This window comes from Thalassospiraceae bacterium LMO-JJ14, from assembly GCA_021555105.2.
Taxonomy (GTDB): Bacteria; Pseudomonadota; Alphaproteobacteria; order Rhodospirillales; family Casp-alpha2; genus UBA4479.
The window spans coordinates 2,697,932-2,813,274 of the sequence record CP134604.1; the positions used below are offsets into that span (position 1 = coordinate 2,697,932).

At 58.2% G+C, this 115,343-nt stretch carries 90 protein-coding genes and 2 tRNA genes (2 of these 92 running past the window's edge); 39 read left to right on the forward strand and 53 right to left on the reverse strand.

Annotated features, from left to right (window positions below; genetic code table 11):
* Nucleotides 1-105, reverse strand: the start of a protein-coding gene (locus L2D14_12795) for a helix-turn-helix domain-containing protein (GenBank protein ID WNJ98744.1). It extends 273 nt beyond the left edge of the window; only the first 105 of its 378 coding nucleotides appear in the window; it begins with the start codon at nucleotides 103-105; its stop codon lies beyond the left edge, outside the window.
* Between the two features lie 79 nt (nucleotides 106-184).
* Here L2D14_12795 and L2D14_12800 point away from each other — a divergent pair, with 79 nt between their 5' ends.
* Complete coding sequence (locus L2D14_12800; protein ID WNJ98745.1) at nucleotides 185-571, forward strand: MAPEG family protein; 387 nt, start codon at nucleotides 185-187, stop codon at nucleotides 569-571.
* A gap of 67 nt (nucleotides 572-638) precedes the next feature.
* A complete protein-coding gene (locus L2D14_12805) occupies nucleotides 639-1,889 on the forward strand; it encodes an aminotransferase class V-fold PLP-dependent enzyme (protein ID WNJ98746.1) in 1,251 nt (416 codons plus the stop codon).
* On the opposite strand, the gene L2D14_12810 is transcribed toward L2D14_12805, so the two are convergent.
* From L2D14_12810 to L2D14_12835, 6 genes are all read right to left on the reverse strand, one after another.
* Nucleotides 1,886-2,410, reverse strand: coding sequence for a hypothetical protein (locus tag L2D14_12810; GenBank protein WNJ98747.1), 525 nt, complete (start codon nucleotides 2,408-2,410; stop codon nucleotides 1,886-1,888). The genes L2D14_12805 and L2D14_12810 overlap by 4 nt on opposite strands.
* 133 nt (nucleotides 2,411-2,543) lie before the next feature.
* Nucleotides 2,544-3,374, reverse strand: a complete 831-nt coding sequence (locus L2D14_12815; GenBank protein ID WNJ98748.1) for a mechanosensitive ion channel — start codon at nucleotides 3,372-3,374, stop codon at nucleotides 2,544-2,546.
* A gap of 46 nt (nucleotides 3,375-3,420) precedes the next feature.
* A complete protein-coding gene (locus tag L2D14_12820; protein WNJ98749.1) occupies nucleotides 3,421-6,078 on the reverse strand; it encodes a valine--tRNA ligase in 2,658 nt (885 codons plus the stop codon).
* 95 nt (nucleotides 6,079-6,173) lie between these two features.
* A complete protein-coding gene (locus tag L2D14_12825; protein ID WNJ98750.1) occupies nucleotides 6,174-6,803 on the reverse strand; it encodes a DUF2497 domain-containing protein in 630 nt (209 codons plus the stop codon).
* A 114-nt stretch (nucleotides 6,804-6,917) separates the two neighbouring features.
* The gene (locus L2D14_12830; GenBank protein WNJ98751.1) at nucleotides 6,918-8,300 is read right to left on the reverse strand and encodes a TolC family outer membrane protein; all 1,383 of its coding nucleotides are present in this window, start codon (nucleotides 8,298-8,300) and stop codon (nucleotides 6,918-6,920) included.
* 255 nt (nucleotides 8,301-8,555) lie between these two features.
* Nucleotides 8,556-9,221, reverse strand: a complete 666-nt coding sequence (locus tag L2D14_12835) for a protein-L-isoaspartate O-methyltransferase (protein ID WNJ98752.1) — start codon at nucleotides 9,219-9,221, stop codon at nucleotides 8,556-8,558.
* 259 nt (nucleotides 9,222-9,480) lie between these two features.
* Between L2D14_12835 and L2D14_12840 the strand changes: the two genes are divergently transcribed.
* From L2D14_12840 to L2D14_12860, 5 genes are all read left to right on the forward strand, one after another.
* Nucleotides 9,481-9,554 (forward strand) — tRNA-Cys (locus L2D14_12840).
* An 8-nt stretch (nucleotides 9,555-9,562) separates the two neighbouring features.
* A tRNA-Asn gene (locus L2D14_12845) sits at nucleotides 9,563-9,638 on the forward strand.
* A gap of 104 nt (nucleotides 9,639-9,742) precedes the next feature.
* Nucleotides 9,743-10,231, forward strand: coding sequence for a PAS domain-containing protein (locus L2D14_12850; GenBank protein ID WNJ98753.1), 489 nt, complete (start codon nucleotides 9,743-9,745; stop codon nucleotides 10,229-10,231).
* Between the two features lie 209 nt (nucleotides 10,232-10,440).
* A complete protein-coding gene (locus tag L2D14_12855) occupies nucleotides 10,441-10,980 on the forward strand; it encodes a hypothetical protein (protein WNJ98754.1) in 540 nt (179 codons plus the stop codon).
* A gap of 117 nt (nucleotides 10,981-11,097) precedes the next feature.
* Nucleotides 11,098-13,788: a bifunctional acetate--CoA ligase family protein/GNAT family N-acetyltransferase gene (locus tag L2D14_12860; GenBank protein WNJ98755.1), complete on the forward strand. Its 2,691-nt coding sequence runs from the start codon at nucleotides 11,098-11,100 to the stop codon at nucleotides 13,786-13,788.
* A 36-nt stretch (nucleotides 13,789-13,824) separates the two neighbouring features.
* On the opposite strand, the gene L2D14_12865 is transcribed toward L2D14_12860, so the two are convergent.
* Entirely contained in the window at nucleotides 13,825-16,101 is a 2,277-nt protein-coding gene (locus tag L2D14_12865) for an adenylate/guanylate cyclase domain-containing protein (protein WNJ98756.1), read from the reverse strand.
* A gap of 155 nt (nucleotides 16,102-16,256) precedes the next feature.
* Here L2D14_12865 and L2D14_12870 point away from each other — a divergent pair, with 155 nt between their 5' ends.
* From L2D14_12870 to L2D14_12885, 4 genes are all read left to right on the forward strand, one after another.
* Complete coding sequence (locus L2D14_12870) at nucleotides 16,257-18,485, forward strand: ATP-binding cassette domain-containing protein (protein WNJ98757.1); 2,229 nt, start codon at nucleotides 16,257-16,259, stop codon at nucleotides 18,483-18,485.
* Between the two features lie 10 nt (nucleotides 18,486-18,495).
* Nucleotides 18,496-19,869, forward strand: coding sequence for an HlyD family type I secretion periplasmic adaptor subunit (locus tag L2D14_12875; GenBank protein ID WNJ98758.1), 1,374 nt, complete (start codon nucleotides 18,496-18,498; stop codon nucleotides 19,867-19,869).
* 132 nt (nucleotides 19,870-20,001) lie between these two features.
* Nucleotides 20,002-20,796 (forward strand): MotA/TolQ/ExbB proton channel family protein, encoded by a 795-nt coding sequence (locus L2D14_12880; GenBank protein WNJ98759.1) that lies wholly within the window; start codon nucleotides 20,002-20,004, stop codon nucleotides 20,794-20,796.
* 30 nt (nucleotides 20,797-20,826) lie between these two features.
* The gene (locus tag L2D14_12885) at nucleotides 20,827-21,855 is read left to right on the forward strand and encodes an OmpA family protein (GenBank protein ID WNJ98760.1); all 1,029 of its coding nucleotides are present in this window, start codon (nucleotides 20,827-20,829) and stop codon (nucleotides 21,853-21,855) included.
* 30 nt (nucleotides 21,856-21,885) lie between these two features.
* On the opposite strand, the gene L2D14_12890 is transcribed toward L2D14_12885, so the two are convergent.
* The 4 genes from L2D14_12890 to groES all read right to left on the reverse strand — a co-directional run bounded on the left by L2D14_12890 (nucleotide 21,886) and on the right by groES (nucleotide 25,677).
* Nucleotides 21,886-22,710, reverse strand: a complete 825-nt coding sequence (locus L2D14_12890; GenBank protein WNJ98761.1) for an MBL fold metallo-hydrolase — start codon at nucleotides 22,708-22,710, stop codon at nucleotides 21,886-21,888.
* A 118-nt stretch (nucleotides 22,711-22,828) separates the two neighbouring features.
* Nucleotides 22,829-23,584, reverse strand: a complete 756-nt coding sequence (locus L2D14_12895; GenBank protein WNJ98762.1) for an SAM-dependent chlorinase/fluorinase — start codon at nucleotides 23,582-23,584, stop codon at nucleotides 22,829-22,831.
* Nucleotides 23,585-23,688: 104 nt separating this feature from the next.
* A complete protein-coding gene (groL, locus tag L2D14_12900; protein ID WNJ98763.1) occupies nucleotides 23,689-25,347 on the reverse strand; it encodes a chaperonin GroEL in 1,659 nt (552 codons plus the stop codon).
* Nucleotides 25,348-25,362: 15 nt separating this feature from the next.
* Nucleotides 25,363-25,677, reverse strand: a complete 315-nt coding sequence (gene groES / locus L2D14_12905; protein ID WNJ98764.1) for a co-chaperone GroES — start codon at nucleotides 25,675-25,677, stop codon at nucleotides 25,363-25,365.
* 259 nt (nucleotides 25,678-25,936) lie between these two features.
* Here groES and L2D14_12910 point away from each other — a divergent pair, with 259 nt between their 5' ends.
* Nucleotides 25,937-26,257: an usg protein gene (locus tag L2D14_12910; GenBank protein ID WNJ98765.1), complete on the forward strand. Its 321-nt coding sequence runs from the start codon at nucleotides 25,937-25,939 to the stop codon at nucleotides 26,255-26,257.
* Between the two features lie 19 nt (nucleotides 26,258-26,276).
* Here L2D14_12910 and rpoH read toward each other — a convergent pair whose 3' ends face one another.
* Nucleotides 26,277-27,161 carry an RNA polymerase sigma factor RpoH gene (gene rpoH / locus L2D14_12915; GenBank protein ID WNJ98766.1) on the reverse strand — a complete coding sequence of 295 codons (885 nt, stop codon included), beginning with the start codon at nucleotides 27,159-27,161 and terminating at the stop codon, nucleotides 26,277-26,279.
* 457 nt (nucleotides 27,162-27,618) lie between these two features.
* Complete coding sequence (locus tag L2D14_12920) at nucleotides 27,619-28,536, reverse strand: VacJ family lipoprotein (GenBank protein WNJ98767.1); 918 nt, start codon at nucleotides 28,534-28,536, stop codon at nucleotides 27,619-27,621.
* A 228-nt stretch (nucleotides 28,537-28,764) separates the two neighbouring features.
* On the opposite strand from L2D14_12920, the gene L2D14_12925 reads away from it, so the two are divergent.
* Nucleotides 28,765-29,373 carry an ABC transporter substrate-binding protein gene (locus tag L2D14_12925; protein WNJ98768.1) on the forward strand — a complete coding sequence of 203 codons (609 nt, stop codon included), beginning with the start codon at nucleotides 28,765-28,767 and terminating at the stop codon, nucleotides 29,371-29,373.
* Between the two features lie 100 nt (nucleotides 29,374-29,473).
* Nucleotides 29,474-30,025 (forward strand): ABC transporter substrate-binding protein, encoded by a 552-nt coding sequence (locus tag L2D14_12930; protein WNK01685.1) that lies wholly within the window; start codon nucleotides 29,474-29,476, stop codon nucleotides 30,023-30,025.
* A gap of 19 nt (nucleotides 30,026-30,044) precedes the next feature.
* Here the strand turns inward: L2D14_12930 and L2D14_12935 are convergent, their stop codons facing one another.
* Both L2D14_12935 and L2D14_12940 read right to left on the reverse strand, forming a co-directional pair.
* Nucleotides 30,045-31,031, reverse strand: coding sequence for a lysylphosphatidylglycerol synthase transmembrane domain-containing protein (locus L2D14_12935; GenBank protein ID WNJ98769.1), 987 nt, complete (start codon nucleotides 31,029-31,031; stop codon nucleotides 30,045-30,047).
* Complete coding sequence (locus tag L2D14_12940) at nucleotides 31,024-33,690, reverse strand: MMPL family transporter (protein WNJ98770.1); 2,667 nt, start codon at nucleotides 33,688-33,690, stop codon at nucleotides 31,024-31,026. The genes L2D14_12935 and L2D14_12940 overlap by 8 nt, the downstream gene beginning before the upstream one ends.
* A 143-nt stretch (nucleotides 33,691-33,833) precedes the next feature.
* Here L2D14_12940 and L2D14_12945 point away from each other — a divergent pair, with 143 nt between their 5' ends.
* Entirely contained in the window at nucleotides 33,834-34,445 is a 612-nt protein-coding gene (locus L2D14_12945; protein ID WNJ98771.1) for a CDP-alcohol phosphatidyltransferase family protein, read from the forward strand.
* On the opposite strand, the gene L2D14_12950 is transcribed toward L2D14_12945, so the two are convergent.
* Genes L2D14_12950 through aepX form a run of 3 tightly spaced genes read right to left on the reverse strand, consistent with a single transcriptional unit; the run spans nucleotide 34,423 to nucleotide 37,840 of the window.
* A complete protein-coding gene (locus L2D14_12950; GenBank protein ID WNJ98772.1) occupies nucleotides 34,423-35,034 on the reverse strand; it encodes a CDP-alcohol phosphatidyltransferase family protein in 612 nt (203 codons plus the stop codon). The two genes, L2D14_12945 and L2D14_12950, sit on opposite strands and share 23 nt — an antisense overlap.
* An 8-nt stretch (nucleotides 35,035-35,042) precedes the next feature.
* Nucleotides 35,043-36,185: a phosphonopyruvate decarboxylase gene (gene aepY, locus L2D14_12955; GenBank protein WNJ98773.1), complete on the reverse strand. Its 1,143-nt coding sequence runs from the start codon at nucleotides 36,183-36,185 to the stop codon at nucleotides 35,043-35,045.
* Nucleotides 36,182-37,840 (reverse strand): phosphoenolpyruvate mutase, encoded by a 1,659-nt coding sequence (gene aepX, locus L2D14_12960; GenBank protein ID WNJ98774.1) that lies wholly within the window; start codon nucleotides 37,838-37,840, stop codon nucleotides 36,182-36,184. The genes aepY and aepX overlap by 4 nt, the downstream gene beginning before the upstream one ends.
* A 153-nt stretch (nucleotides 37,841-37,993) precedes the next feature.
* Between aepX and L2D14_12965 the strand changes: the two genes are divergently transcribed.
* Nucleotides 37,994-38,749, forward strand: coding sequence for a phytanoyl-CoA dioxygenase family protein (locus L2D14_12965; GenBank protein ID WNJ98775.1), 756 nt, complete (start codon nucleotides 37,994-37,996; stop codon nucleotides 38,747-38,749).
* Nucleotides 38,750-38,772: 23 nt separating this feature from the next.
* Here L2D14_12965 and L2D14_12970 read toward each other — a convergent pair whose 3' ends face one another.
* From L2D14_12970 to L2D14_12980, 3 genes are read right to left on the reverse strand one after another with little or no spacing between them, the layout of a single operon-like run.
* The gene (locus tag L2D14_12970) at nucleotides 38,773-39,423 is read right to left on the reverse strand and encodes a glutathione S-transferase family protein (GenBank protein ID WNJ98776.1); all 651 of its coding nucleotides are present in this window, start codon (nucleotides 39,421-39,423) and stop codon (nucleotides 38,773-38,775) included.
* A 32-nt stretch (nucleotides 39,424-39,455) separates the two neighbouring features.
* Nucleotides 39,456-40,199: a phosphocholine cytidylyltransferase family protein gene (locus L2D14_12975; protein ID WNJ98777.1), complete on the reverse strand. Its 744-nt coding sequence runs from the start codon at nucleotides 40,197-40,199 to the stop codon at nucleotides 39,456-39,458.
* Nucleotides 40,200-40,250: 51 nt separating this feature from the next.
* The gene (locus L2D14_12980) at nucleotides 40,251-41,276 is read right to left on the reverse strand and encodes an NAD-dependent epimerase/dehydratase family protein (protein ID WNJ98778.1); all 1,026 of its coding nucleotides are present in this window, start codon (nucleotides 41,274-41,276) and stop codon (nucleotides 40,251-40,253) included.
* A gap of 167 nt (nucleotides 41,277-41,443) precedes the next feature.
* Here L2D14_12980 and ispH point away from each other — a divergent pair, with 167 nt between their 5' ends.
* Both ispH and hpnH read left to right on the forward strand, forming a co-directional pair.
* A complete protein-coding gene (ispH, locus tag L2D14_12985) occupies nucleotides 41,444-42,406 on the forward strand; it encodes a 4-hydroxy-3-methylbut-2-enyl diphosphate reductase (protein ID WNJ98779.1) in 963 nt (320 codons plus the stop codon).
* 2 nt (nucleotides 42,407-42,408) lie between these two features.
* Nucleotides 42,409-43,563 carry an adenosyl-hopene transferase HpnH gene (gene hpnH / locus L2D14_12990; GenBank protein WNJ98780.1) on the forward strand — a complete coding sequence of 385 codons (1,155 nt, stop codon included), beginning with the start codon at nucleotides 42,409-42,411 and terminating at the stop codon, nucleotides 43,561-43,563.
* Here hpnH and L2D14_12995 read toward each other — a convergent pair.
* The 7 genes from L2D14_12995 to L2D14_13025 form a co-directional block, all read right to left on the reverse strand.
* Nucleotides 43,510-44,187 carry a hypothetical protein gene (locus L2D14_12995; protein ID WNJ98781.1) on the reverse strand — a complete coding sequence of 226 codons (678 nt, stop codon included), beginning with the start codon at nucleotides 44,185-44,187 and terminating at the stop codon, nucleotides 43,510-43,512. The two genes, hpnH and L2D14_12995, sit on opposite strands and share 54 nt — an antisense overlap.
* Before the next feature lie 5 nt (nucleotides 44,188-44,192).
* A complete protein-coding gene (shc, locus tag L2D14_13000; GenBank protein ID WNJ98782.1) occupies nucleotides 44,193-46,145 on the reverse strand; it encodes a squalene--hopene cyclase in 1,953 nt (650 codons plus the stop codon).
* Nucleotides 46,146-46,241: 96 nt separating this feature from the next.
* On the reverse strand, nucleotides 46,242-47,486 hold the full coding sequence (hpnE, locus tag L2D14_13005; GenBank protein WNJ98783.1) for a hydroxysqualene dehydroxylase HpnE: 1,245 nt from the start codon (nucleotides 47,484-47,486) through the stop codon (nucleotides 46,242-46,244).
* A complete protein-coding gene (gene hpnD / locus L2D14_13010; GenBank protein ID WNJ98784.1) occupies nucleotides 47,483-48,364 on the reverse strand; it encodes a presqualene diphosphate synthase HpnD in 882 nt (293 codons plus the stop codon). Before hpnD ends, hpnE begins: the two co-directional genes overlap by 4 nt.
* A 72-nt stretch (nucleotides 48,365-48,436) precedes the next feature.
* Nucleotides 48,437-49,573, reverse strand: a complete 1,137-nt coding sequence (locus tag L2D14_13015; protein WNJ98785.1) for a glycosyltransferase — start codon at nucleotides 49,571-49,573, stop codon at nucleotides 48,437-48,439.
* 7 nt (nucleotides 49,574-49,580) lie between these two features.
* Nucleotides 49,581-50,444: a squalene synthase HpnC gene (hpnC, locus tag L2D14_13020; protein ID WNJ98786.1), complete on the reverse strand. Its 864-nt coding sequence runs from the start codon at nucleotides 50,442-50,444 to the stop codon at nucleotides 49,581-49,583.
* A complete protein-coding gene (locus L2D14_13025; GenBank protein ID WNJ98787.1) occupies nucleotides 50,441-51,109 on the reverse strand; it encodes an ABC transporter substrate-binding protein in 669 nt (222 codons plus the stop codon). The genes hpnC and L2D14_13025 overlap by 4 nt, the downstream gene beginning before the upstream one ends.
* A gap of 251 nt (nucleotides 51,110-51,360) precedes the next feature.
* On the opposite strand from L2D14_13025, the gene L2D14_13030 reads away from it, so the two are divergent.
* Nucleotides 51,361-52,593, forward strand: a complete 1,233-nt coding sequence (locus tag L2D14_13030) for a hydroxyacid-oxoacid transhydrogenase (protein WNJ98788.1) — start codon at nucleotides 51,361-51,363, stop codon at nucleotides 52,591-52,593.
* Here L2D14_13030 and L2D14_13035 read toward each other — a convergent pair.
* From L2D14_13035 to L2D14_13050, 4 genes are all read right to left on the reverse strand, one after another.
* A complete protein-coding gene (locus L2D14_13035; GenBank protein WNJ98789.1) occupies nucleotides 52,584-53,591 on the reverse strand; it encodes an Ldh family oxidoreductase in 1,008 nt (335 codons plus the stop codon). The genes L2D14_13030 and L2D14_13035 overlap by 10 nt on opposite strands.
* A gap of 7 nt (nucleotides 53,592-53,598) precedes the next feature.
* Nucleotides 53,599-54,528, reverse strand: coding sequence for a hydroxyacid dehydrogenase (locus L2D14_13040; protein ID WNJ98790.1), 930 nt, complete (start codon nucleotides 54,526-54,528; stop codon nucleotides 53,599-53,601).
* A 67-nt stretch (nucleotides 54,529-54,595) separates the two neighbouring features.
* Nucleotides 54,596-55,882 carry a UxaA family hydrolase gene (locus L2D14_13045; GenBank protein ID WNJ98791.1) on the reverse strand — a complete coding sequence of 429 codons (1,287 nt, stop codon included), beginning with the start codon at nucleotides 55,880-55,882 and terminating at the stop codon, nucleotides 54,596-54,598.
* 2 nt (nucleotides 55,883-55,884) lie between these two features.
* Nucleotides 55,885-56,175: a UxaA family hydrolase gene (locus L2D14_13050; GenBank protein ID WNJ98792.1), complete on the reverse strand. Its 291-nt coding sequence runs from the start codon at nucleotides 56,173-56,175 to the stop codon at nucleotides 55,885-55,887.
* Nucleotides 56,176-56,278: 103 nt separating this feature from the next.
* On the opposite strand from L2D14_13050, the gene L2D14_13055 reads away from it, so the two are divergent.
* Nucleotides 56,279-57,016, forward strand: a complete 738-nt coding sequence (locus L2D14_13055) for a GntR family transcriptional regulator (GenBank protein WNJ98793.1) — start codon at nucleotides 56,279-56,281, stop codon at nucleotides 57,014-57,016.
* Between the two features lie 9 nt (nucleotides 57,017-57,025).
* Here L2D14_13055 and L2D14_13060 read toward each other — a convergent pair whose 3' ends face one another.
* The 6 genes from L2D14_13060 to L2D14_13085 form a co-directional block, all read right to left on the reverse strand.
* Nucleotides 57,026-57,529 (reverse strand): DUF934 domain-containing protein, encoded by a 504-nt coding sequence (locus tag L2D14_13060; protein ID WNJ98794.1) that lies wholly within the window; start codon nucleotides 57,527-57,529, stop codon nucleotides 57,026-57,028.
* Nucleotides 57,516-59,186: a nitrite/sulfite reductase gene (locus L2D14_13065; protein ID WNJ98795.1), complete on the reverse strand. Its 1,671-nt coding sequence runs from the start codon at nucleotides 59,184-59,186 to the stop codon at nucleotides 57,516-57,518. Before L2D14_13065 ends, L2D14_13060 begins: the two co-directional genes overlap by 14 nt.
* 3 nt (nucleotides 59,187-59,189) lie before the next feature.
* On the reverse strand, nucleotides 59,190-59,543 hold the full coding sequence (locus tag L2D14_13070) for a DUF2849 domain-containing protein (protein ID WNJ98796.1): 354 nt from the start codon (nucleotides 59,541-59,543) through the stop codon (nucleotides 59,190-59,192).
* A 128-nt stretch (nucleotides 59,544-59,671) separates the two neighbouring features.
* Nucleotides 59,672-60,589, reverse strand: coding sequence for a serine/threonine-protein kinase (locus tag L2D14_13075; protein WNJ98797.1), 918 nt, complete (start codon nucleotides 60,587-60,589; stop codon nucleotides 59,672-59,674).
* A 90-nt stretch (nucleotides 60,590-60,679) separates the two neighbouring features.
* Entirely contained in the window at nucleotides 60,680-82,459 is a 21,780-nt protein-coding gene (locus tag L2D14_13080) for a cadherin-like domain-containing protein (protein WNJ98798.1), read from the reverse strand.
* A 161-nt stretch (nucleotides 82,460-82,620) separates the two neighbouring features.
* Nucleotides 82,621-84,018: a tetratricopeptide repeat protein gene (locus L2D14_13085; protein ID WNJ98799.1), complete on the reverse strand. Its 1,398-nt coding sequence runs from the start codon at nucleotides 84,016-84,018 to the stop codon at nucleotides 82,621-82,623.
* 162 nt (nucleotides 84,019-84,180) lie between these two features.
* On the opposite strand from L2D14_13085, the gene L2D14_13090 reads away from it, so the two are divergent.
* The 5 genes from L2D14_13090 to L2D14_13110 all read left to right on the forward strand — a co-directional run bounded on the left by L2D14_13090 (nucleotide 84,181) and on the right by L2D14_13110 (nucleotide 88,164).
* Nucleotides 84,181-84,801 carry a glutathione S-transferase family protein gene (locus L2D14_13090; GenBank protein WNJ98800.1) on the forward strand — a complete coding sequence of 207 codons (621 nt, stop codon included), beginning with the start codon at nucleotides 84,181-84,183 and terminating at the stop codon, nucleotides 84,799-84,801.
* Between the two features lie 67 nt (nucleotides 84,802-84,868).
* Complete coding sequence (locus L2D14_13095) at nucleotides 84,869-85,735, forward strand: alpha/beta hydrolase (protein WNJ98801.1); 867 nt, start codon at nucleotides 84,869-84,871, stop codon at nucleotides 85,733-85,735.
* Nucleotides 85,735-86,409: a DsbA family protein gene (locus L2D14_13100; protein ID WNJ98802.1), complete on the forward strand. Its 675-nt coding sequence runs from the start codon at nucleotides 85,735-85,737 to the stop codon at nucleotides 86,407-86,409. The genes L2D14_13095 and L2D14_13100 overlap by 1 nt, the downstream gene beginning before the upstream one ends.
* Nucleotides 86,410-86,918: 509 nt before the next feature.
* The gene (locus L2D14_13105; GenBank protein WNJ98803.1) at nucleotides 86,919-87,833 is read left to right on the forward strand and encodes a DnaJ C-terminal domain-containing protein; all 915 of its coding nucleotides are present in this window, start codon (nucleotides 86,919-86,921) and stop codon (nucleotides 87,831-87,833) included.
* A 4-nt stretch (nucleotides 87,834-87,837) separates the two neighbouring features.
* A complete protein-coding gene (locus L2D14_13110) occupies nucleotides 87,838-88,164 on the forward strand; it encodes a chaperone modulator CbpM (protein WNJ98804.1) in 327 nt (108 codons plus the stop codon).
* Between the two features lie 146 nt (nucleotides 88,165-88,310).
* Here L2D14_13110 and L2D14_13115 read toward each other — a convergent pair whose 3' ends face one another.
* A complete protein-coding gene (locus L2D14_13115; protein WNJ98805.1) occupies nucleotides 88,311-89,531 on the reverse strand; it encodes an MFS transporter in 1,221 nt (406 codons plus the stop codon).
* Between the two features lie 331 nt (nucleotides 89,532-89,862).
* Here L2D14_13115 and L2D14_13120 point away from each other — a divergent pair, with 331 nt between their 5' ends.
* From L2D14_13120 to L2D14_13130, 3 genes are read left to right on the forward strand one after another with little or no spacing between them, the layout of a single operon-like run.
* Nucleotides 89,863-90,672, forward strand: coding sequence for an enoyl-CoA hydratase (locus tag L2D14_13120; GenBank protein WNJ98806.1), 810 nt, complete (start codon nucleotides 89,863-89,865; stop codon nucleotides 90,670-90,672).
* 27 nt (nucleotides 90,673-90,699) lie between these two features.
* A complete protein-coding gene (locus tag L2D14_13125; GenBank protein ID WNJ98807.1) occupies nucleotides 90,700-92,067 on the forward strand; it encodes an MmgE/PrpD family protein in 1,368 nt (455 codons plus the stop codon).
* Nucleotides 92,064-92,912, forward strand: coding sequence for a DUF1932 domain-containing protein (locus L2D14_13130; GenBank protein ID WNJ98808.1), 849 nt, complete (start codon nucleotides 92,064-92,066; stop codon nucleotides 92,910-92,912). The genes L2D14_13125 and L2D14_13130 overlap by 4 nt, the downstream gene beginning before the upstream one ends.
* A gap of 78 nt (nucleotides 92,913-92,990) precedes the next feature.
* Here L2D14_13130 and L2D14_13135 read toward each other — a convergent pair whose 3' ends face one another.
* Both L2D14_13135 and L2D14_13140 read right to left on the reverse strand, forming a co-directional pair.
* On the reverse strand, nucleotides 92,991-94,052 hold the full coding sequence (locus L2D14_13135; protein WNJ98809.1) for an isocitrate/isopropylmalate dehydrogenase family protein: 1,062 nt from the start codon (nucleotides 94,050-94,052) through the stop codon (nucleotides 92,991-92,993).
* A 123-nt stretch (nucleotides 94,053-94,175) separates the two neighbouring features.
* Entirely contained in the window at nucleotides 94,176-95,777 is a 1,602-nt protein-coding gene (locus L2D14_13140) for a rhodanese-like domain-containing protein (protein WNJ98810.1), read from the reverse strand.
* Nucleotides 95,778-95,926: 149 nt separating this feature from the next.
* Between L2D14_13140 and L2D14_13145 the strand changes: the two genes are divergently transcribed.
* The 7 genes from L2D14_13145 to L2D14_13175 all read left to right on the forward strand — a co-directional run bounded on the left by L2D14_13145 (nucleotide 95,927) and on the right by L2D14_13175 (nucleotide 101,903).
* On the forward strand, nucleotides 95,927-96,730 hold the full coding sequence (locus L2D14_13145; protein WNJ98811.1) for a hypothetical protein: 804 nt from the start codon (nucleotides 95,927-95,929) through the stop codon (nucleotides 96,728-96,730).
* A 57-nt stretch (nucleotides 96,731-96,787) separates the two neighbouring features.
* Nucleotides 96,788-97,588 carry a hypothetical protein gene (locus tag L2D14_13150; protein ID WNJ98812.1) on the forward strand — a complete coding sequence of 267 codons (801 nt, stop codon included), beginning with the start codon at nucleotides 96,788-96,790 and terminating at the stop codon, nucleotides 97,586-97,588.
* Between the two features lie 203 nt (nucleotides 97,589-97,791).
* Nucleotides 97,792-98,610 (forward strand): enoyl-CoA hydratase, encoded by an 819-nt coding sequence (locus L2D14_13155; GenBank protein ID WNJ98813.1) that lies wholly within the window; start codon nucleotides 97,792-97,794, stop codon nucleotides 98,608-98,610.
* A gap of 12 nt (nucleotides 98,611-98,622) precedes the next feature.
* Nucleotides 98,623-99,627: an amidohydrolase family protein gene (locus tag L2D14_13160; GenBank protein WNJ98814.1), complete on the forward strand. Its 1,005-nt coding sequence runs from the start codon at nucleotides 98,623-98,625 to the stop codon at nucleotides 99,625-99,627.
* A 25-nt stretch (nucleotides 99,628-99,652) separates the two neighbouring features.
* A complete protein-coding gene (locus L2D14_13165) occupies nucleotides 99,653-100,330 on the forward strand; it encodes an RraA family protein (protein ID WNJ98815.1) in 678 nt (225 codons plus the stop codon).
* A 62-nt stretch (nucleotides 100,331-100,392) separates the two neighbouring features.
* The gene (locus L2D14_13170; GenBank protein WNJ98816.1) at nucleotides 100,393-101,148 is read left to right on the forward strand and encodes an SDR family oxidoreductase; all 756 of its coding nucleotides are present in this window, start codon (nucleotides 100,393-100,395) and stop codon (nucleotides 101,146-101,148) included.
* Nucleotides 101,148-101,903, forward strand: coding sequence for an SDR family oxidoreductase (locus tag L2D14_13175; GenBank protein WNJ98817.1), 756 nt, complete (start codon nucleotides 101,148-101,150; stop codon nucleotides 101,901-101,903). The genes L2D14_13170 and L2D14_13175 overlap by 1 nt, the downstream gene beginning before the upstream one ends.
* 48 nt (nucleotides 101,904-101,951) lie before the next feature.
* On the opposite strand, the gene L2D14_13180 is transcribed toward L2D14_13175, so the two are convergent.
* The 7 genes from L2D14_13180 to L2D14_13210 all read right to left on the reverse strand — a co-directional run bounded on the left by L2D14_13180 (nucleotide 101,952) and on the right by L2D14_13210 (nucleotide 109,475).
* Complete coding sequence (locus L2D14_13180; protein WNJ98818.1) at nucleotides 101,952-102,185, reverse strand: hypothetical protein; 234 nt, start codon at nucleotides 102,183-102,185, stop codon at nucleotides 101,952-101,954.
* Entirely contained in the window at nucleotides 102,164-103,687 is a 1,524-nt protein-coding gene (locus L2D14_13185) for a M81 family metallopeptidase (GenBank protein ID WNJ98819.1), read from the reverse strand. The genes L2D14_13180 and L2D14_13185 overlap by 22 nt, the downstream gene beginning before the upstream one ends.
* Nucleotides 103,688-103,766: 79 nt before the next feature.
* On the reverse strand, nucleotides 103,767-104,669 hold the full coding sequence (locus L2D14_13190; GenBank protein WNJ98820.1) for an ABC transporter permease: 903 nt from the start codon (nucleotides 104,667-104,669) through the stop codon (nucleotides 103,767-103,769).
* Between the two features lie 12 nt (nucleotides 104,670-104,681).
* On the reverse strand, nucleotides 104,682-105,653 hold the full coding sequence (locus L2D14_13195; protein ID WNJ98821.1) for an ABC transporter permease: 972 nt from the start codon (nucleotides 105,651-105,653) through the stop codon (nucleotides 104,682-104,684).
* A gap of 108 nt (nucleotides 105,654-105,761) precedes the next feature.
* The gene (locus L2D14_13200) at nucleotides 105,762-107,372 is read right to left on the reverse strand and encodes an ABC transporter substrate-binding protein (GenBank protein WNJ98822.1); all 1,611 of its coding nucleotides are present in this window, start codon (nucleotides 107,370-107,372) and stop codon (nucleotides 105,762-105,764) included.
* Nucleotides 107,373-107,448: 76 nt separating this feature from the next.
* Nucleotides 107,449-108,480 (reverse strand): ATP-binding cassette domain-containing protein, encoded by a 1,032-nt coding sequence (locus tag L2D14_13205; GenBank protein ID WNJ98823.1) that lies wholly within the window; start codon nucleotides 108,478-108,480, stop codon nucleotides 107,449-107,451.
* Nucleotides 108,477-109,475, reverse strand: coding sequence for an ABC transporter ATP-binding protein (locus tag L2D14_13210; protein ID WNJ98824.1), 999 nt, complete (start codon nucleotides 109,473-109,475; stop codon nucleotides 108,477-108,479). Before L2D14_13210 ends, L2D14_13205 begins: the two co-directional genes overlap by 4 nt.
* Nucleotides 109,476-109,790: 315 nt before the next feature.
* On the opposite strand from L2D14_13210, the gene L2D14_13215 reads away from it, so the two are divergent.
* Both L2D14_13215 and L2D14_13220 read left to right on the forward strand, forming a co-directional pair.
* On the forward strand, nucleotides 109,791-110,195 hold the full coding sequence (locus tag L2D14_13215) for a carboxymuconolactone decarboxylase family protein (protein WNJ98825.1): 405 nt from the start codon (nucleotides 109,791-109,793) through the stop codon (nucleotides 110,193-110,195).
* A gap of 2 nt (nucleotides 110,196-110,197) precedes the next feature.
* Nucleotides 110,198-111,070, forward strand: a complete 873-nt coding sequence (locus tag L2D14_13220) for an NAD(P)-dependent oxidoreductase (GenBank protein ID WNJ98826.1) — start codon at nucleotides 110,198-110,200, stop codon at nucleotides 111,068-111,070.
* A 134-nt stretch (nucleotides 111,071-111,204) separates the two neighbouring features.
* Here L2D14_13220 and L2D14_13225 read toward each other — a convergent pair whose 3' ends face one another.
* Together L2D14_13225 and rraA are read right to left on the reverse strand one after the other, a co-directional pair.
* Entirely contained in the window at nucleotides 111,205-112,314 is a 1,110-nt protein-coding gene (locus tag L2D14_13225) for an alpha-hydroxy acid oxidase (GenBank protein WNJ98827.1), read from the reverse strand.
* Between the two features lie 26 nt (nucleotides 112,315-112,340).
* Entirely contained in the window at nucleotides 112,341-112,829 is a 489-nt protein-coding gene (rraA, locus tag L2D14_13230; protein ID WNJ98828.1) for a ribonuclease E activity regulator RraA, read from the reverse strand.
* A gap of 134 nt (nucleotides 112,830-112,963) precedes the next feature.
* Between rraA and L2D14_13235 the strand changes: the two genes are divergently transcribed.
* Complete coding sequence (locus L2D14_13235) at nucleotides 112,964-113,257, forward strand: putative quinol monooxygenase (protein ID WNJ98829.1); 294 nt, start codon at nucleotides 112,964-112,966, stop codon at nucleotides 113,255-113,257.
* A 198-nt stretch (nucleotides 113,258-113,455) separates the two neighbouring features.
* A complete protein-coding gene (locus tag L2D14_13240) occupies nucleotides 113,456-114,292 on the forward strand; it encodes an alpha/beta hydrolase (protein WNJ98830.1) in 837 nt (278 codons plus the stop codon).
* Between the two features lie 65 nt (nucleotides 114,293-114,357).
* Here L2D14_13240 and L2D14_13245 read toward each other — a convergent pair whose 3' ends face one another.
* Complete coding sequence (locus tag L2D14_13245) at nucleotides 114,358-115,182, reverse strand: dienelactone hydrolase family protein (protein WNJ98831.1); 825 nt, start codon at nucleotides 115,180-115,182, stop codon at nucleotides 114,358-114,360.
* A 142-nt stretch (nucleotides 115,183-115,324) separates the two neighbouring features.
* Nucleotides 115,325-115,343, reverse strand: the end of a protein-coding gene (locus tag L2D14_13250) for an MFS transporter (protein ID WNJ98832.1). 1,271 nt of this gene lie beyond the right edge of the window; the window shows 19 of its 1,290 coding nt (coding positions 1,272-1,290); the start codon falls outside the window, past its right edge; it ends in the stop codon at nucleotides 115,325-115,327.

Genomic DNA, 115,343 nt, shown 5'->3' on the forward strand with positions numbered 1-115,343 from the left:
TGGCCCCTGCATGAACAGATCGCGCAGGATCAGGATCGTCCAACGTTCCCCAATGATATCGAGAGTGCGTGCAACCGGGCACTTCGGATCGAGTGTCTTGCTCATTTGAGGAATATAACACTTGCCCCTCATAATTAATAGTAACTATTATTTCTATAGTTACTAATTGTCAAGGATGTCCGCCATGCTTTCAGTCACGCCGATCTACCTTGCCTGCGCCGTCGCCCTGTATTCGTTCATGGCATTTACCATCATCGGTCATCGTCGCCGACGCCGGATTTCCATTGGTGATGGCGGCAAACAGGACTTTGCGCGCATTATCCGCGGACACGCCAATTTTGCCGAATATGCACCGCTGGCACTTCTGTCCATCGGCGTTGCCGAGCTGAGCGGCGTCATGCCCGCTGTCCTGCATACCTGCGGCATCATGTTGCTGCTCGGCCGCGTCCTACATGCCTGCTGTTTCCTGTTCACACCGATCGGCATGAGACTGCGCGTTGCCGGCATGGTGCTGACCTTTTTCGCACTCTGGACAGCCGCCGCCTCGGCATTAATCATGGTTCTCGCCTGAGCAGCATTGCCAGACCGGCTTGGAGGTTGATAATCGCCCGTGGATAAATGACCTACGGGAGAGCACCTTGTTCGGACGCAGCAAAGAAGAAACCAAACTCAACGTCGACTTCTGCCGGGCGCAGTTTCCATCTCAGTGCTGGGAATGGGCCTTTTTCGAGAATGCCGGCGGCAGCTTTGTGCCGAACAGCGTCATTCAGCGCCTGACGGCTTACATGACCGAATGCCAGGTGCAACCGGGCGGCCCCTTTCCTGCCGGCGCGCTGGCGCAGGAACGCATGGATACGGGGCACCGTAGCATGGCCGACATGATCGGTGCCGATGTGGACGAAGTCGTGATCGGTCCGTCGACCTCAGCCAATATCGATGTCCTTTCGCGTTCGCTACGTCCACTATGGCAAGAAGGCGATGAGGTGATCGTCACCAACCTCAATCACGAAGCCAATTCCGGTCCCTGGCGCAGACTTGCCGAGACCGGCATCCGCATTGTCGAATGGCCGGTCAATCCGGATACGGCGCAGCTTGATATCGATCTCCTCGACCGTTTGCTGAGCGAGAAAACACGTCTCGTCGCCCTCCCCCATGTTTCGAACATCACCGGCGATATCTGTGACGTAAAGTCGATCACGAAACGCGTGCACGAAGCCGGTGCGCTGGTTTGCGCCGACGGGGTCGCCTATGCGCCACACCGCTTTGTCGATGTTAAAGACTGGGATGTCGATTTCTACGCTTTCAGTCTCTACAAGACCTATGGGCCGCACATCGGCCTGCTGTATGGGAAGAAAGACCTGCTGCTCGAAGCGAAAAGCCGACACCACTACTTCATTCCGGAAACAGCAACATCGTACAAGATGAATCCGGCCGGGCCGCAGCATGAAATTATCGCCTCGCTGAGCGGCATTTCAGATTACATCAATGCCGTCGCCGCCGAACACCTGGATGATCTACCCAATGATCTGTTTTCCAGAACACGTGCTGTGTATGAGTTGTTTACCCGCCACGAAGGCGATCTGGCTAAGATTTTCATCGATTGGGCGGCCTCAAAGGGCAATGTCCGGCTGATCGGCCGCGAGAGCGCGGACACCGGCGCGCGTGCGCCGACATTTTCTTTTGTCGCAGAGGGCAAAAGCTCGGAATCTATCGCGCTGGGTGTATCGGCAGATAAAATCGGCATACGGCACGGCGATTTTTATGCCCGGCGCCTCGTAGAGGCCGTCGGCATCGATGCAGATGACGGTGTCGTCCGCTGTTCCATGGCGCACTACAACACGCTCGAGGATGCTGAGCAGCTGGTGGCCGCTCTGGACAAGGTCGTTTAAGCCCCTTCGCCGAAACTAAGTGCACCCCTGCTTTTACGGGCTTTCTTGAGCAGGTCCTCGTATTCATCGGCCTCGGCGTTGAGTTCTTTTTCCAGGCGTTTGATACGACGGTTGAGGCTTTCGATCCGGCCCAGGATTTCCCGGCGTTTTTTGGCTTCGCGGCGTTCCGACCAGTTGCGAATCCGCCAGTCGCCGACGGCAAGGATAAGCAGAATACCGGCCAATCCGCAGATCACGGCACCGACCAGATATTCGATCTTGTCCATGCTCGCGACCGTGCCCCAAAACCCGATGGTAATCATCGATGACGCGGCAACGAACAGCACCCGCTTGGAATGCAGTTCGTCGTGCTGTTGTGACATTTCCGCCTCGGCAACGGCGATGGCGATTTCCGAGCGCGCCATCTGCTTCCACTTGTCGAAAGACATGCCCTGTTCATCCTTGCGGCCCTCGCGAATGAATTGCTCAAGGCGCGCAACGATGTAATCGGCGCGGTCTTCTGCGGTTGAATTCGCCGACAAGGTTGGTGCGGGTGCAGACTTCTCCATCGTGTAAGTATAACAGAATCTGCTTACCAAGTGGTTATCAGGGGCTGGAACGAAAACGGCCCGGCGAATCTGCCGGGCCGTCGTATTCAGCAATAACCGGAGTGGATCAACCGATCCCCTCGTTGAACAGGTGCACGTCGCGCTGCGGGAACGGGATTGAGCAACCGGCATCTTCAACGGCGGCCTTCGCCCCCTTGTTCAGCGACCAGAGCGCATTCCAGTAATCGGCCGTGTTCACCCAGCAGCGGATGTTGATATTGACCGAGCTGTCGGCCAACGCCATGACCATGGTCATGGGCGCCGGCTCTGCCAGCACCAGATCATTATCTTCCATCAGCTTCTGCAGGGCGTTCTGTGCATCGTCGATGTTGTCGTCATAGGCAATCCCGACAACGATATCGATACGCCGCGTCGGATTGCGGCCATAGTTGGTAATCACCTGATTCCAGATTTGCGAGTTCGGCGCCATGATGTAGATGCCGTCCGCTGTCTTCAGCTCACTGGTAAACAGACCTATTTCGACGACAGTGCCGGAAAGCGAACCGGCAGCAACGAAGTCACCGACCTTGAACGGGCGCAAGATCAACAGCATCACACCGGACGCAACATTCGCCAGTGTTCCCTGCAGGGCCAGACCAATAGCCAGACCTGCGGCACCCAAGACGGCGATGATGCTGGTTGTCTCGACGCCGAACTGGCCCAACACGGCAACAATAACGAAAGCCAGAATGGTCCAGCGTACGATATTCGACAGGAACGGCCGCAGGGTCGAATCCATGTTCGGGACTTTCCCTAGACCGCGGTCGACAACACTCCGGACCCATCCGGCCGCCATCCAGCCGATGATCAGGATCGCCAGGGCGCCGAATACATCAATCCCGTAGACCGTAACAATTTCAATCACCTGATCGGCGATTGCCTGCATGTCTTTATCCATATCCATAACCCCTTGTTGAGCCCTAAATATTCAGAGGACAAAAGCGTCAGCCAACGGCGGAAAGTCGGTTGTGTGCTTCTTCAAGCTTTTCACGGACCTGTTTGGCCTCAGCCAAGCGCTCACGTTCTGTTTCGATAACATCTTCAGGCGCGTTGGCAATAAATTTCTCATTGCCGAGCTTGCCCTCGAAACGCTGGATTTCCTTATCCTGTTTGGCAATCTCGCGTTCAAGGCGTGCCCGTTCCGCATCAAGGTCGATCACCTCGGCTATTGGCAGGATAATCGTCGCCTCATCGAGAACATCCTGAACGGCGCCTTTCGGCACTTCGCCCGTCAAAACATCCGCATTTTCCAGGCGCGCCAAACGCAAAATCAGATCACGGTGCGTCTGCAGGAACGCCTCTGCCTGCTTGCCGGGGTCTTTCAGGAACATCGGCACTTTTGCCGACGGCGGAACGTTCATTTCCGAACGCACCTGGCGGATTTGCGTAATCAGGCGCACGACCCAGTCGATTTCGGCATCCACCGCCTCGTCAATAAGGGCATCGTCGTATTCAGGCCATGCGGTTTCGATCAACCGCTGCGTCCTGTCTGACGTAATCGACTGCCATAAATCCTCGGTAATGAACGGTATGACCGGATGCGCCAGCACCAGCACCTGATCCAGCGCCCATGCCGCGGTGGCCCGCGTCTCCGCCTTCGCCGCCTCATCATCGCCCTGCAACACGGGCTTGATGAGTTCCAGATACCAGTCGCAGTATGTCCCCCAGGTAAACTGGTATAGCGCGCTGGCGATATCGTTGAAACGATACCCTTCGACGGCTTCGCGGGTCTTGTGTTCGCATTCAACGACCTTGCCGACGATCCATTTGTTCAAGGGTTCCGTCACGGCCGCCGGATCGAACGTATCGACCGGCTTGCACTCGTTCATCTCGCAGAAACGGGCTGCGTTCCAGATCTTGGTGCAAAAATTCCGATACCCTTCGACGCGGCTTTCCGACAACTTCACATCCCGGCCCTGGGCGGCGAACGCCGTCAGGGTGAAACGCAGAGCATCGGCACCGTATTTCTCGATCAGTTCCAGCGGGTCGATGACGTTGCCCTTCGATTTCGACATCTTCTGACCGTGCTCGTCACGCACAAGGGCATGGATATAAACCGTATGGAACGGGACTTCGTCCATGAAATGCAGGCCCATCATCATCATCCGCGCGACCCAGAAGAAGATGATGTCAAAACCCGTGATCAGCACATCGGTCGGATAATAGCGATCCAGTTCCGGTGTCTGTTCCGGCCAGCCCAGCGTGGAAAACGGCCACAACGCCGATGAAAACCACGTATCCAGCACGTCAGGATCGCGTGTCAGCTCGATATCCTGACCAGCCGCATCGCGGGCAGCGGCTTTAGCGGCTTCCTCGCTTTCCTCGACGAAGACCTCGCCATCAGGGCCGAACCAAGCCGGAATCTGATGGCCCCACCAGATTTGACGCGAAATACACCATGGCTGAATATTGCGCATCCATTCGAAATAGGTGTTTTCCCAGTTCTGCGGCACGAACTTGGTCTTGCCTTGCTCGACCGCCGTAATTGCCGGTCCGGCAAGAGTCTTGGCGTCGACGAACCACTGGTCCATCAGCCACGGTTCGATGGCGACACCTGAGCGGTCGCCATACGGAATCGTCATCGGATTGTCTTCGATTTTTTCCAGAAGACCCAACTGCTCCATTTCTGCAACGACCTTGTCGCGCGCCACGAAACGGTCGAGCCCCTGATAAGCTTCCGGCACGTTTTCATTCAGGTGCGCATTGGCATCCATGACGTTGACCATCTTCAGATGGTGACGTTTGCCGACTTCGAAGTCGTTGAAGTCGTGCGCCGGCGTCATTTTGACAGCACCAGTACCTTTTTCCGGATCGGCATAATCATCTGCAACGATCGGCAACTTGCGCCCGACGATCGGCAGGATGCAGTTCTGTCCGACAAGGTCCTTGTAGCGCTCATCTTCCGGATGCACGGCGACACCGGTGTCGCCCAGCATGGTTTCGGGGCGTGTCGTACCGACAGTCACGTATTCGCCTTCACGTCCCTCGATAGGGTATTTGAAATACCACATCTTACCGACGGTTTCGCGCTGTTCGACCTCAAGATCTGAAATTGCCGTATGCAATTTCGGATCCCAGTTAACCAGGCGCTTGTCGCGGTAAATGAGACCTTCCTTGTACAGCTGAACGAAGACCTTGGTTACCGCTGCTGAAAGGCCATCATCCATGGTAAAGCGTTCACGTGACCAGTCGCACGACGCGCCCAGACGGCGCAGTTGCGATGTAATTGTCCCGCCGGATTCCGCTTTCCACTTCCAGACACGATCAATGAACTTCTCACGGCCGAGATCGTGACGGTTCATGCCTTCCTCGGCCATTTGCCGCTCAACAACCATTTGCGTGGCAATCCCGGCATGGTCGGTCCCTGGCTGCCACAACGCATCGCGGCCCTGCATCCTGCGATAGCGGATCAGGATATCCTGCAGCGTATTATTGAGGGCATGGCCCATATGCAGGCTGCCAGTGACGTTCGGCGGTGGAATGACAATCGTGAATGGCTCGGCATTGGCACGCGAACCGCCAATAGCGAAATCACCGTCACTTTCCCATTCTTCGTATCGTTTCCGCTCGATCTCGTCTGATCGATAGGTTTTTTCCAGCATAGCCGGAGGCCTCCAGTCGTCGCCGTTGCATGAAGCGCATGGTTTTAGCGCCGCCAACCGGTCGGATCAACGTTTACAGTTAAATTTGGAAAGCTTTAGCTGTCGAGCCGTTCCGCACGGTTGATCATTTTGTCGATTTCTTTCTTGACCAACCGTTCGATCAGGTACGGTAAGTTCCGGTCCAACCACTCGCGCAGGATCGGCTTGAGCATTTCCCTGACCATGGTTTCAAGCGTTATGTCGTGGCTTCCGCCCACAGACAGGTCACGCTGATCAAGGATTGCCTTTGCCAATTCGGAGAGCATATCCGCACCCGACTGGAATGTCGGTGTCGACACCAATTCCGGCATCGCCACCATATCCGGTGTGAGTTGCAGTATTTCCTCCATTTCCGAAGGCATCGGGGGTGGAGGAGGCGGTGGTGGCGGTGGTGGTGGCGGCGGTGGCGCCATTACAGGTTCTGGTTCTGGCTCAGGTTCCGGCATCGGCTCGGGTTCCGGTTCAGGAGCAGGCTCGGGTTCCGGCATCGGCTCGGGCTCGGGTTCAGGGGCAGGCTCTGGCTCAGGGGCAGGCTCTGGCTCAGGGGCAGGCTCTGGCGCAGCAGATGCTTCTTCGCCACCTTCTTCATCCTCTTCCTCGGCAAGAATGCGTCGGATCGAGGCGAGGATATCCTCCATCGAAGGTTCGGCGCCGTCTTCTCCGGCTGCGTTAGCTTCTTCGCTCATGCGCGGGTCTAGCCCCTTGTTTAAGTTAACAATCCCTAGAAGATGGCCTAAAGACGGTTAACAAACCGTAATCATAACGAAAACTTCGGGACTGTCGCCCCCGAGCTTCATTAGTTATTTAACGCCACCCGAGCTGGTTCCCCCGAACCACTTGTCCCGGACTTCATTATAATGTTCACGCGGATCGTATAGATCGACCGAAAGCCCTAAATCCTTTGCTGTCAGCCGGCCCAACGCCGACATAAGTTCATAGGCAGCAACAAGCTCGTCACGCTCTGAGCGGACATGAGAAACCCGCGAATCCAACAGTTCCTGCTCGGCATCAAGAATATCGAGAACCGTACGGGAACCAACCGCTGCTTCACGCTGCACACCTTCAAGGGCAACAATACTTGCTTCTATCTGAGTCTGGAAGGCATCTACTTGCGCACGTGCCGTGACCAAGCTTTCATAGGCCTGTGTCCCTGCTTCTGCAGCATCCCGCCTTTCCGTATCGATCACCAACGTACTTTCAGCCGCATCCTGACGGGCCTGACGCAGGCGTGAATAAACGCCCCCCTGCTGATAGATCGGGATCGTCAAATTAAGCGTAACCGCATGGGTGGTCCGGGCGCTGGTCTCTGTCGAGGTTTGCAATTCACGTGTGCTGCTGGCGGTCAATTCAAGTTCCGGCAGCAATTCCCCCCAAACCTCGTCGACATTGTCCATGGAAGAACGGCGGTCAAACTCCGCAGCAATCACGCCCGGGTTATTGACGACCGCAATGCGCACCGCTTCTTCAGCACTCACCGGAAGATCGCTGACACGTTCCGGCAGCCTGAGCGTCGCCGGTGCCGGTTCTCCCACTATATTCAGGTAATTGGCCCGTGACGTTTCAAGATCACCGGCTGACTGGATTCGATCGGCTTTCGATCTGGCAAGACGTGCCTCGGCTTGGTGGACGTCGGTGCGTGTAATTTCCCCAACTTCAAAACGATCACGCGTTGCTTCTAGCTGTCGCTGCAGAACCTCTTCGTTGTTCTGGTTCAGTCGAAGCACCGCCTGATCACGGTATACGTTCAAATAAGCCGTGGCAGCCTGAAGCAAAATATTCTGCTCAGTATCCAGCAACCTTGCGCGTGCCGCGCGTATATCGTTCTCAGCACCGCTTGTCGCCGCCAAGGTCCGACCGCCGCGAAACAACGGTTGCGTCACCGAAACCCCAAGGTCCTTCGGGCGGCGGCTTTGGTTGCGATCTGTACCTGTTGAGGTGTTGCTAGCTACAGCTTCAGCTCCAAGGGAGGAAGTGACCTCAACACTTGGGCGCCAATCAGCCAGTGCCTGCGGCACGCTTTCATCGGTACTCCGCAATCCGGCACGCGTTGAAAGCAACGTCGGATTATTCAGATAAGCCTTGGCCAGCGCATCTTCGATTGTTTGCGCCATCACGGGCTGGGCACACAGTCCGACAAACGCAGCAAAGGTCAGTGAAGATGCGATGATCGCGGTTTTATTCATAGTGCATCAACCTATACAGCCCAGATTAGGTAACACGACGTTGGCCTTAATTCCCAGAAAACAACACGGGTAAATACCACCCGCGATTAAGGCTTTATGAACCATAAGGGAGTCAGAAGCCCGCACTCAGGTCAAGTTTCTCATTTAGTACAACAATAATAAAGGCTTACCCGCACCATTCAAAAGCGCAGCAACAAAATAAGTGCGAATCGCTATCGATAAATTTTTGCCGTGAAACCATGGGCTTGGCTAATCTTAGAAGGAAAATACGGCCTCTTTTTCAAATCCCGGAAGTACCGGTTCCACAGCGTCGAATATTTCACGTTTTGAAACTACATCGCCAAAACGGGTCACCAGGACACCGCGGCCAACCGGCTTACCGGGCTGCATCTCGACACAAACCAGCCGTCCGCCATCTCCCAACTGTTTGGCAATTCCTTCCGGAACCTCAGGAACGGCACCATCGATATAGATCAGATTATACGGCGCATCTTTCGGATGCCCCTCGGCCAAAGTACCATCGACAATGGCGACGTTATCAATTCCAAGTTCCCCCAAGTTGCGCTCGGCTTTGGAGCGCATGGAGTTGTCGCTTTCTATGGCAATCACCGTGTCGACCAGCTTTGCAAGGACGGCGACCCCATATCCGGTCCCACATCCGACCGCCAAGGCAACATCGCTCTTTTTAACTTCTGCAACGTCCAGCAGACGGCCCAGCACCATCGCTTGCATCAGATAGCGGCCGTCTTCGATTAAAACCGTTTCATCGGAATATGCGAGCATTTGCCGGGCAGCCGGCAAGAACATTTCACGAGGCAGCGATCCCATAGCCGCAATCACGTTTTCATCGGTCACGCGGTTAGGCAGAATCTGGCTGTCGACCATATTCCGGCGAGCTTTTGCATATTGCGCATCATTCATGCGGACAACCCTTCAACAAAAGATGGGAGCACGGATTTCAACACATCCCGCGAAATCATGCCGTCCAACGATTTATAGGTCTACACGACCCGGAAAACAACTCAGTGCGGCATTTCCAGGCCGTGAAAAAAAATTGCCTGAAATCAGCACATGGATTGCTTGACCCCCGGCAATGTTACGTCTAATTTCCCGCGTCGTCGCCAAGCGGGTTATCCTGAATGACGGATTGTCGTCAGGCGGCGGGAGGTCAACGCGGAACGGCGCGGTGGCGGAGTGGCTACGCAGCGGCCTGCAAAGCCGTGTACACCGGTTCGATTCCGGTCCGCGCCTCCAAGCCCTGATCCGGCTTAGCTCAGTTGGTAGAGCACCTGACTGTTAATCAGGTTGTCGCAGGTTCGAGCCCTGCAGCCGGAGCCAATTTCAAAGGAGATAGCCCAGAGCGGGTTATCTCCTTTGTTATTTCTCCATCATGCCCCAATATAATGCTGTTACCTTTGCATTGCCTGATTGTGAGTATCTGCTTGATTGAAATCAGCGTCGACGACCAGCTCTACGAACGGCGAGAAATCGGGCCTAACACTCCGCCAGAGCATCCGAATGCACGCCGTTTATATAATTATTGGCTTGAAAAGCGCGGTCAGCGGGCTTTTCCGTCATGGCGGGATATTGATCTTCTTGATCTGTGGCAAATCGCATCGTGTTTAATCGTCAAAGACGTTATCGATTACGGTGCGGACTTCCGTAACCGGTATTGGGGGACACAGGTTACACAGCGGGCCGGCTTCGACGCCACAGGGCGAACACACTCTGAGATTTACAAGAATCAACCGTTAGGGCCGCAGATGGATACTTATCAGGCGGTTATCAATACGCGGCGTCCTTACATGGTTCACCGCACCAGCACTTTTATCGAAGGCCGTGAATTCGTTGTTTTCAATGCTCTCAATCTGCCATTGGGCACCAGCGACGAAAAGGTCGATCACATCATGATAGCCATCGACTACGAGTAAAGGCCTGCATTTAACCCCCTCGCCCCCTGAATGAATTCAGCTATAATTACCGCATGATTGGCCGAACCGGACATTCAGGTTTTTTTTGTTGCTTGGCATTGGCCTGCATAATCTTGTCAATGGTTACACCTGCTTGGGGGGCATCCTGCAGTTTCCCGCAGCCACGCGATGTGCAGGTTTCTGTTACCCGACTTGATGGCGTGATTAGCATGAATAATGAACGTACACGCGACAGCCTCCGGCGGATGCAGCGTCAAAGCGGGCGCGCCAAGGCATTCGGTCCGGCATGGACTCCGGTTGGGCTGACGCTTACCGAGCTTCAATACCAGTTACGCCTGAAGATCGAAGCTTACCCCATCTCGGGTAACGTCCACTGCGCACGGCTGACAGATGTCGATGCGGAACTCGGTTACAACAAGTTCAAAGTTTATATCGCCCGCAAATTCCGCCCTGGAACATGTGCGCATCGGTCGATCCGCGCACATGAAATGACCCACGTCGCGGTGTTTCGCCAGGCCCTTGACCAGTTTTACCCTCGCCTGCAACGCAGACTGCAGCGTGCCGTACATGAAATTGATACCATCAGAACGTCCAGCCCGGACAATGCAGCGACATATCTGAGAAAGCGCCTAAGTGCGACAATCCAGCCATTGTTTCTGGAGATGAACAGGGAACTGGATCGAAACAATGCGCGTCTGGATACGCCTGAACGATACCGTCACGAGCAGGCTCTTTGCCCGGAATGGTAAGCTCAATGTAAAGATTTTATTGCAATGCAGCATTTGTTTTTGCAATGCAACATACTATATTGACAATCTTGGACACGATTCGCGGCCACCCAAGGCCAGCGCTGTTTGGATTGAAAAATGACAACCCGCAATTTGGAAAACCTATTCCGCCCAAAGTCGATCGCCGTTATCGGTGCGACTAACCGTCCCGGCTCGGTCGGTTCCGTCATCATGCACAATTTGCTCGAGGGAGGATTTGAAGGCCCCATACTGCCGGTAAACCCTAAGCATAGCGCCGTTGCCGGTGTTCTTGCCTATCCCGATGTCGAGAGCCTTCCCATGCCGCCGGATCTGGCCGTGATCTGCACACCACCGTCCGTAATCCCGATGCTTATTGAAAAGCTTGCGGCGATCGGCACCCGCGCAGCCATCGTGCTTACGGCCGGGCTAGACGAAGAGATCACCCGCGATGGCAGAACCATAAAGCAAGCCATGCTGGAAGCCACCAATAAACATATTTTCCGGATTCTCGGCCCGAACTGTCTTGGCATCCTAGTCCCCGGAATCAAGCTCAATGCCAGCTTCGCGCATCTTCCCGCTACGGACGGCAAAATTGCCATGGTGTCGCAGTCCGGCGCACTATGTACGGTAATTCTGGATTGGGCGGCAGAAAATGGTGCCGGTTTCTCACACTTCATTTCGCTCGGCGAATGCGTCGATGTCGATTTCGGCGACGTCATTGATTATCTTGCGACGGATGCCTCGACCCGGGCTATTCTGCTTTATATCGAATCCATTACCAATGGTCGCAAATTCATGTCTGCATGCCGGTCCGCGGCACGGAACAAACCTGTCATTGTGATCAAGTCGGGCCGCGGCGGTGCCGGTGCGAAGGCCGCCGCATCGCACACCGGTGCTTTGGCCGGTGCAGACCATGTATATGATGCCGCGTTCCGACGTGCCGGTATGCTACGCGTCGATGAAATCGGTGAACTTTTCTCGGCCGTAGAAACTCTGACCCGAGCGAAGCCCCAAAAAGGCGAGCGGTTGATGATGATGACCAATGGCGGCGGGCTCGGTGTTATGGCGGCGGACATGCTGGGTCAGCACGATATCGAAATTCCGGAATTGGCGGACGAGACCATCACGGCATTGAATGCGGCCTTGCCCGGAACATGGTCGCACGCCAACCCGGTCGACATTATCGGCGATGCCCCTGGTGAACGGTATACGGCAGCCGCTCAAGCCTTGCTTGATGACCCGTCGGCCGATGCCCTGCTCGTCATGCACGCACCTACTGCAATTGCATCCAGCATTGAAGCTGCCGATGCGGTGATCGCCGTGGCCAAGAAAAGCGGCAAGAATATTCTGGCCAGTTGGGCCGGCGGCAAGGCCGTAGCACCGGCGCGCAAGCGTCTGCGCGAAGCAGGTATCCCCTCTTATGACACGCCGAATGATGCCATTCGCGGGTTCTTGGAAGTTATAGAATACAGGCGCAACCAGAAGCTTTTGATGGAAACCCCGCCTTCGGTTCCCAATTATGTTACGTATGCCCCCGAGGCCGCACGTCTGGTTGTTGAGGCCCGGCTCGGCAATGGCCGGGATTTACTGACCGAACCTGAATCAAAGGCCGTACTGTCGGCATACGGCATTCCGACGGTCGAAACGCACATAGTCCGCACCCCCGAAGAAGCCGCCGAGAAAGCAGATGAAATGGGCTTTCCCGTCGCACTGAAAATTCTTTCGGATGATATCAGCCATAAATCCGACGTCGGTGGTGTCGATCTGTTTCTGAGTAATGCCGGCGCCGTAAAAACGGCGGCTGAAGATATACTCAAGAATATTGCAAGAATACTCCCGGATGCCACTGTACAAGGGTTCACCGTACAGCAAATGGCAAACAGGCCTGGCGCTCATGAGGTTATTATCGGCGTCTCGCCGGATCCGGTATTTGGGCCGATTATTCTTTTCGGTCATGGCGGCACAGCCGTCGAGGTGATTGGTGACCGCAGCGTCGCACTGCCGCCGCTGAACATGACCTTGGCTCGCGATCTGATTTCGCGCACGCGCATATCGAAGCTCCTTGCCGGCTATCGCGATCAACCGCCCGTTAATATGGATGCGCTTTGCGAAACATTGATCCACATTTCACAGATGATCATCGATATCCCGGAAATTCAGGAACTGGACATCAATCCGCTACTGGTCGACGAACATGGTGTACTGGCGCTCGATGCACGGATACGCGTCTCCAGTCGCAAGGACAAACCCGGGCTGGCCATTCGCCCCTACCCGAAAAATCTGGAAAGCGATGTGGTTCTGAACGATGGCGAGAAAGTGCACATCCGCCCGATCCGCCCCGAGGATGAGCCGGCACACGTTGAATTTCTGTCCAAGATCAGCAAACAGGATATCCGCTTCCGTTTTTTCGGACAGGTCCGTGATCTGCCGCACAGCGAGATGGCAAAACTGACGCAAATCGATTACGACCGCGAAATGGCCCTGGTCGCGAAACGCCCGGGCGCCACCAGTGAAGGAGAAACGCTGGGTGTCGTCCGGACGATTACCGACCCTAACAACGAGCGCACAGAGTTTGCGATCATTGTCCGCTCCGACCTGAAGGGCCATGGCCTGGGCGGTATTCTGTTACGCAAGATGATCGAATATTCACGCGCCAGGGGCACGATCGAAATGGTTGGCCAGGTACTGCGCGATAATGAGGTCATGCTGGCCCTGACCCAGCAGCTCGGCTTCACCCGGTCATTGGTGCCGGGCGAGGAAGCATATGAGGTCAAGCTTCAGCTTCTGGAAGCGAAAGCGGCAGTTTGAAGATGCCATCAGGTATCGTCTAGGCCGTGCCGGGGATTACTTCGTCGTTGCGATGAAGACGCCATCCCAGTCCGGGTCGGGCGGGTTCACGCGGTATTCGGCAATCCGTTCGTCATAGAGATCGCAAAGGACGTGCAGGTTGCAGTCGAGTTTCCAGGGCTTCTTCGCATCACTGCCCAGATCGCGGATTTCATCGAACATTTCCTGCGCATCGTCCCACTGCTGGGCACGGTACATTTCCTGCGCATCGAAGATCAGATTCTGCAATTTCTTGAATGCGGGATCGGCGAGGACTTCCTCGTCCCCCATCAGGCCATAGATGTAGGTGCCTTCGGTCTTACCCTTCACCTGGATGAAATCGAGGTCGATGGTGGCCAATCGGTCCTTGACCGCATTTCGCGTCGTCGGACCGAGCACGACATTCATGCCATAGCTTTTGCTTTGACCTTCAAGACGCGCCGCCAGGTTCACCGCATCGCCAAGCACCGAATAGTCGAAGCGCATGTCCGATCCCATGTTGCCGACGACGCAAGGGCCCGTGTTGAGGCCAAGGCCGACTTTCAGCGGGATATGCTTTCGACCTTCCTCTTCTGCTTCCTTCTCCAGTCGGTCATTGAGCGGATGCATCTCCGCAAGCATCGCCAGAGCCGATGCACAGCCGTTGTATTCCTGATCGTCATCATCCAGCGGCGCGTTCCAGAACGCCATGATGCAGTCGCCCATGTACTTGTCGATGGTGCCCTTGCGCTCAAGAATAACGTTGGTGAGCGGCGTCAAAAGCTTATTGATCAGACTGGTCAGGCCGACTGCGTCAAATTGTTCTGAAATCGTCGTAAACCCGCGCACATCACAGAACAGCAACGTCATTTTGCGCTGATCGCCGCCCAGCTTCAGCGCGCCCGGATCACCGGCAACGCGCTTGACCATATCCGGTGACAGATATTTCGAGAACGCGTCACGGGTCTGACGCCGCTCGGCTTCCTCACGCGCATACCCCAAATAGGTCATCGATGTGTACATGACCGCAATGCCGACCACCGCATAGGTCGCATCGAGCAAAACAAGATTCTCAGCAAACAGGTACCATGATGTCCCGAGTGAACCACCTGCCACGAGAAGGAACAGGGCTGCCGTCCACTTCGCGCCGACCCACGGCACAAGGATAATCATGATGATGCCACCAACAAGCAGGATCGAAAGCTCCGCAACGTCTGCATAGTTCGGCCGCACCAGGTATTTCTTATGGATGATCGCCTCAATCAGCTGGGCATGCACCTCGACCCCGGGGATGTCGCGTTCCGTCGGGATAGAACGAATATCTCGAAGTCCCACTGCGGAAGTTCCCAGGATCGTCAGCTTGCCCTTGATCATTGCCGGATCGGCCGTGCCGTTCAGCACCTTGTAAGCCGGGACATATTTATCCCAATCTCGTTTCGAGAAATACGGCCATATCTGGCCGATCCTGTCCGTTGTCACCTTTAATCCCTTGGCAACACCTGCGCCAGTCATACCGGCTGCATTCACCTCTGCCAGCACCGTTTGCCGGCCCGTGGCGATCCTGAGCATTTCAATGGCCAAGGCCGGAAAATACTCGCCATCGTGTCCAAAGAACGCAGGTACGCTGCGCACGATTCCGTCTTTCCCTGGGATAACCGAGAAAATGCCATGACCACCGAAACGGCCAATCGCCGCTTGTTCGATCACCGGCACATTCCGCACCAGTGACGGAAATTTCGGAATATAAGTATAAGGCTCAACGGCATTCTTTGATGATTTACGCACTGCAACCGACTTTTTGACCGGTGGTCCCTTAACGCCGTCGGTTTCGTTCGGGCGCCCGGCCTGGCCAAGAACGACCCTTGATTTGCGAATCGTATCGGCGAAAATCTGGTCGTTGCTTTTTAACGAGACCAGTTTGGCCTTTGTCGCATCATCAAGGCCGGCAAGTGTCGACGCGACGCTGGCCGGGTTCATCCTGTCGGGCTCGGCAAACACAATATCGAATGCCACCAGAACGGCGCCCATCTGCATCAGATTCTGGACCAGTTGTGCCAGTATGTTTCGAGGCCAGGGCCACTGCCCGACCGTCTCCAGGCTCTGTTCATCAAGATCGATAATCGTAACGGGTTTGTTTTCCGGCGTCGGTATTTCGCGGGGTTTTATTTCCTGATAATAGTCGAAAACCTTATTTCGCCATGCATCCAAGAAACCGATGTTGGTTTTGACATCGACGTAATACAGCCCAAGGAACGAAACCAGAAGGATCATGCCGAGCGAGCGCTCGAAACTGAATATGGATTTAAGTATCCGCAAAAAATCGAGCTCCCCGTCCCAGGCTCCAAGCCTTAAGTCTACACATTTTACGTCATATGGGGTCAAGCGTCTTTCGACAATTACCCAGAATGTATGCTAAAAGATTGAAATATCGTATGGTATCGTGCATTGCGACACATGTTCAGGGACCTTGAATGAGCGATAACGCCAAGCGCGCGTGGCTAAAGCCCATAATGAAGCAATTGAAGCCGATCTTTCGCGAGGTTTTCGTGATGTCGGCGTTTGTCAATCTTATGGCGCTGGCGACTCCGGTCTTCACCATGCAGGTCTATGACCGCGTGGTCGGGACTGGCGGCCTCAGTACGCTCTGGGGCCTTGTCATCGGCATGACCCTGGTGGTGCTGTTCGATCTTTCCCTGAAACAGGCGCGCTCTAGAATCATGCAGACGGTGGCGCTTCGCGTCGACGTCATTGTCGGCCGATACCTGTTCGATAAATTAATGAGCCTGCCGCTGGACGTACTTGAGGCCAAACCGGCAAGCTATTGGCAGGCCCTGTTCCGCGACGTGGATACCATTCGCAACACGCTGTCCGGCGCCTCGGCCATCCTGCTTTGCGACCTGCCGTTCGTCATTATGTTCATTGTCCTGATTTCAATAATCGCAACGCCGATCGCCTGGGTCTTGCTGGTCATTCTGCCTCTCTTCATGTTCGTCGCCTGGCGTTCGAGCGGTGTCATGTCACAGGCCAACGCTGCGGAGCGTGAAAGCACGCAGGGCCGCGACGCCCTGATCGCCGAACTCATTCAGGGGCGTACAACCATCAAGGCACTGGCGCTTGACCGTTCCATGCGGCCTTTGTGGGAAGAAACCCATGCCAACAACATCGCACAGTCGATGTACCGTGGCAGCAAGACTGATTTCTATACCAACTGCTCGCAATCCCTGACCATGGCGACGACGATTTTCATGACCTCCGTCGGGGCCTATCAGATCGTCAACCAGAACATGACCATGGGCTCGCTGATTGCAGCGAACATGCTGTCCGGGCGAATTCTCGGGCCGTTGAATCAACTGGTCGGACAATGGCGCGCCTACAACAGCTTCAAGCAATCGGTGGATCGTCTGGGTGAAGTGTTCTCATCCATTTCTGACCGTACCGAGAGCGAGGTGAAACTCGAAAAGCCGCGTGGTGAAATTCAGGTCGAAAACCTGACCTTCGCTTATGCCGAGGGGAACAAGCCGGTCGTCGATTCCGTAACCGTCAATATCCATGCCGGCGGCGTGCATGCGCTGGTCGGCAGGAACGGCTCAGGCAAGACGACACTGTTGAAAATGATTCAGGGCCTGTATGCGCCGACGAACGGCCGCGTGCTGCTGGACGGCGCCGACATCGCCCAGTTTACACGCGCGGAACTCGCAACGTGGATGGGCTATGTACCGCAGGAAACCGTCCTGTTCGCGGGCACTGTCCGTGACAACATCGTGCACCGCTTCCCCGATGCGTCGGATGAAAAGATCATCGAAGCGGCGACACAGGCCGGTGTGCACCACTTCATCATCGATCTGCCGGATGGCTATGCATCGGATATCGGCGAAGCCGGGCAGCGTCTTTCGGGCGGACAGCGTCAGCGTATTGCCATTGCCCGTGCCCTGCTCGGCGATCCGGCCGTGTTGCTGCTCGACGAGCCTTCGGCCAGCCTTGACCGTCAGGCCGAACAGGAACTGCGCAAGACCCTGGTCGAAATCGGCAAGACAAGAACCGTCGTGATCGTCACGCACAGCCCGATCCTGTTGGCGGCGTGCGACGACCTCGTTGCTCTGGATAAAGGGAAGGTTGCACTTGCAGGGCCGTCCCGGGAGATACTGCCGAAGCTCTTCGGCCAGCAACCGATGGCGAAAGGCGACGCACCGCAAGAAGCCGCCGCAGCCCCTGCGAATGCCACTCAGAAACCGGCACCGCCGCGACTCAAGGGAACAGGTGAGGCGCCCCCTAAAGCCCCGCCACAAGCAGTCCCGCCACAAGCAACTGCCCCGCAACAGCCCCCGCGGACGCCACCAGCCGCAGGCCAACCGCCCGCTGCTACAAAGGCTCCGGTCCCGCCGCAACCAGCAAATATGCCTGCGCCCGGCACCCCTGCGAAAACAGCGCCGCCATCGCCCGCCAACGCCGACTTGCCGCCGAAGACGGGGGGTGCCGCCGAAGCGATTGCCGAGCGCGCAAAATCCAAGAATGCCGAGCGTTCGACGGCGGATCCCAGCGTCCCGGCCAGCAATATGTTCAAACTGGATGGCGATGCGAAACGGTTGCTTGATGATCCGTATGCGGATTTAATTAAGGGGTTCGATGGGGACCATAAATCGAACCAGAAAGCGCCTGACGAAGCCGCGAGCCCAAAAAATCAAAAGGCGCAAGCCGATTAGGAGTTGAGCGATGAGTCCCGACGCATCAGGACCTGAACAAACAGCTGATCCCCAGAAGATTACGCAACCGGGACCGCCCAGCGGCCCGACCGCGTCCGACAAGCTGGATATGATGTTGAACCAGAACCCGCTGCCGGGATGGCGTCTGGTTGCGTGGCCGGTCATGATCCTTCTGGCTGCAGGTCTGACGTGGGCCAATTTCGCAACCCTTGACGAGGTCTCGATCGCCACCGGAGAAGTCGTTCCTGCCGGACGCATCAAGGTCGTGCAACACCTTGAAGGCGGCATTATTCAGGAAATTTATGTTACGGAAGGCGATACTGTGCGCGAGGGGCAGACACTCTTGCAGCTCGACCTCGCGTCTGCAGGCACCAACCGCGAAGAACTGCAGGTCCGCATCGATAGCGAGCGCCTGGTCAAAGCGCGTCTCGAAGCCGAAGCTACTGGGGCAGAGCTTGTATTCCCCGAAGATGTCGCCAAACGCCGTCCCGCCATCGTCGCTGCTCAGCGTCAGGCCTATGAAGCACGACGGCGAGAGCTGTCGTCGACAATCCAGGTGATGCGCGAGCAGGTCAAACAGCGCGAGCTTGAAGTTGAGGAACTGACCGCGAGGTCGCGCGCAGTCGAGAGCAACTACAAGCTAGCCTCGGAACGCCTGAAGATGTCCAAGTCGCTGCTGGCCGAAGGGCTGACGGCAAAAATGGAACACCTGGAACTGGAAGCCGAAGTCGAGAACCTTGACGGTGAGATGAAGTCATTGCGCCCGTCCCTGCCGAAGGTACAGGCCGCCGTCGAGGAAGCCCGTCAGCGCCTGCAGGAAACGGAAAGCCGCTTCCGCCGTGAAGCACAGGATCAACTCGGCAAGATTGAAGAAAACATTGCCCGCGTGACGGAATTGTTGAGCGATGCCACTGAACAAGGCATCCGCGCCGAGATCAAAAGCACAATCAACGGCGTTGTTAAAAACATGCGCTATAACGCCATCGGCAACGTCGTCAAACCGGGCGAACCGATTATGGAACTCGTGCCGACCGGCGATCAGCTCGTCGTTGAAGCGAAACTTAACCCGATTGACCGTGGATATGTAACCGAAGGTCAGGCCGCAACGGTCAAGATTTCCACCTACGACTTCGCCCGCTACGGCGGCTTGAAGGGGCAGGTTATCCGCGTTGCGCCGGATAGCAGCACGGATGAGGACGGCGCACCCTATTTCCGCGTCGTCGTGCAGACGGATAAGAACTACCTGGGCAGGGTCGAGGGCGATCTGCCGATCACGCCCGGTATGCAGGCGACAGTCGATATCCATACAGGCGAAAAATCGGTCATGGACTATCTGATCAAACCGGTCTTGAAGCTGCGTCACGAAGCTTTCCGCGAACGCTAAGAAAAGACAATTTATCAGCCGGGACTCTGCTGCTAATTATTTCTTAAACATAAGGGATTCTTTATAGTAGCAGGATTCGCCGACATTGTGTGTCGTCCGGTGAGCGCAGGGAAACTACTGAGAAGCGACTAAATGTCATTAACAACTATATTCGGTGTTTTAGGTGCGCTTGGCCTGTTTCTTGGCGCCATTATCATCAGCACCGACAACTATATCATCTTCCTCAGTGGATCGAGCTTCATCATGGTTGCCGGCGGGACGCTCGCGTCGACCTTTATTTCATATGAGCCGCGGTACGTTTTGCTGTCGCTGAAACTGATCTGGCGTATTGTTTTCTCACCCAAGGTCGGCCGTAATGTCCTCAAAAGCGAAGTTGGACGCATTATCAAATGGGCCTACACGGTGCAAAAAAGCGGCGTGCCGGCCCTTGAAGCGGAAGCCATGAAAGCAACGCGTGGTGATAAATTCCTGCGATTCGGGGTCGAGATGGTGGTCTCGGGATATACCGGCGAGGAAGTCCGCGAAATCATGACCAATACCATCGAAACGACTTATGGCCGGAATACCGTGCAGGTATATATCCTTAAGGACATGGCTTCGGCGGCCCCAGCCTTCGGCATGATCGGAACCCTGGTCGGCCTGATCATCATGCTCGATAATATGGGCGGTGATCCATCTCAGCTAGGTAAGGGGCTGGCTGTTGCTTTGTTGACGACATTGTATGGCGTGCTGTTTGCACGGATATTCTTCCTGCCGACTGCAACCAAGGTTCTGCAGCGCGAACAAATCGTTAAATTCCGCAACTATCTGGTTGCCGAGGGTCTTGCTCTCCTCGCGGACAAGAAATCACCGCGCTATATTCAGGACAAGATGAACAGCTATCTCGATCCATCGATCCACTTCAACATCGACAAGATGAAGAAATAGCGGCACAAGACCACTCACAGGAGGCCGGTTTTGGCGGCACCCAAGAACGAACCACCTGAAGATGCAGCGGAAGATTGGCTAACGACGTTTGCCGATGCCATAACGCTGTTAATGGCGTTCTTCGTCATGTTGCTGACATTCGCCGAATTCGACATTCCCGCGTATGAAGAACTGTCTTCCGCCGTCGCAGCGAACATCGGCGGCCGCGACAAGCAGACGACGACTCAAAGCCTGAAAATCGACGCCCAGGATCTTGTCTATGAAATGCAGGCCGATCAGGTCGTAACCGTCGGCGCGGACGACAAAGGCGTGACGATCGAACTGCAATCGAACGCATTCTTCAAGCCCGGCTCGGCTGAAATTGTCCCGGCCGCGATCCCGGTTTTGAAGAAACTCGCCGAGACTTTATCTTCACCGAATTACGAGCTTTATAACGTCGTTGTCGAAGGGCATACCGATGACGGGCAGATCAGCACCAAGCAGTTTCCATCGAACTGGGAATTGTCCGCAGCCCGGGCATCAACCGTCGTCAGAATGTTTGAAGGTAACAATGTCGCGCGCGAACGGCTCGTCGCTACGGGCTATGCGGATACGCGTCCAAAGGTGCCGAACCTGGATCTGGAAGGCAAACCGATCCCCGAAAACCGGGCCACCAACAGAAGGGTCGTCCTGAGACTTCATCCGATGTCCCTGAATGAGCGTGATGCCTATATCCGCGCACAAGAATTCAAACGCCGCCAGGAAGAAGCAAAAGCCGTCGCGCCGCAGCAGCAAGCCGGCACGGTTCCTGGTGCGACGCTTGAGCAGCGGCTGCCGATACAGCCGGCTCCACAAGCACTGAATCCGGCACAGCAGCAAACCAAAACGGCGCTCGACAATCTGAAACGCGAGATCATCGCCGCCGGATTGCCGCAAAACATGAATGCTCTTGAAGAAATGCAGTTGAAATTCGACAACCTGGCGTCAAGCAGAGATCCCGCGCTGAGCAAGGATTATGAGCAGTTCGAGGCCTTCCTGAATGCCGAACGCCAGCGCTTGACGACGCAAACTGCTAATTGATTTCTGAAAACAAAGGAAAGCCGCCGAAAGTTATTCGACGATCAGTTCCATACCTTCACGGCTGACGAAATTACCTTCCCACGCCTCGGCGGCTTCAATGGCAAGGTTATCCATGAATTCGTCATTGTGGTCCGGATCATGGTGGAAGATTGCGTGCCGCTTAACATTGGCAGCCTTACAAAGGCGCATCCCCTCTTCCCATGTGGAATGCCCCCAGCCGACTTTCGCCGGGAATTCCTGTTCCGTATAAGTGCAGTCGTAAATTACCAAATCCGCGCCTTCGATCAGTTTCAAAATATTCTGATCGGGTTTGCCGGGTATGTGTTCGGTGTCCGTTACATAGACCACTGAATTACCTTCGTGATCGACCCTGTAAGCGGTAGCTCCGTTCGGGTGGTTCAGCGGTGCCGTCGAGATGTCGACCCCCTTGGCCAACGAAAAACTGTCGCCGGCTTCAAAGTCTTCAAACCGCAAACTCGCCTGCATCGCTTCGAGCGGTACAGGAAACATCGGGTTATGCATCTGTGTCGATAACACGTCCTGGACGCCGCCCTGATTTTTCAGATGCCCGGCCATGATATGAATTGATCTCTTTGCATCATAAGCCGGCACGAAGAATGGAAATCCGTTGATATGATCCCAGTGGGTGTGAGTCAGAAGAAGATGAGATTCAGTGATATCATCTTTAAGAAAGGTGTTGCCGAAGTTTCGGATACCGGTGCCTGCATCCATGACAAAGCGATAGTCACCAGCTTGAATTTCAATGCAGCTGGTATTCCCGCCATATTTCATGTGATCGGGAGTTGCACATGCAATGCTCCCCCTGACCCCCCAGAATTTTACACGAATCGACATATATCCCGCTCGGTTTGGGCGACGGTCAAACGATCCAACTCCCCGAATTAATACCTCAGCTTATATCAATGATGGTAGTCGTACCACATTGGTTTGCCAAATTATTCTGCAGTTTTGATTATTTCCCTGACAGTTTCCTTACGGCAACCTGACTACCGACTTCAAGGCCCAGTTTCGCTGCCGCGTGCCCATGACTTACGGCAATCTCAACAAGCCCCATCGCATTCTCATAACAAAACGCCGTACCTTCAGGAACGTCAGAGAATGTCCGAGCACGCCCTATCGTTCCAGAAGGCAAATCAATTGCAAAATTGGTGGTGAGTATGCCCCAGCGGGTTCCCAGCATACAGTTTCCATAACCGTCAATGTAGATTACTTCAGCTAAATCGTCGGGCCAATCCGTGTTCGGCGAAGCCCCTGGCTCTTTCTTTCTGGCTATATCGGCAAGCGCCCCATACCCCTCTTTGGCTATTTTTGCAGCAACCGGTGCAAACAGGTCCCGGCCATGAAAACTGGCCGAAAGCCTGTCCGGCGCATAGGTGATCTCCCACCATTCAGGTTCCGATTCGCTACGCCGTGCGACTATTTCGAATAACCCGTTATCTGGCCCAACGTACCAACGGTTATCCGCACGAAGAATAATCGGCGCCCGGCGGCTGCCGACACCGGGGTCAATTACGGCAAGACAGACGGTTTCTTCAGGTAGAGGCCCCATCACCGCCGGCAATAGATATGCCGCCGAACGTGGATCGAACGCAGGCGCATCCGCCATCAGGTCGACAACAGGTATACCGGGCGCTTCACCATAGATGGCTGCCCGCATCTGCCCCATATAGGGGCCTTCCGTTCCGAAATCCGTAAACGTTACGATCATGGGCCAGACGTTATCGTATCCTATCCGCTCTCACCAAGAAAAAGGGGCGCCCCGAAGAGCGCCCCTTGATCGCTTGGCCTTGTAAGGCGTCGGATAGCAGGGACTTAGAAGCCCATGCCGCCCATACCGCCCATGCCACCCATGCCACCCATGTCGGGGGCACCGCCACCGGCTTCCTTGGGCTCCGGCTTGTCGGCGACCATGGCTTCGGTGGTGATCAGCAGGGCTGCGACGGAAGCCGCGTCCTGCAGCGCCGTGCGGACAACCTTGGCCGGATCGATAACGCCCGACTTGATCAGGTTTTCGTACTTGTCCGTCTGCGCGTTGTAACCGAAGGCAACGTCCTTCTGGTCGAGCAGCTTGCCGGCCACGACGGCGCCATCGGCACCCGCGTTCTCGGCGATCTGACGCAGCGGCGCCTGCAGCGCACGGCGGACGATGTTCACACCCACCGTCTGGTCGGCGTTTTCGCCTTCCAGTTTGGCCAGCGCCTTGGTCGCGTACAGAAGCGCCGTGCCGCCACCGGCGACAATACCTTCTTCAACCGCTGCGCGGGTCGCGTGAAGGGCGTCGTCGACGCGGTCTTTCTTTTCCTTCACTTCGATCTCGGAACCGCCACCGACACGGATCACGGCAACACCGCCGGCGAGTTTCGCCAGACGTTCCTGCAGCTTCTCACGGTCGTAGTCAGAGGTGGTTTCTTCGATCTGTGCGCGGATCTGCGAGCAGCGGCCTTCTATGTCTTTCTTCTTGCCGGTGCCTTCGACGATCGTCGTTTCTTCCTTGGTGATCGTCACCTTCTTGGCGCGGCCCATCATCTCGATGGTCACGTTTTCAAGCTTGATGCCGATGTCTTCGGAGATCACCTGACCGTTCGTCAGAACGGCGATGTCTTCGAGCATCGCTTTGCGGCGGTCACCGAAGCCAGGTGCTTTGACGGCAGCAACCTTGAGGCCACCGCGCAGCTTGTTGACGACCAGGGTCGCCAGCGCTTCGCCTTCGATGTCCTCGGCGATGATCATCAGCGGACGGCCCGACTGCACCACGGCTTCCAGAACCGGCAGCAACGGCTGCAGGCTGGACAGCTTCTTCTCGTGGATCAGGATGTACGGATCGTCGAGATCGCAGGTCATCTTGTCGGCGTTGGTGACGAAGTACGGGCTGGTGTAGCCGCGGTCGAACTGCATGCCTTCGACGACGTCGAGTTCTGAGTGCAGCGACTTGGCTTCTTCGACCGTGATCACGCCTTCGTTGCCGACGCGTTCCATCGCAGATGCGATCATGTCGCCGACTTCGCGGTCACCGTTCGCCGAGATCGTGCCGACCTGGGCGATTTCCTCGTTGGTTTTGACTTTTTGCGAACGCTTCTTGACGTCGGCGACGACGGCGGCAACCGCCAGCTCGATGCCGCGCTTCAGGTCCATCGGGTTCATCCCGGCAGCAACCGCCTTGGAACCTTCACGGACGATCGACTGGGCGAGAACCGTCGCCGTCGTGGTGCCGTCACCGGCTTCGTCATTGGTGCGCGATGCGACTTCCTTGACCATCTGCGCGCCCATGTTTTCGAACTTGTCGGAAAGTTCGATGTCCTTGGCGACGGTGACACCGTCCTTGGTGATACGCGGTGCACCGAACGATTTGTCGAGGACGACGTTGCGGCCCTTCGGACCCAGCGTCACCTTGACCGCGTTGGCCAGCGTGTCCACGCCCTTAAGCAGGCGGTCACGCGCATCGGCGGAAAACTTAACTTCTTTGGCTGACATTTCTATACACCCCTTTTAGGCAGCTTTTTTCTTGGCAGCGGATTTTTCGATCACGCCAAGAATATCGGATTCTTTCATGATGATGAGGTCTTCACCGTCGATCTTGACCTCGGTACCGGACCATTTGCCGAACAGCACCTGATCACCGGCCTTAACGTCCAGGGCGGTCACTTTACCGTCCTCGGACTTGTGGCCATTACCGACGGCGACGATGACGCCTTCCATCGGTTTTTCCTGCGCGGTATCGGGAATAATAATCCCGCCGGCCGTTTTCTCCTCCTGCTCGACGCGCCTTACCAGCACGCGATCATGCAAAGGTCTGAATGACATATATCGTTCCTCCTTGAACAAGCGAACGTCAGTGGTTGAAGTGATAAATGGCACTCAAGCTCCCTGAGTGCCAATGTGTATTTAACCCGGAATTCCAAGGCGTCAAGGCTCCCGTGCATGACTTTTTTAAGGCACATGGGCCAAGGTAGCAGCACTCCCCCGGACTCGCTGCTAAGATGTTGAATTTATTGATTTTTGTTGCGCCTGAAAAAAGATCACGGCAGAATTATTGCATCGCAACGATCTGAAAGGAGACCTAATGTTTACCGACGACAGCAATCCTTCCAGCAGCGGCCCTGCCCAGAAAGGCCCTTCCGGAAACTTCCTCCGGGACCAACTTGCCGGCTACCGGCTGACGACAGCGCAAATTCTCTATCATCTTCCGGATTACCCGCAACTGCTGCAGGAATTTATCTGGCAGCGGCTCGATATCGCACCGGAATTTCCGCAGCTTAAGCAGTTTCTCAATTTCTGGGAGCGCCGTATCGACGGCAGATTGCATTCTGTGACCATCGCGTCTGCGGAGCTTGTCAGCCCCGCAGAGCTCAGGATGGCGGATGGTATGTTCGCGGTTAACTAGCGCCCGGCAGTTGATCGGATCACCCGGCCGCTGCCTGCATGGCTTCGGCACGAACAAGCTTCTGAACCTTGTCGAACGCCCGTACTTCAAGTTGGCGGATTCGTTCGCGGCTGATACCGTATTCAACCCCCAGTTCCTCCAGGGTCACCGGGTCGTCCTTCAGACGCCGCTCGATCAGAATATGCCGTTCACGTTCCGGCAGTTCCGAAAGTGCACGTTCAAGCATTTCGGAACGCACACTTAATTCCTCATGCGCACCGACGAGAGCTTCAGGACTTGGACGCTCGTCAACAAGTGTATCCTGAAATTCAGCCACACCGTCATCCGTTTGTGACAACGGCGCATTCAACGAGAAATCCCTTGAATGCAGGCGACGGTTCATATGCTGAACCTCTTCCTGCGTCGCGCCCACGGCTTTGGAAATCAAGCCGGCCTGCTCATCGCTCAACTCACCGTTATCGTAAATCTTGAGCTGGTTTTTCATGCGGCGAAGAGAGAAAAACAATTTCTTCTGCGATGACACCGTACCCATTTTCACCATCGACCACGACTTCAGCACGTACTCGGTAATCGACGCCTTGATCCACCAGATCGCGTAGGTGGAAAGGCGGAAACCCATGTCGGGGTCGAATTTCTTAACGGCCTTCATGAGACCGATATTGCCTTCGGAAATCAGATCTGAAACCGGCAGGCCATAGCCCCGATAGCCCATGGCAATCTTTGCCACCAGCCGCAGATGAGACGTCACCATTTCATGGGCGGCATCAACATCACCTTCGTCACGCAAACGATAGGCGAGCATGTATTCCTTTTCTTTTTCGAGTATCGGGAATTTCCAGATTTCCTGGAGATACCGCGACAGCCCGTTTTCGCTTGTCAGTGCGGGAAGCGTCATGCTGGTCATAGTTACATCCTCTTTCCTGTCTTAATCGGCCTAAATGAAGCACCGGTAATCTCTGCTCTAAGAACAGCGCACACTAAAGCGCACGCTGTATAACAGCTGCCATCAGCAACGATGAATGAGTGAGATCTTCAGAAAGAACTTCATGGCCACATCCTCCTTCAGAGCAACGTTGGCTTTGTTGCAGGTTCACAACCGCCGAACCCAATCGAGAAGCCCCAAATGGGCACCCCTCTTTACCCGACCTTTATACTAGGTGATTGGCTTCAATGTCAAGAAAATCCCACTTGAAGCATATAGTCACGTTACAAATTCGTAATGGAAAACAGTGCCTTATGTTACCTCTTCATTATACTAACCAATTAAATAATGTTATATGTTTTTTATAACATTATTTAATTGTTATATCTTGCCCTTGAAAAAGCCGGCAAAACGGCCGGCTTTCGACAATCCCAGGCCTTTACTTAACGCCGGCGATAGAGCCGTTGTTATCCGGTGCGAAATTCAGATCGTAATTGGGAATCGAAGGCAAATCTTCTTCGCGACCGTTCGAAATCTCGGTCAGGCGCTTCTGACGGTACAGGCTGCGTATGGCCGCATAGTAGTCGACGGAAGTCTTTTTGATCTGCTCAAGCTCGTCGACCAGCCCGGCGTATTCATCGATGGCAGATACACCCAGCCTGGAATAAGCCTCGGCATCGCGTTCCGTATTGGAAAGATAAAGTCCAAGAGGATCGAAGTACGGATCGACCAGATACTTGCCGACCGCATCTCTCGGGTTGGTTGGCCCCAAGAGCGGCAGCACCAGATATAGCCCTTCTCCGACGCCATACGTTCCAAGTGTCTGGCCGAAATCTTCTTCGTGCTGCTCCAGCCCGATGCTGCTAGCAATATCAGCTATCCCGCCCATGCCCGTGACCGTATTGACCACAAATCTGGCCAGCGTCGTCAGTGCGCGGTCCAGCTCGAACTGCAAAAGGTCATTCACAAACGTTACAGGCGAAGAGATATTGTCGATGACGTTGCTGACACCGGCACGGAATGTCGATGGCAAAACCGAATTGTAGGTTTTTGCAATCGGCGTCAGGAGAAAAGCGTAAACTGTCTCGTTAAACTGAAAAATCACCCGGTTAACGGATTCCAGCGGGTCGTTGACATCGTCGTCGGCCGCTGGCGCCTGTGCAAGAAGGGTACGACGTGGCGTTATCGCCGTGGCAGGCAATTCGGCAATCTGGGAGTCGATGTAGACACCCGGATGCGCAGAACCGCCGAAAGGTTCGAGAACGCCCCGTGAGTCAGCAAAGGCGGGTGCACTCATGACGAGTCCCGCTCCCAGAATCAACGCTGAACAGAATGTAGAAAGTTTAAGCGCGCGCATCGAATTCCAGTTCGTTTATATCGCTCCTAATATACACCTGTTGGCGCACAACGAAAGCGACCCCATCACCCAGACTTTTTACCCGGTTAAATGCCCACCGGGCAACATGATTGTGACCTTTTCCACATAACTGTGGCATTTTTGTCATCGAATATTGAAAACAGTGTGTTAACGGGTATCTGCAGATATGCTTAAATGGAAAAAAGCACATGGGGGGACGCTGTTACTATGCGTTGCATACGAAATATAGTCGGCACGATTCTGATTTCAATTTTCGCTTTATATCCTGTTGCTTCATGGGCCGGCCCGGCCAGCGAGTTGGTGCAGAGTTTTCAGAGCGGCCTTTTATCGGTGATGAAGGATGCCAAAGAACTGGGAGTCAAAGGCCGGTATGACCGCTTGGAACCCATCATCACGAACACATTTCACCTGCCCTTGATGGCCGGGCTTTCCGCCGGAGCCCATTGGCAAACCGCATCGCGAGACCAGCGGAACAGATTGGTCGAAGCATTTACCGGGATGAGTATCGCCACCCTGGCAACGCTTTTCGATGGGTATTCAGGGGAACAATTCGTCGTTCAGGGAGAGCGCGAAGGGCCACAAGGCATTACCTTCGTCGATACAGCGCTCAAGGTTCCCGGGCGCGACAGCGATGTTGCCATCTCCTATGTCGCCCGCAAATCCGAGGGGCAGTGGCGCCTGATCGACGTTATTGTCGACGGCGGCATTAGCGAGTTGAAAGTGCGAATCTCCGAATACCGGCTAACCCTTACTCAGGGGGGCATAGAAGCCCTGATTAGTCTGCTCAGAAACAAGGCGAGCGACCTTTTGTCCTGAACGCCCTATTGTTGCCCTTTTCCGGGTTATTATTGGCACCAGGACAAAAGGATATCTTATGTTAACTTCAATTCGCATCTTGTTGTTATTGTTGGCATTAATGATTCCAGCAAGCCTGGCTGCAAGCCCCGCTGAAACGGTCAGCACGTATCACGACCAGCTTTTGCAAAGCGTTAGAGACTCTGCCGGGAAAACCGACATGGCACGGTTCACTTCGCTCGCGCCCGCCATGGACGCGGCATTCGATTTCGAAAGCATGATCAAAACGGCGGCCGGAACGCATTGGGGGAAAGCTTCGGCCGAATCGCAAAGGGCACTGCTTGACGCATTCCGGCGTGTCAGCATTGCGACATATGCAGACCAGTTCGCCGGTTTGACGAGCGGTGCTTTCATCATCAAGGGATCGCGAAACGGCCCTCGCGGATTGAAGCTTGTCGATTGCGAGTTGAAAACTGGCGATGAAAACGTCGCCATAAGCTATGTCGTCAGGAACAAGAACGGCGACTGGCTGATCGTCGATGTCCTGCTAAAGGGCGGAATCAGCGAACTTGCCCTGCGTGCTTCTGAATACGCGAGCACCCTCAAGAAAGGCGGTGCCGAGGCTTTGGCCAGAACCCTCAACGAGCAGGCGACCGCTCTGCTGGCTCACTAGATGCCTGCCCTTATAGATTCTAAGGGGTGTCCCGGGGTGACGTCGGGTATGCCATCCACGCGACAAGTCCGAGTGCGATCCAGAATATTTCCCTGATCCTGCGCACCGCAGCGCAGGCAAGGCCAAGGCCGGGTACGCCGGTTATGGCACCGGAAATCAGGACAAAAGCCCCTTCCTGTGCACCGATACCGAGCGGAATGAAAAACACGGCAGCCCGTATCATCTGTGCAAGCGCCTCAATCATCCAGGCATCCGCCCAACCGATTTCATTCCCGAGGAGCAGAAACGTCACGTATATTTCAACGACGCCCAGTACCCAGTTAATGAAGGCAAGGACGAGCGACGCCAATAACCGCCCACGATGGCGCGTGTAGAAAGTGACAAATCGATGGTCCAGCTCTTCGATGACCCTGATTGCTCCGGCGGCGCGCTCCGCCCATGCTTGCCCGGAAAACCTCGCCACCAGCCAACTTGATGCCTTGTATCGCTGGATCGCGAACATCAGTAACGTACCTATACTCAGAAAGACCAACCCTGCACTGGCGGTGGCTTGCAGCGGGCCGTCGATCACGTCGGAGAGAGCCATGAAAACGAAGCCGATCATCAGGAATACGATCAGGCCAATCATGTTGACGGTCCGCGCCATGACGATCGAAGCCGTCGCTTCGGTATAACGCACGCCATACCTGGCCTTGAGGAGCACTGCTTTGACAGGTTCGCCTGCAAAACCGCCGGCGGGAACGGTATTGTTGAACGCCTCGCCTGCCAAGCGGACGATAAAGGTTCGCCTTATCCAGGTCAGACTCACCGGTAGCGATGTCAGGATCAGCAGCCAGGAAACAGAATCGCCCAGAAACGCCAGAAAATAGATGCCGATGACAATAACGATCCCCACGGCACCGACCTGAAGCACCCGCCCGGCAACATCGTTCAGGTCGATACCGCTGATAATCCAATACAGCAGACCGACACCAATCAAAAGCGAGAGGACTTTCCAGCTACGCATCCACCTGCCCATTATCAATATGGCCTTTATCCGAATGGCCAGCATCACGAGAACGCATCATCAGCGCCATCAGCGCCGGCAGGAATATCAGAATCGCGACCAGGCTTAGCGATATGGCGATACTGAGCAATAGCCCCATGCTGGCTGTCCCCGGATGGCCGGAAAGCATGATCGAGCCGAATGACCCCAGCGTCGTCAGGGCGCTCAGCAGAACAGCACGCGGTGTCGTCGTCGACATGGCATCGTGGTGGTCGGTATCGCTCGCGACAATGGCGCGCTGGCGCAACACGATGTGAATGCCGAAATCGACACTCAGGCCGAACAGAAGCGGCAGCACGATCACATTGGCAAAATTGAACGGCACACCAGCCACGGCAGAAACCGCCAAGGTCCACAATGCGGCGACACAAACGGGTGCGAAAACCAGAAAGACGTCCCGGAGACGACGCAAAACAACCCAAAGCACGCAGCCTATGCCCAGCAAGGCAATAACCAGCGCCTTGCCAAAAGCGTCCAGAACGGCGCGACCTGCTTCGACGATGATTATCGGTCCGCCTGTGGCTTGCGGCGCAACGCTCTGCACTGCCTCGACGAATTCACGAAGCCTTACCGGGTCGCGCAAATCGGCTTTCGGCCGCACATCTAGGCGGGCTCTGCCGTCCTCGCTCAGATACCTGCTTTTCAGTTCCGCCGGAAGCCCTGCGACATCCACTTCCGAAGCTTCGAGCGCCGTCACCAGATCTTCAAGACGTCCCGGCAGATACCTGAAAAGTGCCTGATTGATACGCGCCGCCTGCTCTGCACGAGTGCCGTTCAATGCGGCAGCCAAACGGGTCGCTGCCGGGCCAAGAGCGGCATCGCTGGACAAGGCACTCAAGCTTTCGGCAATCTGATTCAACGCCGTATCCAGATTCTGCCCCGACAACGCAATCGCGCCTGGAGGAGCGAAAAACGCCGGCCCCATGAAGAGTGCCATACGCTCAATGATGGCAAGTTTGGCCGCCTGCGCATCCGGGATCAGTGAAAATATACTGTCGACATTATCGACCGCATCCAGCGCCTGCAGTTCGGCGATTATTTTCTCCGCACCTGCCATGTCCGGTGTGAGAATTTCCGATGAGTACGGGTGGATATCACCATCACCCATCAGATCGAAGAGTGTCACCACGGATGGTGCATCCGGGTCCTTCAGGTTCATCGGGTCGAAGTCGAAACGGGTGCCGGTGGCAAGCCATGCGGACACGATTGCACTCACAACACCGATCATGACGATCTTTGCCGCCGATTTCCGGAACCTGCGTTGAGGATGCGGTGTTTCATGCATGGCCTTGAGCACCGGCGGTGTGCGAACCAGCAGCCGCAACAATGCAGGCAACACTGTCAAATTGCAGATCAGCGCAATGAACATGCCGACACCTGCAATAAGGCCAAGCTCGGCAAGCCCGACATAATCCGTCGGTAAAAACGAGAAGAATGCGATAGCCGTGGTTAGTGCGCAGATCGCGAGGGACCCGCCGACGCTACGCCCACCCTTGGCAAGCGCTTCCGACCACTGACCGGACAAACCTGAATACTCAACAGCCCTGAGCACGAAATGAATGCCGAAATCGACACTAAGACCGACAAACAACACAGCAAACGCGACGGAAATCAGATTCAACGAACCCAGCGCCAGAATTGCGAAGGCCCCCGTCCACAACAAACCGAAAATCAGGGTCATGAATAGGGCAACCATCACCCCCAAAGAACGAATGCCTATCATCAAAACAAGGATAACAATCGTCAGCGAAATCAGACCGGCAAGCCCCATCCCCTCTTCGACGCTTTTCAATTCATCGCTTTCCAGCGCTGCCGACCCGGTCAGGCGCAGATTATACCCTCCATCCAGCAATTTTTCGTTTTGGGCGATTTCATGAACCGTATCGCTGGCACGAGCCGCCGGATGCAGGGAGCCATAATCGAGTTTCGGCCGTGTCTGGATCAACCGACGCACCGGACCGGTGGCCGGCATTGCCCCCAAAATCAACTCGGACCAAACAAGGTGCGCATCCTCGCCTGCCCGCACGCGTTCGGCGACATCCGCCATCTTGTCTAAAACGGCGGCGGCTTCGGCTGATGTCCCTGTCTTCGTACCCGCATCCGCCATCAGTTCAAGCATCCCGGCAAGGCCAAATAAATTCGGCTGCTGCCAGAGTGTCCCGAGAAAAGGCTGTGCCGACGCAAGCTTTAGGGAAAGGTCTTCAAGCTCTGTTGTCTCTAGATACAGAAAACCGTGCTTGCGCAGGAACGGATCGGCTTCGGCGGCAAAAACATCCTCGAAAATCTCGGCTCTGGCCCGCATGGCATCGACAAGACGCCGCACACTGTCATCCGCGGCATCGGCGTTCGAAGCTTCAAGTACGACCAGAAGGTTGCTGTCCAGAACCGGGAACGCCTGATCGAGGGCAATCGCATTCTGGCGAAATGCGAGATCCGCCGATAACATGTCCTCGTTATCGGTATCGATGCGCAGATTTTCCGCCAGATAGAAAACGGCAGCAATACTGATCAGAATGGATGTGACAAGCACCAGCACGGCACGCCGCTGGCAAATATCCACCCAGCAGCCGACGCCGTTGGCGAAACGGTCATCTTCCCGGTTTTCCGCTGTCGGCAGCACGCGGCCCTCCTGCTCCACCCGGCACCAGTCACCTTGGAACCATCAACGGCTTATACGAAGCAACATGGCCCGGAACAACCGTTCTTGACAGCAGCGCCTCTGCCGCACACCTTCCCGGCACCTGTGAGGAGCGCGATACGGTTATGAAAAAACCCCCATTCGATCAACGGATCGCAGCTGTTATGGTACGGCCGCTCGTCCATACGTCGATAACGCCCAACCATATCTCGCTGTTTACACTCGTACTGGCGTTGAGCGGGGCTGGAATGCTTGCAACCGGGGATGCTCATCTTGCCGTCTGGGGGGCCGGGCTGTTCGTCATAGCCCGCTTTTTCGATCATTTTGACGGTGAATTGGCGCGCCAGTCCGGCAAAACGTCAAAGCTCGGGTATTATCTCGACTACATTGTCGGGTCCGTCAGTTACGCCGCGCTTTTCTTCTGCATGGGCTGGGGTTTCAAAGACAGCGATCTCGGCATTTGGGCCATTGTGCTCGGGTCCGGTGGCGCTGCCGCCGCAATCATTTCGATGTTTACAAACCTGGGTATCGACCGTGAAACCGGTGGTGATGAAAGCGGGGCGGCCGTCGGTTATCCCGGTTTCGCCGGTTTTGAGCTGGAAGACGGGATTTACCTTCTGTGGCCGGTTACCTGGCTCGGCTTTCTTTATCCGTTTTTTATCGCCGCCGGATTTGGCGCTACGGTTTATTGCCTGTACACCTGCGTCACGCTACTCAGGATGCGCGCGCGTCCTTGAGGGCTTTGCGAAACAGGAAAACAAACAGGATTGCGAAAGCCGGTGCACCGATGGCGGCGGCCGTTAAAAGCTGATCGGACCAGCCGAGCAGCACGGCAATCGGCACGAACAGCATCGCATCATCCGGATCAAAGCCGAAAATACCGCCGATCTCGGCAGCGCGTGCACCCTGAAGCCGTTCAATTCGGATAACCAGCATCAGGATTGTTGCCACCGCACCGCCCGCCAGAATCCCCATCGGAATGGCCCAAAGACCGAAACCGCTTTCGCGCAATCCGATGCCGAGTCCAACAAAGATCAAGGCATTGCAGAACGCATCGGCGAACAGATCGTAGGTGTGCCCGCCCGGACTTGTCCGCCCCGTCATGCGCGCCAGATCCCCGTCTGCACGGTCCAGCAACATCGAAAGAATGAACAGTATTGCACCGTAGTTCGACCATTCAACTTTGCCATATGCCAAGCAAACGGCAGCGCCGACACCGGCAAGAATACGAACCGTCGTTACCTGGTTCGGCGTTACCGGCGTCTTTGCCAGCGGACGGACGATGGTTGCCCGTGCGATCTTGTGGATCCATGTGTTATGCGACATGCCCTGCCCTAATCTTCCGCAAGAAAGTCCTTGAAGCGTCGTGCAACTTCGGGCGGCTTCACTGTCGGCCGGCCGAGTTTGGGCAACGAGCCGGGGGCGATCTTCATATGGATCAGTGTCGGCCCCGCCCCTTTCAGGGCAGCCTCAAGGGCCTGTTCCAGTCCTGCCGTGTCGTCGGCACGAACGGAATTTGCATATCCGCATGCTACCGCACAGGCCGCGAAATCGACACCACCTGAAACCGTCGGCTGCCCGCCCGTTGAATCGTAGGTGCCGTTATCGAGGAGCAGATGTACCAGGTTCTTTGGCCGGTAAGCTCCGATGGTCGACAGCGTCCCCATCTTCATCATCAACGCGCCATCGCCATCGACGACGATGATCGGCTTGTCGGTGTTCAATGCCACGCCAAGCCCCATACCGGCAGCACAGCCCATGGAGCCGACCTGATACAAGTGCTGTTTCCGGTCCTCAATCGTGAATAACTCACGCCCGGACTTGCCTGTTGTTACGATGATTCCGGCATTGTCGGGGGCCACTTTCAGCATCGCCTCAAGCGCAGCGTAGCGGCCTGGTAGATCGCCATGATTGCGAAGATCGGCAACACTGCCACCAGCATCTGCAACGGGGTTCACAACATCGCCAAGGTCCTGATCGGCAACATCGCCCTTTTGCATGATGAAAGCCGCCGGCAACTGGCTTTCGTTCATCTGCGCCAGTACATCATCCAGCATAGGCGCGACGTTGTCGTCATCCGAGGGGAAAAGGCTATAGGGAATGCGCATGACTTCGAACAGGTCCGGCGTAATTTCGCCCATCAATTCATGTTGCGGCTCGTCGCTCAATCCCGGACCGGCGCGCCACGTGCAGATGACGAGAGTCGGTATGCGGAACGGATAGTTCAGTGATGTCAGTGGATTGACCGCGTTTCCCAGGCCGGAATTCTGAAACATGACCACGGTTTGACGTCCGCACAACCAGGCACCTGCGGCGATTGCTACCGCTTCGCCTTCACTGGCGGCAGCGACATAGCTGGCGTCATTGTCATTCAGCACGCCATTGATCAATGGCGTCAGAAATGAACACGGCACGCCGGTAAAGAAATCAAACCCCTTGAACTTGGCGTGACGCAGAAACGTTTCCGCATCGATCACAGGAATTGTCCGGCATTAATCAGATCGGCATAGTCGTCCACATCCAGCCATTGCCCTACGACATAAACGACGGCGATCTTTTCACCCTTCTCGGCGAGTCTCGTCAGAAGCTGAGGCAAACCTGCATTCTTTATGGCTCCGTCTTTTTGCATCTGTTCTATTTCATCGCGGACGCGTGCTGCCCCATTCTCGCTCAATCGAATCAGACCGGTCCATTCTCCGTGGCGTTGATTTTCCGGAATATTATCCCCGGCGGCCTTCAAATATACCGTCTCCTGATCCAGGTAAGACGCCGAATATGGACGGCTGCACGAAACGAAATCGCGGACCCAGTCATTGGATTTGGATTGACGTTCATGCCATTGCGCATCAGAGACGACAACTATGTCCGCTTCGGTGTCTTCAACAAGGTCAATGAAATACTGGCGGAACAGGATATCGCCATAAGAGACATAGACGGGGCCATGCAGTGCATCCAATGCACAAGCCAAGCTTGATACTTCACCGCCCCGTTCGTGCATATCGTTATCAATCGTCTTTATATCGGGAAGATTGACAGCATCTTTTTTGTAACCACGGACGACCGTGACATCACGTATGCCACTGTTCCTGTATATATCGACCAGGCGACGCAGAAGAGGTTGCCCGCGAACTTCCAGCATGCACTTCGGTTTGTCTTCGGTCATTTCACCAAATGCGGAACCGCGTGAAGCGGCCAGTATGATTGCGTTCACCGAATTGGTTTTTTGCGGCAGATATCGGCGTTCTGCATCCGCCAACTCGCCATTTCCCATCAAATCGAAGACATCGCTCACCGAAACGACGCCATTCTCGATGCCTGAGAGCGAGCGGTCCCGGTAAATCCTGTTCGAAGTCTCACGCATCGCCGTAATCGCGGCCCGCATATTGTGATTGGCCCATATAATCAGCGAAGCGCCTGCTTCTTCAAAAGTTTCAGTCGGCGTTGCATAGTACTTGGTCGGCACCAGCACGACCGGGCAACGGTTTTCCCAGCTGGAAATGAAAGACAAAACTTCGTCTGCAGTGGACTTTTTGGAGTGAATCAGTATCGCATCGGCACCTGCCTCGTGATAGGCCTCCGCACGGCGTAATGCTTCTTCGACGCCCCACCCGGCGATCAATGCCTCAACACGCGCAACGATCTGGAAGTCGTCATCAAGCTGGCTGTCTTTGCCTGCCTTGATCTTACCACAGAACTCGTCGATATCGGCCAAGGGCTGACCGTCGCCGATAAACGAATTGGTTTTCGGGAAAAGCTTGTCCTCGATACAGATACCGGCAATGCCGCGCTGTTCGAATTTCTGCACTGCACGACGCAAATTGTTGAAGTTGCCCCATCCCGTATCCCCATCAACAAGGATCGGCAAGGAACTCGCATCGCTCATGAATTCAAGAACATCCAGAATCTGGGTCCAAGAAGCTTCATTGTTGTCACGAACACCCAATGCAGCAGACATCGATAGTCCGGATGCCCATATTCCCTTGAATCCTGCTTCCTCGACAATCTTCGCGGAAAGCCCATTGTGAGCTTCCATGATGAATTCAAGCTCAGGTGAACAGAGCATGTTCCTGAGTTGAGAGGTTTTTCGAAGTGACCGGTTATTTGCCTTTTGTCGCCGTGCTTGTTCAATCATTCGATATTCCTCGAGAAAAAGATGCAGCCATGACGTTAGTGACAAGGCTTAACGCCAGCGCTCTGTAATCTCAAGAACATCCGTCGAGAAATCGTGACAGCTTGCCCACCACCAGTTATAGGATGGCCGAATTAACGAACCGTGGAGGCGAAAATGCTCCGAACTCCCCATTTGACCGACGACGATCTCGCCGCCTTCGAGCGTGACGGCTATCTGGTGAAACGAGGTGGTTTCAACCCCGAAGACATGGCGCTGATTTCAGCCTGGACGGACGACGTTCTGGCGATGCCCGAAGTTTCGGGCCGGCACTGGGTGTATCATGAGGAAAGCCGCAAGGATGGTGCCGATCTGGTCAACAGAATCGAAAACATCGCCCCATTTCATGACGGTTTCCATACCATGACCGAGGCACTCAAGGCGCCGGTGTCGCAACTGCTCGGCGAGCCTGCTACGCTTTTCAAGGAAAAAATTAATTTCAAAATGCCGGGTGGCGGCGGCTTCGCACCGCATCAGGACAGCCAGGCCGGTTGGGATACTTATGCCGACTTCTTCATTTCCGCACTCGTCAGCATTGACAGAGCGACCCTTGAAAACGGCTGCCTGCAGCTCGTCGCCGGACACCACAAATCAGGTCTGGTGAAGTCGTGGGAGCCCCTCAACGATGATGAAATGAAGGGCATGTTCTTCGAGCCGGTCCCGACCGAGCCGGGCGATATCGTATTCTTTGACTGCTATGCGCCGCATGCCTCCGAAGCCAACATGAGCGACAGCGTACGCCGGATATACTATGCGACCTATAACCGTGCCTCGGCCGGGGATCACATGGCGCAGTATTACGCCGACAAGCACAAAAACTTTCCGCCCGACATCGACCGCGATCCGGATAAGAAATACGTTTTCCGGGTTTGATCGGAGGGTTTAGAAGCGCAGCCTCAAGGCAAGCCGTTTCGTCCATGACGCATAAATGCAGGGCGTTCGCTCAGTAATTCGTAGTAGGCAGTAACCGCGTTCATTTCGGGACGTGAAATACCGTCCAGCATAAACCACCTGTTGACCACAAGACCGACTGGAATGTCAGCGAGTGTGAAATCAGCGCCGACAACATACGGCCCACCGCTTTCCAGATGCGCATTCAGCAACCCTATTTCATGAATAAGGTCCGCACGGCCGCGTTCGACGAACCACGGGTTGTCCCATGGGTGCTCACCCAACTGTCCGCCAAGAAATGCACCTCGCAAGGCATGCGTTACATCGTAGGCAACCCAGTCCATCCACTGTTCAATCTTTTGACGTTGAACAAGGCCCGACGGATACAGGATCTCATTACATGCCTTGGCGGCCAGATATCGAATGATCGCATTCGATTCCCGCATAACATTGTCGCCATCGATGACCACCGGCACTTGAGCTGCGGGATTGAGCGCCAAAAATTCCGGGCTTGTACAGGCCTTGAAACCGCGCCCGTAATCCTGCCGGTCATAAGCGATGCTCAATTCGTCGCAGGCCCAAAGGACCTTCCGGACATTAAACGAATTGCTGCGCCCGAGTATCTGCAACACCGGTGTGTCGCTGCTGACTGACATGGCGGTTCCTTTCAGGCTCTTGTATGAGCGGATTAAGACGTCAGTTTCGGTAATATGACTTCCCGGGCGCGTTCAAGATCTTCCGGAAAATCTATTTCAATCCAGTCGAGATCTGAGATATCGACAATCCCAAAAGCACCACGCGGCCCGCCGACAATAACATCACGGATCGCTTCTTCGTAAGTCGCCATCAACTGGCCACCCTCGATGTAGTTTTCCAGCGACGCCGCCACGAGCGGACCGGTCTCACGCGAAACCGTCATAAAGCCGGGCCATTCACCCATGGCATCGAACTGGCCGACGATACGCTTGCCGAAGTCGACAACGGTGCCGTTGCGGAGGCAAATTCGGACCGGGTCGTCCCCTTCGTCCAGATCATCGTCATAAACAAAAGCGCTCGCCTCGACGCTGTCGATCAGGCGCTTCAGAATTTCGGTGTCGTACAGCACATCCGCATCCATGAAGAGGACATCCTGCCCACATCGGTAGGCTTCGCGGGCATACCACATGGAAATGATGCTGCCGCCGCGATACATCGGATTTTCGATAATCTCCAGAAACCCGTCTGGGGCGCACCGCTCGGCTTCGGCGACGACGAGGTCTTTCCTGTAACCGACGACGAGAGTCAGCTTTTCGATGCCGAAATTCTGAAGATATTCGATATGGCGAGCCAGCAAGGTCTGGCCGTCAAACTCGATCAGGCTTTTCGGTGGCTGGGTGCGGCTATCCCCAAAGAGACGGCTGCCGACACCTGCGGCAAGTATGATGGCATGCATAAGTGATATCCCTGTTTGCGGGCCCGTATATTTGTTGAATGAGGCTAGAAGTCAAGAACGCTTGCCGGTATCGCCAAGATAGGCGTTCGCCTGAAACCAGTCGACAGCATCCGCCAAAGCCTGTGTCCCGGGACGGTGAGTGTATCCGAGTTCGTACTCTGCCCGTCTGGAGGAAAAGAACATCTTTTTCTTCGACATTTTGAGCCCATCGACCGTTGCGAACGGCTCGCCCCGACCGGTCACGGCGCACCACATTTCCGCCGCCCAAGCCATCGGATAGATCGGAGCGCGTGGAATTTGCAAAAATGGCGGTTTGACACCGGCATGCTGGGCAACCGTATTCAGGATTGCGCGTAGCGTCATATCATCGCCGCCAAGAATATAACGACGCCCCTTTTTACCTTTTTCGAAAGCCAGTAAATGACCTTCGGCAACATCATCGACGTGTGCCACATTCAAACCTGTGTCGACGTAAGCCGGCATGCGGCCGGCGGCAGCTTCGACCACAAGCCGCCCCGTCGGTGTCGGTTTGATATCGCGAGGGCCAATGGGGGTCGACGGATTGACGATCACGCAATCCAGCCCGGTTTCGGCAATTACCGCTTGCGCAGCTTCTTCCGCACGGAACTTTGATTGCTTGTAGACACCGATCATGTCGCTGAAGCCGACCGGTGTTTCCTCATCCGCCGGACGTCCTGACGGATCAATACCGAGTACCGCGACACTGGAGGTATATACAGCCCGTTCAACCCCCACTTCATGCGCTTTCGCGAGGATAGCGCGTGTCCCTTCCACATTGGCGCGGAACATTGACGCCGGATCGCGGGTCCAGAGACGGTAATCCGCAGCGACATGGAATAACCCTGTACAACCCGCCAACGCGGGTATCAGGCTTTCAGGCCGCATCAGGTCGCCTTCGCACACCGAAACATCAAGACCGGACAAATTCCGCCGGTCACTGCCCGGCCGGACCAGTACCCGTACGTGCGCGCCGCGCGCCAAAAGCACGCGCACGACCGCAGAACCGACAAAGCCTGTCGCGCCGGTAACCAGGTATGGACCATTGTTAAGCTGCACAGCCTGTTTCCTGTAATTCATCACAGCCGAGTTTTCCATGGAAAAACCGGCGCAAAGACGTTAAACACCCATTGATAACGGTGGATTGATATCTACCTTTTATCATAAGGCCGGCCTGCAATGAGCATGTCCGGTGCGATATGAAAACCCCCGGGATATTTGACGTCATGAGCGAACCCATCGAAATCATCCTCGCCAACCCACGCGGTTTTTGTGCCGGCGTCGAACGCGCCATTGAAATTGTCGAAAAGGCTCTGATCAAATACGGTCCGCCTATCTATGTGCGGCACGAAATCGTACATAACAAGCACGTGGTCGAATCGCTGCGCGCCAAGGGTGCCGTATTCGTGGATGAAATCGATGAAATCCCGGAAGGCGCCGTGACCATTTTCAGCGCGCACGGTGTAGCGGAAAAGGTCGAGATTGCCGCCCGTTCGCGTGATCTGCCTGTTATCGACGCAACATGCCCGCTGGTTTCCAAGGTCCACAAGGAAGGTCAAAATCAGGCCGGCAAAGGCCGTCAGGTTATACTTATCGGCCACCGGGGTCATCCGGAAGTGGAAGGCACACAAGGCCGTATTCCGGGTGGCGTGTTGATTGTCAGCGATCCCCGTGAAGTGGCAGGGCTTGAAGTTCAAGACCCGGAAAAACTGGCATATGTGACACAAACCACGCTCTCCGTCGACGAAACGCGCGCGACCATTGACGCCCTGAAGAAACGCTTTCCAAGTATTGTCGGCCCGGACGTCAAAGACATCTGCTATGCAACGCAAAACCGACAGCAGGCCGTTCGTGAACTGTCGCAAACGGTTGATCTGCTGTTGGTCGTTGGTGCAAAAAACAGTTCCAATTCCAACCGTCTGGCGGAACTCGGCGGTGAAAATGGCACGCCGTCCTATCTGATCGACGATGCATCCATGATCCAGGATTCCTGGTTCGACGGTGTGTCCAAGGTTGGTCTGACGGCCGGTGCATCGGCACCCGAAGAGCTGGTCCAGGGTGTCGTCAAGCGGATCGGCGCACTACGAGGTGCGACTGTTCGTAATCATGACGGCGTTGAGGAAAATGTCGTTTTCAAATTGCCGCGGGAGCTTATCGATGCCGAGCCTGCCAGCGCGGTCGGAGACTGAATATGGCGGTTCCCCTGATCCAGCAAGCCCGTGTCGGCGCATATATCATGAAGCAACGCCTGAAGGGTGTTGAAAAGTACCCGCTTGTCCTGATGCTGGAGCCCTTGTTCCGCTGCAACCTCGCCTGTCCGGGCTGCGGCAAGATCGATTACGAGGACGATATCCTCAACAAGCGGCTGAGCTTTGACGAATGCATGGAAGCCGTCGATGACTGCGGCGCGCCTATTGTCTCCATACCGGGTGGTGAGCCGCTTATTCACAAGGAAATCAAACAGATTGTCGAAGGCATCGTTGCGCGCAAGAAATTCGTATATCTGTGTACCAATGCCCTGCTGCTTGAGAAGCGGCTCGATGACTTCACGCCGTCACCATACCTGACATTCTCGGTTCATCTGGATGGGCTTGAAACGCATCACGACCACGCGGTTGACCAGAAAGGCACATTCAAGCGTGCTGTATCCGCAATCAAGGCGGCTAAGGCCCGCGGCTTTCGGGTAAATATCAATTGTACCCTTTTCAACCAAATGACCGCCGAAGAGTGTGCCGAATTCTTTGATTTCTGCACCAACGAGCTGCAGGTCGAAGGGATCACCATATCGCCGGGTTATGCTTACGAGCGCGCGCCCGATCAGGAGCACTTCCTGCAACGAGGCAAGACCAAGGAACTGTTCCGCCAGATCTTTCGCTTAAAGGGTGACAAGAAGTGGCGCTTTAGCCAGTCCAGTCTGTTTATGGATTTCCTTGCCGGCAACCAGCAGTACCATTGCCAGCCATGGGGCAACCCGACACGCAACATCTTCGGCTGGCAGAAACCTTGCTACCTGCTTAGCGAGGGATACGTGAAATCCTTCAAGGAATTGATGGATGACACGCCCTGGGACCAGTACGGCACCGGCAACTACGAAAAATGTGCCAATTGCATGGTGCATTGCGGCTACGAACCAACCGCCGTCGCCGACACGGTGAAACACCCCTTGAAAGCACTGGGGGTCTTCCTGCGCGGCATCGACACCGAGAAACCTATGGCGCCTGAAATTTCACTCGAAAATCAACGTCCGGCGGAATTCGTCTTCGAAAACCTGGTCGAGACCATGTCGCAAAAACTAGAGCGCGAAAAAGCCGAAGCCCGGTCCAAGGACGCGGGTCGCGCCGCTTAAGCTCTCCATTGCTTGCCTGTTATATCTGTTGAGGTCGAGCAACCGTCCTATTGTCCACGGTTGCAGGCAAACCCCGGCGATTACCGGCAACAGACTGATGCTGCCATCAGGCCTGACGGAATCCAGGGCATATCCGGGAATATCGTAACCCGCCGGATCGATAATCGCGCGCAGGACGGCAAACGGGATGCCCGCTTCGTCAGCCATGGCGGCGACGATATGACTTTCCATATCGAGGGCTGCGATGCCCTCCCTCTTGAACCAAGCCTTGTCTTCACTGCCCGCAACATAATCGACCCCCGCCACGATGGATGTTTGTATGTTGAATACGGCTGCCAGGCGTCCACACCAGTCGCTATCCGCTGCAAACGCGTGCCCATCCGAATTCATGACGCGATCAGCGATAACCAGATCACCTGGTTGCAGCAACGGAGAAACGCCCCCGGCGCTGCCGAAGCTCAATATCCCGTCCACGCCCAATCCAATCAGTGCAGCAACACCGTCACGGGCCCGCGACGGTCGGGCACCGGACAGGCGCACGTAAGGCGCATCCTCCGTGCCCATAACGGGCGCAAGGGCAGCTTCCTCGCTCTTAACGCCGGTAATGATGCCGATACGCGGCACCGCCGTCAGATGCCGTATTTGGGGGTGCGCTCGTTACCGCGCGACAAGTTCACGTAGCGGGCAAGGGTCCATAACGGGAAATAGGCGCTGTAGCCGTGGTAGCGAAGATAGAACACGCGCGGAAACCCGACGGCATTGAAGTACTCCTCGTCCCACTTGCCGCCTTCGCGGGGCGCTTCCATCAGATAACTGATGCCTCGCTCGACCGCTTGCGAATTGATCTCACCTGCGGCAATCAGCCCCAATAACGCCCAAGACGTTTGCGAAGGCGTCGAGGTTTTAACTTCATCTCGGCGGTGCTGCCAGTAACTGGCGCAATCCTCGCCCCAGCCGCCATCGGCAAATTGCCGGGCCTTGAGCCATTCGACGGCCTTGCGGATATAAGGCGCGTCCATATCCTCGCCGACCGCATTCAGCGCACAGAGCACGGACCATGTGCCATAGACGTAATTGTTGCCCCAGCGCCCAAACCACGAACCATCCGTTTCCTGTTCGCGTTTCAGGTATTCGACGCCGCGACGCACACTTTCGCGTTCCTGCCCATATCCGAGTTGCGCCAGGAATGAAACGCAGCGTGCACTGACATCCGCCGTTGGCGGGTCCAGCAGCGCTCCGTGATCGGCAAACGGAATGTGTTGCAGGACGTAGTATTCATTATCGATATCGAAGGCCCCCCAACCACCGTTTTTCGATTGCATGCCTTCTATCCAGATTTTGGCGCGTTCTATTGCGGTCTGGTAACGCTCCGCATCGGCACGATGCAGCAACATGCCGACGACGGCTGTATCGTCGACATCGGGGTAATAATCGTTGTTGTACTGAAACGCCCAGCCACCCGGTTTAAGCCCCGGCCGGTTGACAGCCCAGTCACCCGCAACATCGAGAATCTGCCGATCTGCGAGCCAGTCCGTGGCCGCGACCAGCGCCTTCTCGCTCATATCCAGACCGGCTTCCATCAGCGCATGGCCGCCAAGAGACGTATCCCAGATCGGGGACAGGCAAGGCTGGCAATACCCTTCACCATTCTTGAAGGTCAAAAGCTTGTCGATGGATTCCCTGGCGATCATATAATCCGGATCGTCACGGGCGTATCCCAATGCATCAAACGCCATGACGGTATTGGCCATGGCCGGGAAAATCGCTCCAAGACCGTCTTCTCCATTCAGTCTCGGACCGATGAAATCAAGGCAGCGTTTTATCGCCTTCTTTTCCAGGCCCGACGGGAACAGCGGCTCGACGATCTTTGCAATACGATCGATACCCAGACACAACGTGCCGATCCAGTGCCCCGTCGGATTGACCATATACTCGTCTTCGTCATTGGCGGGGCGAATGAACAACTCCTCAATACCGATGCCTCTGGGGTTCTTCGCTTTTGGTTTAAGGACCGCCAAAATCAGCAAAGGCACCATGACTGTCCGTGACCAGTACGAAATCTTATCGACATGGAACGGTGACCAGCGCGGTATCAGAAGCGCCTCGGCGCGCATCACCGGAACAGCACGCCACGGCACCTGTTCGAACAGCGCCAGTGCGATACGCGTAAAGACATTGGCTTTGGCTGCACCACCGTGCGCCAGAATGGCTTTACGGGCCGCTTTCATATGCGGCGCTTCGGGATCGTCGCCGACCAGCTTCAAGGCGTAATAGGCCTTCACTGAAGCACTGATATTGAAATCCCCATCGTGATAGAGCGGCCAACCGCCGTGCTTGTCTTCCTGGATGCGGCGCAGATAAACAGCAAGCTTCTTTTCGATCTCGTCGTTCGGCTCGCCCAGATAGTGATTGAGCAGGATGTACTCAGCCGGAATCGTCGCATCGGCCTCCAGCTCAAAGGCCCAATACCCCTCGCTTTGCTGCTCTCCCAAGAACCATTCACGCGATACGGAGACGACCTTCTCGACATGTTCGAGAGAGTCATTACTGCCTTTCGCTGCCTGAGCGCTGAGTTCAACCAATGATGGGTTCCTTTAGAGCGACCAGCCCCCACGGAGCTTTACGCAAATCAAGTCCGATAACGCTGATCAAGACCATAGACTTGTGTCAAAATTTCGTCATCTATTCAAGGCTAACCCTGTACAGCGATGCCCCGATCTGATTGCACCCTCAATCGTCGCCGGAAGCCCGGTATCGGTCCAATCTCCGGCCAGCCAAAGATTTCTGATCCCGGTTTCGGGTCCGGAGCGGCGGCTGATCTGTTGTGGCGTCTGTGCAAAAGTCGCACGTTTTTCCTTAATGACCCGAACTGGCGGCAAAATATCCGGATTCATAGCCAGAATCCGGGCGATCTCGTGCCAGATACGGGCTGCAATATCGCTCGCGGTCTCATCTACGACGTGATCGGCGGCGCTGATCGTCACCGATGCGATGTTTCCGCGCAGAAACAACCACTCGGCCAAACCGCCCAGGATGCCGATGATCCGCGCGCGCCGTTCACCGCCAATATCGAAATGGACGTTGACGATTGCGCGAAATTCATCGGGAACGGATACCCCCGCGATCAGTTCTCCGGCGATTGAGGGCGGCAGCGCAGAAATCACGATATCGTCGTCCGCCAATCGGATCGTCTCTCCGTCCAGATCGAGGGCGCGCACGCTTGTATCCTGAATATTCAGTCCGCGGCATCGCACCCCGAGCCTCACGTCCGCCCCCTGGGCGCGAAGATACGCCAGCGCCGGGTCGACAAAGCTGAATCCCAGCCCACGCTTTGCCAATACAGGCCGGCAGGACATGCCGCCCTGCATCACGGTTTCCCGGATCACGGGCGCCAACAGCGCTGCGGCTGCGCGCTCAGGTTCGGTATTCAGAACGGCGATGGCAAAGGGCTTCCAGAAGCGTTCATAAAGTTGTCCGGTATCTTTCAAAACATCGGCAACACATGCATCGGGACCGGCTTTGAAAAGCTTTCGGCTACGCCAGAAGTCCCTGAGCCGCACACCAGGTATTCCGTGATGCGGGCACAACAACCGCCACGGGATACGTCCCTTGCCAAGCGCGACTTCCCAGGTTTCACCCGTCCCCACGTCTTGAAACGGAAGACATGCCGGCAGGATATCGATCGTTTCCATGGCACCGGTTCTTGCGAGATAGCGCATGGCGTCGACATTGCCGCTCAGGACCAGATGGTTGCCGTTATCGATATCGCAACCGAGTTGTTTGTCGAAGAAACTCCGGCAGCGGCCACCGGCTTGCGGCGCGGCCTCGATCAAGGTGACCGCTACGCCCTGCTCGCATAGCGATGTTGCCGCAGCAAGGCCGGCAACGCCACCGCCCAGGACGAAGGCCTTGCGGGTTGTCACCCGAATACTCCGTACCTTACGGCAATCATGATTTTCTCAAACTTCGAGGGTCCGACATCCGTTTCAAGATTTTGCCAACCTCGTTTCTGCAGTTTGTCGAGAATACGGCAATAGACCTGCATCATCATCACCGCCGGGCGAACGGCATCGGGATCGGCTGCGGCGATTACGGTTTTCGCAGCCTCGAAGTGTTTTTCCGCACGGTCGGCAAGATCATCGCAAAGCCCCGCCAGGCCGGGTGCGGTGATCACATCTTCGATACCTTCGCCATCCGCACCGGCACCAGCCAGCAGATCCGCCGGCAGGTAAACCCGGTCACGTCCCGCATCCTCGACGATATCGCGAAGGATATTGGTCAGTTGCAGCGCCATCCCAAGTTCGGCGGAAAGGCGAACACCCTCGTCTTCGCCAAGGCCGAATATCCGGACACATAGCCTGCCGACGGCGCAAGCCACACGGTCGCAGTACAGCGCCAGCTCATCCATATCGGCGAGACGGACACGCGGTGCGGCATCCATTTCCATACCGTCGATTACCGCCAGAAAATCGGCTTTTTGAAGATTGAAGGTTCTGACCGGGTCCAGCAGGGCCCGTGAAATCGGGTGGTGACATGTGCCGCCATACAGCAATTCAATTTCATGGCGCCAGGCATCCAGCAGTTCACGTTTGCGATCCAGCGGCAGATCGCCATCGGCGATATCGTCGACATCGCGGCAAAAGGCATAGACGGCGAAAACACCCCGGCGGCGCGGCGTATCCAGTCGGCGCATGGCCCAGAAAAAAGACGTCCCTGCACGCCTCACCAGCGCCTCGACATAGGCATCGGGCGGGTCAGCCGGCAGGTCCGGCTCCAACGGCAGGGGCTCATGCACGCTCATGGCGGCATGGATACACTACCCGCATGGATGCGTCATCTGTTAGCTAACACCGGAAGTTCGGGCAATACACCTTCAGGAATAGGTCCGCCCCTTCCAGGCACCACCCTGCCCGGCATAATGACGCCGGGCCGAATCCAGTGTCATCAGCGCATAAAGCGTGCCCGCAAAAGGCAGAGACAAAGACCAGAGCGTATTCAGCCGGTACAAATCCAGTGTCGGCAGGTATGTCCAGGCCATAACCAGCCATGCGGTAGCGCCCAGCGACACCAAAACCGGATCCGACATCAAAATCCCGGACAAAACGGCTAACGGCGGCATTACATACAGAATGCCCATGCCGGCGAGAGTCCCTGCCAGCAGCAGAGGATTGTGCTTCAACTGCACATAGGCGGATCGTGCCACCATGTTCCAGATCGACGGCAAGTCATCGTATGCCCGCAGGCTGTATGTCTCTTCCGCCAATCCGAGCCAGACCGGACGGTGCCGCTTGATCAGCCGTGCCAGAGCGCAGTCATCAATGAGCTGATCGCGAATTTCGGCGATCCCGCCTGCAGCCTTGAGTGTGTCGGCATGTACCAGCATGCAGCCGCCGGCGGCCGCCGCTATTGGTGCCTCAGGGTCGTTGACGCGGGGAAACGGATAAAGCTTTTGAAAGAAATAGACGAATGCCGGAATCAGAAATTTCTCCCAGGCCGATATGCTTCTCAGCTTCACCATCAGCGAGACGAGACCAAGCTGTCCGTCTCCGGCCTTGCCAACCAGTCTGCTTAAGCTGTCCGGCGCATGTTCGATATCGGCATCGGTCAGAAGAATATACGTTGCATCCCCAGCCGCAGCGATCCCCTGATGCACCGCCCACATCTTGCCGACCCAACCTTCCGCCAGAGGCTCGCCATCGATGATATTCAAACGCTTGCTCTCACCAGCCTTCAAAGCGGCACGGGCCGCATCGGCGGTGCCGTCCGTGCTGTTATCGTCAACGACGACAATCCGGAAATTCCCCGCATAGTCCTGATCCAGCAGCGCACGTACGGTACGGCCGATGCTGTCCGCCTCGTCACGCGCCGGGATAACGCATACAACATCGGGGGCTTTCTCTATATTAACTGAATTTATATTAAGCAATTGATCTGAATGCCAAAACCGCCCATGGAATAGGCTCAAATAGACCCAGATCGAAAGCGATAGCGCGGCAAGGAACAGCGTCATGTCATTGTCAGGCAAATAAACCGGCAACGGCACCGCGCACGATGCAACATGCATAACCGGGTTTTGTTAATTCGACACGCGCCGCCAGTGGATCGTTCGAAGCCAGTTTGCCGATCAGGGCATCGGCGATCCGGATAATGGCAGCGCTTTCCATGGCCAGACGGCGGCTGGCAACACTCGCGGGCAAAGGCCGGGCATCGCGCATCAATTCTCGTGTCGCTGCCAGACATCGGTCGATCACGATACGAAGCGCTGGAGAAGCCTTCCTTTCATCGAGCATTTCAACCGTGGCCCCGGCTTCTTTCATCCATCCCATGGGCAGGTAGACCCGGTCCAGGGTTCTGTAATCGTCCTGACAATCCTGCAAGTGATTGATGACCTGCAAGGCGTTACAGAGCGCATCAGACGACACATAGCCATCGGTTGTTCCGCCGGTCAGATCGATCAGATAGCGGCCCACGGGTGCCGCGGAACGGATACAATAGCCCATCAGATCATCCCAGCCGTCATAGCGGGCTTTGACTACGTCCTGTTTGAAGGCATCGATGAGATCAAGGCAATGCCGCTCGGAAACCGCCGATGCAATCAGGCTTTGCCGCATCTCGATACCCGTCCGGTAAGCAGGGTCCTTGGTTTCATCCCCAACTACGGCGGCGGCAAACCCGTCCAGACGACTGATTTTTTCATCTGATGTGAGCATCGGGTTATCGGCAATGTCATCGATCGCACGGGCATACCGATAAAACACGGCAACATGCGGCCGCGCTGCAGGTGGCAAGAGAAATGAGCCGACAGGAAAGTTTTCATACGCCGCGTCCTTGCCTGAAGGCGTTTCAACCTCCGCCTCAGGCGGCGCTGACGATGTGTTCACGGTTTTTTCGTTGCCTCTTCGGTCGAAGCCATACGTTCGGCACGGGCAGATTCAAGGCGTTCCTCAAGGGTCGAGAGCAGAGCACCGACATCGCCGCCGTTATCGCGAAGAACCGATGAAAACTCTGAACGCTGCGTCTGCGCCATACTCAATCCCTCAACCATGATATCGATAATCTTGAGCTTATCTTCCGTACCCCGAACCCGCCAGTCTACCCTGAGCGGTTTGCCGGCATTCGGGCGCTGCAACGTCGTTTGCACCAGAACCTGACTGGCATCGATATTGCGCACGCCGGCAATCTCCAGGGTTTCGCCCGAATATTTCTGGAAACGGTGTGCATACGTCGAAATCATGAGTTTCTCAAAAAGGTTCAGATAACGATCCCGCTGTTCCTCGCTGGCAGCGCGCCAGTAACGTCCGCCCAGCACCCAGCGTGCGATCGACTTGAATGCGATGTAGTCATGGATGATCCCGCTGAAGCGCCGCTCCTGCTCTTCAACTGTGATCGACGTGTCCGTCAATTTGGTAATGGCATCATCCGCAAGTGTGACAATAAATTTTTCCGCTTTTTCGGAAAAATCATCTCCGGCTGCCGATGCGCTTTGCGGCGCAATTGCCATCATCACAGTGAATATTCCCACTGCAATCGCGTGCCGTATGAACATGTCTCCACCCCCTCGTTCCTGGGCCATAGCTTAACGGATGACCGGCCGTGCTCAAAGTGTACTCGGTAAAAAAATAATACGTAATTTCCGCAAGGCCATCTTTGTATCATTTCGCCATTTTTCATTCCCGTCCGTTCCCATTACACTCTGATGTTGTGCCGACCATGGGGAGAAATATTTTGGTTTGCTGTCATCATTATCAATTGCAAGCTGGCTGTGACGAAGCATTTCGGGTCGATGGGCAGTCCCTTGTGTTCGGCCCCGGCTGCCTGTCCGAAGCCGGTTCGCATGCGATGGCCCTCGGCCTGAAGAAAGTCGCACTGTTCACTGACAAGACACTTTCCGCATCCGATCACGTCGGGAAAGTGATGAAATCACTGCACGCTGCCGGCATCGATGTGGCCCTGTATGACGATGTCGCCGTGGAGCCGACGGATGAAAGCTTCAAAACTGCGGCGGCCTTCGCTCAGGACGGGAATTTCGACGGTTTTGTGTCGGTTGGCGGCGGATCGGTCATCGACACCTGCAAGGCCGCAAACCTTTACGCCACATATCCCGCCGACTTTCTGACCTACGTCAATGCCCCGATCGGTGGCGGCGTCCCCGTACCAGGGCCTGTTAAACCGCATATCGCCTGCCCCACGACTTCGGGTACCGGTTCCGAAGCAACCGGTATTACCATATTCGATCTGCTGTCGATGAAGGCAAAAACGGGAATTGCGTCACTGCATCTGAAGCCGACATTGGGCCTGGTCGACCCACACGTGACACATACGCTGCCGAAAAACGTCATCGCCGCAACGGCCTTCGATGTGCTGTCTCATGCGCTCGAATGTATGACGGCGCGCCCGTTTACGGTCAGGGATAAACCGCAAAATCCGACAGCTCGGCCCTATTCTCAGGGCGGCAATCCCTGGAGCGACCTGATCGCCAAGGAAGCGCTGAAACTGGTCGGCGAGCATATGGTCGCCGCCGTCACCGACCCGGATAATATGGAAGCGCGCGAATACCTTATGTGGGCGTCGTCTCTGGCCGGGATCGCTTTTGGCCAGGCTGGCTGCCATCTGCCGCATGGAATGTCATACGCCGTTTCCGGGCTTGTGAAGGATTTCCGGCCCGAAGGGTATCCTCAGGAAGCCCCCATCGTCCCGCACGGCATGTCGGTTATCCTGAATGCACCGTCCGTATTCCGCCTGACCGGGCCGCATGCACCGGAACGTCATCTCGCGGCGTATACCTGCCTTGGCGGCACCCATGATGCAGGACCGACCGAAGCCGGAGAAGCCGTGGCCGAACATCTGATCGCCATGATGAAGGCGACCGACATTCCGAATGGCCTCAAGGGTGTCGGATACAGCGTAGCGGATCTGGACAAGCTGACGGACGGCGCATTCCCGCAAAAAAGGCTGCTGGGCCTCGCCCCCTGTCAGATAGAACGGGACGACCTCTACAAGTTGTTCGAAGGTGCTCTCAGCTACTGGTGATCGGCAGCCCGCACTTTGAGATCGTCGATCAGACTATCCGGGATATCGACACCGTCTTTCGCCGAGGTTTCCCGGATTGCGAAACGGCGCGCGCCCGGCATCCGGGTCCCGTCCTGTGACTGGATGGCTTCGGCCAAAACCGACATACGGTTCTCGAAGGCTCCACCTGAGAATCCGGCCGGGTCTATAACGATGAAAAACTGGCCGATATGCGGCGACGGCCCCTTGTCATCAAAGAATGACGAGGCTTCAAAACCATGGTTGGAGCCGGTCAGTGTCGCTGTCAGAATTTCGACCATCATCACCAGCGCCGCGCCTTTGGCATCCCCCATCGGTAGGAGCGATCCGCCCATCGCCGCCTTGGCATCGGTCGTCGGCTGACCATCGGCGTCGACCGCCCAACCTTCGGGGATGGCTTCGCCCTTGTCGGCGGCGAGTTTGATTTTACCGCGTGCAACCTTGGACGTCGACAGATCGGCAATGATCGGCGGCTTGCCTTGAAGCGGACAGGCAAAGGCAACGGGATTGGTGCCGTAAATGGCCCTGCTGCCGCCCCAGGGCGCAATTGCAGCCGGAGAATTGGTGAAGCCCAGCGCCAGATACCCCTGGTCCGCGAACGGCTCCACATGGTGCCCTGCAACACCCGCATGATGTGAATTACCGATGGCAAGTCCGACAATACCAGTCTCGCCGATACGCTCGAGTGCCGCGTCGATACCGGCCTCGATCGCAGGATAGGCAAATCCGGATTTGGCGTCGACACGGACAGATGCCGTTTTCGGCAACGTGACGTCCGGCACCGCGAAACCGTCGACCTTACCGGCCCTGGCCTGATCCGCATAAGCCGGCAGGCGCGAAACCCCATGCGACGGGATACCGTCCGCATCCGCCTTGATCAGCGCACGGGCAACCGCTGCTGCATTTTCAGGCGAGGTTTTGGACGCCACCAGAACCTCGACGGCAAGATCATGAAGATCGCTCAGGGAAAGTCGTGCCATGGGTCTTTCAACTCCTGAGACAATTTGCGACCGCGTCAGCAATCATATTACTGACCCTATCATCCGCCTCAACGGTGCGCGCACCGGCATGCGGCGTCAGCAAAAGGTTCGGCACATCCTTGAACAGGTTGTCCGCTGACAACGGTTCGACGTCAAAGGTATCGAGAAAGGCGCCACCAATGGTGCCGGCCTTGAGGGCCGAAACCAAATCCGCCTCGTTGATGATGCCGCCGCGCGCCAGGTTGAACAGCAAGGCATCCGGTTTCATCTTCGACATCGCCGCTGCATCGAACATATCTCGTGTTTCATCGTTGAGCGGCACATGCACCGACACCGCATCAGCATCGCTGATAACGGCTTCCAGATCCGCCCGAGGTTCAACACCGTGTTCGGACCAGACCTTGTCGTTGATATCGATATAGGGATCCCAGGCCGTCACGGTCATGCCGACACCCTTGGCGCGCCATGCCAAAGCTTTACCGATAGAGCCGAAACCGACGATGGCGAGAGTCTTCCCCGCCACTTCGCGGCCCATCATGCGCATGCGCGGCCAACCGCCGGCAATCACCTCGTCGGTGACGTGGTAAGCATCCCTGAGCATCACGAAAAGTCCGCCGATGGCAAGTTCGGCAACGGAATCGGAGTTGGCCCCGGTTGCCGGAAAAACAGCGATCCCCTTGGCTTTGCAGGCATCGGTATCGATGTTGTCGAGGCCGACTCCCAGTCTGCCGACGCACTTCAGTGCATCGGCTTTTTCAAGAACGACGCCTCGGACCTGTGTCTGATTGCGGACGATCAGGCCCGTCGCTCCCTGCAGAGCCTCGGCAATGGCGTCCGGCTGGTCCCACAGATCAACGTCGTAGTGAACATTGTATTCGGATTTGAGGCGTTCGAGCGCGCCCGGGTCGATAAATTCTGTAATGACGATGTCGGTCATGCTGCGCTTTGTCTCTTGGGTAAAAAAAGGAAACGGCCGGTACCGAAGTAGTACCGGCCGCTGCCACTTAAGCGCTGCGATACAGTTTGGTCAACACGAACTGGCGATGGCCAAGAGCCTCCGCCGCCGTCAAACGGCCGTTGCAAGTGCGCATCGTGATATCGATCAGGCCGTCACCAGCTTGGTCGAGATTCATCTCGCGGCGCAGGATACCCGAGCAATCGTAGTCGATGTGTTCACGCATGGTGCGAACCGTCCGCGGGTTTGCCGTCAGCTTGATCACCGGCTCGATCGGGTTACCGACGACATTGCCCTGCCCGGTCGGGAACAGATGCACGACGAAGCCGGCAGCCGCCTGCAGGGTCACGCATTCGGCAGCCGCCGAGGACGTGTCCATGAAGTAGAGACCGGCACCCTTGGCGGGATCTTCGGCCGGACCGAGGACGTCGACGTACTTCGCTTTCTTGCCGATTTTCTCCAGGTTGCCAAAGGCTTTTTCCTCGATGGTGGTCAGACCGCCTTCGATGTTACCCTTGGTCGGCTGGCTGTCCGACAGATCGGACGTTTTGAACGGCTCAATGACCTCGTCCATGTAAGCCTGCCAGGTTTTCATGAACTTCTCACCGGCCGCCTTGGTCTTGCCGCGCGTGGCGCAGACCATTTCCGCACCGGTGATTTCAGACGTTTCACCGAAGCATGTCGTGGCGCCCCAGGAATCCATCTTGTCGATGAAGTTCCCGACGGTCGGGTTAGATGCGAGACCGGATGTGGTGTCGGATTCCCCGCACTTCACGGAAACCCAAAGCTCATCGATCGAGCAGGTTTCACGCTGCTTTTCCGATGCCCAATGCAGGAACTCCTTGGCTTGGCGTGACGCCGCCCAGATCACCTTGTGATCTCCGTTCTGCTCGATGGCATAGCCGGCAACAGGCTTGCCGGTCTTGGCGATACCGTCGACGACGATTTGCGTCCAGGCCGTTTCAATACCGATAACGATCACGGCGGCAACGTTCGGGTTGGAACCGGTGCCGATCAGGGTACGGAAATGCAGGTCGAGATCTTCGCCGAACTGCAGACGGCCATAAGGGTGCGGGATAGCCATCGTGCCCTTGACGTTGTTGGCGACTGCTTCACATGCGGCGTTCGACAGATCGTCCAACGGCAGGATGACAACGTGATTTCGAACCCCGACACGACCGTTTTCACGGCGATACCCGGTGAAGGTCGGCTTCCGACCCTTGCGAACGGAAAGGTAATCCGGCTCAGGAATGTAAAGCGGCGCGTCCTCAACGAGCTTGGGAACGACGGGCGATTTTGCTTTCGCGACGGCTTTCTTTGTTTTCTTGGCAGCCATGATTACCACCTCTTCGTCTTGACGTTATGGACATGGACGTGACCGCCCTTGGCAATATTGGCAATCGCTTTGCCGATATCGTGGCCGTACTTGATGATAGTGTCGCCTTTCTTGATATCGTTGAGCGCGATTTTATGGCCCAACGGAATGGCGTCCTTGCTCTTCATCTTCAACGTGCTGTCCTTGGCCATCAGCCAGCCTTCAAGGCCGGAGCCCTTTTTGACTGTTTCGACGACGACGACGCCGACTGTATCGGCGACTTCGTGGACAAGAAAATCTGGTGCTTTGGGCACTGTTCCCTCCATGGAAAAAAGTTGTTTCAAAGGGACACTAGCTTTTCACTTGCAAGAGTCAAGATATTCTTATAACTCTTATATAAGACTTAAGGAGGCAGCTTTGAACGATCCGTTTCACCGGCCAGCCAAACAGCCACTTTATGTGTCGGTCCGAGATTCCGTACTTGAGCGGATCGGCTCGGGTGCCTGGGCACCCGGTGACATGCTGCCGAGCGAATTCGCCCTCGCCGACGAGTTCGATGTCAGCCAGGGCACCATTCGAAAGGCGCTCGACGATTTGGCTGCACGTAATCTCGTCGTCCGCCGCCAGGGCAAAGGCACATTTATTGCGGCACATACGCCTGAACGCGCCCTGTTCCACTTCTTTCATATCGTCGCTGACGACGGTGTCCGGGAGCTCCCGACAAAAAGCCATGTTCTGAGCTGCCGTCGCCGCCGTGCCGACAAAGACGAGACTGAGCAACTCATGCTGGATCGTCAGGACAGGGTTGTGGAAATTCGTCGTATTCGTGAAATGGACGGCAAGACGGCGATGGCTGAAACCGTCTGCGTACCGGCTGAGATGTTTCCTGATCTCGACAAGCGCGCGATCGAAGAAGTGCCGAACGAGCTTTATCAGATGTACGAGGAACGCTACGGCATTACCGTGCACCGTGCCCTTGAAAGACTCCGCGCAGTCGCGGCCTCACCTGAAGATGCCTCAGCTCTCGGTGTTAAAGCAGGCACGCCGCTGCTGGAAATATCACGGATCGCGGAAACGCTGGGCGGCCGTCCGGTGGAAATGCGTAAAAGCCGCTGCCTGACCGATGGCCGGCACTATCAATCGATCATCGTTTAGCGAAAAATGTCAGACCGATGACGGCATGCCGTGCCGCTTAGCCCAGATTGCCTGTGCGCCGTCGGCAGCCGTCTGATATGACGCCGACATGGCATCCGTCGATTTATCCCAGCCTGCGGGATCGGCATCATCGGCAACCTCGAACGCATCAAAACCACAGCGCTGCATGAAGGCATACTGATCGCGCAGTACATTCCCCGTTGCACGAATTTCACCCTTATATCCGTAGCGTTGACGCAGCAGGCGCGCCTGCGAATAGGCACGTCCGTCGGTATAGGCGGGAAATGTCAGGAAAACGGCATCAATAGTCTCGAGATCTTCGACAATCTGTGACGGTGACTGGTGATTTCCGATGGCCACGGCGACGGGGGCATTCCTGCCCCGCAGCGTATCCGCTTCGGACAACCAGCGTTCAAGGCTGACCACAACAGCCGTTTCATTGGCTATGTCCGCGTCTTCATCAATGCGCACCCAATCGTCAGCGACGATCATCCCACCTTTAAGCAGCGGCATGTTGCTTCTCCCCGAATAGTGCCTTCTTGAATGGCGTTACACCGACCCGACGATAGGCATCGATAAACGTCTCGCTATCTTTTCTGAGTTTCAAAAACGTCTCTATTACGGCTTCCACCGCATTGACGATTTCTGCGCTCGAGAATGCCGGACCGACGATTTTACCGATTGCCGCATTTTCGTCGGCACTGCCGCCGAGAGTAAGCTGGTAATATTCCTCGCCCCGGCGATCGACGCCCAGAATACCGATATGGCCGGCATGATGGTGGCCGCAGGCATTAATGCAGCCCGAAATGTTCAATGTCAGCGGGCCGATGTCGAACTGCCTTTTGATGTCGGCAAAGCGGCGTTGTATACGCTGCGCCACCGGTATCGAGCGGGCGTTGGCAAGCGAGCAGTAATCAAGGCCCGGGCAGGCAATGATATCGCTAATCAGGCCCAGGTTCGGCGTACTAAGCTGGATTTCATCGAGCCTTTGCCACAACGCGTAAACATCCGATTTCTTGACGTCGGCGAAAACCAGGTTCTGCTCGTGGGCGACACGCAGCTCTCCGAGCGAATATTCATCGGCGAGATCGGCGATGGCCTCCATCTGCGCCGCCGTTGCATCGCCGGGGGCGCCGCCGATAGGTTTCAGCGAGATATTGACGACGGCATATCCCGGCTTCTTGTGCGGTGCCAGATTGGAGCGCACCCAACGACCGAATGTCGGATTTTCGAACTGCTTGACCTGAAACGTATGATCTTGATCGGATATATTCTCATACTCGGGGTCGGTAAAATGACCACGGACGCGCTGTAGTTCCTCATCGGGTAAATCAATCCCCTCTGCCTTCAAGCCTTCCCATTCGGCTTCCACCAAATCACGGAGTTTTTCGATCCCGGTCTCATGGACGAGGATCTTGATCCGTGCCTTGAATTTATTGTCGCGGCGCCCAAGCTGGTTATAGACGCGCAGAACTGCTTCCAGATAAGACAGCAGATATGCCGCCGGCAGAAACTCTCGAACCGTTCGACCGATCATCGGTGTACGGCCCAACCCGCCGCCGACCAATACTTCGAAACCCGCTTCGCCTGCTGCATTGCGTTTCAGGATCAAGCCGATGTCATGAAACTTCACGGCGGTTCGGTCATGTGGAGAGCCTGTTACTGCAATCTTGAACTTACGCGGCAGGAAGGAAAATTCCGGATGCAGCGACGACCACTGGCGGATCAACTCCGCCCAGACACGGGAATCGTCAAGCTCCTCTGGGTCGACACCGGCAAACTGATCGGCGGTCACGTTGCGGATGCAGTTGCCCGACGTCTGAATAGCATGCATCTCCACCGATGCCAGTTCCTCAAGGATATCTGGTGTATCTTCCAGCCGAGGCCAGTTGAACTGAATATTCTGGCGTGTCGTGAAGTGCGCATACCCTCTGTCATACGTACGCGCAATTTGCGCCAGCTTGCGCATTTGAGTCGAAGACAACAAACCATAGGGAATTGCGACCCGCAGCATATAGGCATGGAGTTGCAGATACAGTCCGTTCATCAGGCGCAGTGGCCTGAACTCCTCCTCCGTCAGATCTCCTGACATACGGCGCGCGACCTGATCGCGGAATTGAGAGACGCGCTCGGAAACGAAAGACTGATCGAAATCATCGTATTGATACATGGATCATATCCCGTCCATAAATACAGCTGAGACATCGGTGCGTGGATCGAAATGCTCGGGCACCGATTTTTTAGCGAAGGCCGGATGGGTCGACGGACCAAAGGCCCGTATTTTTTCACGATAACTGTCAGGCACAACAATCCGACCCTGCCCTTCCGGCAGACGAATTTCCGCATCAATCAGATATGCGCCGACAACGGAAGGCGAAGCTTCGGCTTCCGCCACCAACTCGGCAATATCCTCTTCGCGTTCGGCAATGCGTGCCTCGTCGATGTGAGGTGTCCATTCCCCGTCATAGCCGAGAAAAACAACAATCCCGTCCGCCAGGCGGTTGGCTGTGGCGAGTTGTACCGACATTTTAATTCTCCCTCGAGCGTCCATATGACGACCTTATTACTATTATAAATGGGAGATAAAATTAATAATGTCAAATTAATATGTTAATTAATTTTATAATACATATATATTTTGTATATTATGTAAATTTAGGATGTTTTACTGATGACCTTGATACGCGCTGTGCGCAGTGGAATCCTGCTTCGTTCCGGAAGGGCCTGTATGTCGGAAACGAATTCTTCAAGTTTTTGAAGAACTTCGCGTGCATCGGATGGGCGGTCTCGGCGGCGGTGCTGCAGACAGTTCTCTATCAGATCCACCAGCCCTTGCGGAATGCCGAACCGTCCGGCCCGCATGGGTGCACGGCCCTGCTTGGGCAACCGGCCGCTCAACATCCGGTACATAACAACCCCGGCAGAATAAACATCGGAACGCACATCGACCTCTGTCGCGCTTTTGCGCTGCTCGGGGCTGATGTACTCAAGCGTACCAACCCAGATGCCGGACCGCGACCCAACGGCACCCGGCACCTTGACCATGCCGAAATCACAGAGCTTTACCCGCCCCTGCTTCTTGCTGTCGAGAAGCACGTTCGGCGGCTTGATGTCCCGATGTACGAGCCCCGCCTCGTGTAAGGCACTTAGGCCGTCAAGCATTTGCCGCCAGATTTCCACTGCGCGGCGTGGTGATAAAGCTCGTGGCCGCCACTTTCTGTCCAGTTTCTCGATCTCTTCAGGTGTCTCGGCATCCTCGCCAATCTCGAACAGAAGATTGGCCTGCATGAACGGCATCACGAAATAAGGATCGCCGTCCTCGGTTTCCCCGACATCGACAACCCTTATGAGGTGCGGATGCTCGAAGCGCGCCATAATGCCGGCTTCATCAACAAACCGGGCACGCCAAAAATCTTCTCCGTACTTGGCATTTTCACCGATGTTGTTGCCTTTGGGATGAAATACCTTAAGCGCAAAATAACCTTCGCATTCTGGATCGCGAGCAATGTAGATATCGGAAAAGCCCGTTTCCAGAAGCGGCGCTTCGATCACGTATTTACCGATCTTATCCATTGCTGAAGAATGCCAAAGCCCATTCGCCTCTGCAAAAGGAAAGGGACCCGCATATCTGCGGGTCCCTGCTCCGGTTTATATTCGAATGGCTTACCACTCCAGTTTTTCAACACCCTCGAATGTAAGTTCGCTGCCATCAGCAAGTTCGATCTTACCGGATGCCTCGCTGTCGAAGACGATACCGTCTTCGCTCTCGGTATAAGTCGCGCCGTCATCTAGCTGCATGGTCCAGCCGCTGTCGCCGCCCGGACCACCGTCTACGCCGTCCAGTTGGATCGTATCGGACCAGCCATTGCCGCCGTCGAAGTAATCCGCACCGTCGCCCGCTCCAAAGATGAACAGGTCGTCGCCCTGGCCACCCAGAGCCACGTCGTCTCCGGCGCCGCCTTCCATGATGTCGTTACCGTCGCCGCCAATCAGCGTGTCGTCCCCGGCGCCGCCATACATGACGTCGTCGCCATCCTCGCCGCTGATGTAATCGTTGCCGTCGCCGCCATCAATGGTGTCGTCGCCGCCGCCGGTATAGATATCATCATCGCCATCGCCACCCAGGATGACATCCTCGGACTGGCTGGAAGCGTCGTTATCCCAGGTGTCGCCACCATTATCCAACTGCTCGAACGAGGTGTCGCTCGAGGAATCGTCGATCCCGGCAATGGTCGTCACAGTATTCGTGCTGCCGTCATCCTCGGTCGACGTGGCACTGACCGTGAAGGCGAAGTCCCCGGTGTCGGAAGGCACGGAAATCTGCAGACCGTCCATCTGATCGCCGGTGAGCGAAAACTCACCATCCGTACCCGTAATTTCATTACCATCTGAGTCCAGAAGAACGGCACCATCCGGGAGGTCGGTCAGGGATACAGAGAGGGATTCAGAACCGTCGACATCCGCCAGATTGGTTGTGATGTTCACCGGATACGTGATGATTTCATCGCCACCACCGCTGGCGTCCATCATATCTTCGACGCCCAATTCATAGAGATCTTGAACCTGTTCGTCGGTCAGCGGCTGGTCATAAACCGCGATATCATCAATGTGACCATCGAAGAAATCACCCATGTTGCTGGCTTCGTTGTCGCCGCTCCACATCTGAGAGGCGCCGAAGGTCCAAGGATTCTGGTTTCCTTCCAGCCCGCCGGTGTAACTCGGATCGGATGCCACCAATTCTCCGTTCTGGAAAATCTTCATACCGCCTTCACCCCAAGTCACCGTGACCTGATTCCATTCGCCGCTATCAACATCGCCGCCGGAAATGGTGTGTGAACTACTAGTGTCCTGCATGCGTAGTTCAAGCTGACCGCTGGAATTAATCGACAGGTTGAAATGCCCGCCATCGTCATAACCATATGAATCTGACGATGCCAGTGTCCCGTCATTGCTTTCATCGGAATTGAACCAAAGCGTCAACGAACCGCTGGCCGGCTTCAAATCGGCACTGTGCGGCACTTCGATATACTGACCGTCATTATCCTTGAATTCTGCAGCCGTATTCAATTCGGCGGACACGCCACTATGTGCCCCTGAATGATGAATGTTCGTGGAATCATCCATATCAAGATCGTATTTCGAATACGCTTCACCGATGGAATGGCCATCGTGATCGCCGATCTGATCATTCATGGTGAGGCCACTGGTTTCATCCATGTTCCAGTAGGCAACCGGCGTCGGGTTACCGCCACTGGTGGTCCCTTCACCAAGTTCGACGGATACTGTCGGTTCATCGGCAATGCCCGCAACATCGACACTGAGAGTCGCCGTTGACGTCGCCGTATCGCCGGTCGAAGTCTCCGTCGTCGTCGCGGTGATCGTCAGATCGAAGTTGTCATTGCTGTCCGCCGGCGGCGTAATGGTCAGACCTTCAAGCTGATCTTGCGTTACTTCCGCCGAACCGCCTGAAATCGAGATCTCGTTGCCGTCACCATCCAGCAGCACAGCGCCGTCAGGAATATCGGAAATGGTCACGGAAAGGGTTTCCGAGCCATCGCTGTCCACCATATCGATGCCGATATCGAGGGCGATCGCCGCATCCTCGAAGCCAGACACATCGCTCTCGGTAATCGTCGCGCCTTCTGCGTACAGATCGACGTCCGGCACGTCGACGGACAACATGGTCGACACCGTATTCGTATCGCCATCGCTTTCCGTCGCCGTTGCCGACACGGCCAGATCGAAATCATCCGTTCCGATCGGCACCTGAACCGACAGACCATCGAGTTGTCCGGAAGCAAGATCTGCCGAACCACCGGTGACTGTAATTTCGTTGCCGCCGCCATCCAACAGCACGGCGCCATCAGGCAGATTATCGACGGTAATTGTCAGTGTTTCCGAACCGTCCTCATCTGACAGTGAAGAGTCGATGTCTAGATCGAAGCTGATCATCGGTGGATCCAGGTCAACATCTACGGTTTCCGTCGCCAGCGTCGTATTCCAGTCATCGCCGGTTTCGATCTGGAAATTGTCGATGGCCATGCCCTCACCGGATGCCGTGGCATCAACATGCATGTCGACCTGCACTTGGCCGTTTTCATCCAACGTCACCTCAAAGCTATAGCTGTTGTCGCTATCGCTCGACGAATTAACGACCTGATCACCGTTCAGAGAGAGCTGGAAGTAATCCGCATAAGAACCACCTTCGTCCCATCCGCCGAAATCCTGCGTGTCGAACGAAATCGTCACGGTTTGGCCAGCATGTTCTTCGCCGAAGTCGAACGTCTTTGTCGCCGTTTCATCCTTGCCGATATTCATCGTGCCGTTCGAGCAACCAACTTCATTACCCCAACCGGAAGCACCACTAGTAAATTGTTCACTGACCAGGGTTTCACCGGCGTCACCGGGTCCTTCGACAGAAATGGTTAACGAAACATCACTGCCTTCCGAGCCCTCAGCCGGCGTGACGTTCAAGCCGTCAAGATCACCGGCGTCGAGTGACCAGGTACCGTCACCGTTGTCCGTACCGCCGGACAGGGAAGCACCCTCCGGCACACCCGATACAGTCACGGTGGCACCCTCGGTGTCCGCTGCATCCAGCGTCGATTGCGAAACGCTGACATCCGTTGAGCCGCCGGTCACTTCACCGTCACCGATGCTGGCGCTGAGTTGAGGCGCATCCGCGACACCGACAACGTCGACATCAATGGATGCCGTACTGGTGCTCGTCTCACCCGTCGATTCTTCCGTGCTCGTCGTCGTAATAGTCAACGAGAAGTCTTCATTACTATCGACAGGCGGTTTGATATTCAGGCCTTCAAGCTGGTCCGCGGAAACCTCGGCGGAACCTTCCGAAATCGTGATCACATTGCCACTGCCATCGGTCAGCACTGCGCCCTCTGGAATATCGCTGATGGTGATCGTCAGGCTTTCCGAACCGTCCACGTCTAGCTGCGTAACATCAATATCGAGCGCAATCGCGGCGTCTTCGTTCCCGGAAGCATCGGATGCATTGATGGTCGCGCCGTCAACCGAGACATCTATGTCCTCAGCACTCAAACTCAATGTCACGGTAGAGGTGTCGCCATCATCTTCTGTCGAGGTCGCGCTTACCGTGAAATCGAACCCGTCAAAAGCGTTATCGCCGCTGAGCGTTACAGTCAGACCTTCAAGATCACCGGCATCGACCGTCCAGCTACCATCTTCGTTCTGCGTTCCAGCACTCAGGGCAGCGCCGTCCGGCAGATCGTCAATTGTGATGGAGAGACTTTCCGAGCCGTCAATGTCATTGAGATTCGTTGAGATATCGAGCGGATACTCGACACTCGTTTCACCGCCAACTGTGGTTTCATAGCTGATGCTGTGAATCAGATAGTCGTCATCCTGGCCCGGTGCCGAGAAGACGATCTGGTCAAACGAACCTCCGTCATCCGCCGTCAGCGTCACCGCTGAATCTACGTTATCGGTCACACCGGTCACTTCGCCTTCGCCGACTTTCACGCCGTCACGATAGACTTCATACGTTGCGTGTTCCGAACTCGACATCCAGGCAAAGGAAACATCGGCTGATGAGACATCATCATCGAAACTGACAACGATCTCTTCAGATACATCATCACCGGCGTTATAGCCTAATTCCGAGGAAGCACCGGACGCATTTCCGGAAACGCCGAAGCCGCCCGGGGACTGATTGTAACTGAGATTCTCAGTGGACGCATCGGACAACGTTCCATCGGGATTGATCGTACGACCGCCGATATTGAAACCGGCATCTGTACTGTTGTAGTTGCTGCTGTCGATGGTGACTTCTACTTGTTCACCTTCCGTTTGCGTAACCGTCGGCGCACCTAGCTCTGCTGTGAGTGTCGGCGCATCGGCGACACCGGTGACATCGACATCAATGGTGCCATCGACGGTTACGGTCTGACCGTTTTCCTCGGTCGTGACCGACACCCCAAGGGTAAAGTCTGTGTTGCTGTCATCCGCCGGCGTAACGGTAAGACCTTCCAGATCACCCTCTTCAAGCGTCCAGGTGCCGTTACCGTTATCCGTACCGGCTGAAAGCACAGCTCCATCCGGAACATCCGTGATGGTGATCGACGAGATATCGTCGACGCTGGAGACATCGATATCGAGCGCGATTGCCGTATCTTCCGAACCCGTCGTGTCCGCGACCGAAAGATCCGCCTCATCGACAACCCCGTCGACGGTAATGCTGACGGTCGCGGTATCCGTGCCACCCTGGCCGTCGGAGACGGTGTAGGTGAAGTCGGTGGCCCCGTTCCAGTCCGCATCCGGCGTGAAGGTGAACGTGCCGTCGCCGTTATCGACGATCGCGCCGTGCTCCGGCTGGTCGAAGCCGGTGATCGACAGCGCATCGCCGTCGACATCGCTGTCGTTGCCCAGGAGATCGGCGGCGGTGAACGTGATGGTGCCGTCTTCGGTGCCGCTCAGCGCATCGTCGCCGGCAACCGGGCCGTCGTTGATGGAATCCACATCAACGGTAATGGACGACGTCGTCGTTGCGCTGTCGCCGTTTGCATCTTCCGTACTGGTTGCCGTAATCGTCAGGTCAAATGAGCCATTGAAATTATCGGGCGGTGTGATCATCAAACCTTCAAGCTGATCTGCAGAAACATCGGCCGCACCATCGGTTACCGTGATTTCGTTACCGCTCGCATCCATCAAAACAGCACCATCGGGGATATCGGAAATCGTCACGGAAAGCGTTTCCGATCCGTCCGTATCCTGCAGTGCCGCACCGATATCGAGGCTGACGGCTGAGTCCTCGTTTCCGGTTGCATCGTTTGCGGTAATTACCGGTGCATCTGCATCGGCCTCAACGGAAACACTGAGCGTTGAAGTCGTTGTTGACGTATCGCCCGTCGATTCTTCGACCGTTGTCGCCGTGATCGTGAGATCGAAATCACCATCCGAATTTTCCGGCGGTGTGATGGTCAGCCCTTCAAGCTGATCGGCGCTGACTTCCGCTGATCCGCCTGAGATCGTGATTTCATTGCCGCTGCCATCGGTCAATATCGCGCCATCGGGAATGTCGCTGATCGTAACCGTCAGGCTTTCGGAGCCATCCGTATCCAGTTGCGTTACGTCAATGTCGAGCGCAATAGCGGCATCTTCGGCCCCTGCGGCATCTACAGCATCGATCGTTGCACCTTCAGCCGTTGCATCGGTTTCTGTTCCGGTCGACGATATCGTCTGCGTGACGGTTGACGTATCGCCATCGTTTTCCGTCGAGGTGGCGCTGACGGAAAGATCGAAAGTCTGACCAGCATCGTCGCCGGTAAGCGTGATCTGCAAATCATCCAGATCACCTGATTCAAGCGTCCAGGAGCCATCCGGGTTTTGTGTACCCGCAGACAGCAAAGCCCCGTCCGGCAATCCATCAACCGTGATCGACAGACTTTCGGAACCATCGGTATCCGTCAGGCCGGAGGAAATATCCAGATCGTAGGTTACAACGGTTTCCGAACTGCTATCCGGCCACTGCACGATATCTTCATTCCCGATGACCTCTCCGTCACCAAAGGCAATCGCTTCAATGTTGTTGACGGTAAGGGTCTCACCGGTATCCAGATCAACGATCTGTGCACTGATCTGCCCGTTATTGTTGGTCAGATTATTAACCTGATACGAGCTTGAAGGCTTACCCATCATCACGGTGTCCTGACCGGACGCGCCGCTGACTGAGGTGTTGCCTCCGATATTACCATTGAAGACAACCTGGTCCCCGCCGGCGCCCATGCTGATGTTATTGCCGCCAGCCGTGTCGCCGTTAATAACGAGCAGATCGTCACCGGCCTGCAGCGAAATATTCTGGTTCATCGGCATGCCGTCCAGAATCATGGTGTCGTCGCCGGAAGTCGTCGTGCCGAGCCCCGTTGTCTCCATATCATCCCAACTACCGGGGATCTCATTATAGGTGACTTGCGGTTCGCCAAGATCCACGCTCAAGGTCGGCGCATCGGCGACACCGGTGACATCGACATCAATGGTGCCATCGACGGTTACGGTCTGACCGTTTTCCTCGGTCGTGACCGACACCCCAAGGGTAAAGTCTGTGTTGCTGTCATCCGCCGGCGTAACGGTAAGACCTTCCAGATCACCCTCTTCAAGCGTCCAGGTGCCGTTACCGTTATCCGTACCGGCTGAAAGCACAGCTCCATCCGGAACATCCGTGATGGTGATCGACGAGATATCGTCGACGCTGGAGACATCGATATCGAGCGCGATTGCCGTATCTTCCGAACCCGTCGTGTCCGCGACCGAAAGATCCGCCTCATCGACAACCCCGTCGACGGTAATGCTGACGGTCGCGGTATCGGTCCCGCCCTGGCCGTCGGAGACGGTGTAGGTGAAGTCGGTCGCCCCGTTCCAGTCCGCGTCCGGCGTGAAGGTGAACGTGCCGTCGCCGTTATCGACGATCGCGCCGTGCTCCGGCTGGTCGAAGCCGGTGATCGACAGCGCATCGCCGTCGACATCGCTGTCGTTGCCCAGGAGATCGGCGGCGGTGAACGTGATGGTGCCGTCTTCGGTGCCGCTCAGCGCATCGTCGCCGGCCACCGGGCCGTCGTTGACCCCGTCGACGGTAATGCTGACGGTCGCGGTATCGGTCCCGCCCTGACCGTCGGAGACGGTGTAGGTGAAGTCGGTGGCCCCGTTCCAGTCCGCGTCCGGCGTGAAGGTGAACGTGCCGTCGCCGTTATCGACGATCGCGCCGTGCTCCGGCTGGTCGAAGCCGGTGATCGACAGCGCATCGCCGTCGACATCGCTGTCGTTGCCCAGGAGATCGGCGGCGGTGAACGTGATGGTGCCGTCTTCGGTGCCGCTCAGCGCATCGTCGCCGGCAACCGGGCCGTCGTTGACCCCGTCGACGGTAATGCTGACGGTCGCGGTATCCGTGCCGCCCTGACCGTCGGAGACGGTGTAGGTGAAGTCGGTGGCCCCGTTCCAGTCCGCATCCGGCGTGAAGGTGAACGTGCCGTCGCCGTTATCGACGATCGCGCCGTGCTCCGGCTGGTCGAAGCCGGTGATCGACAGCGCATCGCCGTCGACATCGCTGTCGTTGCCCAGGAGATCGGCGGCGGTGAACGTGATGGTGCCGTCTTCGGTGCCGCTCAGCGCATCGTCGCCGGCAACCGGGCCGTCGTTGACCCCGTCGACGGTAATGCTGACGGTCGCGGTATCGGTCCCGCCCTGGCCGTCGGAGACGGTGTAGGTGAAGTCGGTGGCCCCGTTCCAGTCCGCATCCGGCGTGAAGGTGAACGTGCCGTCGCCGTTATCGACGATCGCGCCGTGCTCCGGCTGGTCGAAGCCGGTGATCGACAGCGCATCGCCGTCGACATCGCTGTCGTTGCCGAGCAGATCGGCGGCGGTGAACGTGATGGTGCCGTCTTCGGTGCCGCTCAGCGCATCGTCGCCGGCAACCGGGCCGTCGTTGACCCCGTCGACCGTAATGCTGACGGTCGCGGTATCCGTGCCACCCTGACCGTCGGAGACGGTGTAGGTGAAGTCGGTCGCCCCGTTCCAGTCCGCGTCCGGCGTGAAGGTGAACGTGCCGTCGCCGTTATCGACGATCGCGCCGTGCTCCGGCTGGTCGAAGCCGGTGATCGACAGCGCATCGCCGTCGACATCGCTGTCGTTGCCGAGCAGATCGGCGGCGGTGAACGTGATGGTGCCGTCTTCGGTGCCGCTCAGCGCATCGTCGCCGGCAACCGGGCCGTCGTTGACCCCGTCGACGGTAATGCTGACGGTCGCGGTATCCGTGCCGCCCTGACCGTCGGAGACGGTGTAGGTGAAGTCGGTGGCCCCGTTCCAGTCCGCATCCGGCGTGAAGGTGAACGTGCCGTCGCCGTTATCGACGATCGCGCCGTGCTCCGGCTGGTCGAAGCCGGTGATCGACAGCGCATCGCCGTCGACATCGCTGTCGTTGCCCAGGAGATCGGCGGCGGTGAACGTGATGGTGCCGTCTTCGGTGCCGCTCAGCGCATCGTCGCCGGCCACCGGGCCGTCGTTGACCCCGTCGACCGTAATGCTGACGGTCGCGGTATCGGTCCCGCCCTGACCGTCGGAGACGGTGTAGGTGAAGTCGGTGGCCCCGTTCCAGTCCGCGTCCGGCGTGAAGGTGAACGTGCCGTCGCCGTTATCGACGATCGCGCCGTGCTCCGGCTGGTCGAAGCCGGTGATCGACAGCGCATCGCCGTCGACATCGCTGTCGTTGCCGAGCAGATCGGCGGCGGTGAACGTGATGGTGCCGTCTTCGGTGCCGCTCAGCGCATCGTCGCCGGCAACCGGGCCGTCGTTGACCCCGTCGACGGTAATGCTGACGGTCGCGGTATCCGTGCCGCCCTGACCGTCGGAGACGGTGTAGGTGAAGTCGGTGGCCCCGTTCCAGTCCGCATCCGGCGTGAAGGTGAACGTGCCGTCGCCGTTATCGACGATCGCGCCGTGCTCCGGCTGGTCGAAGCCGGTGATCGACAGCGCATCGCCGTCGACATCGCTGTCGTTGCCCAGGAGATCGGCGGCGGTGAACGTGATGGTGCCGTCTTCGGTGCCGCTCAGCGCATCGTCGCCGGCAACCGGGCCGTCGTTGACCCCGTCGACGGTAATGCTGACGGTCGCGGTATCCGTGCCGCCCTGACCGTCGGAGACGGTGTAGGTGAAGTCGGTGGCCCCGTTCCAGTCCGCATCCGGCGTGAAGGTGAACGTGCCGTCGCCGTTATCGACGATCGCGCCGTGCTCCGGCTGGTCGAAGCCGGTGATCGACAGCGCATCGCCGTCGACATCGCTGTCGTTGCCCAGGAGATCGGCGGCGGTGAACGTGATGGTGCCGTCTTCGGTGCCGCTCAGCGCATCGTCGCCGGCCACCGGGCCGTCGTTGACCCCGTCGACCGTAATGCTGACGGTCGCGGTATCGGTCCCGCCCTGACCGTCGGAGACGGTGTAGGTGAAGTCGGTGGCCCCGTTCCAGTCCGCGTCCGGCGTGAAGGTGAACGTGCCGTCGCCGTTATCGACGATCGCGCCGTGCTCCGGCTGGTCGAAGCCGGTGATCGACAGCGCATCGCCGTCGACATCGCTGTCGTTGCCGAGCAGATCGGCGGCGGTGAACGTGATGGTGCCGTCTTCGGTGCCGCTCAGCGCATCGTCGCCGGCAACCGGGCCGTCGTTGACCCCGTCGACCGTAATACTGACGGTCGCGGTATCCGTGCCGCCCTGACCGTCGGAGACGGTGTAGGTGAAGTCGGTGGCCCCGTTCCAGTCCGCGTCCGGCGTGAAGGTGAACGTGCCGTCGCCGTTATCGACGATCGCGCCGTGCTCCGGCTGGTCGAAGCCGGTGATCGACAGCGCATCGCCGTCGACATCGCTGTCGTTGCCCAGGAGATCGGCGGCGGTGAACGTGATGGTGCCGTCTTCGGTGCCGCTCAGCGCATCGTCGCCGGCAACCGGGCCGTCGTTGACCCCGTCGACCGTAATGCTGACGGTCGCGGTATCGGTCCCGCCCTGACCGTCGGAGACGGTGTAGGTGAAGTCGGTGGCCCCGTTCCAGTCCGCGTCCGGCGTGAAGGTGAACGTGCCGTCGCCGTTATCGACGATCGCGCCGTGCTCCGGCTGGTCGAAGCCGGTGATCGACAGCGCATCGCCGTCGACATCGCTGTCGTTGCCGAGCAGATCGGCGGCGGTGAACGTGATGGTGCCGTCTTCGGTGCCGCTCAGCGCATCGTCGCCGGCAACCGGGCCGTCGTTGACCCCGTCGACCGTAATACTGACGGTCGCGGTATCCGTGCCGCCCTGACCGTCGGAGACGGTGTAGGTGAAGTCGGTGGCCCCGTTCCAGTCCGCGTCCGGCGTGAAGGTGAACGTGCCGTCGCCGTTATCGACGATCGCGCCGTGCTCCGGCTGGTCGAAGCCGGTGATCGACAGCGCATCGCCGTCGACATCGCTGTCGTTGCCCAGGAGATCGGCGGCGGTGAACGTGATGGTGCCGTCTTCGGTGCCGCTCAGCGCATCGTCGCCGGCCACCGGGCCGTCGTTGACCCCGTCGACGGTAATGCTGACGGTCGCGGTATCTTCCCCGCCCTGACCGTCGGAGACGGTGTAGGTGAAGTCGGTGGCCCCATTCCAGTCCGCATCCGGCGTGAAGGTGAACGTGCCGTCGCCGTTATCGACGATCGCGCCGTGCTCCGGCTGGTCGAAGCCGGTGATCGACAGCGCATCGCCGTCGACATCGCTGTCGTTGCCGAGCAGATCGGCGGCGGTGAACGTGATGGTGCCGTCTTCGGTGCCGCTCAGCGCATCGTCGCCGGCAACCGGGCCGTCGTTGACCCCGTCGACGGTAATGCTGACGGTCGCGGTATCGGTCCCGCCCTGGCCGTCGGAGACGGTGTAGGTGAAGTCGGTGGCCCCGTTCCAGTCCGCATCCGGCGTGAAGGTGAACGTGCCGTCGCCGTTATCGACGATCGCGCCGTGCTCCGGCTGGTCGAAGCCGGTGATCGACAGCGCATCGCCGTCGACATCGCTGTCGTTGCCCAGGAGATCGGCGGCGGTGAACGTGATGGTGCCGTCTTCGGTGCCGCTCAGCGCATCGTCGCCGGCAACCGGGCCGTCGTTGACCCCGTCGACCGTAATGCTGACGGTCGCGGTATCGGTCCCGCCCTGACCGTCGGAGACGGTGTAGGTGAAGTCGGTGGCCCCGTTCCAGTCCGCGTCCGGCGTGAAGGTGAACGTGCCGTCGCCGTTATCGACGATCGCGCCGTGCTCCGGCTGGTCGAAGCCGGTGATCGACAGCGCATCGCCGTCGACATCGCTGTCGTTGCCGAGCAGATCGGCGGCGGTGAACGTGATGGTGCCGTCTTCGGTGCCGCTCAGCGCATCGTCGCCGGCAACCGGGCCGTCGTTGACCCCGTCGACCGTAATACTGACGGTCGCGGTATCCGTGCCGCCCTGACCGTCGGAGACGGTGTAGGTGAAGTCGGTGGCCCCGTTCCAGTCCGCGTCCGGCGTGAAGGTGAACGTGCCGTCGCCGTTATCGACGATCGCGCCGTGCTCCGGCTGGTCGAAGCCGGTGATCGACAGCGCATCGCCGTCGACATCGCTGTCGTTGCCCAGGAGATCGGCGGCGGTGAACGTGATGGTGCCGTCTTCGGTGCCGCTCAGCGCATCGTCGCCGGCCACCGGGCCGTCGTTGACCCCGTCGACGGTAATGCTGACGGTCGCGGTATCTTCCCCGCCCTGACCGTCGGAGACGGTGTAGGTGAAGTCGGTGGCCCCATTCCAGTCCGCATCCGGCGTGAAGGTGAACGTGCCGTCGCCGTTATCGACGATCGCGCCGTGCTCCGGCTGGTCGAAGCCGGTGATCGACAGCGCATCGCCGTCGACATCGCTGTCGTTGCCGAGCAGATCGGCGGCGGTGAACGTGATGGTGCCGTCTTCGGTGCCGCTCAGCGCATCGTCGCCGGCAACCGGGCCGTCGTTGACCCCGTCGACGGTAATGCTGACGGTCGCGGTATCGGTCCCGCCCTGGCCGTCGGAGACGGTGTAGGTGAAGTCGGTGGCCCCGTTCCAGTCCGCATCCGGCGTGAAGGTGAACGTGCCGTCGCCGTTATCGACGATCGCGCCGTGCTCCGGCTGGTCGAAGCCGGTGATCGACAGCGCATCGCCGTCGACATCGCTGTCGTTGCCCAGGAGATCGGCGGCGGTGAACGTGATGGTGCCGTCTTCGGTGCCGCTCAGCGCATCGTCGCCGGCAACCGGGCCGTCGTTGACCCCGTCGACGGTAATGCTGACGGTCGCGGTATCGGTCCCGCCCTGGCCGTCGGAGACGGTGTAGGTGAAGTCGGTGGCCCCGTTCCAGTCCGCGTCCGGCGTGAAGGTGAACGTGCCGTCGCCGTTATCGACGATCGCGCCGTGCTCCGGCTGGTCGAAGCCGGTGATCGACAGCGCATCGCCGTCGACATCGCTGTCGTTGCCGAGCAGATCGGCGGCGGTGAACGTGATGGTGCCGTCTTCGGTGCCGCTCAGCGCATCGTCGCCGGCAACCGGGCCGTCGTTGACCCCGTCGACCGTAATACTGACGGTCGCGGTATCCGTGCCGCCCTGACCGTCGGAGACGGTGTAGGTGAAGTCGGTGGCCCCGTTCCAGTCCGCGTCCGGCGTGAAGGTGAACGTGCCGTCGCCGTTATCGACGATCGCGCCGTGCTCCGGCTGGTCGAAGCCGGTGATCGACAGCGCATCGCCGTCGACATCGCTGTCGTTGCCCAGGAGATCGGCGGCGGTGAACGTGATGGTGCCGTCTTCGGTGCCGCTCAGCGCATCGTCGCCGGCCACCGGGCCGTCGTTGACCCCGTCGACGGTAATGCTGACGGTCGCGGTATCGGTCCCGCCCTGACCGTCGGAGACGGTGTAGGTGAAGTCGGTGGCCCCGTTCCAGTCCGCGTCCGGCGTGAAGGTGAACGTGCCGTCGCCGTTATCGACGATCGCGCCGTGCTCCGGCTGGTCGAAGCCGGTGATCGACAGCGCATCGCCGTCGACATCGCTGTCGTTGCCGAGCAGATCGGCGGCGGTGAACGTGATGGTGCCGTCTTCGGTGCCGCTCAGCGCATCGTCGCCGGCAACCGGGCCGTCGTTGACCCCGTCGACCGTAATACTGACGGTCGCGGTATCCGTGCCGCCCTGACCGTCGGAGACGGTGTAGGTGAAGTCGGTGGCCCCGTTCCAGTCCGCGTCCGGCGTGAAGGTGAACGTGCCGTCGCCGTTATCGACGATCGCGCCGTGCTCCGGCTGGTCGAAGCCGGTGATCGACAGCGCATCGCCGTCGACATCGCTGTCGTTGCCCAGGAGATCGGCGGCGGTGAACGTGATGGTGCCGTCTTCGGTGCCGCTCAGCGCATCGTCGCCGGCAACCGGGCCGTCGTTGACCCCGTCGACCGTAATGCTGACGGTCGCGGTATCGGTCCCGCCCTGACCGTCGGAGACGGTGTAGGTGAAGTCGGTGGCCCCGTTCCAGTCCGCGTCCGGCGTGAAGGTGAACGTGCCGTCGCCGTTATCGACGATCGCGCCGTGCTCCGGCTGGTCGAAGCCGGTGATCGACAGCGCATCGCCGTCGACATCGCTGTCGTTGCCGAGCAGATCGGCGGCGGTGAACGTGATGGTGCCGTCTTCGGTGCCGCTCAGCGCATCGTCGCCGGCAACCGGGCCGTCGTTGACCCCGTCGACCGTAATACTGACGGTCGCGGTATCCGTGCCGCCCTGACCGTCGGAGACGGTGTAGGTGAAGTCGGTGGCCCCGTTCCAGTCCGCGTCCGGCGTGAAGGTGAACGTGCCGTCGCCGTTATCGACGATCGCGCCGTGCTCCGGCTGGTCGAAGCCGGTGATCGACAGCGCATCGCCGTCGACATCGCTGTCGTTGCCCAGGAGATCGGCGGCGGTGAACGTGATGGTGCCGTCTTCGGTGCCGCTCAGCGCATCGTCGCCGGCCACCGGGCCGTCGTTGACCCCGTCGACGGTAATGCTGACGGTCGCGGTATCTTCCCCGCCCTGACCGTCGGAGACGGTGTAGGTGAAGTCGGTGGCCCCATTCCAGTCCGCATCCGGCGTGAAGGTGAACGTGCCGTCGCCGTTATCGACGATCGCGCCGTGCTCCGGCTGGTCGAAGCCGGTGATCGACAGCGCATCGCCGTCGACATCGCTGTCGTTGCCGAGCAGATCGGCGGCGGTGAACGTGATGGTGCCGTCTTCGGTGCCGCTCAGCGCATCGTCGCCGGCAACCGGGCCGTCGTTGACCCCGTCGACGGTAATGCTGACGGTCGCGGTATCGGTCCCGCCCTGGCCGTCGGAGACGGTGTAGGTGAAGTCGGTGGCCCCGTTCCAGTCCGCATCCGGCGTGAAGGTGAACGTGCCGTCGCCGTTATCGACGATCGCGCCGTGCTCCGGCTGGTCGAAGCCGGTGATCGACAGCGCATCGCCGTCGACATCGCTGTCGTTGCCCAGGAGATCGGCGGCGGTGAACGTGATGGTGCCGTCTTCGGTGCCGCTCAGCGCATCGTCGCCGGCAACCGGGCCGTCGTTGACCCCGTCGACGGTAATGCTGACGGTCGCGGTATCGGTCCCGCCCTGGCCGTCGGAGACGGTGTAGGTGAAGTCGGTGGCCCCGTTCCAGTCCGCGTCCGGCGTGAAGGTGAACGTGCCGTCGCCGTTATCGACGATCGCGCCGTGCTCCGGCTGGTCGAAGCCGGTGATCGACAGCGCATCGCCGTCGACATCGCTGTCGTTGCCGAGCAGATCGGCGGCGGTGAACGTGATGGTGCCGTCTTCGGTGCCGCTCAGCGCATCGTCGCCGGCAACCGGGCCGTCGTTGACCCCGTCGACCGTAATACTGACGGTCGCGGTATCCGTGCCGCCCTGACCGTCGGAGACGGTGTAGGTGAAGTCGGTGGCCCCGTTCCAGTCCGCGTCCGGCGTGAAGGTGAACGTGCCGTCGCCGTTATCGACGATCGCGCCGTGCTCCGGCTGGTCGAAGCCGGTGATCGACAGCGCATCGCCGTCGACATCGCTGTCGTTGCCCAGGAGATCGGCGGCGGTGAACGTGATGGTGCCGTCTTCGGTGCCGCTCAGCGCATCGTCGCCGGCAACCGGGCCGTCGTTGACCCCGTCGACGGTAATGCTGACGGTCGCGGTATCGGTCCCGCCCTGGCCGTCGGAGACGGTGTAGGTGAAGTCGGTGGCCCCGTTCCAGTCCGCATCCGGCGTGAAGGTGAACGTGCCGTCGCCGTTATCGACGATCGCGCCGTGCTCCGGCTGGTCGAAGCCGGTGATCGACAGCGCATCGCCGTCGACATCGCTGTCGTTGCCCAGGAGATCGGCGGCGGTGAACGTGATGGTGCCGTCTTCGGTGCCGCTCAGCGCATCGTCGCCGGCAACCGGGCCGTCATTTGTATTGTCCACATTGACGGTAATCGTCGCCGATTGAGTGACACCCGCAGTGTCGGAATTCTCTGCTTCGGTCGAGGTTGCCGTCACATTGAGATCAAAGCTGCCCGTGTAATCTGTTGGCGGTGTAATCTGCAGACCGGACAGATCCGCAGGGTCGATCTGTGCGACGCCCTCGCTGATGTTGATCACCGTTCCGCTGGCTGTGGTCAGCGTTGAGCCGTTCGGAATGTCCGAAATCGTGATCGACAGCGTTTCCGAACCGTCTGCATCCGTCAGCGCCGAGGAGATATCCAGTTCGATGGCCGAGTCTTCCTGACCGGCAACATCCGAAACCGTCAACGTCGGATCATCGGCAACAGCCTCAACCGCCACGTTCAGGGTATTGGTCGTCGTACTGGTGCTGTCGCCGTCTGTCGTCGTCACCGACACTTCGAGCGGGAAATCACCATCCGAGTTTTCCGGCGGCGTAATGCTGAGACCATTTAACTGTTCTGAAGTTAACTCAACAGAACCACCTGTAATTTCAATAACTTGTGTCGCACCATTTCCATCCACATAGGTCAGCTGCGCACCATCCGGAATACCATCAATGGAAATCGAAACGGCTTCAGAGGAATCGCCCGCCGTCACGTCGATGTCGAGCGGAATGACCGTATCTTCAAAACCGGAAGCATCTACAAGATCAACAGTGGCACCATCTGCGATCCCATCGACATTGACCGTGATCGATCCCAGGGTCTGTGCCGTATCGCCGCCATCGCCTTCGGTTGAAGTCGCGGTAACGGAAAGATCGAACGTACCGGCGAAGTCGTCCGGCGGCGTCACCGTCAGACCCTCGAGCTGGCCCGCTTCAAGCGTCGCCGAACCGTCCGTGATCGTGACCGGATTGCCCGCACCGTCCGTCAGGATGGCGCCATCCGGAATGTCCGAGATCGTGATCGACAGCGTTTCCGAACCGTCCGTGTCCGCCAGGGCCGAGGAGATATCCAGCGCAATCGCCGTGTCCTCGTCGCCACCCGCAACCGCCGTCAGATCAAGCGTCGGCGCATCCGCATCCGCCGCCACATCGACATTCAACTGGCCGTTGACGGTGGTCGTGTCTTCGCCGTCCGTCGTCGTCACCGCGACATCGAGCGTGAAGTCGCCGTCCGAGTTCTCCGGCGGCGTGATCGTCAACCCTTCGAGCTGCGCCGTGGTCAGATCGGCGGAACCGCCGGTGATCGTGATCTCGTTCCCGGCACCGTCGGTCAGCACCGCCCCGTCGGGGATGTTGGATATCGTCACCGAAACGGATTCCGAGCCGTCCGCGTCCGTCGAGGCCGCCGTGATGTTCAACGCAATCGCCTGATCCTCGGTCCCCGCCGCGTCCTGCGTCGCCAAGTCCGCGGCATCGGCCACGGCATCGACATTGACCGTGATCGATCCCAGGGTCTGTGCCGTATCGCCGCCATCGCCTTCGGTTGAAGTCGCGGTAACGGAAAGATCGAACGTACCGGCGAAGTCGTCCGGCGGCGTCACCGTCAGACCCTCGAGCTGGCCCGCTTCAAGCGTCGCCGAACCGTCCGTGATCGTGACCGGATTGCCCGCACCGTCCGTCAGGATGGCGCCATCCGGAATGTCCGAGATCGTGATCGACAGCGTTTCCGAACCGTCCGTGTCCGCCAGGGCCGAGGAGATATCCAGCGCAATCGCCGTGTCCTCGTCGCCACCCGCAACCGCCGTCAGATCAAGCGTCGGCGCATCCGCATCCGCCGCCACATCGACATTCAACTGGCCGTTGACGGTGGTCGTGTCTTCGCCGTCCGTCGTCGTCACCGCGACATCGAGCGTGAAGTCGCCGTCCGAGTTCTCCGGCGGCGTGATCGTCAACCCTTCGAGCTGCGCCGTGGTCAGATCGGCGGAACCGCCGGTGATCGTGATCTCGTTCCCGGCACCGTCGGTCAGCACCGCCCCGTCGGGGATGTTGGATATCGTCACCGAAACGGATTCCGAGCCGTCCACGTCCGTCGAGGCCGCCGTGATGTTCAACGCAATCGCCTGATCCTCGGTCCCCGCCGCGTCCTGCGTCGCCAAGTCCGCGGCATCGGCCACGGCATCGACATTGACCGTGATCGTCCCGGTTGTTTCGGCCATAGCACCGCCGTTCTGCTCGGTCGACGTCGCCGTCACACCAAGATCGAACGTACCGGCGAAATCATCCGGCGGTGTAATGGTCAGGTTGTCCAGCAGTGTCGGATCACTCGCGAGATCTTCGGAGGAGATGGTCCACGTGCCATCACCATTGTCGGCCCCTGCCGACAGTACTGCACCGTCCGGCACGCCGGATATTGTAACCGACAGGCTTTCAGAACCATCGGTGTCGGTAACGGCGGCACTGATATCCAGCGATATCGCACCATCTTCCGACCCTGTTGCCAGCGCCGTCAGATCAAGCGTCGGCGCATCCGCATCCGCCGCCACATCGACATTCAACTGGCCGTTGACGGTGGTCGTGTCTTCGCCGTCCGTCGTCGTCACCGCGACATCGAGCGTGAAGTCGCCGTCCGAGTTCTCCGGCGGCGTGATCGTCAACCCTTCGAGCTGCGCCGTGGTCAGATCGGCGGAACCGCCGGTGATCGTGATCTCGTTCCCGGCACCGTCGGTCAGCACCGCCCCGTCGGGGATGTTGGATATCGTCACCGAAACGGATTCCGAGCCGTCCACGTCCGTCGAGGCCGCCGTGATGTTCAACGCAATCGCCTGATCCTCGGTCCCCGCCGCGTCCTGCGTCGCCAAGTCCGCGGCATCGGCCACGGCATCGACATTGACCGTGATCGTCCCGGTTGTTTCGGCCATAGCACCGCCGTTCTGCTCGGTCGACGTCGCCGTCACACCAAGATCGAACGTACCGGCGAAATCATCCGGCGGTGTAATGGTCAGGTTGTCCAGCAGTGTCGGATCACTCGCGAGATCTTCGGAGGAGATGGTCCACGTGCCATCACCATTGTCGGCCCCTGCCGACAGTACTGCACCGTCCGGCACGCCGGATATTGTAACCGACAGGCTTTCAGAACCATCGGTGTCGGTAACGGCGGCACTGATATCCAGCGATATCGCACCATCTTCCGACCCTGTTGCCAGCGCCGTCAGATCAAGCGTCGGCGCATCGGCAGCCGCATCAACTTCAACAAAAAGCTGTACGGGCTCATCATCATCGGCCGTGACCGAAAGAGTAAAATCAACGTCGGAATTTTCCGGCGGTACAATTGCCAGATTCTCAAAGTCCGTGACCGTATAGGTGCCGTCACCGTTATCGGTCGCGCCAATCAGGGTTGCACCGTCCGGCACTCCTGAGATGGTTATTGTGTCGGCCGCGCCGGGATCAATGTGCAGGCTGATGGCCTCGTCTTCGCTTCCGGAAGCACCTTCGACATCCAGCGTGCCTTCGATATCCACATTGAAAGTACTGACGTCGATGCCGCCATCCGTCGAGATCGCCGTCACCTGAACCGTGAAGTTGCCTTCGTAATCTTGCGGCGGCGTCATAATCAGGCCGGAAACCTCGCCGGCACTCAGCGACCATGTACCGTCACCGTTATCGGTCCCCTTATTAAGGACGGAACCTTCAGGAATGCCGCTCAGAATCAGGGTGTCGACGGTTTCCGTCGTCGACGGGTCCATGAAAGCCGAAATCTGGAGTTCGACATCATTGTCTTCGGTGCCCAAGACATTTTCGGTTTCGAGTGTCGGGGCATCGAGGACCGGCGTCACGGTAACACCAAATGTCGATGTCACGCTCGCTTCGTCCCCACCTACCGTTTCCGTCGCAGTTGCGCTGACTTCAAGACTGAAATCGCCATAGTAATCCTGCGGCGGTGTAATCGTCAGGTTATCGAGCAAGTCAGGGTTACTTGCAAAATCATCTGCGGAAATGGTCCACGTGCCGTCTCCGTTGCCGGAACCATAGTTCAGCGAGGAACCATCGGGAATGTTGGAAATGGTCAAAGACAGTGTCTCAGAGCCGTCCAGATCCGTCAGGGATGCCGATATGTCCAGCGGCACGGCGGTATCTTCGGCGCCTGTAACGCTGCCGGTATCAAGGGTCGGATCATCAGCTTCCTCGGTCGGCTCGGGAACGCCATCAACGGTAATTGTCACCGTCGCCGTGTCTTCGCCGCCTTCGCCATCGGAAATCGTGTAGTTGAAATCGGTCTCGCCGTTCCAGTCCTGGTTCGGCGTAAAGGTATAGGTACCGTCGCCGTTGTCCGTAATGCTGCCGTTGTCCGGCTGCTCGAAGCTGACGATCGAGAGCGTATCGCCATCGGCATCGCTATCGTTACCGAGCAGATCCTGCGCGGTAAATGTGATCGGCGTGTCTTCTTCGCCCGACATGGCATCATCGACCGCATCCGGCGGATCGTTCACGCCGTCAACGGTAATGGTCACCGTCGCCGTGTCTTCGCCGCCTTCGCCATCGGAAATCGTGTAGTTGAAATCGGTCTCGCCGTTCCAGTCCTGGTTCGGCGTAAAGGTATACGTTCCGTCGCCGTTATCGGTGATGGTGCCGTTATCCGGCTGCTCGAAACTGGTGATCGTCAACGTATCACCGTCGGGATCACTATCGTTGCCGAGAATATCCGCAGACGTAAACGTAATCGGCGTGTCTTCGGCGCCGGTCATGGCATCGTCGACCGCGTCGGGGGGATCGTTCACACCGTCAACGGTGATCTGTACCGTCGCCGTGTCTTCGCCGCCTTCGCCATCGGAAATCGTGTAATTGAAATCGGTCTCGCCGTTCCAGTCCTGGTTCGGCGTAAAGGTATACGTGCCGTCGCCGTTATCGGTGATGGTGCCGTTATCCGGCTGTTCGAAACTGGTGATCGTCAGCGCGTCGCCATCGGGGTCGCTGTCGTTACCGAGCAGATCGGCAGATGTGAAGGTTATCGGTGTATCTTCCGTGCCCGACATGGCGTCATCGACCGCATCCGGCGGATCGTTGATGCCGTCTGTCGTGATATTGACGGTCGCACTCGACGTGCCGCCATTGCCGTCGGTAATCGTGTAGTTGAAATTCGTCTGACCATCCCAATTCGCATCCGGTGTAAAGGTGTACGTGCCGTCACCGTTGTCGGTAATGGTACCGTCATCCGGCTGTTCAAAACCGGTGATCGTCAGCGCATCACCCTCGGCATCACTATCGTTGCCGAGAATATCCTGGGCACTGAACGTTACCGGATTACCGTCAACGCTTTGGAAGGTATCGTCAGCTGCAACCGGCGGGTCGTTGATGCCATCGACATCAATCGTCACCGTCGCATTCGAAGTTCCGCCGTTGCCGTCGGTGATGGTGTAGTTGAAATCGGTCTCGCCGTTCCAGTCCTGGTTCGGCGTAAATGTATACGTGCCGTCGCCGTTATCGGTGATGGTGCCGTTATCCGGCTGATCGAAGCTGGTGATCGAAAGCTGGTCACCGTCCGGGTCGGTATCGTTGCCAAGCAGATCTGCGGACGAAAAAGTAATCGGCGTGTCTTCAGCACCCGACATCGAATCGTCGCTGGCGACCGGCGGATCATTCACACCGTCAACGGTGATCTGAACCGTCGCGGTGTCTTCGCCGCCTTCACCATCGGAAATCGTGTAGTTGAAATCGGTCTCGCCGTTCCAGTCCTGGTTCGGCGTAAAGGTATAGGTACCGTCGCCGTTGTCCGTAATGCTGCCGTTGTCCGGCTGCTCGAAGCTGACGATCGAGAGCGTATCGCCATCGGCATCGCTATCGTTACCGAGCAGATCCTGCGCGGTAAATGTGATCGGCGTGTCTTCGGTGCCGGACATCGCATCGTCGAGTGCGTCCGGCGGATTATTCGGATCGACAACTTCCGTGGGGACCGTTGCTTCCGTCGGCGTGGTCGGCTGGGTTGCATCGGTCGGTGTCGTTGCTTCCGTCGGCTCAACCGCGACCGTCGGTCCGGTCGGTCCGGCCGGCGGCGTAGGTGCCGCAGCAATAAATTCTTCGGAGTCCGCTTCAACGGCGCGTTCTTCAGGCTGCTGCTCGGGCTCGGCTTCCACCACTTCTTCTGGTTCTGAAGGCGCCCGTTCCTGCCTGGGCTCGAAACCGAATTCGGTTTCCGGCTCGGCGTTGCGGTCGTACTGGGGTTCCTGTCCATCCGGGTTGATGAATTCCGGCTCGGCTTCGGGCTCTTCCTCAAGGGCGCTAATTCCGCCTTCAGGATTGATCACCTGCCCGGTCGGCGGCAACCCGTCGGTAATTTCCTGGTCGGTAAGCTGGCTACCGGTATGGATGGTCGACATGGACTGGGAAAGCGCAGGTTCCGGGTTGTCGTCGTCTTCGCCGAATGACCGGTCTGGCTGGTCTTCAGGATCTTCAAGCGGCGCATCGCCGTCACCGAACTGGCTCAGTTCATCGAGAATACGTTGCGATTCGGCAGAAGAGGCCTCGTTGTCCTCTTCATCCTCTTCATCGACGTCGTTCGCATTCGGGTTGATATCGTCTTCAGCCATTTTTTTCATCCATTCCGTAGTGCGCATGGACGGCCACCGACCGCGCGCGCGTTTACCAGCACCTTTGGCATAAGGAGAAATAGATCAAATGTCATGAAAATCCGAAGCTTTTGCCGACTAAGCTCAGAGGGGTGCTCTTAGTGCCGGGTTTAAGGCGTATTTCAGCCGTTTTTTGACGAAAACCAGGCCGGAACCGGCCACGGCGGCATGCTCTTCACGGCACCCCCGACATGGATCTGTCCGGGCAGTCGGCAGGCGGGCGGGAAGTCGTCTGCACCTCTGAACCGGAACACGCTGTCATGGACCTGAGCATGGTCGCGGATCAATGGCCAGACGACGTCCCGCAGGAATTCCTGATCGTTCCACTTGTTACGGCTGTAGCCCATCGCCACACCGGCAAGCGCGCGGATATTCGGCAACACCCGTGTCACACCGCCCCACATCCCGGCCAAAATAACCTCCATGTGATACGGGTGATCGCGCATCACGTGAAACAGCCGGCCTGATTTGATCCAGTCGTCGACGGCCACCGCTTCCTGCATGTTGAGACGGGAATCCGCATCGCGGCAAATGAAGCGCTCGACCGTTGCGTCGTCGGATACCAGGAACCGCCACAACGGCTTCAATTCGACGATCTTCGGGTCGCGGATGATGTGGATTTCCGCCCCGAGACGGCGGAGTTCCTCGATCACCGGGGCAGGCACGCTGTCATCGCAATAAAACCGGCAGCGCCAGCTTGGATAGATGTGCGGTGCGATCTGGGCGTTGACGATGGCGCCGTGGGTATAGACCGGATCATCGCCCCACAGGCTGAAGGAAATGATGTTCTTCTCGCGCGCCAGCGGATCGAACGGCGCATCGCGGTGCGTAAGCTCGAGTCCCAGGTCCAGGCGGGCGAACTGTGCCGTCGCAAAGGCATCCTTCATCTCCAGCGCAACCGCCGCCGCCTTGACGCATTCGGCCTCGTTGCCGGCCTGAAAATGGGTGATCACGAGCGCGTTGCGGGTCGGGATATCGGTCGGGTTGAGGGCAATCGCCCGCTCCATGGCTTGAACCGATTCCTTGAATTGTTTCAAGCGTCTATGGGAAACGCCGAGGAGACTCCAGGCCAGCGCGTTGCGCCCGCCGGTGTCGGTCTGCAGATACCATTTGAACAGCGGCACGGCCTCGACATCGTGGCCCATTTCCTGCGTCACGACGGCCAGATGATAGCGTGCGCGGACGTAGGATTCGTCGGCCTTGAGCGCGCTGCGGAAGCTGATCTGCGCCTGTTCGCGCGCCCCTAGATCGCGCTGGCACATGCCCTGCAGCGTCCAGATATCGGCGCGTCCGGGCGCGGCCTCGAGGGTTTCCCGCAAAACCGCAAGCGCCTCGTTTTGCCGGCCGAGACGCCGGAGCGAAAGCGCCAGCACCAGCGACAGACTGATTTTATCTGCACAAGCCTGCATATTTTCCCGGGCAGCGGTGACCGCGTTAACGAATTCAGCGCGCTTATAGAGCGCATAAGCCGCTTTTACTTCCGGTTCCGGGGAGTCTGGTTCGAACGTGCGCTCGTTCATCGTCGGGGGCTGCTCCTTGCGCAGAACAAATTGCAATAACCAACGTGCGACCGCGATACTGACAGCCGTCCGCAAAATCGGCAATCGTGCCTTTTCAAAGCCGGCTCGCGTTCCCAAATACCGAATGCTACGGTGCGCATCTTCAATTTGGGGGAAGACAAAATGGTACGTGTTTTAGGACGCGCGAATTCGATCAACGTGCAGAAGGTCATGTGGATCGCTGCCGAGATCGGACTGGATGTCGAGCGGGTCGATGTCGGTGGTGCGTTCGGTGGCAACGACCAGGCGGATTATCTGGCGAAGAACCCGAACGGCCGCGTCCCCACCATCGAGGACGACGGCTTCATCCTTTGGGAGTCCAATACCATCGTCCGTTATCTGGCGGAAAAATACGGCTCCGCCCCCTGGAAGCCGGCGAAGATCGAAGATACCTTCCTCGCCCATCAGTGGATGGATTTCTATCTGACGACCCTGCACCCGGACATGACGGTGCTGTTCTGGACGCTGGTCCGCACCCCACCCGAGAAACGCGATGCCGCCGCCTTCGACAAGGCACTGGCGCAAGCCGCGAAGACATGGGCCATCGTCGATGCGCACCTTGCCGACAATCCGTTCATGACCGGCACCGCGCCGAGCATGGGCGACGTGCCGCTCGGCTGCGCGGCGTACCGCTGGCACAATCTCGATCTCGCGCGTCCCGACCTGCCGCATCTCAAGCGCTGGTATGAAAGTCTGGCGTCACGCCTCGCCTATCAGGAAAATGTCATGCTGCCCCTCACCTGATTGAGGTGGCATTCACTAACAGCGTTTCCATATACATAAAAATGCACATCGATTTGGGGGATATCACATGAGCGACAAGGTCTACGCCGACTTCACGCAGGACCAGCTGGACTGGCAATACAACAACCGCGAACGCGTGCCGGAACATCCCGACGTGCTCGCCGCCTTGATGGCGCGGGGCGAGAAATTCATCGCCAAAGCGCCGCACGCGTTCGACCTTGCGTTCGGCGACACCCCGGCCGAAGCCGTCGACGTCTATCCGGCGCACGAAAGCGACGAAGCGGCGCCGGTGCTGATCTTCTTTCACGGCGGCTACTGGTTTTCCCGCCACAAGAACGACTTCCGTTTCATCCCCGCCGGGTTCGCCCCCGCCGGCGCGATGGTCGTCGCCGTCAACTATGCGCTGATCCCCGACGTCGATATGGCCGAACTGGTGCGCCAGTGCCGCGCCTCGGTGAAGTGGACCTATGACAACGCCGCCGATCACGGCGGCGATCCGGAACGCATCTATATCTCCGGTCATTCCGCCGGCGGTCATGTGACCGGCATGATGTTCGCCACCGACTGGGATGAATGGGGCGTGCCGTCCGGCGCCATCAAGGGCGGCATGGCGCTGTCGGGTCTTTACGATCTGGAGCCGATCCGCCTCAATTACATGAACACGACACTCGGCTTCACCGAACAGACCGTCGCCGATTACAGCCCGAAGTATCTGAAGCCGACTGTCAGCGCGCCGCTGGTGTGCGCCGTCGGCGGTGCCGAGACGCCCGAGTTCCTGCGCCATAACAAGATGCTGGCGGGCCCGTGGGGCGACGCCGGTCTGACGGTCGAGGAAATCGTCGCACCGGGTCTCAACCACTTCACCATCCTCGGCGATTTCTCGACCGAAGGCTGTCAGCTCAATACCCGCATGCGCGAGCTGATGGGGCTCTGATGCCGACGCCCCCGATCGACAAATTCTCCGTCGACGTGTTCTGGTCGATGCGCAGCCCGTTTTGCTATCTCGCCCTCGACCGCCTGATCGAGATCGAACGCAATTTTCACTGCTTCATCAACATCCGCCCAGTGTGGCCGATTGCCGTGCGCACGCCCGGTTTCTTCAAAACCGTGAACCCGAAGTACCGGCGCTACCACACGCAGGATTGCACGCGTATGGCCGAATATCTGGGTATTCCGTTCCGCCGCCCGCCGGTCCCCGACCCGATCATCCAGGACGAGGCAACGATGGAGGTCGCCAGGGACCAGCCCTATATCCGCACCCTGACGCTACTGTGCGCGGCGGCGCAGGTGCGCGACGCCGGGTTGCCGTTTCTCGACGAAGTCATGCGTCTATTGTGGGATGGTTCGACCGACAACTGGCACCAGGGCGATCATCTTTTGAACGCCATGAACGCCGCCGGCCTCAACGGGCATGCGTTGATGGCGGATATCGAGGCCGATCCCGAACGCTTTGAGGCGGTCATCGCCGAGAACGAAGCCGCACAGGAAGCGTCCGATCACTGGGGCGTGCCGCTGATGGTCTATAATGGCGAAACCTTCTTCGGCGAAGATCGCGTCGATATTTTATTGTGGCGCATGCTCAAGGACGGGCTCGAAGAACGGGCCTGACGTTGTCGCTCCACCCCCTCACCTAACCTCTCCCCCTGCAAGGGGGAGAGGGACGAGAGCGGACCGTGCATCGATACGAGAGTCCCTCTCCTCCATTCATGGAGGAGAGGACAGGTGAGGAGGCCCTACCCCCCGATCTTCTCTGAGTCCGGCAGCATGGCGACCAGCACATTGGCGGCCCGGCTTTACCGCGCAGGCGGGAATCCTTAATTCACTTAAACCACAGAGGTACAGAGGTACAGAGGACGCGCCAAATTGCAGCACCTCTGTGTTCTCGGCGCCTCTGTGGTTCAATTGTGAAATGGTTTGACTGGCCCCCGCCTGCGTCGGCGGTACGCCTAGGATGAGGCGCCGCAAAAGGCAGAGCCCATAATTGCCCCCCCCTCTCGTACAAAATAGTCGAGTATGGCAATATCCTGGTGTCCGGTGGCCTTCCAATAGGCATTTACCGGCCCATATCATGATGGCGGACAGACCGTAGATCGAATACCAGCCAAAGGAGTCAGGCCGTGGCGGACGAGTTATACGATGTGCTTGGCGTCAAGAAGACCGCGACACAGGACGAGATAAAGAAGGCGCACCGCACCCGGGCGAAGAAGCATCACCCTGACCTCAACCCCGGCGACAAGGCGGCCGAGGAAACCTTCAAGAAAGTTCAGGCCGCCTACAACGTGCTGTCAGACGAAGAAAAACGCCGCCGCTACGATGCCGGCGAGATCGATGCCGAAGGCAACGAGACACAGCGCCAGTTCTACCGCGAATACGCCGATGCCGGTGGCGATCATCCATATGCATCGCGCGCCGGGTATGACGATCTGGACGACATCTTCGCCGACATCTTCCGCGCACAGCAACGCCAGGGCGGCGGAAAGGCCCACATCCGCATGCGTGGCGGCGACGTCGGATACCGGATGGAGGTATCCTTCCTCGAAGCCGTCAACGGCGCGAAAAAGCGTATCACCATGCCCGACGGCAAGTCGCTCGACATTACCATTCCGCCCGGTCACCGCGACGGTCAGATTCTCCGGCTCCGCGGCAAGGGAATGCCCGGCCTTGGCGGCGGCGAGCCCGGAGATGCGCATGTCGAGGTCCACGTCAAACCGCACCCGGACTTCGTCCGCCGTGACCGGGATATCCTTGTCGATCTGCCGGTCGCACTCAACGAGGCTGTCCTCGGTGCGAAGATGCCCGTGCCGACGGTCCGGGGCACGGTGATGATGACCATCCCGCCCGGCTCGAACAGTGGCGATATTCTGCGGCTCAAGGGCAAGGGTGTCGAGGCACATGGCAAGCATGCCGCCGGCGATCAGCTTGTGAAGCTCGTCGTCAAGCTGCCGAAAGAACCGGACGAAGCGCTCAAGGGCTTCCTTGAGGAATGGGCCAAGGACCACGGCTACGACCCACGCAAAGACGCGGAAGGATAACGCCATGATGCATGAACAGGAAATTCTCGAGCGCTACATGGACCTGCCGCGTGAAACGCTGCACATCTGGATCGAACAAGGCTGGGTCAAGCCCGAGCGTGGCCGGGAGGGTTACCGGTTCCGCGAAATCGACGTCGCCCGGGTCGGTCTGATCCATGAGTTTTCGACCGAGCTTGAACTGGGCGACGACGCAATGGAGGTGATCCTGCCGCTACTCGATCAGGTGCATGGCCTGCGCCGTCAGCTCCGCTGCCTCGCCGACGCCGTCAGCGCGCAGCCTGACGATGTGCGCCGGTCGATCGTCGAAGCTCTGGAAAAATCCGAGACGTGACGCGGCGGTCACCTCCCTCACTTTATCAATACCCCCTCGCCTAGCCTCTCCCCCTTAAAGGGGGAGAGGGATGAGAGCGATACGTGCCTTGATACGAGAGTCCCTCTCCTCCATTCATGGAGGAGAGGACAGGTGAGGAGGCTCTCCTACTCCTCGATCTTTTCCGCGTCCGGCAGCATGGCGACGAGCACGTTGGCCATGAGCATGGTCGCGGCCAGCAGATAGAACACCGCGCCGACGCCGTACAGATCGGCGATCCAGCCACCCAGCATCGGAATGATCAGCGACAGCCCCGACTGCACGCCGAACAGCGCGCTTGTCGCACTGCCGTGCATCGAGGGCGGCGTCAGGTCCATCATCCAGCTATGGATCACCGGGCGGATCGCGAACAGCACGAAGCCGAGCGCCGAAACCCCGGCGATGAACAGGTATTCGCTTTGCGCGATGGCGAGGAACGTGACGACCACGGTGGTCCCGGTGGCCGCCCCCAGCACCACCGGACGGCGGCCGATCCTGTCCGACCAGGCACCGGCAACCGGCCCGGCGAAGAAGCCGCCGAGCTGCATCGCGAACATGCCGACACCGGTCATGAACGGTCCGACCTTGAGCACGTTGGCGAGATAGATCGGTATGAACATCAGCAGACCGTTCTGCGTCATCGAGCGGAAGCCGGCCATCAGGCACAGGCCCATCGCCGCCTTGTCGGTGAACATCGCCTTGAGGCCGGTGAAGTATTCGCGGACCGTGATCTTGTTGGAAACCTGACCGTCGGCGTCCTTGTCCATGCGCGCGATCGACAACATGATCAGCGCCGCGACGACAATCACCGGCATGCTGCCCCAGAACGCCGTGTCGCGCCAACTGAGCGCCGCCAGCACCGCGCCGATACACAGCGGCGCCAGACTGTCGCCCAATGACGCGCCCAGCGTGTGGATCGACAGCACATAGCCGCGGTTCTTCGGATACATCCCCGACAGGAACGAAATCGCCGCCGGGTGCCACAGATTGTTGGTGCCGCCAATGACCATGACCAGCACGATCAGCACCACCAGCCCGCCCGCGAAACCGAACATCATCAGCGCCGCCGCGCCCGCCAGCAGCGAAACCGCCTGCACCAGCACGCGCCGCCCCAACACATCGACGACCATGCCCGACCCGAAGTTGGCGACGAACGATGAAGCGTGGAATGTCGAGACCAGCAAACCGGCCTCGGTATAGCTGAGGCCCAGTTCCTCGGTCAGATACGGCAGCACCAGATAGAACGTGGCGGCGATCCAGTGCGTCGCCCCGTGACCGAGCGAAACCACCCACGCCGGAATCTGTTCACGCACGCCCAGACCCGTCAGTCGTACAATCCGCTCGCCCATGTTTCCCCCGGTGTTGCCTGGTGAGTATTAACTGGCTCGTATTAACTCGCTGGGATTATATGCGGCGCAACGAATGTGACAAACGCAAAGGCACTGGTGAACGTGCCCGCTGTCTCGGTTTTCGCGTTATCGCCTCTTCATTATCCGTCGTCATTCCCGCGAAAGCGGGAACCCAGTCTTGGCGTCGATTAATCTAGGTCCCCGCTTTCGCGGGGATGACGATTTTTGAGATTCTCAAACAGTACCCCCCTTGCAGCACGCCGATCCGCGCGCGAGAATGAGGGCAAATCAACATACGATCACACAACCAAATCTGACTGAGGAGACTGCCATGCCGGATGCCGGTAACGATGCCCCCGTGAAACGCCTGATCGTCGAAAAGGACGGCGCCATCGGCCGCGTCAAGATGGACAACCAGACGCGCCGCAACGCCATGACGCTCGGCATGTGGCAGGATCTCGGCAAAGCCATCGAGGACTTCGCCGCTGACGACAACATCCGCGTCGTCATCGTCTCGGGCGAAGGCGGCAAGGCGTTCTGCGCCGGGGCCGATATTTCCGAGTTCGAGAAGAACCGCTCGTCCGAGGAAAGCGTGAAAATCTATAACGAGGCGGTCGAGCGCTCGTCCGACCTGCTGCGCACCATCGACAAGCCGACCATCGCCGCCATCGAAGGCTTCTGCGTCGGCGGCGGCGTCGGCATTGCGACGTGTTGCGACATGCGTATCGCCACCGACGACTCGATCATCGCCATTCCCGCCGCCAAGCTGGGTCTCGGCTACCGGGTCGACGGCCTGAAGCCGCTGGTCGACATCATCGGCCCGAGCTATTCGATGGAGTTGTTCTATACAGCGCGCAAATTCACCGCCGACGAAGCCGAGCGTATGAACTACTTCAACCGGGTCATCCCGCGCGGCGAATTCGATGCCTATATCGCCGATTATGCCGCCACCATCGCCGGCAACGCGCCGCTGACGATCAAGGCGGTCAAGGTTGTGGTCAAGGAATGCCTGAAGGACGACTCGGACCGCGATCACGCGCTTTGCGCATCCATCGTCGACGACTGCTTCAAGTCCGAGGACTATATCGAAGGCCGGCGCGCGTTCATGGAAAAGCGCAAAGCCGAATTCAAGGGCCGGTAATCCGGAACAAGTAAGGGAGCAATCATCATGGGAGACGTCGTCCTTACCCCGTTCGCCAAATTCTGCGCCGATGCCCGGACGCGCGATTTCGACGATGCGGTGTGGCACGCGGCCAAGCGCTGCGTGCTGGACTATTTCGGTGCGACCCTGCCCGGCGGCGCGGTGGCGCCGGCCAGCCTGCTGAAGGTCGCCTTCGCCGACATGCTGGGGCGCGGCGGGGCCAGGCTGTATCCCGGCGGCGAGGTGACCGATGCCCGGACGGCGGCGCTGATCAACGGCGCCGCCAGCCACACCGTCGAATTCGACGACATCTACCGTGACGGCATCTATCATCCCGGCGTGCCGGTGATCTCCGCCGCGCTGGCCATCGCCGAAGCAAGAGGGGTGTCGGGCGAGACGCTGCTGCGCGGCGTGATCGCGGGTTACGAGGTGTCTAACCGCATCGCCGAGACCGTCAATCCGGCGCACTATGCGTTCTGGCACACGACGGGCACCGTCGGCACCTTCGGCGCGGCGGCGGCGGCGTGCACGATCCTGGGCCTTGACGACGAACAATCGCTGAATGCGCTGGCCAATGCGGGGACGCTGGCGGCCGGACTGCAACAGGCGTTCCGCGGCGACGGCATGTCGAAGCCGATGCACGGCGGGCATGCGGCCGACACCGGCATCATGTGCGCACTTTCCGCCGGTGCCGGCGTGACCGGTATTCAGGACATGCTCGAAGGCGAACGCGGCTTCGGCAACGCCATGTGCGCAGGCGTCGACTGGTCGAAAGCGGCGGCAACGCTGGGCGACGACTTCACGATCCTGCGCATGACCGTCAAGAACCACGCCGCATGCGGACACGGCCACGCCGCCATCGATGGCGCGCTGCAACTGCAGAAAGATCACGGCTTCACCCCCGAGGACGTCCAGCGCATCGATGCCGGCACCTACGGCCCGGCGGTGGAGATCGTCGGGGCGCAGGAAACCACCTCGGCGTTCGAGGCCAAGTTCAGCCTGCCCTATTGCACCGCCGTCGCACTGTATGACGGCAGTTGCCGGATGAAGGCCTTCACCGACGAGCGCCGTGCCGATCCGAAGCTCCATGAACTCGCGAAAAAAGTGTTCGTGAGCAAGGACGACGACTGCGACGCCGCGTTCCCGAAACGCCGCTCGGCCAGGGTCAAGATCACGCTGACCGACGGCAGCGTGCATGAATTCTATGCGCCGACGCGCAAGGGCGACCCCGACTCTCCGCTGAGCGACGCCGAACTGTCGGAAAAATACCGCGAGCTGGCGGAACCGGAAATCGGCGCCGAACGCACGGCGGCACTCGAAGCCGCGGTCTGGTCGCTGGAAAAGCTGGCGAGTGTCAGTGATCTGTATCCGGCCGGACGGGCGGCTGCGGAATGAGCGGGCCGAAACTGGGCTTCATCGGTTTCGGTGAAGCGGGATCGAACATCGCCGCCGGGCTGCTCGAACAGGGCCTTTCCGATATCACCGCCTATGCGCTGGAATGCCGTCATGTCGACGGTGTCACGGAATATCCGGATGCGGCGGGCGCCATTGCCGGACGCGATATCGTGTTTTCCGCCGTCACCGCCTCGGTCGCGCTCGAGGTCGCGGAAATGTGCGTGCCGTTGCTCGCGCCCGGACAGATCTATATCGACATCAACTCGGTCTCGCCGGGCACCAAGAAAAAGATCGCCGACGTCATCAACGGCGCGGGCGGACGTTTCGTCGAATGCTCGGTCATGGGCTCGGTACCGGGACCGCGCCACACGGTGCCGATGCTGCTGTGCGGCGAAGCGGTGCCGGACGTGATCACGCAGCTCATCCCGTTCGCCATGAACATGACCGACCTCGGCCCCGACTACGGCCGCGCCGCGGCGACGAAAATGTTCAGATCGGTAATGATCAAGGGGCTCGAGGCGCTGTTGCAGGAATGCGTGCTGGGCGCCGACAAGTACGGCGCCGCCGAACAGGTGCTGGAGTCCGTCGGCGAAGGCTATCCCGGCATCGACTGGGTCGAGCTGGCGCACCACATGCTGGGCCGCACCGCCGTGCACGGTACGCGCCGCGCCGCCGAGATGGATCAGGTGGCGGAAACGCTCCGCGAACTGGGCATCGAGCCGATGATGGCGTCATCCGCCGCGAAGCGCATCCGCTGGGCCGCCGATCACGGCCTGAAGGAGAAATTCGGCACCGAAGGCCCGAAGAGCTTCCACGAGGTGCTGGCGATCATCGGCAAGGACTGAGAGTCTCCTCTCCCTCCCACTCACTTCGTTCGCGGGCCCCTCCCTCTCCCAAGGGAGAGGGACAGGGAAAGGGGTTGCTTACTCCCCGACCTTCGCCGCCACCGCATCGCCGAACGACGACGTCGAACCCTTACCGCCGAGGTCCGGTGTGTGCGCCGTTTCGTCGGCAAGGGTTGCTTCGACCGCGCCCTGAAACGCCGCCGCCGCTTCGATCAGATTGTTGGCATTGGTGCGGCTGCCCATCCAGTCCATGAGCATGGCAACCGAGACCATCAGTGCCGACGGGTTGGCCTTGCCCTGCCCGGCGATATCGGGCGCCGAGCCGTGTGCGGCCTGCGCGATCGCCACGTTGTCACCGGCATTGATCGAGCCGCCGAGGCCGAGACCGCCGCAAAGTTCCGCGCATTCGTCGGACAGGATATCGCCGTACATGTTGGTCGTCACCAGCACGTCGAAGTCGGCCGGGCGGCGGATCAGGTGCGCCGTCGCGGCGTCGATGATCAGTTCCTCGACCTCGATATCGGGCCAGGCTTCGGCTTCGGCCATGACCTCGTGCAGGAACAGCCCGTCCGTCACCTTGAGCACGTTTGCCTTGTGCACCACCGTCACCTTCTTGCGGCGCCGCGCCGCCATCTCAAACGCCTGCTTGGCGATGCGACGCGATCCCTGCCGGGTGATCTTGCGGACCGAAAGCGCCACGTCTTCGGTCGGCATGAACTCGCCGCTCCCTAAGAACATGTTGCGGTCGGCATAAAAGCCTTCGGTGTTTTCACGCACCACGACCATGTCCATGTGCGCCGCCATCGACGGCACGCCTTGATACGTTTTCGACGGACGGATGTTGGCGTACAGATCGAGCTCCTTGCGCATGGTCCCGGACGGATTGACGCCGCCCTGGTCGCGCGGCGGATAGGCATAGCTGTCAACGGGGCCGAGGATCGTGCCGTCGGCTTCCTTGCATTCCTCGACCACGTCGTCGGGCAGCGTGGAGCCGCGCGTCGCCAGCGACGCCAGGCCGATTTCGCGGGTCTGCAGGTCGAAGCCGAGGCCGTATTTATCGTCGAGCGCGCGCACAACCTTCAGCGTCGCATCCATAATTTCCGGACCGATGCCGTCGCCCGGCAGAACCATGATCTTCATGCTGTTTCTTTCCTTCGTATGACTATCCTATTGTCACCCTGAACTCGATTCAGGGTCCATGACCTCATGGATCCCAAATCAAGTTTGGGATGATGTTGGTGACGGTGCCCACGTAAGAGCTTGTTACGCGAACACCTTGAAGTCGGTCGTGCCGTCGCGCTCGATCTGGGCGACGAGGTTCACTTCCCAGCTCAGGTACTGCTTCATCGCCCCTTCCTGCGCATCGTCCATGTCGTAGGGCCGATACCAGACGTCGACACTTTCATCGAGATTGTTCTCGAATCCGTCCGTCAGCGGCAGGCCGGCAGCCTTCCAGGCGTCCGTCCCGCCTTGCAGCACCAACACCTCCCGTTCGATGCCGGCGGCGATCAGGTCGGCGGCGGCGAAGGCGGCGATGATTCCGTCCTTCGACGTCAACGCAATCGGCCGGTCGTTCGAGAGCGGAGCCAGATTTTCCGGCATGTTGGCGCGGATCGCAAAGTGCGAACCCGGAATGTGATTGTTCCGGTGCGCCAGTGAATTGCCGAGATCGACGACATGCGTCTGGATCATGCGCGCGGCGAGCGCCACAGCATCGATCACCGGCACATCCGGCACATCCGGCATCGCCGGGACGTGCGCCCCGCTTTCCGACATATCCAGCGCGCCGGGTTCCAGCACGCAGGCGTCCCAGCCGATCTGCACCAGCCACGACGCGGTCATGGTGGCGCGCACTGCGTTGTCATCGACGCAGACGATCCGCGCTCCCAACGTGCCGACGTAGCGGTCCGTTGCCTGCACCAGTTGCCCGCCCGGCGCCGGGCGCGACCCCGGCACATGCGCGGCTGTAAATTCTTCCGGATCGCGGACATCGAGAACATAAGTCGTCCGGCCCGCATCGTTCTGCCATTCCGCCAACGTCACCGCGTCGATTATCTTGACGCCGAAGCGTTCACGCACGTGGTCGGCGCACGCCTGCGCACGCGCCAAGCCATCCGGCGTAAGTTCGCCGTACTTGCGCGTATTGCCGTATTCCAGATCGAAACCCGCCAGATGCCAGCCCATGGTGCCGTTTTCCAGCGCCACGACCTTGTTCGGAATCCCGGCGTTCCTGAGCGACTGGCAGCCGATGATCGAGCGGGTCCGCCCGGCGCAATTGACGACGACAGTGGTTTCCGGGTCCGGCGCGATATCGTGCACGCGAAGCGCAAGTTCCGCGCCCGGCACGTCGACGCCCAGCGGAATGTTCATGGCGTGGTATTCGCTCATCGGGCGGGAATCGAGCACCACCATGTCGGTGCCATCGTCCATCATGCGCTTCAGTTCGGTGGCCGGAATGCGCGGTGTGTCATAGGTGTGCTCGACAAACTCGCCGAACGCCTTGGACGGGACGTTAACACCGGAAAACACTTCGAACCCCGCCGCTTCCCAGCCTTTGACACCGTCGATCAGATACGAAAGATCGCTGTAGCCCATGAGCGTCATTTTCGCCGCTGCGCGCGAGACGATGCCGTCGTCCGATGCATCATAGCCGCACAGCACGACCGGGGTACTCAGACGCGGCACACGGTCGAGAATTTCGATCTCCAGCGTTGTTAGCGGCACTGAATTGGCCCACAACAGATGAGCATCGCCGAACGTGCCGCCGGGGCGGACATCGATCACGGCAACTTCGGTTTCATCGCGGTTCAGAATAAGTGTACGGACCTGTTCGGCAGTCAGCGCCTTGGCGTTCGTGGCAGTCATTTTCAGTGGGTTCCTCCAGATATAGCCACGGATGGTCGCCAGTGCCCACGCCGCTGTCAACTCCCGGTCCTCTTGTGTCTCGGTTTTAGTTGCATATATCATTATTAACTAGAACTTGCTTTTTTACATAGTTAGAGGACAATTGAGCCATGAAACGCATGTTTATGTTGCTTTCTGCATTTACGGCGTTGTTCGCGGTTTCGACGTCGCCCGTTCAGGCCGCACCGCAAATCCTCGCCGTAATGGCATCACTTGGCCCGCAGCAGATGGACTGCAGCGGCGCTATATGTACGACGTCTCTCAGCAGCTACTGCCTGCAGCGTGAACGCGGCGTACCGTCGACCGGCCAGGCCTACCTGCCGGCGGCCGACGATCAATTCAGCCTTGTCGTCGTCGCCGAAGACGGTACCGAGAAATCAGTTCCCGCGACGGAGCATGTCACATTCCGCACTGTCCGCGGCTATTCGTCGGTTAACGCCGTGATCGGCAAGGACGCGCTGGCCAAACTGGGCGGTGTATCGGCGAAGTTCGTCGCCGCTAGCCGCGCGGTACTGGTGCCCGCCCCCGAAGCGGGCGACCCGAACCCGATTACCGAGCAGGAAATGGCCTTTGCTTCGCAGTCACTGCGCCAGCACGGCAGCGAAGTCGTCGATGCCCAGCCCGATGCCGAGGCGGCTTCGGTGATCAACCGCATGGCCGCGACAATCGTCCCGCGCCAGGCCGTGAATCCGGAAAGCCTTGAGCAACTGTGGCGCGATGTCATCAAGGGCCTGGGTCCGGCGCATCCGGCGAATTCCGAAGGTATCCGCCGCGCCCGTGACATTTACGACTGGTGCCAGACGCGTTCGTCATATCATTCCATGGGCGGCATCAAGAGTTGCCTGGAATTCAGGCATGACGGCGAGATCATGAAGTTGAATACCGACTATTGGGAGAGCCAGCCCGGCTATTAAGACAGACGCACGTCCGGTGCTGGCCTCATCCGTTAACATTGGAGGAGGTCACACGCTATGAGACGACAATTTCTGTTTGCCGCCGCCGTGGCAGTTGGTTTCTCGTTCATTTCCCACAAGGCCGGCGCCGCGCCGCAGATTCTTGCGGCCCTGCCGCTCGAAAGCGGTATTGATCTAACCTGCACAGAGGGCATCTGCGTCGCCGAACTGTCGACGTATTGCCTGCAACGCGAACGCCCCTCGCCGTCGATGGGGACGGCCTATGTGCCGGCACGGCCAGAACATTTCACGCTGGTTCTCGCCGATGACAAGGGCGTAGAAGTGCGTGTCCCTGCCGGAGATCACATGACCTTCATGGAACACCGCGGGTTCATGTCCGTTGCCGCGTCCATCGAACTGGGCCGCATGAAAGCGCTCGGCGCCAGCACGGCGAAGCTCGTCGTCTGGCAGCAGGCATCGCTGATCCCGGTCCCGGAAGCCAACGACCCCAATCCGCTGACGGCGGATGAAATCGCTTTCGTTACCGATTCGCTCCGCGCGCATGGCGAAGGATATGTCGACCGCACCCCGAAGGCGGCGACGGCGCAACTGCTGGCCAAGCTGAATGCGGCCCTGCCTGCCGACGGCCCGATTACGGCCAAGAACTTTGACGGCATGTGGCAGAGCGCGATTGGCGACGAACTGCCGCTGAACGCCGCGCACCCGGGCCTGAACGGCGCCCGTGATGCGTTCAATGACTGCATCGACGGCAAAAGCACATACCGGCTGAGCGGCCTCAAACGCTGTATCGACTATCAGCATGACGACCTGCTGCGGAACCTGAATATCGACTACTGGCAGAACCAGCCGGGTAGCTGATCCGCCTCATCTCCCTCACCTGTCCCTCCCCCATATTGTGGGAGAGGGACCCTGAAAAAAACTGCGACCCCATCCCTCTCCCCCTTTCAGGGGGAGAGGTTAGGTGAGGGGGTGTTCATAGCGTCTGGCACCCCGCCATCCGGTCCGCTAAACTGACCGCAAGGCCAATCAAGCCGAAGCAATACTGGGAGGATCTGGGTGCAATGATCGCATCACCGAACGATACCGTGCGGCTCGATATCTCGGGCGGCATCGCCACCATCACCATCAATCGCCCCGACAGCCTGAACGCCATCAACGACGATGTGGTGACGGCGCTGATCGACATCACCGGCGCTTTGCGCAAAGCCAAGGATGTCCGCTGTGTGGTCCTGACAGGGGCCGGCGATCACTTCATGGCCGGCGGTGACGTCAAACGCTTCAAAAGCAAGTTCGAGGAATTTACCGACAACGACGACGAAGCCCGCGCCTGGTTTACGTCTATTCTCAGCCGCATCCACATCATCGTCGATAACATGTACAACCTGCCGATGCCGGTCATCTGTGCGGTCAAGGGGGCCGTCGCCGGTGCGGGCTTCAGCCTGATGCTCGGCTGCGATCTGGTGATCGCCCAGGAAGGCGGCGTCTTCACCCTCGCCTACTGTCACCTCGGCACCAGCCCGGACGGCGGCTCGACATGGCATCTGCCACGCACGCTGGGCATGAAGCGGGCCATGGAAATCGCGCTGCTGGGCGACCGCTTCGGCCCTGAGAAGGCACTGGAATGGGGCCTGATCAACCGTGTCGTGGCGGAAGCGGACTTCGAGGCCGAGGTCGGCAAGCTGGCAGGGCGCCTCGCCGCCGGACCGACGTATGCCTATGCGAAAACCAAGCGGCTTTTGCTGGAAAGTTCCGACAACGACATGGATACGCAATTGGGTTTTGAGACCGAAAGCTTCGTGTCGTGCGCCATGAGCCAGGATTTTCGCAAGGGCGTCACCGCCTTCGTCGACAAGCAAAAGCCTGACTTCACCGGCGAATAAAGGGAGATATTCATGATTATCGATTGCCACGGACACTTTACGACTCTGCCGCCGCAACATCAGAAATGGCGGGACGCGCAGCTCGCTGGCGATCCTGCGCTCGACCCCGACGGCCCGAAAGTCAGCGACGATGAAATCCGCGAGGCGATTGAGGGAAATCAGTTGCGCCTGCAAAAGGAACGCGGCACCGATCTCACTATATTTTCGCCCCGCGCCGGCAGCATGGGCCACCACCTGGGTGACGAAAGAATCAGTATCGCGTGGAGCCGAATCTGCAATGATCAAATCCGCCGCGTCTGCGACCTGTTCCCGGAAAACTTCGCGCCGGTCTGCCAACTGCCGCAATCGCCGGGCGTCTCGCCCACGAACGCCGTTCCCGAGTTGAAACGGTGCGTCGAGGAAATGGGCTTCATCGGCTGCAACCTGAATCCGGATCCCAGCGGTGGTATGTGGACCGATCCGCCGCTGACAGACCCATGGTGGTTCGGCATGTACGAAGCGCTCTGCGAGCTTGACGTGCCGGCGATGATCCACGTCAGCAGCTCGTGCAATCCGAACTTCCATTTCACCGGCGCACACTACATCAACGCCGATACGAGCGCGTTTATGCAGATACTGGAATCGGACCTGTTCGAACGCTTTCCGGCGCTGAAGATCATCATCCCCCACGGCGGCGGCGCCGTCCCGTATCACTGGGGCCGCTACCGCGGACTGGCCATCGATATGGACAAACCGGAACCGGCGCAGTTAATGGAAAACAACCTCTATTTCGATACCTGCGTCTACCATCAGCCGGGCATCAACCTGCTGACGGGGGTCGTACCGGTCGACAATGTGCTGTTCGCCTCCGAGATGGTCGGCGCCGTGCGCAGCATCGACCCCGATACCGGCCAGTATTTTGACGACACACGGCGCTACATCGAAGCAAGCCCGATGCTGTCGGACGACGACCGCGAGAAAATTTTCCACAAAAACGCACGCCGCGTCTTTAAGCGGCTCAAAGTCCCCGGCGAATAAGCTGCGGCAATATGGGAGCACAAGCATGACTTTAGGATTTCGCATCAAACGCAACTGGGAGCGGGTCTCCGCCGGTCTGACCGAACAGTTCAAACCGCTGCCCGTCGCCAACGTCAGCGATTCCATGGGACGGATGGATGCGGGCGGTCCGGCATTGCGTCCCTACCACCGTGACGGCGTGATGGCGGGCCCCGCCTTCACCGTACGCACCCGGCCGGGTGACAACCTTTTGCTGCACAAGGCCCTGGACGCCGCCGCACCGGGCGACATCATCGTCTGCGATTCCGGCGGCGATCCGACCAACTCGATGATCGGCGAGATGATGGTCACGCACGCAATGGTGCGCGGTGTCGCCGGCTTCGTCATCAACGGTTCGGTCCGCGATCGCGACGAGCTGTTGGAAATCAACCTGCCGATCTACGCGCTCGGCGCCACGCATCGCGGTCCGTACAAGGACGGTCCCGGCGAGATCGGCTTTCCGATTTCCTTATCCGGGATGGTCATCAATCCGGGGGATCTGATCCTCGGCGACGGCGACGGTGTTCTCTGCGTGCCCCGCGAACACGCGCAGAGCGTGCTGGAAGCGGCAAAGGCAAAACAGAAGGCGGAAGTCGCACAGCTCAAGCAGATCAAGGAAGGAACGGTCGACCGCAGTTGGGTCGACGAGGCTCTTGCCGCCAAAGGCTGCGAATATGTCGATTGAACGGCACCACCACCTTCGTTGATAAACAAAACCCGACTTTAGGCGCAAGGGAGAGTATTCGAATGAGCGACAAACCGCTTAACGGCAAAACCGCACTGGTCACGGGATCGGCGCGCAATATCGGCCGCGCCATCGCGCACAGGCTGGCGCACGCCGGCGCAAACATCGTCGTCAACGCTGTCTCCGATACCAACGCCGCCGAAACGGTCGCCCAGGAAATAAGAGACATCGGTCAAAAGGCAATTGTCTGCATGGCTGACGTCACGGACAAAGCCGCCGTGGACGCCATGGCCGCACGCGCCAAGGACGAATTGGGCGGCGTCGATATCCTGGTGCTCAATGCCTCGTCACGTGCGCAGGTCCCGTTTCTGGAGATTACCCAGGAACAGTGGCGGCGCGTGATCGATATCTCTCTCGACGGGGCGTTTCATGGTTCGCAAGCCTGCATCCCGCATATGCTGGAGAAAGGCTGGGGGCGGATCGTGACATTGGGCGGCGTTGCGTGGCACATGGGCACCAGTTCACGGGTTCACAGCCTGGTCTCGAAATCCGGGCTTGCCGGCTTCACCCGCGGCCTCGCCGTCGAGTTCGGCGAGCACGGCATCACCGTCAACTGCGTCTCGCCCGGGTTCATCGACACCGAGCGGCCGGCATCTGCGGGCGCGCTTCCGCCGATCAAAGTCAATGCCCCGATCGCACGCAAGGGCACCACCGACGAGGTCGCGAGCATGGTGCACTACCTGTGCCTGCCGGAGAGCGCGTACGTGACCGGTCAGATCATGCACGTCAACGGCGGTATGTATATGGGCGGCAGTTGATGGGGGAGAAGCCGCTTTCCGGTCAGGTCGCCGTCGTCACGGGCTCAGCCAAGAACATCGGCCGCGAGACGGCACTGATGCTGGCCGCCGACGGGGCATCGCTCGTCATCAACGGCAAGACGGACGAAGCGGCGGCAATGGCCACGGTAGCGGAAATCGAGACCGAGGGCGGGCGCGCCATCCATCACATGGCCGACATCGCCGATCCGGCGCAGGCGGAAGGATTGATTTCCGCCGCCGTCGACGCCTTCGGCCGGCTCGATATCCTGGTGCTCAATGCGGGTATCCGCCGTCAGCATTCACTTATCGACATCCCGCTTTCCGAATGGCGCGAGGTCATGACCATGGACCTTGAAGCGCCGTTCGTGCTGGCCAAGGCAGCCATTCCGCACATGCTGGAAAACGGCCACGGGCGGATCGTTGCGCTGGGCGGGAGCAGCGCGCATACCGCACCGCCGGGCCGCGCCCACGTGGGCGCTGCGAAGATGGGGCTGTTGTCGCTGACCCGGTCCATCGCCAGCGAATTCGGTGCGCGCGGCATCACCGCCAATATGGTGGCGCCCGGCCATATCGATACGGTGCGCGGCACGTCCGCCGGCAAGCGCTCGACGTCGGGCGCCGGACGGCCGATCGAGCGTTTGGGAACGACCGGCGAAATCGCCGCCATGATCCGCCATCTGTGCCGCCCGGAAGGCGCGTATATCACCGCGCAATGCCTGCACGTCGACGGCGGCATTTACATGGGCGGTGCTTAGGCCCTCTCCTTCGTGACGGCCTGACGGCCATAGCTATGGTGAAACGCCTTAGCTCCCCGGGCCGAGCAGCAGCCTGAGGGCCTCCTGCACAGCCGGCTCGTTGCCGGTTTTCAGGTCGTCGTCCGTCTCGTGCTTGTCGCCGAAGCACGCATCGCCCTGGCCGAAGCCGCGGTCGATGGGCGTGGCATTCTGTGGTGCAGGCTTTTCATCCGCACGCGCCGCGCACGGCTGGGCGCACAGCGCAAACAAAAGCAAAACCGTTACGACGGTGGACCGTCCCATGTCGCTTCCTCATCGAGTGGATACACCGGACGCACCAGATCGGCCCAGTTGAAATTCTTCAACACCGGCGACGTCAATCCCGGGCAATCGATCTCGAGCACGTTTTCGGGCGGGAAATACTCGTCGAACCCGGCCCGAAAGTGACCGCGCGACTTGACGACGACGGTCCGCAGATCAGCGATATCGAGACCGAACTGTTCGATCATCGTCGGGTCCGCGCATTGCTTGCGGTTCGACGCCACGCCGATCAGCACGCCGCCGCATTTCAGCAGCGCGCAGGGGCCAAGCTCGATGGCGCGCCCCTTGAGCAGCCCGCGGCGGCCGGTGAACGAACCGTCGGTCAGTTTCTCGACCGTGACGTCGAGGCTGAGCGGCGCGTCGAATTCAGTACGCGGGTCGGCATTGAAGGTGACGTTCAGATGCGCCCCCTCGCCCGCTTCGTGCGCCTGGGCGGCGACGGCCGGGTCGATCATCAGGCCGATGAACGCACCGTCGACGCCGGCCTCGGTAAAGGCATGGGCGATAAAGGTCGTATTGCCGCTGCCGCCGCCGCCCGGATTGTCGGCGACGTCGGCCATGATGCAGGCGGCCAGCGACGGGTCGCGGCCGAGCGCTGCTGCAAGTTCGCTGGCGCGGCCGAGCGGCGTCAGTTCCTTGCGGAAGCGTTCCCGCGACGCCCAGGCGCGTTCGGCAATGTCTTCGGCCAGGTGCCTGGCCGGCGCCGGATCGTTTCTCGACGTGACGAGGACCGACATACCGCACTTCGGACTGTCGGAATAAATGAACCCGGCCGTCACCGAGACATTGAGAATATCGCCGCCGGCCTTCGTCTGGCCATAGTCGATCAGGTCCGCATAAGGCCCTTCGGCGGTCAGCAGCGTCACCGTCGGCGCCGCGATCGGCACCTTGATGAAGTGCTGGTGCGGCGTCATGCCGCCCCACATTTCGACCATGATGTGCGCGGCCTCGGCGGCACGTTCGCGCTGATCGACATGCGGGTTTGTCAGGTAGGCCACCAGGACGTCGGTCAGCGTCGCCATCGGCTCGGACACATTGGCATGCAGATCGAGCGTCGCGATCAGCGGCACTTCGTGGCCGACGACGTCGCGGACCATCTCGTAGACACGGGCGTCGGGGTCGTATTCTTCCGTCGCGCGCATGGCACCGTGGCTGACCACATAAACCCCGTCCAGTTTTCCGGCCGCGCGCAGATAGCCTTCCATCAGCTTCAGCGTCGCCCAGAAGAATTCCTGATCGATGGAGCCGCCCGGCTCGGCATCGGCGACGACGATGGGAACAAGTTCCCAGTCCTGCCCGAGCGCGTTCATTTCCGAAACGAAACCGACCACTTCGGAAGGCAGACGCGGCGCCGCGCTGGCGAGCTCCCTGGTGATCTCGTCACCCTGCATATAACAGCGCTTGCGGTAATCGGCTTCCGTCGTGACCGGCGAGAAGCGGTTGCTTTCCAACATGAAACCCAGAACAGCGACGCGTTTTGTCATTTCCTACCTCGAGTTATCTGACAAGAAAAAGGGGCACCCTGACAATCAAGGCACCCCTTATTTAACAGTGTTGTCCGGATCAGCGCGAGCGCAGTCTCGGATCCAGGGTATCGCGAACCGCGTCCCCGAACAGGTTGAACCCGAACACGGCGAGTGAAATCGCCACCCCGGGCCAGATCGCGACCCAAGGTGCGCTCTCGGCGTATTCCTCGGCCCCGCCCTGAAGCATCAGCCCCCAGGCCGGTGTCGGCTCCTGCACGCCCATGCCGAGGTACGACAGCGAGGCTTCGAGCAGGATCGCCTGACCGACGAAGGCGGTGAACAGGATCAGGAAAGGCGCCATGACGTTCGGCGCCATGTGACGCAGGATGATACGCGCATGGCCGAAACCGAGCGCACGCGCCGCATCGACATAAGGTATTTCACGGATCGCCAGTGCGTTGGACCGCACCACCCGCGCGCACTGCGGCACGAACGGAATGGTAATGGCGATGATCACGTTTTCGGTCCCGGTCCCCAGCGTGGCAACAACGGCCAGCGCCAGAATGATCAGCGGGAACGCCATGAACACGTCCATGACGCGCTGGAAGACCAGATCGAAGATGCCGCCGAAGTACGCCGAAGCGACACCGAGCACGAGGCCCAGCACGGCACCGATGGTGGCCGCCGTGAAGCCGACGAACAGGGCCGTACGCGCACCATAGATAATCCGGGTGAAGATATCGCGGCCGAACTGATCGGTGCCGAGAATGTATTCGGCATTCGGCGCGGTCAGCATAGCTGTGAAGTCGTTGTATTCCGGATGGTACGGCGTCAGCCACGGCGCGAAGATCGAGGCGAAAATCATCAGGACCACGACCGCCAGACCGGCAACGCCAATCGGCTGCTTGCGGGCCATTTTCAAGGCCGCTTGGAAAAACGGTGTTTTATCACCGAGTTCCTCAACCTGTGCTTCAACAGCTGATTCAGTAATGGTTGTCATATTCTTTTACCTTTAGCTGTAGCGGATACGCGGGTCGAGCCAGGCGTAAGCCAGGTCGATCACCAGGTTTGTGATCACGAAGATCAGCACGACGAGCATCACCAGATACTGTGTCATCGCGTAATCCTGGTTGGTCACACTCTCCACGAATAACATGCCCAGACCGTTCAGGTTGAAGACCTGCTCGGTGACGACCAGCCCGCCCATGAGGAACGCGAATTCGATACCGATGATGGTCACAACCGGCAGCATCGAGTTTTTCAGCGCGTGGCGGTTGATGACAATTTTTTCGACCAGCCCCTTGGCACGCGCGGTACGGATATAATCCTCTCGCAGCACTTCGAGCAGCGCCGAGCGCGTCATACGGGTGGCAACGGCAGAATAGCGGTAACCGGTTGCCACGGCGGGCCAGATCAACTGGGAAATATTGTGCACAGGATCTTCCCAGATCGGTTTGTACTGGATCGGTGGCATCCACGGGATACCCGTCATCTCCTGGGTTACAATCAGCAAGCCCAGAATGATCATGATCCCGAGCCAGAACGAAGGAATGGCGATGCCGGCGATCGAGAAAGCACGAACGAAGTAGTCGAGCCAGGTATCCTGCTTGATGGCCGAAATCGCACCGAGCGGAATGGCAATAATGACCGCAACGAACGTCGCCATGATCGCAATCTGCAACGACAGCTGGAAACGCAGGCCGATTTCTTCAAGGACAGGTTTACCCGTCCACATGGACACACCGTAGTCGAACGTGAAGAAGCCATACATGAAATCGGCAAACTGAATCATCAACGGACGGTCAATGCCGAGATTCTTACGGCAGATGTCAATTTGTTCCTGATCGACGTACAGACCTGTACCGGCGAATCGCAGTTCGCAGACGTCCCCCGGGACGAGCCGCAGCAGGAAGAACACGAGTATCCCGGCCCCGATCAATGTCGGGATCATCAGGAGAACGCGCTTGAGAATATACTTAGACATGAATGCCCAACCGTCTTTCCTAGGATTAAATTCTTATTTTTGATTTATTGATCGGTTTCCCGCCCGCCGCTTACGCGGCGGGCGGGATCCGACAATTCGCTTACGCGATTACTTGTCCAGCCAGATATGATCCAGATGCTGAGCCAAGTAGTGCGACGGTGCGATCTTCCAACCCTTCACATAGGAACGGTACGGATTGATCTTGTACCACCACAGCGTGATGATACCGCTTGCTTCGTCGCTGAGTGCGCGGGTTTCATAGTCGCGAACCAGCTTACGAAGTGTCTTCGCATCACCCTCTTTTTCGATCTTTGCGTAGATCGCTTCCAGCTCCGGATCTTCGAAGTTGGCATAGTTGTTACCGGCGGAACCAAGGAACTTGGTCATATCGGCAACAGGGTTGATGACCGACTGGCAGTTAAAGTCGGCAGACACGTCGAAGTCTTTTTTCTTACGAAGTGTGTCGTAGAACGGGCCGGACGGCTGAACCCGCTGTGCGGCTTCGACCCCGATTTTCCGCCACTGGTCAACGAGCCACGTACCAACAACTTTGTACGGCTGGTCAACACCACGGTTCGAGAAATCGACCTTCAGATTGGAATGACCGGCATCCGCCAAGAGTTTCTTGGCTTCAGCACGCGAAGCTTCGATGTCCTCGCCGTAGCCTTTCAGCTTGACCAGTTCTTCTTTCGTCGCGCCCAGCGGGTGGTTCGGGAACATGACACCACCAACCGTTTTCACGATGGCGATCTGCGACAGGTATTTGGACCCGCCCCAGCGATCGATACCGAGCGTCAGTGCCTGACGAACACGTTTATCGTCAAACGGCTTGTGCTCCTGGTTCGGGGTTGCGAGCAGAACACAGTTCCAGTCGCTTTCCTGAACGGTGATCTTGTCACCAAGCGCTTTTACAAGGTCGTCACGAGCCTTCGGCGGGAAGCCGCGGAACTCAATGGAAGCGCGGTCGCCACGGATAGCCTGAAGGCGGACAGCCATCTTAGGTGCTGCAATTGCCTTGAAGCCATCAAGGTACGGACGGCCCGCGAAGTGGTAGTTCTCGTTCCTAACCCCTTCGACGAACGCACCCGGCTGGTGCTGCACGAACTTGAACGGACCCGTGCCGTTGACGTGCGACTTGTGCCATTCCATGCCATGCGCATCGAGGTCCTTCTTCGAATAAACGAAGTTGAACGGCGTTGCGAGAGCCGGAATGAACACGGCCGTCGGGAACCTCAGTTTGAAGACGATCGTGTGATCGTCAGGCGTGGTGATGGATTCAACCGCACGGAAGAACGCCTTACGTGCGGACGGAACACCTTCCGGCGGGAAGATGATCTTGTCCATCGTCGCCTTGGCGTCAGCCGAGGTGAACGGCGTACCATCATGGAACGTCACGCCCTTGCGAAGTTTGAAGGTGTACTTCGTACCGCCTTCGGTGGGTTCGGGAACCGCACCTTCGCAAAGATCGCATTCGAAGTCCGTCGGATCGGACGGGTTATTCGGATTCACGCGAATGATCAGGCTGTAGAAAGGCCGGATCGGGTGAATCATGCCGAAAGTCGTCTCCTGGTGACCGTCATATGACGGAATTTTGGAGCCGACCACGAAGTTCAGAATACCACCCGACTTGGGCGTCTGAGCCTTCGCTGCACCCGCACCTGCAGCAAGGCCGAGGCCTACCGCAGCAGCGAGAGCGAGTCTCCCAGTTTGTTTGAGCATTGAATGTCTCCTTCCCTGAAATGAAGAATTGACGGGATTACCCCTCGTCATGTGTCACGCCATGCCCGCGGCGCGCTCACACCTCTGAACAGGCCACCCAGTGGCCTGGTTTCACCTCCCGCAATTGCGGGATATCCTTTTTGCAGCCATCGACCGCATCCGGGCACCGGGGATGGAATACGCATCCCGGCGGCGGGTTGATCGGGCTGGGGATTTCACCCTTGATGATCTCGTGCGCGCGTTTCTTCTCGATATCGGGATCGGGAATCGGCACCGCGTTCAGCAGGAGTCTTGTATACGGATGCAGCGGATTCTCGAACAACTCATCGCCATCCGCCAGTTCGACAAGGTTGCCGAGATACATCACGGCGACGCGGTGGCAGATGTGGCGAACGACACTGAGATCGTGCGAAATAAACAGGTATGTCAGATCGAATTCGTCGCGCAGATCTTCGAGCAGGTTGATGACCTGAGCCTGGATCGACACGTCGAGCGCCGAAACCGCTTCATCGCAAATAATGAATTCCGGGTTCATCGCGAGCGCGCGGGCAATCCCGACACGCTGACGCTGACCGCCCGACATTTCGTGCGGATAACGATCGGCGAACGCCGACGCCAGACCGCAGACGTTCAACAGGTAAAGAACCCGTTTCCGGCGCTCCGCATCATCGCTGATGATATTGTGAACCTTCATCGGCTCGGAGATGATTTCACCGACCTTCATGCGTGGGTTCAGCGAACTGTAGGGGTCCTGGAAGATCACCTGAATCTTCTTGCGGACGTCGATCATCTGCTTGGAGTCATACTTGGTGATGTCGTCACCATAGAAAATGATCTCGCCGGCCGTCGGCTTTTCCAGTTGCAGGATGCAACGGCCGGTCGTCGTCTTGCCACAACCCGATTCGCCGACAACACCCAGCGTTTCACCGCGGAAAATCTGGAAGCTGACGTCATTCACCGCCTTCACGTGGGCGACCACTTTCGGAATAAACACACCTTCGGTTACCGGGAAGAACATCTTCAGGTTACGAACGTCAACGAGAACGTCGTCGAACCCGTCAGAACTGCCCGTGCGGGTGCCCTGCCTCGCGCTCACAACTTCGCTCATCCCACAACTTCCTTCACTTCTTTAGCCAGATTTTCTTTTTCAAAGCAGGCTGAGGTATGACCGGGCTCGATCTCTTCGAGAACCGGGAAACTTTCCGCACAATGGTCCTGCGCAAAACGGCAACGCGGCCGGAACGAGCAGCCCGCGTCGAGCTTCGTCAGGTCGGGCGGCTGCCCGTCGACCGGGTCCAGCTTGTCGGTCCGCTGACGGTCCATGCGCGGCACCGATTTCAGCAGCGCCAGGGTATAGGGATGGCGCGGACGGTGATAAATGTCGCTGGCAATGCCGGATTCGATGATCCGCCCGGCGTACATGACGTTGACCCGGTCGGCATAGCGCGCGACCACACCCAGGTTGTGGGTGATGATGATCATCGCCACGCCGAGTTCGCGCGTCAGGTTCTTCATCAATTCGAGAATCTGCGCCTGGATCGTCACGTCGAGCGCGGTCGTCGGCTCGTCGGCGATGATCAGTTTCGGGTCGCAGGCAAGCGCCATGGCGATCACCACACGCTGCCGCATGCCGCCAGACAAATGGTGCGGATACTGGGCCAGACGGCGGTCCGGTTCCGAAATCCCGACCATGCCGAGCAGCTTGACCGCCTTGGCCATGGCTTCTTCCTCGGACATGTTGAGGTGCGCGATCATCGGCTCCGTCAACTGCATGCCGATCGTCAGAACGGGGTTCAGCGACGTCATCGGTTCCTGGAAGATCATGCCGATGTCGCGGCCGCGGATGTTGCGCATTTCATCTTCTGAAAGCGCCAACAGATCCTGTCCATCGAACATGATCGAGCCGCCGACAATCTTGCCGGGCGGCCAAGGAATAAGTCGCATGATGGTCATCGCCGTCACTGACTTGCCCGAACCGGACTCGCCCACCACGGCAACGGTTTCACCTTCTTCGACAGTGTACGAAACACCATCGACAGCTTTCACAGTCCCAGCCGACGTAAAGAACTGGGTCTGGAGATCATTGATTTCCAGAAGGGCCACGTTTCCTCCCTAGTATTAGCCATAGATTTATTATTATTACATTCAAACCTAGTGTCGCGCACGATAGGTGTCAATTCATAACGCAATCCCATTTTTTTAGATTAATTATCCCATAATTTAATTTTTGTGAATAATGGGAAATGCGTGATATTCACATGAGTGATCATACAATCATATTCAATGAAAATTCGCAAAACGGCGGAAAAATTAGGCTTTAAGTGCATCAACCGCCTTGCCGGAGGCGAAAGTGCTTTGCATAGTGTCGCCTCACTTACAGATGAAATCTCATTTTGCCACACCGGGGAGAATACATTCATGGCATCGGAACAATTCGAGCGCGGACTGAAGTGCCGCAAGGAAGTTTTAGGCGAAGCGTATGTCGAGGCATCGTTGAGCAAGGCCGACGACTTCAATCGCGACTTTCAGGAGATGGTTACGGAGTATTGCTGGGGCGGCACCTGGGGCCGCGGCGTACTTTCCAAGCGCGACCGCTCTATTCTCAACCTCGGTATGCTGGCCGGCCTCGGCAAAAGCCATGAGTTCAAACTGCATTACCGCGGCGCCATCACCAACGGCCTTTCGCATGAAGACCTGCGCGAAATCCTGATCCAGATCGCCGTCTACTGCGGCATCCCGGCCGGCATCGAAGCCTACCGCCTGGCACGCGAAGTCAACGCCGAGCTCGGCATCGATGTCTCCAACATGGACGGAGGGAAATAACAATGTCCACGCCTTCAGTATTCGGTTTTGTCGGCCTCGGCCAGATGGGCGGCCCGATGGCCACCAACATCACCCAGAAATGCGGCAAGGATGTCTATGTCTATGACAAGGCCGGCACCGCCGAGCGCGCGCCTGAAGGCGCCAAGCTCGCGAACTCGCTGGGCGATGTGCTGAGCACCGCTGATACGGTGTTCATGTCGGTTCCGGACGGGCCGGTCTCGATCGCCCTGGCGAAGGAAATCGCCGCCGCCGAAGACCGCCGTACCAGCGTCGTCGTCGATCTCTCGACGATCGGTCCGGAAGCCGCGCGCGAAGCCGCCGCGATCCTGAACGACGCCGGTGTCACCTATATCGATGCCCCTGTTTCGGGCGGCCAGGCCGGCGCCGTTGCCGGCACCATCACGATCATGTGGGGCGGACCGAAGGTGGTGCTCGACGCGCACATGGACGTTATGGATACGTTCACCGGCAACGTCGTGCATTGCGGCGAGAATCCCGGGCAGGGCCAGGCGGTGAAAATCCTCAACAACTTCCTCTCGGCGACGGCGTTTGCGTCGACCTGCGAGGCCGTCCTTTACGGCATGTCCGAAGGCGTCGAGATGAAGACCATCCTGGATGCGGTCAACGTCTCGACCGGACGCAACACGGCCAGCATGGACAAATTCCCGAAACGGATTCTGACCGAAACCTACGACTGCGGTTTCGCCACCAAGCTGCAGTCCAAGGACATGAACCTGTTCCTCAAGAACGCCAAGGCCGCCGGTACGCCGCTGACGGTCGCGGCCGTCGTCGCCGCCATCTGGAACGGTTGCGATGCCGCCAAGCCGGACAGCGACATCTCGCGGATCTACGATTACATCCGCGAAAAAGGCTGACGCGCTTACCGCCCTTCGAGACGGCCCCATCTTATTGATGGGGCCTCCTCAGGGTGAGGCAAACAAAATCCCTCGTCCTGAGGAGCAAGCAAAGCGCGTGTCTCGAAGGACGAAGGACTTTTTTTCAGACCCTATCAGTACCCCAGTTCAAGCAACGGAAACGCCGACAAGGCGTGCGGTGCATTCACCGTGTCCGGCTCCTCGAACACATGCGCAGGCGTCAGCTCGTCGTAACCGAGAACACCCAGATTGCCGAGACACACCTGCACTTCTTCTTCGAGCAGGTTCAACATGTGCACCACGCCCTCACGGCCCGCCGCAGCAAAGGCCAGCCCCTGCAGACGGCCGATGCCGACCGCATCCGCCCCCAGCGCCATGGCCTTGACCACGTCGGCGCCGCGCATGACGCCGCCATCGAGGATAATCTTCGCCTTGTTGTCGACGGCGGCGACGACTTCCGGCAGCACCGCAGCACCGCCCCGCCCGTGATCTAGCTGGCGGCCGCCGTGGTTCGACACATATATAACGTCGCAGCCTTCCCTGACCGCGATCTCGGCGTCCTCGGCGGTAGCGATCCCTTTCAGGATCAGCGGGATATCGTATTTGTCGCGAACACGCTTGAAGTCATCCCAGTTGAACGAGCGCTGGTATTCCTCACCGACCGCCTGGGTCTGGCGCGACACCGACAGAAAGCCCTTGGCCTTGTCGCGCTCGCGCCGCCCGTAGTAGTCCAGATCGATGGTAAAGCAGAACCCCATGTAGCCCTTGTCGATGGCGCGGTCGATGTGATCGTCGACCCATGCCGCGTCGCCGCGTACATAAAGCTGATAAATCCTGGCCGCATCGGGGGCCGCATCGGCAACGGCCTCCAGCCCCGGCTTACAGACCGAGCTCAGCATGTGCACGCAGCCGAACTCGCCGGCCGCCTTCGACACCCCCGCCCCGCCGGTTTCGCTGAACTGCTGCAGCGACCCGATCGGCGCCAGGATCACCGGCAGACGCAGATCGCGGCCGAGGAAATTCGCGTGCGAACTCAGCGCGGTGACGTCGCGCATCACGCGCGGGCGAAAGGCGAGCCGGTCCAGCGCCATGCGGTTGCGCTTCTGCGTGGTTTCCGTTTCGGCGCCGCCGATCAGGTAATCCCAGGCCCCGTCGTCGAGGTTCTCGCGCGCTGCCGGGACGAATTTGTGCAGCACCGGAAACCGGCTTTCGACATCGCTCATCGCATTCTCAGCATCGGACATAGTCTTTACTCACTCCCAAACGTTTCTCAGTGGATCGGTTTCTTGCAGACGATCACGCAATCCAGATCGGCATAGATATAATCACCCGGCTTGATCACCGCGCCGCCGAACTTCAATTCGACGTCGGCCAGACCGATGCCGTCGGTGCGCGGACGCATTGCCGTGCTCTTGAGCGCCTTGGTGCCGAAATCCAGTTCGGCGAATTCGTGGGTATCGCGCACCGCGCCGTTGAAGATCAAACCTTCCCAGCCCTGATTGCAGGCTTCAAGCGCGATATTGCCGCCGCACAGCGCGCGCCGCATCGAGCCGCGCCCGTCGACCACCAGCACCTTGCCCTTTCCGCCGCGACGCAGGATATCCATGATGCCCTTGTTGTCCTCGTACGTCGAAAACGTCACCGCCTCGCCGTGAAAGCACGGGCGTTTGGCGAAGTCGTAAAACATCAACTCGACAATTTGCGCATCGGGATCGTCGTCGCAGATGTCGGCGCATCTGACGATATCTTGGTCGGTCATTATCTTGGTGTCCCCGGGATAGATTTGTAAATTTTTTGCAGACAAACTCTACGAAGTCTTGGGCCGACGGTCCATCGTCATTACATTGCCGTTATACAGATTTCGAGATTTCAAAATTCCAGAGGAGATTTCACGTGAGTAAATTCGCCATCTTCGTTACCGTCAAAGTCAAGGACGGCATGGTCGACGACTTCCTGGCCCATGCGCTGGCCAATGCGACCGCCGCCGTCAGGGACGAGCCGAACTGCCATATGTTCCGTGTCATGCGCAATCAGGCCGACCCGCAGACGGTGCATTTCTATGAAGTCTATACCGAGGCCGGCAGCCTCGATTACCACCGCGAAACGCCGCACTACAAAGCCTACGACAGCGCCGTCGCCGACATGATCGCGGAAAAATCCATCGTCAAGGTCGACCTTCTGCACTAAGCCGCCACACAAGCGGCGCCTCGCCATACATCTACCCGGTTTTTTGCCTGTCATCCCGGACACGGGTTGGCATGACATTACATGACGCGTGGGCTTCTGACCCTGGCGGCAGAAACCGCGCCGGGAAATGTCGGGTTGACCCAATATTTTCCCTTGAGTAGATTTTTAGACATCTTTCCCCGTTCAAGGTGTCTTGTGATGCATTGCGAGCCCGCCAAATTCATTTTAAGAAGTTTTTCGACCATCCTGCTTTGTGCGGTTCTGGCGGGTTGTGTAACGACGTCGCCCAGAACCGGTTTTGTCACCGCGACACCCTTGGCACAGCCAACGGCGGGCAGGCACGAAGGTGAAATGCCGCCCATCGCTGTAAAGAACCCGGCCTCTGCAGTGGTTATCGTCTACTCTCACGGCACCCGCCGTCCGCAATATAAAGAGGACTGTTCACGCTGGGGAAACTCGGTTCCGGATTCAGTCCTGTCACTGGAACAAAATGACGGCTTCCATGTCTTCTTTCTTTGCTCCAATGCAACAGACAACGGAATCCGGGGATCCTATATCTACAGCCGCGCCCGCGAGATCGACGGCATCCTGGACCAATTGATCGCGGCGGGGGTTCAGCCGCGAAATATCTTCCTGGCCGGACATTCGGCTGGTGCCTGGTCGTCGTTGATGGCGGCACGCAATAGCGAGCGGAAGTACAATGCGGCCATCCTTTTTGCACCGGCTTGTTGCGGCCCCAGGTACGAGGAAACGATTTATCCCGAATGGCGCGGTATGGTGCGGCCGACTCAGGTGCGCGAGATTTCATCGGCGCAGCGGCTGAATGCACTTGTTTACGGATACCCGGATGACGATTTCAATCGGCCGCAGGAACTCAGGTTCCTGACCGAAGCCTATCCCGAAACGGTGACGCTCATGGATTATTCCTGCGGGAGCGGGCACATGACGCATCTTCGCGATTGCCGCGCCGGTGAAACAGCAGATCAGATCCTAAGCTTCATACGTGCGCGCACGGCGGCGTACAGGGGGTCATAAGGCAGGGGATCGTGAGGCGAATCGCCCTACCTCCAACCCGAGGGGCCTGACAAATCCCTTACTTGTCAGAAGACTTCCCGTGCGGCCGACAAAACGATTTCGCGTGCTTGCACAGTTAATCTGGGGTTTGGGTGAATAGTAACGGTTTGATTCCCGAACGATACCGTCCCTCCCTTGTTATCGTCGAACGCATGGGTGCCGCCGGGCATCACATGAATACGGAAGTCCTTGCCATTGCGTTTGGCGTCCTCTGCCAGCCCGACACACTGCCTCGACGGCGAGAGATCATCGCTGTCACCGACGATCAACAGAACCGGGGCATCGGTCGTTCCTTTGTTCACACCCAGAATGCAGTTTCCATACAAGTTGACGTTCAGGGCGGGTTTTTGCCCGCCGAATTCCGAGGCGGAAAATTGCAAGGTCGACATGACGATGGAGCCGCCGCGCGAAAACCCCATGGTCGCGACTTTCGACGCGTCGACGCGGGGATGGGTTGAGATGAACCTGACCGCACCGATCAGGTCATGGGGGTTTTTCGGGCCGCCGGGACCGCCCCGCGACATGCCCCGCGTGGCATAGTAATCTACCTGAAACGATGCGATCCCATTGTCGTTGAAGAACTTGGCCCAGGTGCTGTCCCTGTAACCCTGGCCCTGGCTGCCGTGCATGATGACCACCACCGGCACCTTCCCCGTCGCGTTTTCCGGAAAATCCAGCGTGCCGATCAGGTCGATGTTCTGGCCGTTCCAATAGCTTTTCGGCGAGGCGAAGCGGATCGTCCCGGCATCCGTTGCCGTCAGATTGACTTTCTTCTCGGCAACGCATGCGCTGAGAATGGATAGGACCGAGAACAGGACAAAAAGTTTCATCGTCGATTTGATCATATCCATATCCGCCCCTCATTGTGATCGAATCAAACCAAGCGACCACAGGGCCGTTGATGTAGATACACAAATATTGTTCAAAACCCCGGGGAAGATGTCCACACGAAAAGAATATTCGAATAATCATTCGGATTCATCGAACGTGGCGCTATTTGTTCTCACGGAAA

What these genes read in the sequence shown, in the direction of transcription:
- L2D14_12800 (WNJ98745.1), top strand. Translation starts at nt 185, where the DNA reads ATGCTTTCAGTCACGCCGATCTACCTTGCCTGCGCCGTCGCCCTGTAT.
- L2D14_12815 (WNJ98748.1), bottom strand. Translation starts at nt 3,374, where the DNA reads ATGGATAAAGACATGCAGGCAATCGCCGATCAGGTGATTGAAATTGTT.
- L2D14_12820 (WNJ98749.1), bottom strand. Translation starts at nt 6,078, where the DNA reads ATGCTGGAAAAAACCTATCGATCAGACGAGATCGAGCGGAAACGATAC.
- L2D14_12825 (WNJ98750.1), bottom strand. Translation starts at nt 6,803, where the DNA reads ATGAGCGAAGAAGCTAACGCAGCCGGAGAAGACGGCGCCGAACCTTCG.
- L2D14_12830 (WNJ98751.1), bottom strand. Translation starts at nt 8,300, where the DNA reads ATGAATAAAACCGCGATCATCGCATCTTCACTGACCTTTGCTGCGTTT.
- L2D14_12835 (WNJ98752.1), bottom strand. Translation starts at nt 9,221, where the DNA reads ATGAATGATGCGCAATATGCAAAAGCTCGCCGGAATATGGTCGACAGC.
- L2D14_12855 (WNJ98754.1), top strand. Translation starts at nt 10,441, where the DNA reads ATGAATAATGAACGTACACGCGACAGCCTCCGGCGGATGCAGCGTCAA.
- L2D14_12860 (WNJ98755.1), top strand. Translation starts at nt 11,098, where the DNA reads ATGACAACCCGCAATTTGGAAAACCTATTCCGCCCAAAGTCGATCGCC.
- L2D14_12870 (WNJ98757.1), top strand. Translation starts at nt 16,257, where the DNA reads ATGAGCGATAACGCCAAGCGCGCGTGGCTAAAGCCCATAATGAAGCAA.
- L2D14_12875 (WNJ98758.1), top strand. Translation starts at nt 18,496, where the DNA reads ATGAGTCCCGACGCATCAGGACCTGAACAAACAGCTGATCCCCAGAAG.
- L2D14_12880 (WNJ98759.1), top strand. Translation starts at nt 20,002, where the DNA reads ATGTCATTAACAACTATATTCGGTGTTTTAGGTGCGCTTGGCCTGTTT.
- L2D14_12890 (WNJ98761.1), bottom strand. Translation starts at nt 22,710, where the DNA reads ATGTCGATTCGTGTAAAATTCTGGGGGGTCAGGGGGAGCATTGCATGT.
- L2D14_12895 (WNJ98762.1), bottom strand. Translation starts at nt 23,584, where the DNA reads ATGATCGTAACGTTTACGGATTTCGGAACGGAAGGCCCCTATATGGGG.
- groL (WNJ98763.1), bottom strand. Translation starts at nt 25,347, where the DNA reads ATGTCAGCCAAAGAAGTTAAGTTTTCCGCCGATGCGCGTGACCGCCTG.
- groES (WNJ98764.1), bottom strand. Translation starts at nt 25,677, where the DNA reads ATGTCATTCAGACCTTTGCATGATCGCGTGCTGGTAAGGCGCGTCGAG.
- L2D14_12910 (WNJ98765.1), top strand. Translation starts at nt 25,937, where the DNA reads ATGTTTACCGACGACAGCAATCCTTCCAGCAGCGGCCCTGCCCAGAAA.
- rpoH (WNJ98766.1), bottom strand. Translation starts at nt 27,161, where the DNA reads ATGACCAGCATGACGCTTCCCGCACTGACAAGCGAAAACGGGCTGTCG.
- L2D14_12920 (WNJ98767.1), bottom strand. Translation starts at nt 28,536, where the DNA reads ATGCGCGCGCTTAAACTTTCTACATTCTGTTCAGCGTTGATTCTGGGA.
- L2D14_12925 (WNJ98768.1), top strand. Translation starts at nt 28,765, where the DNA reads ATGCGTTGCATACGAAATATAGTCGGCACGATTCTGATTTCAATTTTC.
- L2D14_12930 (WNK01685.1), top strand. Translation starts at nt 29,474, where the DNA reads ATGATTCCAGCAAGCCTGGCTGCAAGCCCCGCTGAAACGGTCAGCACG.
- L2D14_12935 (WNJ98769.1), bottom strand. Translation starts at nt 31,031, where the DNA reads ATGCGTAGCTGGAAAGTCCTCTCGCTTTTGATTGGTGTCGGTCTGCTG.
- L2D14_12945 (WNJ98771.1), top strand. Translation starts at nt 33,834, where the DNA reads ATGAAAAAACCCCCATTCGATCAACGGATCGCAGCTGTTATGGTACGG.
- L2D14_12950 (WNJ98772.1), bottom strand. Translation starts at nt 35,034, where the DNA reads ATGTCGCATAACACATGGATCCACAAGATCGCACGGGCAACCATCGTC.
- aepX (WNJ98774.1), bottom strand. Translation starts at nt 37,840, where the DNA reads ATGATTGAACAAGCACGGCGACAAAAGGCAAATAACCGGTCACTTCGA.
- L2D14_12965 (WNJ98775.1), top strand. Translation starts at nt 37,994, where the DNA reads ATGCTCCGAACTCCCCATTTGACCGACGACGATCTCGCCGCCTTCGAG.
- L2D14_12970 (WNJ98776.1), bottom strand. Translation starts at nt 39,423, where the DNA reads ATGTCAGTCAGCAGCGACACACCGGTGTTGCAGATACTCGGGCGCAGC.
- L2D14_12975 (WNJ98777.1), bottom strand. Translation starts at nt 40,199, where the DNA reads ATGCATGCCATCATACTTGCCGCAGGTGTCGGCAGCCGTCTCTTTGGG.
- ispH (WNJ98779.1), top strand. Translation starts at nt 41,444, where the DNA reads ATGAGCGAACCCATCGAAATCATCCTCGCCAACCCACGCGGTTTTTGT.
- hpnH (WNJ98780.1), top strand. Translation starts at nt 42,409, where the DNA reads ATGGCGGTTCCCCTGATCCAGCAAGCCCGTGTCGGCGCATATATCATG.
- hpnD (WNJ98784.1), bottom strand. Translation starts at nt 48,364, where the DNA reads ATGAGCGTGCATGAGCCCCTGCCGTTGGAGCCGGACCTGCCGGCTGAC.
- L2D14_13015 (WNJ98785.1), bottom strand. Translation starts at nt 49,573, where the DNA reads ATGACGCTGTTCCTTGCCGCGCTATCGCTTTCGATCTGGGTCTATTTG.
- L2D14_13025 (WNJ98787.1), bottom strand. Translation starts at nt 51,109, where the DNA reads ATGTTCATACGGCACGCGATTGCAGTGGGAATATTCACTGTGATGATG.
- L2D14_13035 (WNJ98789.1), bottom strand. Translation starts at nt 53,591, where the DNA reads ATGGCACGACTTTCCCTGAGCGATCTTCATGATCTTGCCGTCGAGGTT.
- L2D14_13040 (WNJ98790.1), bottom strand. Translation starts at nt 54,528, where the DNA reads ATGACCGACATCGTCATTACAGAATTTATCGACCCGGGCGCGCTCGAA.
- L2D14_13045 (WNJ98791.1), bottom strand. Translation starts at nt 55,882, where the DNA reads ATGGCTGCCAAGAAAACAAAGAAAGCCGTCGCGAAAGCAAAATCGCCC.
- L2D14_13060 (WNJ98794.1), bottom strand. Translation starts at nt 57,529, where the DNA reads ATGCCGCTGCTTAAAGGTGGGATGATCGTCGCTGACGATTGGGTGCGC.
- L2D14_13065 (WNJ98795.1), bottom strand. Translation starts at nt 59,186, where the DNA reads ATGTATCAATACGATGATTTCGATCAGTCTTTCGTTTCCGAGCGCGTC.
- L2D14_13070 (WNJ98796.1), bottom strand. Translation starts at nt 59,543, where the DNA reads ATGTCGGTACAACTCGCCACAGCCAACCGCCTGGCGGACGGGATTGTT.
- L2D14_13075 (WNJ98797.1), bottom strand. Translation starts at nt 60,589, where the DNA reads ATGGATAAGATCGGTAAATACGTGATCGAAGCGCCGCTTCTGGAAACG.
- L2D14_13080 (WNJ98798.1), bottom strand. Translation starts at nt 82,459, where the DNA reads ATGGCTGAAGACGATATCAACCCGAATGCGAACGACGTCGATGAAGAG.
- L2D14_13085 (WNJ98799.1), bottom strand. Translation starts at nt 84,018, where the DNA reads ATGAACGAGCGCACGTTCGAACCAGACTCCCCGGAACCGGAAGTAAAA.
- L2D14_13090 (WNJ98800.1), top strand. Translation starts at nt 84,181, where the DNA reads ATGGTACGTGTTTTAGGACGCGCGAATTCGATCAACGTGCAGAAGGTC.
- L2D14_13095 (WNJ98801.1), top strand. Translation starts at nt 84,869, where the DNA reads ATGAGCGACAAGGTCTACGCCGACTTCACGCAGGACCAGCTGGACTGG.
- L2D14_13100 (WNJ98802.1), top strand. Translation starts at nt 85,735, where the DNA reads ATGCCGACGCCCCCGATCGACAAATTCTCCGTCGACGTGTTCTGGTCG.
- L2D14_13110 (WNJ98804.1), top strand. Translation starts at nt 87,838, where the DNA reads ATGATGCATGAACAGGAAATTCTCGAGCGCTACATGGACCTGCCGCGT.
- L2D14_13115 (WNJ98805.1), bottom strand. Translation starts at nt 89,531, where the DNA reads ATGGGCGAGCGGATTGTACGACTGACGGGTCTGGGCGTGCGTGAACAG.
- L2D14_13120 (WNJ98806.1), top strand. Translation starts at nt 89,863, where the DNA reads ATGCCGGATGCCGGTAACGATGCCCCCGTGAAACGCCTGATCGTCGAA.
- L2D14_13125 (WNJ98807.1), top strand. Translation starts at nt 90,700, where the DNA reads ATGGGAGACGTCGTCCTTACCCCGTTCGCCAAATTCTGCGCCGATGCC.
- L2D14_13130 (WNJ98808.1), top strand. Translation starts at nt 92,064, where the DNA reads ATGAGCGGGCCGAAACTGGGCTTCATCGGTTTCGGTGAAGCGGGATCG.
- L2D14_13135 (WNJ98809.1), bottom strand. Translation starts at nt 94,052, where the DNA reads ATGAAGATCATGGTTCTGCCGGGCGACGGCATCGGTCCGGAAATTATG.
- L2D14_13140 (WNJ98810.1), bottom strand. Translation starts at nt 95,777, where the DNA reads ATGACTGCCACGAACGCCAAGGCGCTGACTGCCGAACAGGTCCGTACA.
- L2D14_13145 (WNJ98811.1), top strand. Translation starts at nt 95,927, where the DNA reads ATGAAACGCATGTTTATGTTGCTTTCTGCATTTACGGCGTTGTTCGCG.
- L2D14_13150 (WNJ98812.1), top strand. Translation starts at nt 96,788, where the DNA reads ATGAGACGACAATTTCTGTTTGCCGCCGCCGTGGCAGTTGGTTTCTCG.
- L2D14_13155 (WNJ98813.1), top strand. Translation starts at nt 97,792, where the DNA reads ATGATCGCATCACCGAACGATACCGTGCGGCTCGATATCTCGGGCGGC.
- L2D14_13160 (WNJ98814.1), top strand. Translation starts at nt 98,623, where the DNA reads ATGATTATCGATTGCCACGGACACTTTACGACTCTGCCGCCGCAACAT.
- L2D14_13165 (WNJ98815.1), top strand. Translation starts at nt 99,653, where the DNA reads ATGACTTTAGGATTTCGCATCAAACGCAACTGGGAGCGGGTCTCCGCC.
- L2D14_13170 (WNJ98816.1), top strand. Translation starts at nt 100,393, where the DNA reads ATGAGCGACAAACCGCTTAACGGCAAAACCGCACTGGTCACGGGATCG.
- L2D14_13175 (WNJ98817.1), top strand. Translation starts at nt 101,148, where the DNA reads ATGGGGGAGAAGCCGCTTTCCGGTCAGGTCGCCGTCGTCACGGGCTCA.
- L2D14_13180 (WNJ98818.1), bottom strand. Translation starts at nt 102,185, where the DNA reads ATGGGACGGTCCACCGTCGTAACGGTTTTGCTTTTGTTTGCGCTGTGC.
- L2D14_13185 (WNJ98819.1), bottom strand. Translation starts at nt 103,687, where the DNA reads ATGACAAAACGCGTCGCTGTTCTGGGTTTCATGTTGGAAAGCAACCGC.
- L2D14_13190 (WNJ98820.1), bottom strand. Translation starts at nt 104,669, where the DNA reads ATGACAACCATTACTGAATCAGCTGTTGAAGCACAGGTTGAGGAACTC.
- L2D14_13195 (WNJ98821.1), bottom strand. Translation starts at nt 105,653, where the DNA reads ATGTCTAAGTATATTCTCAAGCGCGTTCTCCTGATGATCCCGACATTG.
- L2D14_13200 (WNJ98822.1), bottom strand. Translation starts at nt 107,372, where the DNA reads ATGCTCAAACAAACTGGGAGACTCGCTCTCGCTGCTGCGGTAGGCCTC.
- L2D14_13205 (WNJ98823.1), bottom strand. Translation starts at nt 108,480, where the DNA reads ATGAGCGAAGTTGTGAGCGCGAGGCAGGGCACCCGCACGGGCAGTTCT.
- L2D14_13215 (WNJ98825.1), top strand. Translation starts at nt 109,791, where the DNA reads ATGGCATCGGAACAATTCGAGCGCGGACTGAAGTGCCGCAAGGAAGTT.
- L2D14_13220 (WNJ98826.1), top strand. Translation starts at nt 110,198, where the DNA reads ATGTCCACGCCTTCAGTATTCGGTTTTGTCGGCCTCGGCCAGATGGGC.
- L2D14_13225 (WNJ98827.1), bottom strand. Translation starts at nt 112,314, where the DNA reads ATGTCCGATGCTGAGAATGCGATGAGCGATGTCGAAAGCCGGTTTCCG.
- rraA (WNJ98828.1), bottom strand. Translation starts at nt 112,829, where the DNA reads ATGACCGACCAAGATATCGTCAGATGCGCCGACATCTGCGACGACGAT.
- L2D14_13240 (WNJ98830.1), top strand. Translation starts at nt 113,456, where the DNA reads ATGCATTGCGAGCCCGCCAAATTCATTTTAAGAAGTTTTTCGACCATC.
- L2D14_13245 (WNJ98831.1), bottom strand. Translation starts at nt 115,182, where the DNA reads ATGGATATGATCAAATCGACGATGAAACTTTTTGTCCTGTTCTCGGTC.